Below are 112,287 nucleotides of genomic sequence, written 5' to 3'. Positions count from 1 at the left end.
CTCGCCTTCGCGACGATCCTCGGTTACGGCGCGGCCGCAGCCGCGCTCGCGATCACCGGCGCCTCTGTACTAGCGGCAAGCTGGTACGCCTTCGCTTCGATGCTTGGAACATCGATCATGCTTGGGGCCGTATTCGTGGCGATAGGATATCTGATCAGCAGTCTGGTCCGTGACCGCGGCACCGCCGCGGGCCTGTCGGTCGGAATCTGGCTTTTGATGGTGTTGGTGTTCGACATGGCGCTGCTTGGCATCCTGGTGATCGACCAGGGACAGAGTATCTCGGCAACGGTCCTGGAATGGCTTCTGTTTCTCAATCCTACTGATCTTTATCGTCTGGCGAATCTCACCGGCTTCAATGTGAGCCAGTTTTCCGGCATGGCCGGGCTGTCTGGATCGGCGACTACCGGCATTACGGCGCTGTTGCTCGGGCTGCTGGTCTGGATCGTGGCGCCGCTCGGACTTGCGACAACCTTCTTCGCACGGAGGGAATTATGACCCGAAGATCCGTGGGTGCGATGATCGTCGCTGCGCTGCTTCTCGTTGGCTGCAATCGGGACGCGGGCAACACCAGCATGCCGGCACCATTCCCCCTGACCCGTGATGCGATGGGCGTCTTTTGCGGCATGAACCTGATGGAGCATCCCGGACCTAAGGGGCAGATCATCACGGCGGGTCGCATCGATCCGTTTTGGTTCACCTCCGTTCGCGATACCGTGGCGTTCACGTTGATGCCGGATCAGCCGCGTGACATCCGGGCGATCTACGTCTCGGACATGGGCCACGCGGCGAGTTGGGACGACCCCGGCGCGACGAACTGGATCGACGCGCGGAAAGCGTTTTTCGTGATCCAAAGCCACAAGCAAGGCGGCATGGGTGCGGCGGAGGCGGTGCCGTTCGGCAACCGTTCGGCAGCCGATGGGTTCGCTGCCGACAATGGTGGGCGAGTGGTGACGCTCGCTGAAATTCCTGGCGCCTACGTGCTGGGGAGTGACACAGTGGGCGGCTCCGTCGAACATGATCGCGGCGATGTCAGGCTCAACTGAGGATCTCGATGATGCACAATCCAGGTCTCACGCGGCGGCGGATGATAGCAATCACGGCGACGGCGCTCGGTTCGGCTTTCGTGAGCGGCTCCCGCACCGCTCGAGCAGGAGAGGCGGTCAGCTGGCACGGTTCGGCGCTCGGGGCTCAAGTCTCGATGGAGATATATCATCCGGACCGTGTCGAAGCCGCGCGATTGGTCGAAAGCTGTCTTCTCGACGTGCGCCGGCTGGAGCAGCAATTCAGCTTGTATCGTCAAGACTCCGCGATATGCACGCTCAACCGCACCGGCATTCTCGTCGCGCCGGATCCGGACATGGTAGCTTTGCTGGATGCGTCGTTGGCCTTTGGCGAGTTGACCGGCGGCGCATTCGATCCAACCGTTCAACCGCTATGGCGGCTCTATGCCGACCATTTTTCTTCGGAGCATTCGGATCCGAGCGGCCCGCCGCAGGAGAAGCTTGCTGAAGTGATGGCAAGGGTCGGCCACCGCGGGCTGCTGGTGAGGCCAGATCGCATTGCTCTGACGCAACGTGGCGCTGCGGTTACTCTGAACGGCATCGCGCAGGGATTTGCGACCGACAAAGTCGTCGAGAAACTGCGAATGGCGGGCTTGTCGACGACCCTCGTCAATATGGGAGAAATACGCGCAATCGGGCGGCGACCCGAGGGCGCGCCGTGGCGTGTTGGTCTCGCAGACCCGGACCGACCTGGCGCGCTCACTGAGACGATTGATCTCGTCGACCGCGCCGTCGCGACAACGGCCGGCGCTGGATTCCGGTTCGACATCGCCGGTCGGTTTACGCACCTCTTCGACCCAAAAACGGGATGCAGTCCGTCCCTCTATCGAACGGTCAGCGTGGTCGCGCCGAGCGCAACCGAAGCAGACGCCCTCTCGACCGCGTTTAGTCTGATGGCCATTCCTCGAATTATGGATATCGTCGCGGCCCGTCCGAATGTCCAGGCGCGCCTGATCGATGCAGATGGTCGTATGACCGTATGTGGCGCGTGAGACATCGTTTCAGGCCACGGAACGACCCCGGATCCGAGCCAGTCGAACTCGACCAGCGCTATGTCCTCGCCATCTCGGCGCGGTACCAGTCGCCGATTTCACTTGCGGTCATCAGGGCTACGCCATCATGGCGGATGACATGGTCGAGCAGCGCCTCCAGATATTTGATCCGGTGTGGCACGCCGGTGATGTAAGGATGGATTGAGATCGCCATCACCCGTGCATTCTCGGCGCCCTCGAGATAAAGGCGATCGAACTGGTCGGTGCAGCGTTTCAAAAACTGCTCGGACGGCAAATGCTGTAGCGCATGAATGACAATGTCGTTGGTCTCCACCGAATAGGGGATGGTTGTGATCGTGCCGTGTGGAGTGGCGATTTCCTGCGGCAGATCGTCGATCACCCAGTCCGCGACGTATTCGATGCCGTTAAGGCGGAGCAGGTCGAGCGTTGCCTCGGTCTCAGTGAGGCCCGGGCTCTCCCATGAGCGCGGCGGCTTGCCGGCGAACTTGGAGATGGTATCGACCGCACGCTTGATCGCGTCGGCCTGGTCGTCGAGCTTGTGCATCGGCCCCTGCAGGAAGCCATGGCCCATGAACTCGAAGCCTGCTTCCAGCGCGGCGCCGGCGATACGGGGGTAGGAGTTGCAGACATTGCCGTTGATGGCGAGCGTTACCGGGATATTACGCTCGGTGAGCGCCTTGAACTGGCGCCAGAAACCCGCGCGCATGCCGTATTCGTGCCAAGACCAGTTCGGCACATCGGGCAACAGCGGCTGCCCCATGGGTGGTGACAGCACAGTACGAGGCATGGCGTTTTCGATCCGCCATTCCTCGACATTGAGGATGACCCAGACGGCGAGCCGCTTACCGCCGGGCAACTTGAGTTTCGGGCGATCGACCTGCGCCAGATAGGGGATCCGATCGGTGATAGCCATTGCGCTCAACCTGCGGCGTCGCGGCTTCGGGCGCAGGCGGCGTTGACGCGCGGCATGACTTGCTCTGCCATCAGGATCATGGAGCGGCGGCCGAGCTCGCGGTCGCGCCAGTCCTTGCCGGCGTAGAGGAATGTGCCGAAGCTGCCGACTTCTTCCTGGAAATCCAGCAATTGATCGGCGACGCTCTCCGGTGTGCCGTAGATAATGAGTTTTTCGCAGATGCTCTCCAGCGTCACTTCGTCGTCGGGCTGGTCGCGCCGGGTCTTGAACAGCTCGATGCGCCCATTTCGCTTCAGCTTGGTAAAGAGCGAGCGATAGTAATAGACGTAAGGTCCATTCGGATCAGTGGCATAAGCCTTGGCGGTCGCGGCGTCCTTGGCGACGAAGACGCTTTTGGCCACGCGCCAGTTGGCGGGATCGGCCGGACGGCCGACGCGCTCGCAGCCCTCGATATATTTCGGCCAGTGGCTCTTCACCCAGGCCGGCATCAGGAAGTTGGCGGAAATCGGTTCCCAGCCGCGTGCTGCCGCTTCGGTGACGCCTTTGGAGAAGGGCGCGACGGCAGTGACCACGATCGGCGGATGCGGGCGCTGCAGTGGCTTTGCGATAAAGCCCTGGCCGATGTCCTCGATCAGGGTTTTTTCGACCGAGATGTTCCAGTATTTCCCCGCGAGATTATAGGGCGGCTTGCTGTCCCAGATCGCCAGCACCTGGTTGATCGCCTCTAAAAACATCGCATTGCGATCGGCCTCGAGATTACCGAACAGCTCGGCGTCCGACAGCAGGCCGCCCGGGCTGATGCCGAAGATCAGCCTGCCGTCAAGCATGTGGTCGAGCATCGCGATGGAGGCGGCGATTGCGGCCGGATGGCTGTTCGGCATGTTGACCGTGCCGGTGCCGAGCTTGATCTGCTTGGTGGCGGCGGCAAGCCAGGCGATGAAAGCGATGCAAGACGTGATGTTTTCGGCGCGATCGGTGACGTGCTCGCCGACATAGGCTTCCGAAAATCCGAGCTCATCTGCCAGCAGGAAGGCTTCCCGGTCCTCCTGCAAGGATTGCCGCCAATCCTTGTCCAGGGGATGGATCGGCATCGTGAAGAACCCGAGTTTCATGTTTCTGCGGCTCCCCGACATTCTTGTTTGGCGTGAGCGTGCGTCGGCAGCTCGAACAGGGCAAGTCCGAAAGTCGATAGGACTGCAAAATCAAGTAGCTTGACCTTTGTAAAGTCCGACCCTCTAATTCGTGAAAAGCAGAAGAGCAGGGCCGGGGAGGGACTTGCCTGAATGAAAGCCTCGGCTTTCGCATACGCACGCGCGACCAGTGTTGCTAATGCGCTGGAGCTGCTTGCCGTCCACGGTGAGAAGGCGAGGGTGCTTTCGGGCGGGCAAAGCCTGATTCCCGCAATGAATCTGCGGCTCGTCGCGCCGGAGGTGATTGTCGATATCGGCGGACTCGCCGAATTGCGCGGGATCGTGATCGAGGGCGAGACGCTCGTCATCGGCGCGCTGACCCGCCATGCCGACCTCCTAAAATCATCCGACATTGTGAAATGCGCGCCGCTTCTTGCCGCCGCGGTGGCGCATATCGCGCACCCCGCAATTCGCAACCGGGGGACCATTGGCGGCAGCCTTGCGCAAGCCGATCCCGCATCCGAGCTGCCCGCCTGCATGCTGACGCTGGGTGCCTCCATCGTGGTGCGCGGGCCCGGCGGCGAGCGGCGGATCGCCGCGGAGGAGTTTTTCAGAGGGATTTACGAGACGCAGCTCGCCCCGCAGGACCTGCTGGTCGCCGTAGAACTGCCGGTGGCCGACAGTGGCTCGGCGCATTTCTTCCAGGAGTTTGCCCGGCGGCACGGCGACTATGCGATCACGGGCCTTGCGGCGCAGGCTGTGCTGGAGGGCGACCGGTTCGCCGCCCTCCGGCTCGGCTATTTCGCTGTCGGCGACAGGCCCGTTCTGGCGGAGGCCGCTGGCAAACTGACTGGTGTTACCGTCACGCCGGCGCTACTGGCTGAGGCCTCCGATGCGCTTTCAGACGAGCTTGATCCGCATGAGGATCAGCAGGCGACGCCGGCCATGCGCCGGCATCTCGCACGAATATTGCTGACGCGGTGTATGGCTTCGCTGCTGAAACGTCCGGATCTCCAAATTGGAGGCGTTGCGTGACGGCTCCCGTAGCGATCTCGCTCTCGGTGAACGGCGAGCGCGTCGAAGCGCATGTCCTGCCGCGGCTCAACCTTGCGGATTTCCTGCGCGAGCATCTCAAACTGACGGGCACGCATCTCGGATGCGAGCATGGTGTGTGCGGCGCCTGCACGGTCCGCGTCGGCGGCGAGATCGTGCGTTCCTGTCTGATGCTGGCGGTGCAAGCGAACGACACCGTAGTCGAGACGATCGAGGGCTTGTCCGATTCCGGCGAGATCGCCGATCTGCAGGCGGCGTTTCGCGACCGCAATGCACTGCAGTGCGGCTTTTGCACGCCGGGCATGCTGATGGCGGCGCAGGATCTGTTGCGCGAGAAGCGGATGCCCGCACGCGACGAAATCCGTGAGCATCTTTCGGGCAATTACTGCCGCTGCACCGGTTACCAGGCTATCATCGACGCAGTCGAAACGACGGCGCAGATGCGGATGGAGCTGAAGGTATGAGCTCGATCCGCACCAATCCCGAAAGGCTGTCGGTGCTGGACCGGCCGAACTCCTATATCGGCAAGACGGTGCCGCGGCCGAATCTCGACCGGCTTCTGCAGGGACGCGGCAGCTATGTCAGCGATCTCGAGCTGCCGCGAATGGCGCATGTCGTGTTCCTGCGCTCGCCGCATGCACATGCGAAGATCGTAAACATCGATGTCGCCCCGGCCAAGCAGATGTCGGGCGTGATCGCGGTCGTGACGGGCGAGGAGCTTGCCGCCGTCATCACGCCTTGGGTCGGCGTTCTCTCGCATCTCAAGGGCCTGAAATCCGCGCCGCAATCGGCGATCGCCGTCGGTCGGGTCTGCTGGCAGGGTGAGGCGGTGGCGGCCATCGTGGCGACGAGCCGCGCGGCGGCCGAGGATGCCGCGGAACATGTTGCGGTCCAGTACGAGGAGCTCGAAGCTGCCACCGACATGCGCACGGCGCTGGATCCGGCGACACCGATCATTCATGCTTCGCTCGGCGACAATCTCGCGTTCGAGCGTATTCACGAGGCAGGCGCCGTGGATCAGGCCTTTGCCGAATCCGATGCGGTGGTGGAAGCCGATTTCGTCTTCGGCCGGCACACCGGCGTGACACTGGAGCCGCGGTCCGTCGTTGCCAGTTGGAATGCCGCCGAAGCGCGGCTCACGATCCATCAGGGCACCCAGGCCCCGCACATGGTGCAGAACATCGCGGCGCTGCATCTGGGGCTGCGGGATTCTCAGGTTCGCGTCGTCTGCAAGGATGTCGGCGGCTCCTTCGGCATCAAGGTGCACATCTACGCCGACGAGATGGCGACCTATGCGCTGGCGAAGATGCTACGTCGCCCCGTCAAATTCGTGGCTGATCGCGTCGAGAGCTTCAATACCGACATCCACGCCCGCGATCATCGCTGTAAGGGCAAGATCGGAATTAAGCGCGACGGTACCATCACGGCGTTCGAGATCGACGATTTGACCGGGATCGGTCCCTATTCGATGTATCCGCGCACCAGCGCCATCGAGGCCAACCAGGTCGTTAACCTCGTCGGCGGCCCCTACAGCAACAAGAATTATCGAGCGCGGGCGCGGGTGGTATTTCAGAACAAGAATGTGATGTGCCAGTACCGTGCGGTCGGCCATCCCATTGCCTGTTCGGTGACGGAGGGGCTGGTCGATCTTGCCGCGCTGGAAATCGGCATGGACCCGGTGGAGATCCGCCGCCGCAATCTGATCGCTGACGACGCTTACCCCTGTACCTCGCCATCGGGGCTGCGGTTCGAGCAGTTGTCGCATCACGCGTCGCTGACCAAGATCGTCGAGATGATGGACTACCAGGCGCTGCGGTCCGAGCAGGCCAGGTTGCGCAAGGACGGCATCTTTCGCGGCATCGGCATAGCGAGCTTCATTGAGGTGACCAATCCGAGCGCTGCGTTCTACGGGGTTGGCGGAGCCAGGATATCATCCCAGGACGGCGTCGCGGTGCGGTTAGATGCACAAGGCTCGGTGATCTGCCTGACTAGCATCACCGAACAGGGGCAGGGCTCGGAGTCGCTCACGGCGCAAATCGTGGGCAGTGTACTCGGCGTTTCCATGGACCGCGTCCGCGTCGTCCTCGGTGATACCGACATGACGCCTTACGGCGGCGGCACCTGGGCGTCGCGCGGTGCTGGCATTGGCGGCGAGGCGGCGTTGCAGGCGACAAAGGTCCTGCGCCAAAATATCCTCGATGTGGCCGCCGCCATCCTGCAAGCGAGCCCGGCCGAGCTCGATATCGTGAACAATGTAGTAGTTAGCGCTAGCGACGGTACGCCGCGCATCGATTTGAACGAGCTCGCGCGCATCGTCTATTTCCGTCCCGACACCTTGCCGCCAGGCATCCAGCCCGAACTGATGGCGACGAGGCACTTCGTTCCCCGGGAGTATCCGTTTGCCTTCACCAACGGCGTTCAGGCCGCCTGGGTCGAGGTCGATACCGACACCGGCTTCGTCAAATTGCTGAGGCATTGGGTGGTCGAGGATTGCGGCACCATCATCAACCCGCAACTGGTCGACGAGCAGATCAGGGGCGGAGTGGTGCAGGGGCTCGGCGCGGCGCTGTTTGAAAAATGCATCTATGACGATCGCGGACAGCTCACCAATGCCAACATGGCCGATTATCTGGTGCCGATGTCCGGCGAAATGCCCGATATCGACGTCGGCCATGTGGTCTCGCCGACGCGCGAGTCCGAGCTCGGCGCCAAGGGCGCGGGCGAGGCGGGCACCGCCGGGGCGGCAGCGGCGGTGACCAACGCGGTCAACGACGCGCTCACACCGTTCGAAACAATAATTACCGAGATTCCCCTGACACCGCAGGTTATCCTGACGGCTCTGAAGAAAATCTGACGAGGGGCGCTGCTGGCCAAACAAGATCACGCCAAACAACAATATACCAGGGAGGAAACTGCTTATGTCGAAGAAGGTGTCCAAGCCAGGATCGATCTCGCGTCGTCGCCTGTTGGCGTCCGCGGGTGCAGCGATTGCTGCTTCGCCGCTCGGTGCAAACCTGTTGCAGGCGCAAGCGGCTCCGATCAAGATTGGCATGAGCATGCCGCAAACCGGTGGCCTCGCGGGCGGCGGCAAGGCGTCGCTGCTCGGCATCGAGATCTGGCGGGACGACGTCAACGCCAAAGGTGGGCTGCTTGGCGGCCGCAAGGTGGAGTTGGTGGTCTATGACGACAAGTCGAGCGCCTCGGAGACGCCAGCGATCTATTCGAAGCTGATCGATATCGACAAGGTCGATCTCTTGTTCGCGCCCTACGCGACGGTACCGACGGCGCCGATCATGCCGATGGTCAAACAGCGTGGGCTTCTGCTGATCGGCAACTTCTCTTTCCAGGTCAACAGCAAGGTCGGCCACGATATGTGGTTCAACAATGCCCCGTGGGGACCAGCTGACAGCTGGGCGACCTCGTATCTCGATATCGGCCAGAAGGCCGGCGGCAAATCCATGGCGCTGCTTTCGGCTGACCAGGAATTCGCGCAGAATCTGGCGAAGACCGCGCGCGAGGTCGCGACCAAGCGCAACTTGCCGATCGTGTTCGACCAGGCCTATCCGCCAAACACGGTTGAGTTTTCCAGCATCATCCGCGCGCTCAAGGCGACCAAGCCCGACATCGTTTACGTCGCGTCCTATCCGCCGGACTCGACCGGCGTCCTGCGTGCCGTCAACGAGATCGGCATCGGCGACAGCGTCAAGGTTTTCGGCGGCGGCATGGTCGGCCTTCAGTTTGGCGCCGTGATGGAGAATATGGGCTCGCTGCTCAACGGCGTTGTCAACTACAACACCTGGCTTCCCGAGAAAAGCATGTACTTTGAGGGAACCAAGGAGTTCTTCGACAAGTACACCAAGCGGGCTGTGGAAGCGAAGATCGACCCGCTCGGCTATTATCTGGCGCCGTTCGGCTATGCCAGCGGCCAGCTCACCGAGCAGGCCATCAGTGCCGTGGGATCGCTGGATCAAAAAGCACTCGCAAAGCATCTGCGCGAAAACACACACAAGACCATCGTGGGTCCGATCGCGTTTTCGGCCGATGGCGAGCGTAAGGAAACAGCAGTGCTGCAGGCTCAGTTCCGTGGCATCGTGGACAAGAACATCGAACAGTTTCGTAGCGCGGGCAAACAGGTGATCCTGTTTCCTGACAATCTAAAGTCCGGCGAGCTGGTGGCTCCGTTTGAGGCGGCGCGGACATAGGCGACGCATGTCGAGGCTGCCCGGGAAAATGTCGTCCCGGGCTCGTAAGTTCGAATACCAGCGCGGGCCGTTCGGGAGCGCTTCTTGAGCCGGGCTAAGGGGGACCGCAATTGTTTTCACTGGATCTGCTGCTCGATGCGGTGGTGATCGGGGTGCTGCTCGGCTGCTTTTACGGAGCGGTCAGCCTCGGGCTGTCCGTATCGTTTGGATTGCTCGATGTTCCCCATGTCGCGCATCCGGCGTTTCTGGTGCTGGCGTCCTATGCGGTGTATTTCCTAAACGAGAACTATGCGGTTGATCCACTGGTTGCCGGGCTGCTGATCACGCCGATATTCTTCCTGCTAGGGCTTGCGGCGTATCGCCTGTACTACGAGACGTTCGAGAAGCGGGGCAGCGACGCCAGCGTGCGCGGCATTGCCTTCTTCTTCGGCATCGCCTTCATCATCGAGGTGCTGATCATTCTGCAATTCGGCGTCGATCAACGCTCCGTCACCGCCAGCTATATCGGCAAGGCATGGCGGCTCGGTGATATCCGCGTTCCGTACCGGCTTCTCGTTGCCTTCGCTGTCGCGACTGCATTGACCATGTTGCTCACGTTATATCTGTCGCGGACCTTCATGGGCCGCGCCATCCGCGCGGTGGCGCAAGATCAGGAGGCGCTGCGGTTGATGGGCGCCAACCCGATCAAGGTCAAGCAATGGGCCTTCGGCATCGCCACGGCCGTGCTCGGGATCGCCGGTGCGTTGCTCATCATCGTCGCTCCTGTCGATCCGACGCTCGACCGCGCCTATATCGGACGAACATTCTGCGTCGTGGTGATGGCGGGGCTCGGCAGCCTCGGAGGCACACTCGTCGCCGCCATCATTCTGGGCGTTGCCGAGTCGATTGTCCTTACCCTGTTCGGCGCCTCCTGGGCTCCGGCGATATCCTTTGCGATGTTGCTCGGCATTCTGGCTGTACGGCCACAGGGCCTGTTTGGCAGGCGATCATGAAACGCAACGACATTGCTTTCTGGATCGGAGCGGTCGTCTTTCTCGCTGCCGTCCTTGTGATGACGCAGGTCGTCGCAAACCAATATCCGTTCTTCGCGGGCTACGTCATCCTGCAGTCCATCGCGCTCGCCGTCGCTTGGAGTATCCTTGGCGGTTATGCTGGGTATGTGAATTTCGGCACTAGCGCGTTTTACGGCGTTGGTGTCTATGCTTCGGTGTTTATGGTGAGTGCCTTTGGCGCGCCGCTTCCCCTTCAGATCCTGACGGGCGCCGCGGTCGGCGCGCTCATGGGGCTCGCGCTCGGTCTTCTGACGCTTCGCATGCAGGGCATCTTCTTCTCGATCGCGACGATTGCGTTGACGATCGTCATCGAGACGACGATCACGAACTGGCGATATGTCGGTGGAGCGGCGGGTATTCAGATCCAGCGGCCAGCGGTGACTTCGCCGTTCGACAGCTATGTGCAGATGCTATTCTTCGTCCAAGCCGTCCTCGTGGTCCTGGCGGTTGCGATCTCGCGCTACATCCAGAACTCGTGGATCGGCCGCGGCTTGCAGGCGCTCAGGGACGACGAACTTGCGGCCGAATGCTCGGGCGTGCCGACCTTGCGGTTGAAGCTGCTCGCCTGCGTGATCTCAGGGGCGCTGATGTGCGCCATCGGCGCCCCCGCTGCGATGTACCTGCAATACGCGGACCCCGGGTCGGCGTTCAATCTCAATTACTCCGTCACGACGTTGGCGATGTCGCTGATCGGTGGAACCGCGCATTGGGCAGGACCCATCATCGGTGCGATCCTGCTGGGCACGACGCAGCAAGTGCTGACCGTCACAATCTCGTCGGAAGTTAATTTGCTGGTGCTTGGCTTGATGCTGGTGCTGTTCGTCGTGGGCGCCCCGGAGGGTATCGTCGGCCTGATCAATAAGCTGCGCGGCCACCGAAAGGAGGGTGAGATATGACCCTCTCCGAGACCCAGGCGCCGCTGCTACGGATTTGCGCGCTCACGAAGCGCTTTGGCGGGTTCACAGCGCTCCACCGTGTCAGCGTCGATATTCGGCCCGGCGAGCGGTTCGGCCTGATCGGTCCGAATGGTTCGGGCAAGACAACCCTGATCAACTGCATTTCCGGGGCGTTTCGCACTGAACCCGGCACCATCCTGTTTCGCGATGAGGACATTACGCCGCTCCAGCCGCACCTGCGCACGCGCCGCGGGATTGCCCGCAGCTTCCAGATTCCGCGGCCGTTCCGGAGCATGACGGTTGCCGAAAATCTCATGGTCGCACTCGACTTCGCCGCGCACGAGCACGTGTCTGTGACGCAGCGCCGGGACACCATGATGTCGATCCTGGATCAAATGGGGCTAGGGTCGAAGGTCAACGTCTTGGCCACGCAGCTCAGTCAGGTGGAATTACGCAAGATGGAGCTCGCGCGTGCGATGGCAACGCACCCCAAGCTGCTGATTTCGGACGAGGCCATGGCGGGTCTTTCCAGCTCGGAAGTCGACGAGGTGTTGGACCTGCTGTTGAGCCTTGCAAGCCGGGACATCACCATCATCATGATTGAGCACATCATGCAGGCAGTGATGCGCTTCTCTGAGCGCGTCATGTGTCTTGATGCCGGCCGGATCATCGCAATCGGAGCGCCGTCCGAAGTCATGGCCGACAAACGGGTGCAGGAGGCCTATCTTGGCACTTAGCCTTGCCATCAATGACCTCGATGCGGGTTACGGCGCTGTGAAGGCGCTGCGCGGCGTTTCGCTCCATGTTGAGGCCGGCGAAACCGTTGCCTTGCTCGGCACCAACGGCAACGGCAAGAGCACGCTCATGAAGTGCATCGCGGGCCTGGTGCGGTCGCAACGTGGCGTCATCTCATTGACGATTGACGGAGCCGCGCACGATCTGTCCCGTCTTTCGACCGAAGACATCGTCGACCTCGGCGTAGCGATGGTTCCAGAAGGCCGGCGGTTGTTCCCTCGGTTGACCGTGCTGGAAAACCTGATGCTCGGTGCGTTCCGCAAGGCCGCCAGGCGCAATATAGACCGCAACCTGGCGGTCGCTTTCGAGACGTTTCCCGTTCTCAAGGAGCGGCAGGGGCAACTGGCGGGCACCATGTCGGGCGGGCAACAGCAGATGCTGGCGATTGCACGTGCCCTGATGTCATCACCACGGTTGTTATTGGTCGACGAACCTTCGGTGGGTCTCTCACCGCTCCTGGTCTCGCAGACGATCACCAAGATAGGTGAGCTCAATCAGCATCTCGGCCTGACGGTGCTGATGGCGGAGCAGAACTTCAATCAGGCGATCCGGATCGCCAGCCGTGGCTATATCATTGTCCATGGTGAGATCGTTGTGTCGGCCGGCTCGGTGGACGAATTGCGGGGCAACGATATCGTCAAGCGGCTCTATCTTAGCGGCGCCGCGTGATTGTTGCCTGATCGAGGCAAACTCACGCGCCGTTTTTGCGCGCAGCGTCGCGTCCCCGGCCCTACCACGCAGTAAAGTCGAAGGTGGGGTTCGATATGCGCCGGAATCAAGGGAAGATGAGGAGTTTGCGCAGCGGCAATTAGTGTCGAAGTCAACTAGGAGTAAGCCCTCACAGCCACAGGATTTGCTTGCGGTAGCTCAGATCGTTGAGCAGCGGCGCAGCGGGGCCCTGGTGGAACACCGCGCCGTGTTCCAGCGCGAAGACGCGGTCGGCTAGTGCGAGCACGAGATCGAGATTGTGCTCGACGATCACAATCGACATCTGTCGGCGGAGCTGGTCGAAAACTTTGAACAGCTCCAGCGTCACCGCAGGGGCTAGCCCCTCGAACGGCTCGTCGAGCAGCAGCAGGCGCACATTGCCGGACATCGCACGGGCGACCGCGACCATCTGCTGCTCGCCGCCGGAGAGATAGTCGGCTCCAATATTCATCCGTTCCTTGAGACGTGGGAAATACTGCAGGATCTGCTCTTCGTCCCAGACCACGCCATCACTGCCGTCGGTTTTGCGCGCGAGGCGCCCAAGCGCGAGGTTTTCGCGCACCGTCATGCCGGCGAACAGGCCGCGCCCCTGCGGTACATAGCCGACGCCGCGACGGGCGATGTCAGGTGCGGGGAGGCTGGCAATGTCGTCGCCACGATAGGCGATGCTACCGGTCGCCGCCGGCACGAGGCCGGCAATGGTCTTCAGGAGCGTTGATTTGCCCGCGCCATTGCGCCCGAGCAGTGCGACGATCTCGCCTTCGCGCACGTCGAGCGCAGCGTCGTTGAGGATGTGGCTCTTGCCGTAGAACGTGTTGACGCGATCGAGCCGCAGCACGGTTGCGCGGTCGCTGTCAGGCGTGTCACCGCGCCGATGTTCGACGGCTGGAATGCCCTTGCCGGTATAGATCTCCTGCACCCGCCGATCGGCCCTGACCGCGCCGGGGCAGTCGGACATCAGGACCTCGCCCTGGTTCATCACGGTGACCACCTGCGAGAAGCCGAGCACACGATCGATGTCGTGCTCGACGATCAGCACGGGGATGTTAGCTGCGATGTTCTTGACGAGGTTCGACACCCGCTCGCGTTCGGCTGCGGCAAGGCCGGCGAGCGGTTCGTCGAGCAGCAACACCTGCGGCTTCGAGCCGAGCGCGATGCCGAGATCAACCAGCCGCTGCCCGCCGTAAGAGAGCTCGCCGCCCTCGATCTCTTCGATGCCTTCGAGGCCGAGGAATTTGACCAGCGCCGCGGTCTCCGCGTGAATATCTCCGTAGGCATCGACATCGTTCCAGATGTCAAACTGCATGGCGCGCCGTGCTTGCAGCGACAGGCGAAGGTTTTCGTAGATCGAGAGCCCGCGGAACAGATTGGTGATCTGAAACGAGCGCGCCAGCCCCTGATGACAGATAAGGTTCGCTGGCACCCCGGCGATGTCGCGCCCCTGAAGACGAATCGTGCCCTGGTCCGGTGCGTAAAGCCCGGAGACCAGGTTGAACAGCGTCGTCTTGCCGGCGCCGTTCGGCCCAATCAGTGCGTGGATTTCGCCGGCGGCGACTTTGAGGCTGGCATTCTCCACGGCGCGGATGCCGCCGAACTTTCGCGAGACGTGGCTGACCTCCAGCACCGTTCCCGTCAACGTATCCGGCCGCAGGAAGTCGGGCAGCGGCAGGCCGTCATAGATCTTGCGTCGGCTCATCGCGGCCGTCTCCTCGGCAGGCGGACGCACGCGTCGCATGATCAACGCGCCGATGCCGACGAGGCCGCCGGGCGAATACATCACGAAGGCCACGAAGGTGAGGCCGAACCAGAACAGCCAGTCCGACGTCCAGATCGAGAACAATTCTCGGAACAGGATGAAGAACACAGCGCCGAGCGCGGGGCCGAGCAGGCTACGCATGCCGCCGATCACGACCATCGCCAACAGCTCTCCGGCGAACGGTACCGAGACGGCTTCGGCGGAGACCAGATAGTTCAAGAACGCGATTAGCGCACCAGCGAGGCCCGTGACGACCGCCGAGACGACAAACACCACGAGCTTGTAATGCTCGACGGGATAGCCTTGAAAGTTCGCGCGCAACTGGTTCTCGCGGATCGCAACCAGCACATGCCCGAACGGCGAGCGCACCAGACGCATCAGGACGTAGAGCACCGCGAGGCCGGTTGCCGCGACCATGATGTAGTAGTTGAGCGCGCTGTCAAAGCCGACTGGTCCGATGCCGCCGCGCTGCAGCCCGCCGAGCCCGTCCTCGCCGCCGGTAAGGCTCGTCCAGCGGAAGGCGGTGGTGTAGACGAGCGCTGCGAGCGCCAGCGTCAGCAGCGAGAAATAGACGCCACGCCGGCGCAGGATCAGGACGCCCGTCACGGTGGATGCGATGGCGACGACGACCATCGATCCCAACAGCGGCAGCCAGATCTCGCCGGGGAAGAAACGCAACTGAATCAACCCGGCCGCATAGGCGCCGACGCCGAACCAGGCACTGTGGCCGAACGAGACGAGGCCGGTATAGCCGATGCAGAGATTGAGCCCCATCGTGGCGACGGCGAGGCCAAGCATCCAGGTACCGGTGTTGAGTGACAGGTCGAGCGCGCGCAGCAGGAACGGCAGCGCGATGACCGCGGCGGTCGCGATCAGCAGCGGCCTCAGCCGGTCGATGGTCGAGGCATTCCTCATTCGAACTTCTCGATGCGTTCGCCGAGCAGCCCCCGCGGCCGAACCAACAGCACCAGGAACATCAGGATGTAGATCGAGGCTTCACCCGCGGCCGGCTCAAAGTGGATGGCGATACCGCGCACGACGCCGACGAGGAGCGCGGCGATGAGCACGCCCCAGAAACTGCCGAGCCCGCCGATCACGACGACGACAAAGGCTATGGTCATGATCTCGGCGCCCATCGCAGGGTGTACCGTCGTGATCGGCGCGAAGAACGCGCCGCCGAGCGCGGCAAGCCCGACGCCGAGCATCACGATCGCGGTCATGTAGGGCTGAAGGCGAATGCCGAGCGCCGCGACCATGTCCGGCCGCTGGATGCCGGCGCGCACGACACGTCCGAACGAAGTCTTGTGCAACAGCAGCCAGACGCCGACCATGATCGCCGCAACTACGCCGAGGATCAGCAGCCGATAGCGCGAGAACAGGAAGTCGCCGACGATCACCGAGCCGCGAAAGCCCTGCGGGATCTCGGTCGAGACGGGCGCCGCGCCCCAGATCATGCGGATCGCCTGTTCCGCGACCATCGCAAGGCCGAAGGTTACGAGCAGGCTGAGAATCGGGTCGGCCGTGTAGAAGCGGCGCAGGATGAAGCGTTCAAAGAGAATGCCGAGCAGGGCGACCGCGAGCGGCGAGATCGCTAAGGAGGGACCGAAGCCGAGACGCTTCGTCAGCTCGACGCAGATGTAAGCGCCGAGCGCATAGAAGGCGCCATGCGCGAGGTTGACGATGCCGCCAACGGAGAAGATCAGCGACAGCCCCAGCGCGATGAGCAAGTAATAGCCTCCGAGCACGAGGCCATTCACCACCTGTTCCAGCAAGAACTCGAACTGCATGTTGCGTCCTTGCCGCGCGCGGGCGCGTCAGGCCTTCATCTCGCAGGGGTTCTGTTCCTTCGTCGGGTAGATCGTCTCCAGCGGATCGTTGGCCGCCGGAACCGCATCGCCCAGCACCAGCATGTCCCACTGGTCCTTCATCTGGTCTTTCGGCTTGACCGTGAACGGATAGGCCTCCTGCACCAGCTGGTGATCCCAGGAGCGGAAGTAGGCCTTGCGCGCCTTGCCGATGTCGAACTGCGCCTGCTTCTCGAAATAGGCGATCAGCTCGTCGCTCGCGGTCGACTTTGTCGAGTTGATCGCTTCCGCCAGCAGCTTGAGCGTGATGTAGTCGATCCAGGCATGGTTCTCCGGCGGCTTGCCGTACTTCTTGGTGAAGGAAGCGACGAAGGCCTTCGACGCCGGATTGTCGAGCGTGTGATACCAGACCGTCGGCCAGGTGCCGCTGAGATTACCCGCGCCCGCGGCCCAGGCATCGCCGGTGTTGAGATTGAATCCGACCAGCGGGTAAGGGAAGCCGAACTCGGCATATTGCTTGACGAGGTTCGTCACCTGGTTGCCGGCGAGATTGCAGCAGACCACGTCGGGTTTGGCCTGCCGTACTTTCAGCAGATACGGGCTGAAATCGGTGACATCCGTCGCGATCAGCTCGTCGCCGATCAAGTTCGCATCGTGCGTACTGAAGAATATCTTTGCAGCCTTCAGAAGATCGTGCCCGAAAATATAGTCCGCCGTGAGTGTGAAGAACTTCTTTCCCTTCACCATGCCCTGTTGCGACAGGGCCGTGCCGACCGCGTTCACCATCACGGTGTTCGGGATGTCGCAGTGGAACGAGTATTTGTTGCAGCTCTTGCCCCGCAGCGCGTCCGAGCGCGCGCCGGTCGAGAAGAACACCTTCTTGTTGCGCTCGGCCACCTGCATGATGGTCAGCGAGGATGCGGACGAAATCTCCCCCAGCAAGACCACCGCACCGTCCTGCTCCAGCATGCGCTGCGCCTTGGTCGCGGCGGTCGCGGGGTTGATCGAGTCTTCCGAGAGGAGGTCGATTGGCTTGCCCAGGATGCCGCCGGACGCGTTGATCTCTTCCGCCGCGAGCTTCACTCCTAGCTGCGCGTAGCTGCCGATCACGCCGAGGAATCCGGTGAGCGGCGTCAGGTGCCCGATCCGGATCTTCTCGGCCTCGGCCCGCACGATTGCGGGAAACCCAAGTGTGGCGGCGCCTGCAAAGGCAGCGCCCGTCCTTAGCAATGTCCGTCGGTTCGTGCGGATCATCTCTATCTCCTCCCGGGTGCATCGCGCGCCTCCCTTCAAAACCGGGTATCCGGTATTGTGAGAGACCTTTTTCTAATGCGGGAGGATAATCCCGAACGCCATTGCCGGTGTCAACCGGCAAAATCGCCGCTTGTGCGCGTCTCAGGCCTTTTTCGTGAACGCCTTGTGCGCTTGATCCTTGGCGCCGAATTCGGCTGAGAGGCGGTCGGCCGCGGCCTGCACGATTTGCGCGCCGGCGTGCAGCGCCTGGTTGGAGAGGCGCCAGATCGGGCCGGATATGCCGAGCGCGCCGATGACCTGCCCGGTGAAATCGGTCACGGGCACGGCGACGCAGCGCACTTCCGGGTTGAACTCGCCGTCGTCGAAGGCAACGCCGGTGCGCTGCACTTCGGCAATCTCGCGCATCAGTGCTCCGACGTCGCTGATTGATTTCGGTGTCGACGGTTTCAGTTCCACGCGATCGATAAAGCGCTTGAGCTGCTCGGGGCGGAGCGAGGCCAGAATGATCTTGCCGAGCGCGGTGCAATGGGCGGGCCGGACCACGCCGACACGATCGGCAAGCTGGAACGCGCCGGGGCCGCTGGTGCGCGCGATGACAACCACCGCATCGCCCATCCGCACGGCAAAATGCCCGCTTTCGCCGGTCTGACGTGATAGCTCCTCCAGCACGGGCATTGCGACATTGACCATCTCGATCTCGTCAAGCGCGGATGCTGCGAGCGCAAACAAGGGACGACCGATGCGGTAGCGCTTGTTGTCTTTCTCCTGGCGGAGGTAGCCGAGCGACACCAGCGTCTTGGCGAGATGAAAGGTGGTGGAGTTGTGCAGGCCGACCAGCTTGCTCAGCTCTGCAAGCCCAATTCCTTCGCGATGCCGCGCCACCTCTTCGAGGATCGAGAAGGCGCGGCCTAGCGATTGAACGCCGCCGGCACGCTGCTTGTCCTCGGCCTCGCCGTCGCCATCCGCTTTGGGGGCGGGGACCAGCTTGGCAATCGCGGCCTTGCGCGGGCTTGCGGGCTTCTCGCCGGTCGTTGGCTTGATACGCGATCTCAAGGACTGAGCTCCCTCTGGTGAGTCGTCTTGGCTCCGTTCCTGCGACAGTAGCACGCAACCGGCGCGGTCGTCGGCGCGGAGCTTCGCGCTTCCTCGATGAACAGCCTATCACAATATAAATTGACGTATAGCATTATGAGAAATAGGCTGCCCGCGGCCCCATGATGACCGGCCGCGTTCTCCGCATCGGTACACAAGAAGTCGACGGGCCGAGAGGGAGACCGGTTGATGTCGCGAAATATGCTCAATGGCGCCCAGGTCATTGTCGATTATCTGATCCAGGAGAAGGTGCCGCAGGTGTTCGGGCTGTGCGGCCACGGCAACATCCAGTTCATCGACGCGCTGTACGAGCGCTCATCCGACATCAAGACGATCTCCGTGCACCACGAGAGCGTCGCCGGCTTCATGGCCGACGTTTATTACCGCGTCTCCGGCCGGCCAACCGCGACCTTCACATCCTGCGGGCCGGGCTCGGCGAACCTACCGATTTCGCTCGCAAACGCCTTCCTCGATTCCGTGCCGTTCATGGCGATCACCGGCAACGTCCCGACCAGCCAGTTCAATCGCGGTGCGTTCCAGGAGATGTACCGGCACTACCAGGCCGACTTTCCTTCCACCGTGAAGACGATCTGCAAGAAGGTGTTCCAGCCAACCCGCGGCGAAATGGTGCCGCTGGCGGTGCGACAAGCTTGGAAGACCATGATCACAGGACGTCCGGGCCCCGTTGTGGTCGACGTGCCCTTCGACGTCTTCATGGAATCAGCAGCTGAAGAAGCGCCAAAAGCGATCGAGTGGAACGCCAACATCTCCAGCCGCTGCGGCGCCGATCCGGAAGGCGTCGAGAAGGCGGTCGATATGCTGCTGACCGCTGAGCGGCCGGTCATGCTTGTGGGGCAGGGCGTGCGCTATGGCGGCGCGGCGGGGGAGCTGCGCAGGCTGGCCGAGCGGCTCCAGATTCCCGTTGCCGCGTCCGCGAGCGGCCTCGGTGCGCTCGACGTCAATCATCCGCTCGCGCTCGGCCTCGTCGCCCGCGCCGGGCATTACCAGGCCAATCACGCGACACGGCAGGCCGACGTGCTGCTCGCACTCGGCGTCCGCTTCGACGATCGCACCTCGAGCTCGTGGATTCCCGGCTATTCCTTCACGATCCCGCCGACGCGATTGATCCACGTCGACATCGATCCCGAAGAGATCGCTCGCAATTATCCTGTCGCGCTCGGGCTCATGGCCGATGTCCGTACCTTCCTGCGGCAGGTGCATGCCGAACTCGATCGCCGCGACAATCTTTTCAAGAAGGCGGATGCGCGCAAAAAGTGGCTGGCACAGATCGACGGCTATCGCAAGGACTGGGACAAGTTCGTCGCGCCCGGGTTCTCCGACGACACCACGCCAATCAACCCGCAGCGCGCGGCGGCCGAGATTGACAAGGCGCTGCCGGAGGATGCCATCCTCGTTTCCGACATCGGGGTGCATCACAACTGGCTGCTTGGATTCTGCAAGCCGAAGCGGCCGGATTCGTTGATCGGTTCGATGGGCTTTGGCCCGATGGGCTTTGGCGTCGCCGGCGTGATGGGCGCGAAGTTCGCGGCGCCCGATCGTCCCTGCGTGTCTGTCTGCGGCGACGGCGCCTTCTTCATGCATGCCAACGTGCTGGGAACGGCGGTCGAATACAATCTGCCTGTAGTCTGGGTGGTCTGGAACAATTACGCCTATGCCTCGATCCGCGGGCTTCAGCGCGGCTATCTCGGCGGGCGCGAACTGGCAACCGACTTCAAGCATCCGGAGACTGGCGAGCGCTACAATCCGGATTTTGCCGCGATGGCACGCTCCTGCGGCGTCGAAGGCGTACGGGTTGATCGCGCTGCCGACATAGGCGAGGCCATTCGCAAGGGAATCGCCGCAAACCGGCCCTATCTGATCGATGTCGACATCGCCGCCGACGTCAATCCTGCTGGCGCCGGTGTCTGGGAATTGCCGGGCCTCGGCCAGAGCAAAGCGGGCATCGGCACGCGCTTTCAGCCGGGCTGAGCTTGGTTCGCAAAGCAATCAATAAAATATCGGGAGATGGGAATGACGCTCGCAGGCAAGAAGGTCGTCGTGATCGGCGGATCCTCAGGCATCGGCCTCGCTACGGCGGAGCTTGTAAAGAGGGAAGGCGCGGAAGTCATCGTTGCCTCGCGCAGCGCCGCGAAGCTTAATCCGGTCGCCGAGCGGCTGAGGGTGACGGCGATCCTGACCGATGTTACCAGCGATCAAAGCGTGGCCGAGCTGTTCAAGCGCACGGGCCCCGTCGATCACGTCGTGCTGACGGCCGCGCAGCTCCGTACCGGACCGTTCAAGACGGTCGCGATGGAGGATGTGCGCGCGACCATGGAAGGAAAATTCTGGGGCGCCTGGCGCGTCGCGCGCGAGGCCGAGATCCGGCCGGGTGGTTCCCTGACGCTGGTGACCGGTTTTCTGAGCGTCCGGCCGCGCCCGAACTCGGCGATCATCAGCGCGGCCAATGGCGCGCTGGAGTCGCTGGCCCGTGCCCTGGCGCTTGAGCTTGCGCCGGTGCGCGTCAACGCAGTCTCGCCGGGTGTGATCGATACCCCGATCCGGGCTGCAATGCCGGAGGCGGCCCGGAAGGAGATGCTGGCCAAGACAGCGGCCGCGCTTCCGGTTGGCCGCGTCGGAATGGCCGAGGACATTGCCCGGCAGATTGCGAGCTTCATGGCGAACGGCTTCGCAACGGGCTCGATCGTCTATATCGATGGCGGCGCGCTGGTGAATTAGGGAGAAGGAACATGGCCGAAGACAGCAGCGGCGCCTTCATCCGCAACATCGCGGAAGTGCCCTGGCGCGAGTTTCCCAATCATTTTGGCGGAGCGCTGTCGAAACCGCTGGTGATGCCGGAGACCGCGGGCTCGCGCCGCATCGATTACCGCATCTCAATGTACCAACCGATGGCCTATGTAGCGCGGCATCATCACAAGGTGCAGGAGCAGGTCTATCACGTGCTCGATGGCGAGGGACTGATGGAGATCGCCGGCAAGAATCATGTCGTGCGCAAGCACGACGTGATCTTCTTGCCGCCCGGCGTCGAGCACGCGATCTCGAATTCCGGCCTAACGGACCTGGTATTTCTGGTAGTTACCTCGCCCGTTACCGACGGTGAGGGGCCAATCTGACAACCGGGAGTGAACGCGTTTCCGGAACACGGACGGGCCCTTGCTCAACAAGGCTGCCGTCGACACAAAGCGAACCACCTTTGATGAGATCAACAAGAATCTCATCATGTCCAATGTGAGCAGATTCCAACTGGTAACGCGAAGGGGACTCAAAGCAACGGCTCGAATGGTGCCCTGCTGGGAAGGTGCAACGGCTTGTGGTGCTCAGTTCGCGCAACGTGCCTCGAGCGCATCGACGAAGGCGCGATCCCATCGGCCCTCACGGATTGCGTGGATGGTGCCGTGCTCCTTTTGCTCCTGAGCCAATGCTTTCTCGATGACCGTTGCAGCCAGGGACGGTGGGAAAGCGAGAAGGCCGTCCTGATCCCCTACGATGATGTCGCCCGCGTTCACGGGCATGCCGCCGACGGTGATCGGGACGTTGATCGCTCCGGGACCATCTTTGTAGGGACCACGATGGGTGACGCCGCGAGCGTACACGGGAAAAGTGCGCTGACGGATTTCCGCAACGTCGCGAATGGCGCCGTCGAGCACCATGCCGGCAAGCCCGAGCGAGGCCGCGCCGAGTGTCATGATGCCGCCGACCAGTGCGTTGGAGATATCACCGCCGGCATCGACAACCATCACGTCGCCGGGACGACAGAAGTCGTAGGCGCGCAGGATGGCGAGGTTGTCGCCGCCGCGCGTCTTCACCGTTACGGCAGTGCCCACCATCGGCGCCGGCGCGTGATAGGGAATCAGCCCGATGCTGCCGCAATTGCGGTGCAACTGATCGCTGAGCAGGGCGACCGGGATGGCCCGCAGTTTTGTGATTACCGCGGAATCGACTTGCGGAGCCGAGGGGTTCTTTACAATGCCGGTGTTTGACATGAAATGCTTTCGATCGGGGTGTTAGCGGAGTTCGGAAACAGCGTGAGCGATGCGGTTGGTGCCGTCGTCGAGCACATCGAGCGAGGCGGCGATCGAGATGCGGAAGTATGGCGACAACCCATAGGCGCTGCCTTGGACCACGGCAACGCCAACGCTTTCGAGCAGGTACATGGCGACGTCGCCGTCGGTTTCGAGGCGCGCACCCGCCGGAGTGCTTCGACCGATCAAGGCAGCGCAATTGACGTAGAGGTAGAACGCCCCGTCGGGCGGCAGGCAGCTCAAGCCCTCGATCTGGTTGATGCGCGTCAGCATGCGGTCACGGCGGGTACGGTACATCGCGACGCTTTCGGAAACGAAGCTCTGATCGCCGTTGAGCGCTTCGACAGCAGCGGCTTGGCTGATCGAGCAAGCGTTGCCGGCTGCCTGCGACAGCAGCGTGTTCAGCGCACCGATGAGGTCGGAGGGCCCGGCGATCCAGCCGATCCGCCAGCCGGTCATCGCGTAGGTCTTCGACACGCCGTTGACCGCAAGCACGCGGTCCGCCAGCTCGGGCGCAGCGTTCAGCAAATGCGGCGTTGCGCGACCGTCGAAGCGGATGTGTTCATAGATATCATCGGTCATGACCAGCATGTGGGGATGCCGTGCGAGGACGTCGGCCAGCTTGCGATATTCCGCCGCTGAGTAGCTTGCGCCTGTCGGATTCGACGGCGAGTTGATGATCAGCCATCGCGTCTTGTCCGTGATTGCAGCTTCGAGCTGCGCCGGCGAGATCTTGAAGCCTTGACTTTCCGGGCACGCGACAATCTTTGGAACGCCGTCGCAGGCGATCACCATATCGGGGTACGACACCCAGTAGGGTGCCGGGATGATCACTTCGTCGCCGGCCTCGATCGTCGCCTCCAGCGCGCTGTAGATGCCGCTCTTGCAACCGTTGGTGACGATGATGTCGGAAGGTGAGTAGACGAGATTGTTCTCGCGCTTCAGTTTCGCGGCGATCGCCTGGCGCAAATCGACGGAACCGGCCAGCATCGTGTATCGGGTTGCGCCCTTGTCCATTGCCTTTGAGGCCGCGGCGCGAATGTTCGCAGGCGTATCGAAATCCGGCTCGCCAACGACGAGGCTGACGATGTTCTTGCCTTCCCGTTTCAGCGCCGTTGCCCGATCGGCTGCCGCCGAGCTCGGCGAAGGCTTGATGCGCCTCACGCGCGCGGAAATGCGAGGATGGTTCATAGAGATTGACCCTAGCTAAGCGAGGTGCGACGCTAGAGGCAGAGCCGGGCGCTGGCCAACACGAGTTCAATCTGGCCTGATAGGCATATCTTATGGATACTCTTCTCCCGGTCCGGAGCAGAAGGTAGTCTGAGGAGACGACATGAATCTCAGGCGACTGCAGTATTTCGTGAAAATCGTCGACGTCGGGAGTCTGACGCAAGCCGCCGATGTTCTGCATGTGGCGCAGCCGGCGCTCAGTCAGCAACTCGCGACTTTGGAAGGCGAGGTGCGTCAGCAGCTTCTGGTGCGCACCAAGAGCGGCGTCGTGCCGACCGAGGCCGGCAAGGTGCTATATCGCCACGCCCAGCTCATCCTCCGGCAATGCGACCAGGCGCTCGCCGACATGAATGCGGCCGCGAAGAACATCTCCGGCGCTGTGGCCGTGGGACTCGCGCCAGGGACTGCCGCGGCAGGACTGGCCCTGCCGCTGCTGCGCGCGGTGCGGGCGCGGCACCCCGGCATTCTGCTCTATTTGAACGAGACCTATGGCACTACGCTTTCCGAGCTCGTCATGAATGGCCGCATGGACCTGGCCGTTCTTTACGGCGGCAAGACCGCCGTCCACGGCCTCGCATTCCAGCCGCTGCTGCGAGAGCCGCTTTACCTCGTCGGCCGCAGCAGCATGATAGCGCCGCCGGCCGAAGTGCCGCTCGCGATGCTTGTGGACACCGACCTTTACCTCGCGCGTCCCTACAATGTCGTCCGCAAGATGGTGAACGACGCTTTCGCGGCTATCGGCAAGGTGCCGAAGGTTGTGGCGGAAATCGAATCCGCCAGCACACTGACCGCTGTGATTTCCGACGGGCTTGGCGCCACCATCCTGCCCGAATCGATGGCTCGGCAGGTCGCTTCGTCCTGCGATGCCTGGCAATCCTGCATCATCGATCCGGTGATCGAGGCGCCGCTGGCGCTGTGCCAGTCCGATCATTTGCCGCTCTCCGAACCGGCCCAGGCGATCAAGGAAATCCTGCTGGAGCTTGTTGCCGGTCTGCCGGGAAACCTCATTGCGCGTGAAGAGCGCTCTCAAAAGGCGTCATAGCGCTCCCTTATAGGGGCAAAGCCAATCCGTCTTGGTCGGCAGGAATCGATAGCGCTAGCGTCGAGGTCGGCGTTGCATGTGCAAGGCCACGATCCCGTATGGGTGGCGGAACATGGATGTGGACCGGATCAAGTCCCTGATCGATGCGATGACTGCGTCTGATCTGAACGAGATGGAATTCAGCGAAGGCGGCTGGTCGCTCAGGCTGGTCCGTCGGGCGCCGCCGAACGATATGGTTCGTGCACCGGTCAACACGGCCCCATCCACACACGCCAGACAGCGGCCAACTCGCACCGAGCCCGATGCAGTGCCGAACAGAGAGGCGAACGTCGCAGCGCCCCTGTTCGGAATTGTCCATCTGCAGCCGGCGCCGGATGCGCGGGTCTTCGTTTCGGTAGGTCAGGTTGTGACGGCAGGAACACCGCTCTGTATCATCGAGGCGATGAAGATGTTTCACGAGGTTCGGGCCGAACAAGACGGCACGGTGTCGGCGATCCTGGTCGCATCCGGTGAGGAAGTCCAGGCCGGACAAGAACTGATGCGGTTCGCGTGACCCCATGTTCAAATCGGTTCTCATAGCCAACCGGGGAGAGATCGCCCTGCGCATCCAGCGGGCGTGCCGGCGTCTCGGGCTGCGAACAATCGTGGTCCATTCCGAGCCCGATCGGGAGGCGCTGTATGTGCGTCATGCCGACCAGGCGCTATGTATCGGGCCCGCCGCGACAGCTCAGAGCTACCTGAACCAGAAGGCGATCTTGTTTGCGGCCGAGGTCAGCGGCGCCGAGGCGGTCCATCCCGGCTACGGATTTCTGTCCGAAAATGCCGGCTTTGCCGAGCAAGTTGAGGCTGCTGGCCTAACATTCATCGGTCCGACCGCCGCGAGCATGCGCGTGATGGGTGACAAGATCGCGGCCAAGCGCGCCATGAGAGCGGCGGGCGTTCCGTGCGTCCCCGGTCCCGATGCAGCCCTGACTGAGGATCTCGATGCCGTGCGCGCGGCGGCGCGTGAGATCGGGTATCCCGTGATCCTGAAGGCCGCGGGCGGCGGGGGCGGTCGCGGCATGCGGGTGGTGGAGAGTGAGGGCGGCTTGCGTGACGCGCTGCTCCTGACCCGGGAAGAAGCGCGGCGGGCGTTCGGCAACAGCGAAATCTATGTCGAGAAATTCCTGGGTCGCCCGCGCCATGTCGAGATCCAGGTGATCGCAGATACGCATGGTGACGCGGTCTGGCTCGGCAGCCGCGATTGCTCGCTGCAGCGGCGACATCAGAAGGTGATCGAGGAGGCGCCAGCGCCGCTAATCGGGGATGCGCGAGTCCGTGAAATCGGCGAGCGCTGCGCGGAGGCTTGTCGCCAGATCGGCTATCGCGGCGTCGGCACGTTCGAATTTCTGGTCGAAGATGACGCGTTCTATTTCATCGAGATGAATACGCGCCTCCAGGTAGAGCATCCTGTTACCGAGATGACCACCGGGATCGATCTTGTCGAGGCTCAGATCCGTGTGGCGCAGGGTGGAAGGTTGCCGTTCAGGCAGGATGACATCGCCTGTCACGGTCATGCCTTCGAGTGCCGTATCAATGCCGAAGACCCGGACAACTTCGTGCCTTCACCCGGCGTGATTGACACCTGGCAGATGCCAGGCGGGCCTGGCGTGCGCATCGACAGTCACGCAAGTGCCGGTTACCGCGTTTCGTCGTATTACGACTCACTACTCGGCAAGCTTATCGTCCACGGCGCGACGCGCGACGTGGCGTTGGCGCGGTTGCAGGTGGCGCTCGACGAGGCTCGGATCGAGGGGATTGCAACGAACCTGCCGCTGCACCGGCGCCTGGTCGCCGATCCCGAATTCATCCGCGGTGGGGTTAGTATCCACCATCTCGAGACGAAACTTCGCCGGAGTGGGCAGCCATGACGGCGGATCGTCCTCGCACGAGCCTGCTCGGGACGACGGCGCTGCTGTTCGAGGCGCCCGGCGAGACCACGCTTGAAACGCAGCGGCGGATCTGGGCCGTGGCCCACGAGGCTGCCGGATTTCCCGGCGTGCGCGAGGCTGTGCCAGGCATGAACAACCTCATGCTGGTCTTTGTCGAGCCGCCACGGCGGCCGGAGGAAATCGAACAAAGACTTCTCGAACTCTGGAACGTCGTCGCGCCACTTCCGATCGCCGGGCGCTGCATCGATCTCCCCGTTGCCTATGGTGGCGAAGCCGGACCGCATATGGCCGATGTTATCGAGCACACCGGCATGAGCGTCGATGAGATCGTCGAACGCCACAGCGCGCCAACCTACATCGTGTTCGCGCTCGGAAGTCACCCCGGCTACTGCTACCTCGGCGGCATGGACGCGCGCATCGCGACGCCGCGTCGCAAGGTACCGGTGCTGAAGATTCCGCGTGGAGCCGTGTCGATCGGCGGTAGTCAGACCGGCGTGTCCGCTTCCGACGGACCCAGCGGATGGAACACGATCGGCAGCACACAGATCGCATTCTTCGATGTAAATCGCAGCCCGCCCGCGCTGCTTCAGCCAGGCGATAGCATCCGCTTCAAGGTTGCCCGGGTGCTGCGATGATCAAGATTTTGTCAGTAGGCGCGCTTGCGACGGTCCAGGATCTCGGTCGTACCGGTGGGCTCAGTCTCGGCGTCGGGACATCGGGCGCCATGGATCCGCTCGCGCTTGCCGCAGGCAACATCCTGCTGCGTAACCAGGAGAACACCGCGGCTGTTGAGGTCCCGGTTTTTCCCTTCAAGGTTCGTTTCGAGCGCTCGACTGTTTTTGCCGTCACAGGCGCCGATTGTGCAGGACGGCTTGATGAGGCGCCGGTGTTGCCGTGGTGGGCGCATCGCGCCGAAGCGGGACAGGTGCTGTCGCTTTCGCATCCTAAGCAGACGACATGGCGGGCGACCCGCGCCTATTTGTGCATCGCCGATGGCGTTGACGTGCCGGCCGTGCTCGGTTCGCGCAGCACGCAGTTGAGAGGCTCGTTTGGTGGCTACGAGGGGCGGCCCCTCCGCGATGGCGACGAACTGCCGACCGGCCGTTCGAATGGCCGAGCCGTGCCCGGCTTCGGTCTGGTTCCGCCCGGGCTGGCGCTCCCGCTCGAGGCTGACGGCGTCCCCGCCGTTCGCGTGTTACCGGCCGCCGAGTACGACTGCTTCACCAATTCATCGCAGGATGCATTGTGGTCGACGGGCTGGAAGATCACCGCGCAGAGCGACCGCTATGGCTACAGGCTCTCCGGTCGTGAGCTCAACCCACTGCGTCCGCTGGAATTGCGCTCGCATGGCATCGTGCCTGGCGTCATTCAGGTGCCCCATGGTGGCCAGCCCATCATCCAGATGCGCGATGCACAGCCCTCCGGCGGTTATCCCAAAATCGGCACGGTGATCGAGGCAGATCTCTGGCGTCTCGGCCAGGCCCCCATCGGGAGCAACGTTCGCTTCATCCGCTGTAGCTGGGATGAAGCGCTGGGCGCCTCGGCGGATATTCGCCGCTGGCTCGCAAACAGCCGCCGTCTCGTCGAGCTTCACTGCGGCGAGAGGGGAGGCCGATGAGCAATCCTCTCGATCACGTCGACCAGTTGGGCGCCTGGCTCAAGGACGCCAATCTCGCGCTGCTTGAGCTGCGCGGTCCGAGCGCGACGTTGCGCCTGGTGAACGATGGCGCATCGGTACGCGTTGTCGAAGGCGAGGAATCGCCGTCCGTCGACGCGCCGTCGATGACCGTCCGCGCTCCATCGCCGGGCATCTTTCTCGATCGTCACCCGCTTCACGAACGCGCAATCGCTTTGGTCGCCGATGTCCGGGCTGGCGATCCTCTCGGCTTCCTGCAAATCGGGCCTCTACTTTTAGCCGTGCCCGCGCCCCGGGCAGGAACGCTGACAGATGTGTTAGTCGCGCACGGCACGATCGTTGGCTACGGCACGCCGCTGTTCGTACTACAGCCTATCGAAGGTGAGGCATCATGAAGATCGATCTCAACGCCGATATGGGCGAAGGTTTTGGTTCGTGGCCGATGGGCAACGACGAGGCGCTGCTCGACCTTGTATCTTCGGCCAACGTCGCGTGCGGCTTTCATGCCGGCGATCCGCTGATCATGCAGCGCACGGCGGAGCGCGCCAAGGCGCGCGGCGTCGACCTTGGGGCTCATGTCGGCTTTCCGGACCGTCAGGGATTTGGCCGGCGCGTGATGCAGATCGACACCACCGAGCTCGTCGCAATGGTCACCTACCAGCTCGGCGCGCTCGATGGCATCGCGCGGGCCGTCGGGCATCGCGTCACGCATATGAGCTTTCACGGAGCGCTGGGCAACATGGCCGCTGCCGACACCGATCTTGCCCGGCCATTGGTTCGCGCGGTCGCCGCGTTCGATCCCAATCTCCTGATCGTTTCCTCGAACAGCCGCGCGATCGAGGGTGCGGCGGCGCAGTGCGGTATCAGGGTCGCCACGACGTTCCTGGCTGACCGGGCCTATGACGACGAGGGCCTGCTGGTGTCTCGGGCAAAGCCTGGTGCGGTCATTCACGATGCCGGGGCGGTCGCCGAGCGCGTCGAGCGTCTGCTCCGTGACGGAGTGGTCATTGCCGCCAGCGGAAAGGCGCTCGCGATGCCGGTCAAATCGATCCTGCTACATGGGGATACCCAGGGCGCTGTCGAACTGGCCCGGGGGATTCGGGCCTCGATCGAGGCCACCGGCGGGGAGATTGTGCCGGTTTCCCGGCTCGTGGCGGGCTCCGGCGGAGCGGGTGGGTGATCATAAGGGGACCTTATCCCACCACAGTTAATCCGTCTTGGCGGGGAAGTTGCGCGATCGTTTAGCGTGTTGAGAAGGTGAGGGACCAGATGCCATTCTCCGATTACAGGACTGCTCTTGTTACCGGCGCCTCGTCAGGCATCGGTCTGGCGGTCGTCGAGCGCCTGGTGCGTGAGGGCCTGAAGGTTCATGCGCTCGCACGGAGCGCGGATGCGCTGAAGGCCTTGGCCGATCGCACCGGCTGCATCCCGCACGCGATGGATGTCAGGGATATTGCGGCTATCACCAAGCTTGCTCACGGCATCGAAGTCGACGTGCTCGTCAACAGCGCTGGTGTCGATCGGCCGAAGAAATTTCTCCAGGCGGATGCGGAGGACATCGATCTCCTGGTCGACGTCAACCTGCGTGCAATCCTGCATCTTTGCCGCCTGCTCGTGCCGGGAATGGCTCAGCGCGATCGCGGTCACGTAGTGAACGTCACGTCGATTGCCGGCGCTTACAACTTCGCGGGCAATTCGAGCTATCACGCGACCAAGGCGGCCGTCAGCATGCTGACCAGTCAGCTCAGGGTCGATTGCTTCGGCAAACGCGTGCGCGTCACCGAGATCTGCCCAGGCCGGGTTGCAACTGATATCTTCGCCCATGTCCACGGCGACAGCGCTGAAACACGCGCGAACTTTATCGAAGGCTTCGAACTGCCCGAGGCAAAGGACATTGCCGACGCGATCGCGTTTGCGATTGCGGCTCCGGTAGCGGTGAATGTGGGTTACATCGAAATCACACCGACCTTGCAGGTGCCGGGTGGCTTGTCGACCAGGCGCCCCGGGGGTTCCTCAGAACCCTTTCTCCCGACCTAGATGAGCGGCGCGCGATGAAGGGTTTCGACCTCATGGCCGTCCTGCTCAATCCGGAGTTCAGCCGGATGCTGGTCCATGGGGTGAAGATGACCTTCATCATCTTTGTCGGCTCATGGCTGCTGGCAATGAGTCTTGGGATGATACTCCTCGCGGTCCGGATGCTGCCGAGCCGGATCGCCAGCGCTTTTGTCGCGATCTACGTCTCCTACCACCGCAACGTGCCGACGCTGGTGCAGCTCATGCTCTGGTATTTCGGCATTTCGAGCCTGCTGCCGGACTCAGTTCAGATATGGCTCGGCGATCACAATGGCGAAGCGGTGTTCGCGGTCGTTGCTCTGGGGTTGTGCCAGGCTGCCTATTTCAGCGAAGATCAGCGGTCCGGTCTGCGTGCCGTGCCGAGGGGGCAGTGGGAAGCCGCCCGTGCCTTGGGGCATGGCTACGTCGGAGCCATGGCCTACATCCTGCTGCCACAAGCCGTCCGCAACGCGATGCCGGCGCTGGTGAACCATACGGTCTCGTTGTTCAAGAACTCCAGCCTTGCGATGGCGATCGGCGTCGCCGAGCTGACCCACGCCGTCAAGGAGGTTGAGAACCAGAGTTTTCGTCCGTTCGAGACTTACCTGATTGCCACGATCGTTTACCTCGTCTGCTCGCTGCTCCTGATGTGGCTTGGTCACTATCTCGAGCAGCGGAGCCGCATGGCCGGAGCGGTCTGATCATGTCGCTGCTCCCAAGCATGATCGAGATCGTCAGGGATAACTGGCTGTTGCTGCTCGTCGGTCAGTACCCGAACGGCCCGCTTGGCGGCATCGCGGCGACCCTCATCCTCTCAGTCCTCGGCATTGCCTTGGCATTTCCGCTGAGTGTCGCGATGGCGCTGGCCAGCCTGTCGCCGTGGCGCGCGCTGCGCTGGCCTGTCATGGCCATGGTCTACATCACTCGCGGCGTGCCGCTGCTGCTGATCATCCTGTGGGTCTATTTCGTGCTGCCGCTTTTGATCGGGCATAGCGTGCCGGCGTTCGCGACCATGCTGGTCACACTGGTCGGCTATGAAGCCGCATTCCTGAGCGAGATCGTGCGTGCCGGCATTCATGCGCTGCCGAAAGGTCAGATGGACGCCGCCCGCGCGCTCGGACACAGCCGTCTCGGCGCGATGCGCTACGTGATCCTGCCGCAAGCGCTATTCAACATGATTCCGAGCATCCTCAGCCAGTTCGTCTCGACCGTCAAGGAGACCACGCTCGGATACATCATCAACGTCCCGGAGCTTACCTTTGCGGCCGGCCAGATCAACAACCGCTTGCTGACCAAGCCGTTCGAAGTCTACTTCATCCTTGCCATCAGCTATTTCATCGTTTGCTGGACCTTGACGCAGGCCATCAACATGGTCGAGCGGCGGATTACCGCGCGCCGAACCGCAGGCGTGGCTGCCGCGTCCGCGCTGCCTGCCACAGCCGCAAGCGCATCAGGGGCATGACCATGTCGCATGAAACGCCATCCCGGGATGCCGATCCGATGATCGAGTTCGTCGCCGTGCATAAATTCTTTGGTTCGCTGGCCGCGCTGACCGACGTCAACGCCGAGGTGAACAGGGGCGAGGTGGTAGTGGTCTGCGGGCCGTCTGGCTCGGGCAAGTCGACGCTCATCCGGACCGTCAACAGGCTCGAGGAAATCCAGTCGGGCTCGGTGCTGTTCGAGGGCAAGGACGTTCATGCCAAGCTGGGTGGCACGGCGCTGAACCGGCTGCGAAGCCGCATCGGATTTGTTTTCCAGAGCTTCAACTTGTTTCCGCATCTGAGTGCGCTCGACAACGTCATGCTTTCGCCGATGAAGGTGAACGGCGTCAGGCGCAGTGACGCGCGCGAAACGGCGCTTCGGCTGCTCGACCGCGTCGGGCTCTCGGCCAAGGCGCAGAACTACCCGGCCCAGCTATCCGGTGGACAGCAGCAGCGCGTGGCGATCGCGCGCGCGCTCGCCATGGAGCCGCCGGCGATGCTGTTCGACGAACCGACCAGCGCGCTCGATCCCGAGATGGTGGGCGAGGTGCTTTCCGTCATGCGTGGGCTTGCGCGTGATGGAATGACCATGATGTGCGTGACCCACGAGATGAACTTCGCGCGCGATGTCGCCGATCGCGTCTGGTTCATGGACGCCGGAAGGGTGCTCGAGACGGGAGCTCCGGTCGACTTCTTCCGCTCACCACAACATCCACGTGCGCAGCGCTTTCTGTCGGATCTACACAGCCGGTGACCACACTGACTTGATGTGACCAACTTTGAGGAGAACAGAAATGTCCTTCAAGAACCGTTCAATCGGCCTGGTGGCCGCGATCGCGGGCCTTGCCGGGATCGCGTCGGCGGCGTGCGCCGACCAGCTGTCGGACATCACCCAGCGCAAGGAGCTGCGGTGCGGAACTTTTGCGGACGTGCCGCCGTTTGCGGCTCCGGATGCCAAGACACGTGAGATGGTCGGCTTTGACGTCGACCTCTGCAAGGCCATCGCCCAACGCTGGGGCGTTGCCGCAAAGGTCACTCCGCTCTCGGTCGAGGCGCGCGTGCCCGAAGTCAAGCTCGGGCACGTCGACATCACGGTGGCGAACCTCGCCTACACGCTGGGCCGCGCCGAGCAGATCCAGTTTTCAGATCCGTACTATATCGCCAAGGAGATGCTGGCAGTGAAGGCGAGCGATCCCGGGACCGCCAAGGCCGACTTTAGGGGTAAGCGGCTGGCTTCGACTAAAGGATCGACGTCGGAACTCGCGATCAAGATGAACGAATCTGACCCGCTGACCTTCGTCGATACTGGTTCGGCCTTCATGGCAGTTCAACAGAACAAGGCGGTTGGAATGGTGGCGAATACCATGACCATCACCAAACTCGTGAACCAGTCCAAGGAGGCCGGGCAGCCGCTAAAGATGATCGAGGAGCCCATGGTGCTGCAGCCGATCGGCGTCGGTATGAAGAAGGACGAGCCGGCGCTGCTCGCGAAGGTCAACGAGACCCTACTCGCGATGGACCAGGCCGGCGAGATCAATCAGCTCTGGGACAAGTGGCTCGGTCCGAGCACCGAGTTTAAGATGACCCGTACCGACAAGGTCGTGCCGCTCAGCCAGCTGAAGTTCACGCCGCTTCCATGATTTGTGAGCTGGCGCCATTCACGTCGACTAGAGCAAATTCTATCCTGAGCTAGGCTTTCAGCGGTCTGCTCTTTCGCTGGGCGAGCGTACGATTGAACGCGACGTCGGAGCGATCGATGTCCTCGCGCACAATGCGGGCTTGCAGTTCGGACGCTGGGGCGACGTCGACGATCTGATCGGTGTCGCCACTGCTGTGGGGCGGGACGGCGTCGTTCGTCAATGGACGCACGATCCATCGCGACGAGGAAAACGGCCTTGAGCATAACTCAAGTGTTCAGACCGACCGGGTGCAGAATCGATTGCAGTCATTGACTGTTCGCACCACAAGCGCCAGTTATCGGATCGCCCCGGGTCAATCGGTCGTGTGATCCAATTTCATCATGTCGTCACTCGCCCTCTGTTGAGGCGTTTCAGTCAACACCGCCGTACGTGTGCACTCGACTTCGCTCGCCGTTTTGTGCTCTGAGAATGCAAACTGCGCGTCTTGGCCTTCACGCGGGGTAAGAGTTTGGATCAAAGTCAAAATGTGACACGCTCGTCCAAACTCGATTTTCCCATCGGTCCAACACGTGATAGGATCGGATGGTATCAAGATAGATCAATGAAATGAATGGTTTACGCTGGAAGTTTTCTTGTGCCCCCATGATGGATTGGACGGACCGGCACTGCCGGGTGTTCCACCGTCACCTGACAAAACGGGCGCTGCTTTATACGGAGATGCTGACGACCGGTGCCATCATTCATGGCGATCGGGAGCGGCTGCTCGGCTTTGACGCGAGCGAGCATCCGGTGGCGCTTCAGCTGGGCGGGTCGGATCCAGCCGAGCTCGCGAAGGCGGCGCGGATCGGCGAACAGTTCGGCTACGACGAGATCAATCTCAATGTCGGTTGCCCATCCGACCGCGTGAAGGATGGCCGCTTCGGCGCCTGCCTGATGGCGGAGCCTGAGCTCGTTGCGAGGTGCGTCGACGCGATGAAGCGCGCGGTCTCCATTCCCGTTACGGTGAAATGCCGCATCGGCATCGATGACCAGGATCCCGAAGTCGCGCTGGATACGCTCGCGCGTGCCGTCGTGGCTGCCGGCTGCGACGCGCTGATCGTGCATGCGCGAAAAGCGTGGCTGAACGGTCTGTCGCCAAAGGAAAACCGCGATATCCCGCCGCTCGATTATGATCGCGTCTATCGGCTCAAGCATGCGATTCCGGATGTGCCAGTCATCATCAATGGCGGCGTCCTGAGTATCGAGGAGGCGAAAGCGCATCTTGCGCATGTCGATGGCGTGATGCTCGGCCGGGCGGCCTATCAGGAGCCGTGGCGGCTGCTCTCGGTCGACAGCGATGTCTTTGGCGAAGCTGCGCCGCACGCGACGATGCAGGACGCGTTCGAGGCGATGATGCCTTATATCGAGGCGCAGCTCGCGCGCGGCACGCGGCTGCACGCCATGACCCGGCATTTCGTCGGCGCCTTCCACGCGGTACCGGGCGCGCGGGCCTTCCGTCGCCATCTTGCCGAACAAGGTGTCAGGCCGGGGGCTGGCGTCGACGTCCTGCGCGATGCGATCGCTCGCGTCAGTGCTGACGCGCAGGCAGAGGCGGCTGCCTAGGGCCTCAATCCACCGCCGTGCGCGCGCGCCGATGGCTGCCTTGCAGCTCTGGATAGCCCGTCAGCATGAGCTTGTCCGCGCGCACGCCCCAGCTCTCCAGGCGATCGAGGAAGCTCATGCCGAGCAAATTCGTCTTCATCTGCCCGCGCTGCACCACGAGTGCCGGCACCGATTTCTCGACGAGATGGCCGACGGCGAGACGATCGAGCGTCAGCCGGGCCGCCTTGGTGTGGCCGCTGGCGGTTTCGAGGTCGACGTCGTATTCGAGCATCTCAAGTGGCACGCCGATCGCCTTTGCGGTCTCCCAGGTCAACACCACGGAGGTGGCGCCGGTGTCGATCACCATTGGCGTTGCCACGCCGTTGATCTTGGCGCGCAGCGCAAACTCGCCACCCTGGCCGCGCTGGATTTGCACTTCTGGCGCGGGCGAGGCGGCCTGCCCACGGAACATGTATGAGACCTTGTGACTCGCGCGTGCAATCTGGTCGGGATCGCCATAGGCGACCACGGCGCCCGCTGTGCCGGCCAGCAAGATGAGAACGAGCAGGAGGCGGATCATCGCGCGCCTCCGACGGCGCGGACACCGGTCAGGCGCGTCTCGGCGATCCCGCCGGTGGCGCAAGGCCAGCGTCCGCCATGCGCGCCGGCAACAGCGCCATAACCGCGAGCCGTTCGACGCTCTCCATGGCGTGCCAGCGTGCGATCTCCGGCAAGGTCCGGCCGCAACCGAAGCACAGCTTGGTTTTGGGATCGATCATGCAGACGGCGAGGCACGGCGTTTCTTTGCTCATACGGACATAGTGAAGGAATATCGGGCATGTCGGCAAGCATGTGTTTTACGAGCCCGTGCCCGCGCTCATGATCGGTCTGTGGCGCGGCCGGCGCTTCTCGTCGGGAACGGCGGAACTGTCCGGCTGCAGTGGCGGCGAATCCTCCGACAGCGGCGCCAGCGCACTCATCACGCGCTCGGGCGGGAAGGTGACGATCACTTCGGTGCCGATGCGCAGTTTCGACTTCAGCGTGAAGGTGCCGCCATGCAGATCGATCAGGTTCTTCGCGATGGGCAGGCCGAGGCCCGCGCCCTGTTCGGCCGATTTGATCGAGTTGGAGCCCTGGCCGAACGAGGCAAGCACGACCGGGATCTCGTCTTCGGGGATGCCTGGGCCGGAATCCTTCACGGATAGGTATTGCCCGCCCGAGGCGGTCCAGCCGGCCTTGAGCCAGATCTCGCCGCCCTGCGGAGTGAACTTGATCGAGTTGGAAAGCAGGTTGAGCACGACCTGGCGGATCGCGCGCTCGTCGGCCCAGAGCCGCGGCATGGCCTGCTCGAACACTTCGTGAATGGTGATGCCGCGGCTCGAGGCACGCAGCTTCATCAGATGATGGCAGTCGGCGACGATGCCGACCAGCGAGACCGCTTCCTCGTTCAATTCGTAGCGGCCGGCCTCGATCCGCGACAGATCGAGGATCTCGTTGATGAGGTTGAGCAGGTGCACGCCGGAATTATGAATGTCGGCGGAATATTCTTTGTAGACCGGTACCGCATGCGCGCCAAAGATCTCGCTCTTCATGACTTCGGAGAAGCCGAGAATGGCGTTCAGCGGTGTGCGCAGCTCGTGGCTCATCTGCGCGAGGAAACGCGATTTGGCGACGTTGGCGGATTCGGCGCGGTGGCGTGCCTCGTCCGAGATCGCCTTGGCCTGTTCGAGCTCGCCGATCAGCGCGTCCTTCTCGGCCCGCGCCTCCAGCGTCGCGAAGGTCGATGAGTGAAGACGATGCGCCAGCAGCACGAAATAGCCTTCGGCCGCGAGCGCGAGTGCGGCCAGGATGTAATTGTCCAGCGAGCCGGTCATTGCAAAGCTCAGCGCCATGGCGACCGCAACCGGCGCTGTGGCGGCGAGTGCTGCGATCGGCAGATTGGCGGCAAGCATGCTCGACACTGCGATCACCAGCAGCATCAGGAACATCATCAGCGTTTCCGTTACCATGTCGAGCACGGGATGGATCAGGATCGCCATCCAGCACAGGCCATAGAGCAGGTCGAGCACGACGAAACGCGTCCGCCAGGCGCGCGTTGCCGCTGGGGAGGCAGGTTCACCCAGGAAGCGGCGGCAGCTGCGGATCATCGCCGCATGCAGGCAGATCATGCCAGCGGTCCAGGCGGCGGCGGGGATCGGCTGCATCCACAGTCCGAACAGCACACCGGTCGCGACCACGAGCAGCATCACGACATAGGAGGCCGACAGCCGCGTCTGGGCATATTGGCGCAACAGCTCGGCGTCGAAGGCCGGCCGGGTTCCGCTGGTCGACGTTAACTTATCGCGTGCTTCGCGGACCCGCTGCGACGCAGCCCGTCGGCTGCTCGCTGATGGAGCGCTGACCGGTTCGGCCGGAAGCTGCACTACCTCAGGCTTTTCAGCGGGGTTACTCATAAAGCAACAACGATTCCTGCCCGCGTCGGACGCGGGCCTTCTGCATTGTCTATCTCTGGCAAGAAATCCTTAAGAGGTGACTTAAGGAGCTAAAGAATTACGTTAACGGGAGGTTAACTCGGCGGTCGGCACTTGCCAGATCGGTTTCGCCCTGCGCGACGGCGGTCATGCGTGCGTGGCTCCGGTAGGCTACCGAGCGGAGAATGCAGGCTCGCAGTGGAAAATCAAGCAGAGCAAGCTTAGGCGCCAACAGAAAGAGTCTTGGCTCAGAAGCCGATCTCGAGGGCAAGCCCGATCGCGAGGAGTAATGACAGGCAAACCACCGGAGAATAGGGCCGGCTTGCGCTCGTGGCCCAGCTCCGCGCGTGCCCGAGATAGTGACGTTTGCTGGCCGGTTCCGGATCGATAGCAGCGGTTTCCATGACAGATCTCGAAATTCGTTGGCTGCCGGAAAGGTGCTCTCAATCGCATTCAAATTCGAGATGGAGTAGCAACCAGTGATATAAATGGGCCATAAGTGCCCGCCGATTGCGCAGCCGATCACTGCTAGTCCTTTTCCAGGAGGCCGAGCCTGCGTCCAAGCCATTCCGTCGTCGGCGCCTGGATCAAGATTGTGATCAGGATGATCACGAAGGTTACGGAAGCGATCAGCTCGGCGCCCGGTGCTTTAGTGCCGAGCAGGAGACCGGCGAGTGCGGCCGGGATGACGCCGGTCTCGCGGGTCCAGCACATGAAGATGAGTTCGCGCACGTTCCAGCGTGCGCGGCGGTCGGGCAAGGCGCAGAGGAACACCGTCATCGGGCGTGCCACGAACATCAGAGCAAGCGCGACCGCCACTCCGCCTTTCCAGTGCTGGCCCATCTGGGCAAAGTCGAGCTGGGCGCCGAGCAGGGTGAAAATGAACAGGCGCATGATGAAGGCGGTCGTGAACACGAAATCGTTGAGCTTCTGCGCCTCGCCCGGCTCCATTCGGAAGCCCAGGGCTTCCTTGTTGCCGAGCACGATGCCGAAAACGAACACGGCCATAAAGCCCGATGCCTGCAGGCCGCTTGCGGCAAAATAGGCGGCGATCACGGCAACAAGCGTCACGACCGGCGCATACTCTGCGAGCATCGCCCAGCGCTCATGCGCGATCAGTAGTGCAGCCAGATAACCGAGGGCAACGCCGGCGGCGATTCCGATCGCGGCCTGTTTGACGAGGTCGAACAGCGCGCCGATCGGCGAAAATACGCCGCTCCCCATTGCTAGCCCGAGCACCGAAAAGGTGAAGATCGCGGCCATGGCGTCGTTGAACGCGGACTCGCTCATCACGGTCTGCGCAATACGATCGCGAATTCGGATCTGGCGAAAGATCGGCATGAGCGTCGCCGGATCGGTCGACGCAACCGTTGCCCCCAGCAGCAGCGCCAGCACCGGCGGAATGCCGAACACGAGATGCGCGGCAAGTCCGGTGATAGTTGCCGTGATCAGGACGCCGATCGTTGCCAACGTCACGATGGTGATCCACACCCGCTTAATGACATCGAGCCGCAGTGCCGCTCCGCCGTCGAACAGGATGTAGCTTGCTCCAAACAGCAGTATGATCTGGTTCAGTGCCGAGTCCGCGGGGATGTCGATCAATTTGAGCGCGCGTGGCCCCATCGCGATTCCAGCGAGCAGGAAGAGCGCGATATCCGGAATCCGGATTTTCTGCGCCAGCAGTCCGATGACGGTACCGACCGCTAGGATCAGCCCGCAACTCAACAGCGTGTGCTTGGCGATCTCGACTGAGGCCGACGTATCCACCTGGCAATTCCGAAATGTTTGAGATTTGGCCGAGTTCGGTGCCCCGCCGGCCTGTTTCGCTCGTTGCGACGTTACCTGCCATCGCGTGGCCCAAAAAGCGAAAACGAACGCTCGGGCGAGTTTGCCGCAGGTCACCGCCACAACGTAGATTGTGGCGATGACGCTCAGCTTGGGACGATCGTCCGTCAGTCGTCAGCGATTGAGACGCGCGAGCAGGCTCGACGTATCCCAGCGCTTGCCGCCCATCTTCTCGACCTCAGCATAGAACTGGTCGACCAGCGCGGTGACCGGCAGGTTGGCGCCGTTGCGGCGGGCTTCGGCGAGCGCGATCGAGAGGTCCTTGCGCATCCATTCGACCGCGAAGCCGAAATCGTACTTGCCCTCGTTCATGGTCTTGTAGCGGTTTTCCATCTGCCAGGACTGCGCCGCGCCCTTGGAAATGGTCTCGATCACGGCCGCGACGTCGAGGCCGCTCTTCTTGGCGAAGTGGATGCCTTCCGAGAGGCCCTGTACGAGTCCGGCGATGCAGATCTGGTTGACCATCTTGGTCAGCTGGCCGCTCCCGGCGGGCCCGAGCAGCTTGCACATCCGTGCATAGGCGCCGGAGATGATCGGCTCGGCGCCGGCATAGTCATCCGGCGCGCCGCCGCACATCACCGTCAGCACGCCGTTCTCGGCGCCGGCCTGGCCGCCGGAGACGGGGGCGTCAATGAACTTGAAGCCGGCCTTGGTCGCGGCCGCGTCGAGCTCGCGTGCGACTTCGGCAGAGGCGGTGGTGTGGTCGACGAAAATCGCACCCTTCTTCATGCCGGCGAATGCACCGTCGGCGCCGATCGTGACCGCGCGCAGATCGTTGTCATTGCCGACGCAGCACATCACGAAGTCCTGGCCCTCGGCTGCAGCCTTCGGGGTCGGTGCCGTCTTGCCGCCGAACTTGTCCGCCCACTCCTTTGCCTTGGCGGCGGTGCGGTTGTAGACGGTGACCTCATGGCCCCCTTTTTTCACGAGGTGTCCGGCCATGGGGAAGCCCATCACGCCGAGACCGAGGAAAGCGACTTTAGCCATGTGTGTGTCCGTAGCTTGAGTTTTACGGTTGCAGCCGGGCGAGGGGCGCCAGCCGGGGTCCTTGAGGTTCCGCCCAAGGGCGGCCGGGCGCACCATAAACCCTTAAGGGCTGAGGGCAACGGCTTCGTTTGGCCGCCCCCTGTGCTAGGATGGCGGGACTAAAGGACTTCAAAACAAGGGAGCGAAACAATGGGCGGCGTGAGCGTTGGTGTCCTCGATCATTTCAACATCCGGACCCGGAATCTGGCCGAGACGGTCCGCTTCTATGAGGACGTGCTGGGCCTGGAGAAAGGCGCCCGGCCGAATTTCGCCTTCCCGGGGGCCTGGATGTACAGCGAGGGCAAGCCGGTGGTGCACCTCGTCGATATTTCCCCGACCTCCGAGCCGCAAAAGCCGGATTCCGGCGTGGTCCACCACGTCGCCTTCGCCAGCCGGGGCTTCGACGGCATGAAGCAGCGCCTGACGTCCAGGGGCATGAAATTCGACTCCCGTCAGGTGCCAGGCGGCGAGCTCTGGCAGATCTTCGTCCACGACCCCAACGGCGTCATGATCGAGCTCAATTACGAGGCGGCGCAGGAGCAGGGGGCAGCCCCGGCCGAGATGGCTGACGATATCGGCAGGCAGTAGCCTTTTGGCCGTTTCCGCTCTAATGGGGCATCCTGATATCTTGAGCATGATCTGGTCGGAAAACCGCTTCACACTTTTCCGGATCATGCTCCCTCTAGGAGATGCGCTTTGAGCGTGACGCAGCAACAGGTCCTCGACAGCCTCGCCAAGATCAAGTCGCCCCGCGGGGTCGCGCTCACCAATGCCAATGTGCTGAGCGCGATCAGCGCCTCCGACGGCAAGGTGCTCTTCTCGATCAACGTCGATGCCGCCGAAGCGCGGGCCTGGGAATCGGTCCGGGCCGAGGCCGAGGCCGCCGTGCGGGCCATTCCCGGCGTCACCACAGTGATGGTCGCCCTGACCGCCGAGCGCAAGCCCGGCAGCACGCCTCCACCGCCCCCGCAGCCGAGCCGTGGCACACCAGGCGTGCAGCCGGTCCACGCCCACAAGCCGCCGCCACAGGGCGGCGCCCAATCGCCGATGGCGCGGCAGTCCGAGATTCCGGGCGTCGCTGCCGTGATCGCGGTCGCCTCCGGCAAGGGCGGCGTCGGCAAGTCGACCACCGCGCTCAACCTGGCGCTGGGCCTGCGCGACCTCGGTCTCAAGGTCGGGCTGCTCGATGCCGACATTTACGGTCCTTCTGTGCCGCGGCTGACCGGGCTGCACGAGAAGCCGGAGCTCGACGGCGAGCGCAAGATGATTCCGCTCCGGCGCTTCGGCCTCGCCATCATGTCGATCGGCTTCCTGGTCGAGGAAGAGACCGCGATGATCTGGCGCGGCCCGATGGTGATGTCGGCGGTGACGCAGATGCTGCGCGACGTCGCATGGGGCACGCTTGACGTACTCGTCGTCGACATGCCGCCGGGCACGGGCGATGCGCAGCTCACGCTGGCGCAGAACGTGCCGCTGAAGGGCGCCGTGATTGTCTCGACTCCGCAGGACCTGTCGCTGATCGACGCGCGGCGGGGGCTCGCAATGTTCAGGAAGGTCAACGTGCCCGTGCTGGGCATCGTCGAGAACATGAGCTACTTCCAGTGCCCGCATTGCGGCACAAAATCCGACATCTTCGGCCACGGCGGCGCGCGCCACGAGGCCGAGAAGCTCGGGGTACCGTTCCTGGGCGAGATCCCGCTGCACATGGCGATTCGCGCCACATCCGACGCCGGCAATCCCGTCGTGGACAGCGAACCCGATGGCCCGCATGCGGCGATCTATCGCGCCATTGCGGGACAGGTTCGGGACCAGCTCAAGGGCGCGGTTTCCGCAGCCTGACGCCGATCATCTGGGGACATGCGACTTTCGTCGCCCCCTGTCATGCCAATGTCGCGTTCCGTGGCAGGGGCTTCCGTGTTAAACGCCACGGCACAAAGCCCCTTCGGTTCGACGCGGATTGAGATCGCCTCGCCGGAATGAGCGGCGACAAAGAGGAAGTTCGGGGACACGCCCCAGCAAGGAGAGACCTGAAGATGAAGCGTCGTGATTTTCTGAAAGTGTCGGCAGCAGGCGCGGCGGCGACCGCCGCGGTAGCCTCGCCGGCGATTGCGCAGTCCTCGCCCGAGATCAAGTGGCGCATGACGTCGAGCTTCCCGAAATCGCTCGACACCATCTATGGCGGTGGCGAGCAGGTGGCGAAGTACGTCGCCGAGATGACCGACAACAAGTTCCAGATCCAGGTGTTCGCGGCCGGCGAAATCGTTCCCGGCCTGCAGGCGCTCGATGCGACCTCGAACGGCACGGTCGAGATGTGCCACACCGTGTCCTACTACTACGTCGGCAGGGACCCGACCTGGGCAATCTACGCCTCGGTGCCGTTCGGCCTCAACGCGCGCCAGCAGAACTCCTGGTGGTACCAGGGCGGCGGCGAGCAACTCGGCAATGAGTTCTTCAAGAAGTCGAACGTGATCGGCTTTGCCTGCGGCAACACCGGCACCCAGATGGGCGGTTGGTTCCGCAAGGAGATCAAGACCGTTGCGGATCTCTCCGGCCTGAAATTCCGCATCGGCGGCATCGCCGGCCAGGTGCTTCAGAAGGTCGGCGTGGTGCCGCAGCAGCTCGCCGGCGGCGACATCTATCCGGCGCTCGAGAAGGGCACCATCGACGCGGCCGAGTGGGTCGGCCCGTACGATGACGAGAAGCTCGGCTTCGCCAAGGTCGCGAAGTACTACTACTACCCGGGTTTCTGGGAAGGCGGTCCGATGGTCCACGCCTTCACCAACCTCGACAAGTGGAATTCGCTGCCGAAGAACTACCAGGCGATCCTCACCAACGCGATGGCCAACGCCAACAGCTGGATGGCCGCGCGCTACGACATGCAGAACCCGTCGGCGCTGAAGCGTCTGGTCGCCGGCGGCACGCAGCTCCGTCCCTTCACCAACGAAGTGCTGGAAGCCTGCCTGAAGGCGACCAACGAGCTGTGGGCCGAGCTGTCGGCCAAGAACGCCGACTTCAAGAAGTCGATCGACGCCATGCAGGCCTATCGCTCCGACGAATATCTGTGGTGGCAGGTCGCCGAGTACACCTACGACAGCTTCATGATCCGCTCGCGCACCCGCGGCTGATCGTCGGCTCAAGCTGTCAGACGGAATGGCCCGGCCTCGTTCGCGAGGCCGGGCTTTTTCGTGCGCGAAGCGGCAGGCGCACGCGAAATCTGAAAACAACCCCATGCACAGTAGAAATCGGGGGAGGGCGTGTTGCCATGTGGATGCCGCCAACTATCTGGCGCGCCGGGTCAAATCAGCGGGGTGCAGCAATTGTTGCGCAACCGCTCCCACACCGTCATTGCGAGCGCAGCGAAGCAATCCAGAATCTTTCCGCGGAGGGACTCGGAAGCCGTTTGACTCGTCGGGCAAAACAGGAGCAGAATGCAACAATCGTATAATCCGAAATTGGCGACGCGACGGCTATCCGATAGGCGAGGCGAGAGGATCAGCGCGTGCCATACTGGGTCAAACGAATTCGCCTCAAGTCGGGAGAGATTGTGACTGAGCGGGAGCTAGATCCCGACGAGAACTATTCTTTGGATGTCGCGCCCGTGGTGGGGGACGCAATAAACGTTCGCTGTCGCGGCAGGGATTTCGACGCGAAAGTCGTTTGGGGCCATTGGCCCGGAAGAGTTCATCCCGCCGGGACAATTGTGCCGCTTCGCGTGGAAGAAATTTAGCAAGATGGTAAGACGGCGCGCAGGCGGCTGATAATTCGGGCAAAACACAGCCGTGAATCCCTAATCGCTTAATCCGAATCATGCTGTGGCGCAAAATTTTTGAAGCGATGAGCATCAGCGCGTATCGTCTGCGGCTTAAGTCGTAAGACCAACGACCCGACCTCGCTCCGCGAGGCCGGGCCCATTTTTCCATGCCGCAGTGCGATGACGATGGCATTCGCATCGCCCTTGCGCCATTCTAGGCCTCAAGCCTCGGCAAGAAGGCCCACAATCACTGATACATCAGGGCAGGAAATCATGAAGAGACGAGACTTTATCAAGGTCACGGGGCTTGCTGCGGCCGGTGCCGCCACGCTCGCTTCTCCCGCGATCGCGCAGTCGATGCCGGAGATCAAATGGCGCATGCCGACGAGCTGGCCGAAATCGCTCGACACGCTCTACGGCGGCGCCGAGCTGATGTGCAAGATGGTTGCGGAGGCGACCGACAACAAATTTCAGATCCAGCCTTTCGCAGCCGGCGAGATCGTGCCGGGCCTCCAGGTGCTCGACGCCGTGCAGAACGCCACCTGCGAGATCGGCCACACCGCGTCTTACTATTATTTCGGCAAGGACCCGACCTTCACCTTCGGCTCGTCGGTGCCATTCGGTCCGAACATGCGCGTCAACCAGGCCTGGTACATGCTGGGTGGGGGCAAGGAAATCCTCAACGACTTCTACAAGAGCTACAACGTCACCTCGCTGCTCGCCGGCAATACCGGCTGCCAGATGGGCGGCTGGTTCAGGAAGGAGGTCAACACCGTCGACGATCTCCAGGGCCTGAAATTTCGCATCGGCGGCTTCGCCGGCCGCGTGCTGCTGAAGCTTGGCGTCGTACCGCAACAGCTTGCCGGTGGTGACATCTATCCGGCGCTCGAGAAGGGCACTATCGATGGCGCCGAATGGGTCGGCCCCTATGACGACGAGAAGCTCGGCTTCTACAAGATCGCGCCGCACTATTACTATCCCGGCTGGTGGGAAGGCGGTCCGATGCTGCTCGCTTTCGTCAATCTCGACAAATGGAACGCGCTGCCGAAATATTACCAGAGCGTACTCACGCAGGCAGGCCATTACTCCAACAACTACATGATGGCGCGCTACGATCAGGCCAATCCGCTGGCGTTGAAGAAGCTGCTCGCCAACGGCACCAAGCTGCATGCCTTCTCGCCGCCGATCATGGACGCCTGCTACAAGGCGGCGAAAGAGCTGCACGACGAGGTCTCGGCGACCAATCCCAACTTCAAGAAGGTCTACGAGTCCCTCACCAAATTCTCCAACGACAGCTATGCCTGGTTCCAGGTCGCCGAAGTCGGCTACGACATCTTCATGGCGCGACACTCGCAGAGCTGAGCGCGGCGTCCCGCGTGAGGGAAAGCCCCGGAGCAAACGCTCCGGGGCTTTTGCTCGAGGGCACCCACGAGAGAGGCCAACCTCTGAGCGCAATCCCCTTCCGGAGCGAAGACACGTCGCGCCCACGCGCTTCGTAAGAGCGCCGGGGAGGTGGTTATTGGTGGTGGGCGCTCAAGCTGCTGTGGGATGGCGTGTCAGGCAATCTCGCATAAGCGGCTGCGCTACACGATTGGTCAGTCCTTCAGGTGCGCCCGGAAGAACGCCAATGCGGCGGCGTTGAGCTGCGCATGAAACGCGACGCGATCAAATCCCGGCCTGTCGGTGCAGATGTTGGGGCGCCTCTTCGCCAGATCCTCCGTGCAGGGCGGAAGGAAGACGAAATGACCGGCATTTTGCACCAGATGATAGTCGGGCCTGGCCGGAAGATCGCGCATGATCGTTGACACATAATCCAGCGTGACTTCGCCGCCGGTCCGGTCGTCTCCGCTCAGCGCAGAGGCCCAGAGCTGCACCGGGATCTTCACTTCCTTCAGGCCGTCAGGGTCGAACAGCGGGCCGAACGCCGGGTCGGCAATGACGAGCGCCTTGATGCGCGGATCGTGAGTGAAGGCCAGCGCCGGGATCTCGTTGCGTCGCAGTTGTGCACAATCCGGTTTGGGCGAGCTCTCTGGGCAGAAGGCGATCATCTTGCGCAGATCGGGATTGCCGCCCGCGGCGACCAGGCCGGTGTAGCCGCCGCGCGAAAAGCCGAAGAAGCCGATATGTTCGGGTGCGAGCTTCGCATGATCAGGCCATGCGGTCAGCATGTAGTCGATCACGCGCTTGATGTCGGTCGGGCGCTCGGTGAATGCGGCGAGCGTGTCGGCACGGCTCATGTCGCCGCCACCGGTATCGACGGGATGGCTGAGCGCGATAACGACGAAGCCGCCGTCAGCAAGCGTCTCGGCCGTATCATGGTGGCCGGTGAAGCCTCCGCCATAGCCATGCGAAATCACGATCAGAGGTAGCTTGTCGCCTGAGATCGCGCAGTTCTCCGTCGCAGGCAACGTCAACGTGCGAAGCTTGACCTCGCCGACAGGCTCGCGACAGGGCGACCACACGGCCGCCTGGATCGCCGGAAAGCCTGATACGGCCGGAACCTCGATGAGGCGAAAGCCGGCGGCATGGGCCAGGGTGGCGATCAGACAAAAAACGGATGCGAGCGCGAACTTCAGAATAGACATGTGCTGCTCCCGCGCTTGGTCCGCCACGACCGCATCACCGTGACGGCAACTTGGCCTTGCTTCCCTTCATGGCAGCGGCAGGCGGATCCGCCAACACACATTCCCGCCAGACTGGCGTAGTGTACTGCGCCGGCCAGACCAGGGTGATCTGGCCGAGCACGGGTCGGCAGCAGCGCGTCCACCTCGCGAGCGCCATTTTTCGCTGGCCCAATCCGCCGATTGGTGGAAGAGATCGGCAATCGCCGCGTACGCGCGGTCGGAAATGCCGGAAGTTTGGATTCACTGCATGCGCCTTCTGATCGTCGAGGACAACGCCGAGCTGTCGCGGCTCGTTGCCAACGGGCTGGCAGCGGCCGGTTATGAGAGCGATATCGTCGGTAGTGCCGAGGAGGCTCGCGAGGCGGTGCACAATGTCAGCTATGCCGCGATGATCCTGGACCTCGGCCTGCCCGACGGCGACGGCCTGTCGGTGCTGCGCGAGCTGCGACGGCAGATGGAGCCGCTGCCGGTGCTGGTGCTGACCGCGCGCGGCGGCTTGCAGGACCGCGTCAACGGCCTGCGCAGCGGCGCCGACGACTATCTGGCAAAGCCGTTTGCGATGGAGGAGCTGGTGGCGCGGCTGGAGGCGATCCTGCGCCGTCCGGGGCAATTGCTCGGCCGTTCATTGCGGCTTGCCAATCTCGTCTACGACACCGAGAGCCGCCAGATCTTCGTCGACGACAAGCCGCGGATCATCTCCTCGCGCGAGACCTCCGTGCTGGAGATCCTGCTGCGCCGGCAGGGGCGGGTGGTGCCGAAGAAGAACGTCGAAGATCACATCTTCGGGATCGAGGGCGAGGTCGCCTCCAACGCGGTGGAGGTCTATGTCTCCCGGCTGCGCAAGCAGCTCACCGAACATGGCGCCAAAGTCGTGATCCACACCATTCGTGGCGTCGGCTACATGATGGCCGAGGAGAAATAACGTGGCCCGGCTCGGATTCCAGACCAGGTCCCTGACCGGATCCAAAATCCGGGCGCCGTCGTTCAAATCGCTGATCTCGCGCATCGTGTTCTTGCACATCATCGCGGTCGCGGTGGTGGCGATCTTCCTGCCGCTGGTCCTGTTCTGGCTGCTGAACTCCGAGATCGACCAGTTGCATCGAGCGGCGATGCGGACCCAGGCCGAGACGCTCGCCGAACGCATCGTTGTCCGGCCCGACGGCAAGGTGACGTTCAATCTGCCGGAGAGTCTGCGAGGCCTCTATTCGGAAGCCTATGGCCGCTATCAGTACGATATCCGCGATGACGACGGCCACCTGCTGTTCTCCTCGCACAAGAAGACCGGTGATGCGAGGTCGGACACGATCTCGGGTGCCGAAGTGACGCAGACGATCGACAGCTCCACCTTCCACATCAGGGTCGGGGAAGACCTGTCCCATCGCGACGTCATCACCGACGACATCGTGTCCAACTTCTTCCGCCGGGTCGGGTGGATCACCATTCCCATTCTTCTGATCCTGCTCGCCATCGACATCTTCATCTTCCGCCGCGCGATCGCGCCGCTCTGGAAGGCCTCGGAAGAGGCCAGCAATATCGGCCCGTCGCGCACGGACGTCCGTCTGCCCACGGAGCAGATTCCGCGCGAGATCATGCCGCTCGTCACCGCCGTCAACCAGGCCCTCGACCGCCTCGAGGACGGCTTTCGCGTGCAGCGCCGGTTCACGGCCGACGCAGCCCATCAGCTGCGCACGCCGCTCGCGATCCTGCGCACGCGGATCGAGACGCTCGGCGACAGTGCGGTCAGACAACTCCTGCATGACGATATCGAAGGCATGAGCCGGATCGTCGCCCAGCTCCTGGAGATCGCCGAGCTCGACACGCTGGTGCTCGATCCCGGCGAGACCGCCGACTTGCGCGCCGTCTGCGCCGAGGTGGTCGGTGCGATCGCGCCCCTGGCGATTGCGCAGCACAAGGACATCGCGCTCAAAGGCGCCGAGGCGCCCGTGTTCATCCACGGCAATTCCGAGATGCTTCAGCGCGCGGTCTTCAACCTCGCCGAAAACGCCATCAAGTTCACCGCGAAGGAGACGTCCGTCGACGTCGAGGTGGGCGACGACGGTTCGGTGCGCGTGCGCGATTGCGGCCCCGGCGTGACCGAAGAGGAGCGTGAGCTGATCTTCCAGCGCTTCTGGCGCAGGGATCGCCAGCGCAGCGACGGTGCGGGCCTCGGCCTTTCGATCGTGCGCGGCGTTGCCGACGATCACGCCGCAACAGTTGCGGTGGACAATCTCCCCGGCGGTGGTGCCGAGTTCACGCTGCGGTTCCGCCTGGCGGAGGAGGATGCCTCCGCCCTTGGCCGAAGCTGACCGCTATTTCAGCTTCCCTGTCGACAGATCCATGATCATTCGCGTGGTCAAATAGAGGCGCGGCACGATGCTGTCGAGCCTCACATATTCGGCGTCATTGGAATGCGCGCCGAAGCCTGACAGGCCCATGCCTTCGACGACGGCGCCCTTGGTCTTGAGTGCGGCAAAGGCGGCGTCGGTGCCGCCGCCCGTCGCCTTCTCGGCAACGTTCATGGATAGTCCGAGCTCCTGATAGATCGTCTTGCCGTAGGCCGCCACGCGACGCGAGGCGTCGTTGGCCTCGAGCGGCGGGCGGCGCACTTCGAATTTCAGCGCAACCTTGGAGTCCGGCAGCAGGTGATTCTTGATCTTTTCCTGGAGAGTCTTTTCCAGCTCGTCGAAATCGGAGACCTTGAGCGCCCGTGCATCGGCCTGCGCCGTGGCTTCGGCCGGGATCACGTTGCGGTTGGTGCCGGCCTTTGAGACGGTCCAGTTCAGCTTCAGGCCCTGCTCGGGCCTGGACAGGTCCTTCATCTGCAGCACCTGGTGCGAGAGCTCGTACAGCGCGTTGATGCCGCCCTCGGGCCTGGCGCCGGCATGCGACGACTTGCCTGTTACGGTCAGATAGGCCGAGCCGATGCCGCTGGTGGCAAGCCGCACCGCGCCATCGGTGCCGCCGCCTTCGAACGAGAACACCACGTCCTGATCGACGGCGAATTTGGTGATGGTGCTGCGCCAGCCGGGCGAGGAAATTTCCTCGTCGCTGTTGGTGAGCACCGTGAGCGTGCCGTAATCCTTGAAGTTCAGCTTCTGCAGCATCGCGACGGTGTGGAGAATGAGCGCGACGCCCTGCTTGTCGTCGGCGATGCCGAGGCCATAGGCCTTGTCGCCGTCGATGCGGAACGGCTGGTCCTTCAGCATGCCCTTCAGATACACCGTGTCCATGTGGGCGATTAGCATGATCTTTTTGGTGCCGGTGCCCTTGAAGATGGCGTGCACGGCAGGGCCGATCTTCTCGGGCGTGTCGTCGAGCCGATAGATGTCGGTGGGTTGCAGGATCTCCACCTCGCCGCCGAGCTGCTTGAGCTGATCGGCGACGCGGCCTGCGATCACGTTCAGGCCCTCGATGTCCCTGCTGCCGGTTTCGATGTTGACGAGATCGCGCAGCGTGTCGAGCAGCTGCTGCTGCTCCTTCTGCGCCAGCGCCTGGATGTCGGCCATCGGTTCCGCATGCGCCAGGCCCGCGGCACAGGCGAGCCAGAGAGAGGCAACCAACGAACCGGCGAGGGGAGCAGGGTACGATCGGAACATGCGCGGCATTCCCGGAAGTGGAAGGAACGTCCGGTATGCCCGTGTTTGCTGCACGTGTCACGCGCGTCATGCTCCGCGTTGGCGGAGCATGACGGTGAGCGATGTGTCCGCTACTTCTGCGGCGGGCCGAGATCCAGCGGTGGCAGGTCGATCTGCGGCACCTCGATCTTGACCTTGTCGAGGTCGACGCTGACCGGCTTGTCCAGGAGGCCCGTCACCGTGATCGGGAAGGCGATCACGATCAGCACCATGATCATCTGCAGGCCGATCCAGGGCATCGCGCCCCAATAGATGTCCGAGCTCTTCACTTCCTTCGGTGCAACGCCGCGCAGGTAGAACAGCGCGAAGCCGAACGGCGGATGCAGGAACGAGGTCTGCATGTTGACGCAGAGCATGACGCCGAACCAGATCAGCGCCGGTCCGTCGCCGACGACGGGCCCCAGGATCTTCTGCGCGATCGGCGCGATCATCGGCAGGATGATGAAGGCGATCTCGAAGAAGTCGAGGAAGAATGCCAGGAAGAAGATGAAGAGGTTGATGAAGATCAGGAAGCCCCAGACGCCGCCTGGCAGCGAAGTCAGGAGGTGTTCCAGCCAGACGCCGCCGGAGACGCCGAGGAACACCACCGAGAAGCAGGTCGAACCGATCAGGATGAAGGTGACCATGCAGGTGAGGCGCATGGTGGACTCATAGCCCTGCTTGATCAGGTCGCGCAGCTCGGGGATGCGGGCGGCCTGGATGCAGATCCAGGCGACCGCGAGATAGGTCACGGCGAAGGCGATCTTGAAGATCATGTTCTCGGTGAACAGCATCGCGATGATGGTGCCGATGCCGGCGGCGATCACGCCGATGATCAGCACCTTGCGGTCGGTCGAGGTGAAATCCTTGTGGTGGATCGCGGCGAGCACGATGGCACCGACCGCGCCCATGGCGCCGGCCTCGGTCGGCGTGGCCAAGCCCATCATCATGGTGCCGAGCACGACGAAGATCAGCACGGCCGAGGGGATGATGCCCATCAGGCATTTCTTCCACAGCGCCCAGCCGGTCAGCGTGCGCGCCTCCTTCGGCACCGGCGGCACATGCCCCGGCTTGATCAGGCCGAGGATGAAGGTGTAGCCGGCGAACAGCATGATCTGGAACACCGAAGGGCCCCAGGCGCCGAGATACATGTCGCCGACCGATTTGCCGAGCTGGTCGGCGAGCACGATCAGCACCAGTGACGGCGGCACAAGTTGCGTGATGGTGCCGGAGGCAGCCAGCACGCCGGTGATGTAGCGCATGTTGTAGCCGTAGCGGATCATCACCGGCATCGAGATCAGCGCCATGGCGATGACCTGCGCCGCCACCGTGCCGGTGATGGCGCCGAGGATGAAGCCGACGATGATGACGGAATAGCCGAGGCCGCCGCGCACCGGGCCGAACAGCTGGCCCATCGAGTCCAGCATGTCTTCGGCGAGGCCACATCTCTCCAATATGGCGCCCATGAAGGTGAAGAACGGGATAGCGAGCAGCAGCTCGTTGGAGAGCACGCTGCCGAACACGCGGCCCGGAATCGCCTGCAGGAAGTTGAGGTCGAAGAATCCGAGATGGATGGCGAGGAAGCCGAACGAGAGGCCGACTGCCGCAAGCGTGAACGCGACGGGGAAGCCGATCAGCATCGCCAGAACCAGGCCGCCGAACATCAACGGCGGCATCATCTCCAGCGTAATCATTGGGTCGGCCTCTCGTACTTGGCGTCGATCGTCACATAGCCCTGGAGAGCCGCGATACGCTTGATGACTTCGGAGACCCCCTGCAGCGCCAGCATCACAAAGCCGGCGGGGATCACGAACTTGATGGGCCAGCGGACCAGGCCACCGGCATTGCCCGACATCTCGCCGACGTCATAGGCCTGCATGAAGAACGGCCAGGACAGATAGGCGAGCAGGAGGCAGGAAGGGATCAGGAAGAACAGCGTGCCGATCAGGTCGAGCCAGAGTTGGCCGCGTTCGGACAGGGTCAGATAGAAGATCTCGACCCGCACATGTTCGTTGCGCTTGAAGGTATAGGACGATCCGAACATCACCAGGATCGCGAACATGTACCATTGCAGCTCCAGCCAGCCGTTGGACGAGTAGCTGAACGCGTAGCGGATCATGGCATTGGCCGCGCTGACCAAGCATGCGAAGAGCACGAGCAGGTTACAGACGTACCCAATCTTTTCATTGAGGGCGTCGATGGCGTTGCTCATCGCCAGCAATGGACGCATTTTACCTTCTCTCCGTCGCGGCCCAACAATTCACGGGAGGCTTCAGCACGCAACGCCCGGCCGGCGTGCGAAAAGCACGCGACCCCACGGATCGCAGTCCGAAAGCGATTGCGGCGTCAGTCCTCCCCTCGTGCCTTGCTGTCTTGACCGCGACCGCCAAAGGGGCGGGCCGGCTTATGGCTGCCGGGCAAGCAAAGGCGGTCGCACCAAATCAGCGGGCTTGTGCGCCGTCAATCGGAAAATGGACAAATTGACGACCGGTCAAAAGGTTAAGCGAGCCGGCAGGCGGCGAATCCTCAGCCGCCGGTGACGCTCATATGCCTGGAGACGCTGGGGCGGTCGTGGCGGCGGTCGATGATGAAATCGTGGCCCTTGGGCTTCAGCCCGATGGCGCGGTCGATGCTGGCTGCAAGCAGGGTGTCGTCGCTGGATGCACGCAGAGGTTTGCGCAAATCGGACGCGTCCTCGTGGCCGAGGCAGGTGTGCAGCGTGCCGGTGCAGGTGATGCGCACCCGGTTGCAGGATTCACAGAAATTATGGGTCATCGGCGTGATGAAGCCGAGCTTGCCGCCGGTCTCGGCAACGCTGACATAGCGCGCCGGCCCGCCGGTGCTCTCGGCCAGATCCGTCAGCGTGAATTGCTGGGCGAGCCGTGCGCGCACCAGCGAGAGCGGCAGATATTGGTCGATGCGGCCCGCGCCGATCTCGCCCATCGGCATCACCTCGATCAGGGTGAGGCCCATGTTCTTGCCATGGGCCCAGCGCATCAGCTCGGGGAGCTCGTCCTCGTTGAGATTCTTCAGCGCGACCGCGTTGATCTTCACGGCAAGTCCTGCAGCGCGCGCCGCTTCGATGCCTTCCAGCACCTTGTCGATCTCGCCCCAGCGCGTGATCTCACGAAATTTCTTGGGATCGAGCGTATCGAGCGAGACGTTGATGCGGCGGACGCCGCAATCGGCAAGCTCCTGGGCGTGTTTTGCCAGTTGCGTGCCGTTGGTGGTCAGCGTGAGCTCGCCGAGCGCACCGCTCGCCAGATGGCGCGACAGCGAGCGCACCAGTGTCATCACGTTGCGACGGACCAGCGGCTCGCCGCCAGTGAGCCGCAGCTTCTTCACGCCCTTGGCGATGAAGGCGGAGCAGAGCCGGTCGAGTTCCTCCAGCGTCAGCAGGTCCGCCTTGGGCAGGAACGTCATGTCTTCCGACATGCAATAGAAGCAGCGCAGGTCGCAGCGATCGGTGACGGAGACGCGCAGATAAGAGATGGTGCGACCGAACGGATCGGTCATCGCGCTCGACAGCGCAGCGCTTGGGGTCGCGACAATTCCGTTCATACCAAATGCCTTGCCAAATGCCTTGTCACTTACGGCGACGGGCGCACCTTTGCTTCAGCGGTGCTCTGCGGCCAATCTAAGCATGGTATGCCACGAGGACAATCGTGCAGTGCACGGAAGATCAGCGCTTGCCCGCGTTCGGATCGGGGAACGCCGAACCGGCTGCGGGCGGTGCAGCATCGGCGGGCACCGCGGCGGGCGCGGCTGCGGCCGGCTTCGGCTTCTTCGGCCGGTGCGGCTTCTTCTTCACGGGCTTCGGCGGCACTGCCGGGGGAAGTTCCGCGAAGACCGGGTTCGGGTCGGTGGAGACCGTAGCCGACGTGGTGAGATCGCCGGGATTCTTGATCACGTTCACCGGCACGGTGGTCGGCTGATATTTAGGCAGCGCGAAGGTGACCGTGAATGGCGCGTCAGGGGCAGGAACCGAGACGGAGCAGGGGGTCTTGCAGCCCCCGCCCAGCGAGGTCGTCGCATCGGCCCCCGGGGGATTGGATTCGAGCCGGACCTGGAGGGTCGGCGGCGCCGATTTGAACATGTCCCAAGACATTGAGGAGCAGCCACCTAGGCTCGCTCCCGCTAACGCAATCGCGATGACACGACGCATGACCATCCACTTCTTCTGCGACGAACCGCCACATAACCCCGCGGGGACCTTAGGAGCGTCGTTCCGGGCAAGCAACCGGCGGACAATGCATAGTTAATAGATGGTTAACGCGGGATTCCCTTGGGATAGTCGAGCTATCTCAGGTCCTTGCCGGGCGCTAGGCGGTCATCAGGCTGTGGGCGGCGGCCGGCAGGTCACGCATGTGATGGATCAGCCGGTCCGGCTTGAGGTCGACGATGGGCACGTCCGTATAGCCGAAGCTGACCCCGATGACGGGCACACCGGCGCGCCGGGCCACGCCGACGTCGGTTCCGGCATCCCCTACCATGATGCTGGCTTTGACCTCGCCGCCCGCCCGCGCCACGGTCTCGCGAAAAATGGTCGGATCTGGCTTCTGAACGCCGAACGTATCCGCACCGCAGATTGCCGCGAAGCGGCGGCTCAGGTCGAGCTGGTCCAAAAGCCGCTTCGACAGCCATTCCAGCTTGTTGGTGCAGACTGCCAGCCGATGGCCCTGCGCGGCGAACAGGTCGAGCGCGTCAAGCAGCCCCTCGAAGGGGCGGGATTCGACGGCAATATGGTCGCCGTAATAGGCGATGAAATCGGCCGTCATCCGGTCCATGTCGGCAGGCGTGACCATCCGCCCCTCGGCCTCCAGGCCCCGCTCGATCAGCTTCCGGGCGCCGGCGCCGATCATGTTACGGGCCGAGGCCATCGGCACCGGCGGCAGGCCTTCGCGGTCGAGCACGTAGTTCAGTGCCGTGATCAGGTCCGGCGCCGTATCCACGAGCGTGCCGTCGAGATCGAAGACGAGGGTGTAGGGGCCGGTCTTGTCTTTGGAGGTCATGCAAAAAGCGCTATCGATCCGCCCGGGCCGACGCAAGGGGCAGGGCCATAAGATCAGCTTATAGGCCTGTTTCCGGGCCCTGTTCTCGCGGGGAAAACGAGGCTACATAGGCCGCCGCAAGCGACTCTATCCGCGGCACACCTGACTTTGAGAGGCAGGCGCAAACGTGAATATGGACCAGTTGAAGCGGCAGGCTGCGGCGCGCGCGCTGGAGGAGGTGCGTGACGGGATGCAGCTTGGGCTCGGGACCGGCTCGACCGCCAAGCATTTCGTCGAGCTGCTGGGAGAGCGCGTTGCCGCCGGGCTCAATGTGATCGGCGTGCCGACCTCGGAAGCGACCCGGGCGGATGCGGAGCGCTGTGGTGTGCCGTTGACCACGCTTGACGAGATCGACCATCTCGATATCACCGTCGACGGCGCCGACGAGATCGATCCAGAGCTTAATCTGATCAAGGGCGGCGGCGGGGCATTGCTGCGCGAGAAGATCGTGGCGGCCGCGTCGGATCGCATGATCGTGATTGCCGACGACACCAAATGGGTGCCGACGCTCGGTCGCTTTCCGCTGCCGGTCGAGGTGATCCCGTTTGGCCTCGGGGCCACCCGCCGCGCCATCGAGAAGGCATTTGCGGAATGCGGCGTTTCCGGGCAAATGGCGGTCCGCAGGGCCAAAGATGGCCACGTTTTCGTCACCGATGGCGGCCACTGGATCGTCGATGCCCAGCTCGGACGCATTGCCGATCCGGCGAGCCTCGCCAGGGCGTTGAGCGCGATCCCCGGCGTGGTCGAGCATGGGTTGTTCATCGGCTTGGCCAGCTCGGCTGTTTTGGCGGGTGGCGAGGGAATCCGCGTGATTGAACGGCGATAAGCCGCCAAAAGGAGACTAGGAATGAAGAGCGTTTTGATGATCGTGTGCCTCGCCTTCGCGCTGGCGCTAGGGGCCGTGCCCGCGACCGCGCAACAGCAGGCGGCGCAGCCGCCGCTGACCCCGGGGGCCATTGCCGCGGCAAAAGAGATTTTGACGCTGAAGAACGCCAGCGCGATGTACGCCGGCGCCGTGCCCGGCATGGTCGAAAAGGTCAAGGCCACGCTGATCGGACAGAACCTCAACTACCAGAAGGATCTCAACGAGCTCGCTCCTGTTATCGCCAAGCAGCTGGCCGGCCGCGAGCAGGAGATCGGCGACGGCATGGTGGGGGTCTATGCCGGCATGTTCACCGAGCAGGAGCTCAAGGATCTCGTCACCTTCTACAAGTCGCCGCTCGGCCAGAAGTTGCTCACCGCCGAACCCAAGGCCATCAACCTCAGCATGCAGGTCATGAACGAGTGGGCGCAGCACTTCTCGGAGGTCGTCGCCAGCGCCTTCCGTGCCGAGATGAAAAAGCGTGGCAAGGATATCTGACAGCACCTATCTGAGAGGATAGCTGATCAGGAAGCCCCAAACGCGCGTCGCGGTTTGGGTTGAAGAGGTCGGGGTGGATAATGGCTGAATTCGACGTCGACCTCTTTGTCATCGGTGGCGGTTCGGGCGGCGTGCGTGCCGCCCGCATCGCGGCCGGGTACGGCGCGCGCGTCATGATCGCGGAAGAGTACCGCATGGGTGGCACCTGCGTGATCCGCGGCTGCGTGCCGAAGAAGCTGTTCGTGATCGGCTCGCATTTTCGTCACGAACTGGAAGATGCCGCCGGCTTCGGCTGGACCGTTCCGCCCGCGAGCTTCGACTGGCCGACGCTGATCGCCAACAAGGACAAGGAGATCGCGCGGCTGGAAGCGGCCTACACGACCAATGTCGAGAAGTCGGGCGCGCAAATCGTCAAGAGTCGCGCCGTGATCGAGGACAAGCACACCGTCCGCCTGCTCGCGGACGACAAGAAGATCACCGCGAAATACATTCTGATCGCCACCGGCGGTGCGCCCAATCATGGCGCCTCGATTCCCGGCATCGAGCATGTGATCTCGTCCAACGAGGCGTTTCACCTCAAGAAGCTGCCGAAGCGGATCGTGATCCAGGGCGGCGGCTACATCGCGCTGGAATTCGCCGGCATTTTTGCCGGCTTCGGCTCCGACGTCACGGTGATCTATCGCGGCGACAACATCCTGCGCGGCTTCGACGAAGACGTGCGTGCCCATGTCCGCAGCGAAATGGAAAAGCAGGGCATCACCATTCTCACCGGCTGCACGGTGACGAAGGTCGATCGTCACGGAGAGGAATTCACCACGCATCTGTCGAACGGCTCGAGCCTCGCGTCCGATCAGGTGATGTTCGCGATCGGCCGCCATCCCAACGTGGCCAATCTTGGCCTCGAGAACGCCGGTGTCGCCATCAACCCGAAGAACGGTGGCATCGCGGTCGATCATTTCTCCAGGAGCTCGGTCGACAGCATCTATGCGATCGGCGACGTCACCCATCGCTTCAACCTGACGCCGGTCGCGATCCGGGAGGGCCATGCCTTCGCCGACACCGTGTTCGGCAAGCGCGAGGTGCAGGTCGATCATTCCAACATCCCGACTGCGGTGTTCTCGCAGCCGGAGGTCGGCACGGTCGGTCTGACCGAAACCGAGGCGCGCGCGCAGTTCAGTCACGTCGACATCTACAAGACGACGTTCCGCCCGATCAAGGCGACGATGTCGGGCCGCGACACCCGCGTGCTGATGAAGCTCGTGGTCGACGGTTCGACCGATCGCGTGCTCGGCTGTCACATCGTCGGCGATTGCGCCGCCGAGGTGACGCAAGCCGTCGCGATCGCCGTGAAGATGAAAGCGACCAAGGCCGATTTCGACGCGACCATCGCGTTGCATCCGACCGCGGCGGAGGAGCTCGTGACGATGCGCACGCCGACCGCGCGCCACGTGCGCCAGGCGGCGGAGTAGGGCGGATAAAAAACGGGGAGCCGCGATGGGCTCCCCGCTGTCTTCTTGCTTCTGATCAGAAGTCGAACGTCATTCCTGTCGTGACGGCTTCGGCCTTGTTGCCGGCAACGACATTGTTGTTGGCATCGCGCCCGCAGACACCGTAGCCGTGTCCGCTGACACCCAGACAGTAATGCGCGCCGGGGCCGTTGCGCAGATAGCTGCCCACCATGTACCAGCTCACGAACGGGCTGAAGTGATACTTCACGCCCAGCGCGTACTGGTCGGCACTGGAGTCGACGGTGTTAAGCGCGAAGTCGGCGGCACCGGCCGGAGCGGAGACCGCGACCCCTGGGGTGGGGTAGGCGTTGATGACGCCCGTGCCCGGCGAGCCCGGCGAGGCATTGGCGTGAGCCCAGGACGCACTGAGGTCCCATTTGTCGACGGACTGGGTCGCGCTCAGGAAGTAGCCGTCGCGCGATCGCTCGTTGAAGGCGGCGACCGTGTTCTCGCGGCGCATGATCTCATAGATGCCGTAGAGCTGCAGGCTGCCGATCATGTCGTTGAACTTGTAGCCCGCGCCGACCTTTGCGGCCCACTCGTTGGCGATGCCGACCGCTCCCGTAGGCACCGTGAGCACGCCGCCGTTGCTCAGCGGTGTCACGGCCTCGTCGCCGGTTCGGTTGGTGCCCTCGTGCATCTCGTAAGCGGCGACGCCGGTGAAGCCACCCTGATTGTAGGTCAGCGATGCGCTGTAGAGGTTGCCGTATGAGCCGTCGGTGCAGCCCTCCGGCGCCGATGTGAGCGGGAAGCCCGAGCCGCTGCCGCGCGACGAGGTCGCAGGGCAGTTGAAATCGCCGAGGGCAAAGTCGCTGTTGTCCTTCGCCGTGTTCTGGCCCGGCGAGATCATGAAGGTGGCCTGGAAGCCGTTCCACACCGGCGATTCATACCAGATCGCATGCGCGGCGCGCCAATCGAACTCGGCGCGGAGATCGCCGCCGGTGTTGCCCATGATCGAGTTGTAGTCGCCGAGCGTCGCCGAGAACGGATCGAACTTCGCCGTCGCCTTCTTGTAAGGCGTGTCGGCCTTGCCGGCCTTGATCGTACCCCACGGACTCTCCATGCCGAGGAAGCTGTCGCGCGTGCCAAACGCGGCGCGTTCGGTCGGAACGGCTGCGACCTCGACGAGCGACTCGAACTGCGCGATGGCCGCCCATCCGGGATAGCCATACGGATCGAGGTTGTGCCGCGCGCGAACCCCGAAATAGGTCAGGTTGCTGGCGACGCCGAACTTGGTGCCCTGATCGTAGACGCCGGGATTGAAGATGTCGCCGGAGAGGTCGACGTGGCCGTAGAGCGTTACCGTGGTGTTGTCGATGAAGGGATTGCTTCCAGGCGCCTTGCTGTAGAGCGGCGCGCCGCCAAGGCTGACGACGGTGTGCTCCGGTGCGGGTACGGGGGAGGGCGCGACCGCTGCGTGAAGAACCGGGTTGCCCTTGGGCGACCCAGGCGCGACAGCGGTTGCCGCGGCCCTCGGCTCGCTGATGTGATTGACGCGTTCGCGCAGCTGCGCGTTTTCCTTTGCAAGCTTGGCGTTGCTGCGCTCGAGCGCATCGAGGCGGGCAACGACGTCATCTATGGTTGCAGCGTTTAGCTGATGGCTAATTGTAGTTGTGCAAAGGGCCGCGAAGCCTGTGCCGAGCAGAAAGGCCTTCCTCATTGGTTTCCCCTTTATCGCCGCGGACTCTCAGATGGGTCCGGGATAAAGTGGAAGGTAATGTATGCCAGATACCGTATACAATCAGATTGGTATGATGCTGGTCGCTTTCCCGACGGAGTGTGGCTAGCGAGCAACTATTCCTCGCAAAGTGTGTCGCGCGGCGATCTGCCGCATTGCGGCGGACGCGGCCGCCTTCGCGCCAAAAAGGCTAGTGGGTTTGAAGACTTGCCTTGGGCTTGCTTCAATCGCCCCACGGCGTTTCGCCGCGGGCGAGACGGCTGGCGATGTCGGTCTGGAACATCGACGGGCCGAACGCGAACCACTCATCGCCGATCTGGTAGACCAGCAGCCGCCTGTTCTCGGCGCAAAACTGCGTCAGCCAGTCCAGCGCTTTCTTCTTGGGCTGCGCGCCGACCGGCACTGCGACGTCGACCGGCAGGTCGCGCCAGAGGAAATTGGCGGCGAGCATGATCATGCTGGATTGGTCAGGGCGCATCCAATCCGGCAGCGGGCTCGATGCAACCAGCCAGCCGCAGATGAATTCGCGGCAGGGATGCTGCGGACGTTCGGGATAGATCGCGCACTGATGCGCGACGCTGAACGGGCAGGGCTGCCCTTTGCCCACCTTGTGGCCGCGCACCTCGATCTGCAGCCAGCCATCGCAGCAGGCGGTGCAGCTTCCGCAGGTTCTGGTGACGGCAGGGCTCACGGGCGAGCTGATGCTCCAGGCGCATTCGATCGCCTATGAACTACCAGTCCCGTTTGCGGAGGGGCAAGCGCTTCAATAGGCCAGACCTGTAGCAGAGGAGCATAGGTCAAACTCACCTTTGAAATCGGCAGATAGAGGCATTGATCACTTCACTCGATGTCTGTGATCTTTCCCTTGCCTTGGCAGACCTCGCATTTGATCGGATAGATTTTACGGCCGGGGTGAGCGGTCTGGATGGATTTGGGAAAGCCGGTGCCGTTGCACAGCGGGCAGGTATGCTCCTTGATCCTCGGGGTCATGCTGATCCTTTCCAACCGCCTTGCGGTTTGTAAAATCGGAATGTGTTAGCAATCAGCGGCCCCTCGGAGTGGGACCGCCTCCTCAACGCTCAGGTGCTGACCTATTCGCCGGCGGGCTCATCCTCGACGAAGCTCTGCTCGATAGCAGCCGGCATTTTCGCCACCGACATCAAGGAACGTGCGATCTGATTGAGCAACTGATCCGCGTTCTCCTCCTCGGCCAGATTCTTCGACAGCAGCGCGACCACCCCGCTGTGGCGCAATTGCTGCGCAAGGTTGCGAGCAGTCGTGTAACCCGCAATCTCGTAGTGCTCGACACGTTGAGCCGCGCCGATCAAGCCAAGGTCCGCGGCCGCGTCGTCCTTCTTGGAGCCTTCCTTGATCACTTCGTCGCCCTCTTCGACAAGTCCCTGCATTCCCTTGCAAGGCTTGGCGCGCGGCTTCTTCCCGAGCTGTTCGAAGCACTCGTCAAGACGATCGATCTGCGCTTCGGTTTCGGCCAGATGAACGGTAAACAGTTCGGCGAGCTGGTCGTAGCGTGCGGCCTCGATCATTTGAGGTAGCGCTTTCGTCAACTGCTTCTCGGCGTGTAGAAGGTCCCGCAGCTGATCGAGCAGCAGGTCGTCAAGACCAACGAGAGGCTCCGATGGCGAACTTTCGGCAACGATCGACGGCGCCGCGCCGGTATCGCCGCTTTGGAGTGCCGGGGATTCCATGAAAACCCAGTCGTCGCCCTCGTTCCAGGGACCTCGTGTGTCGATTTCGCCGTTATCGCCGGACCCTGTCGAGTCATTGAAGAACTGGTCCACGAGACCGGGCGTCGGAGCGATGCGGCCGATGCTGAACGTGGGCTTGTTCATGCTTTCCAGCGCGCGCGAGAACGCCTTCATGTGGGTGATTTCCCGCGTCATCAGGAACTGCAGGGCGTCCTTCGTGCCCGCGTCGTCACAGAAGTTGATCAGGCGCTCATAGACGATCTTGGCCCGCGCTTCGGCGGCAATGTTGCTGCGCAGATCGACGTCGAGTTCGCCGGTGATCTTGAGGTAGTCGGCCGTCCAGGCGTTGCCTTGCGAATTACACAGGCTGACACCACCGCCTCCGGCGATCGCGATCAAAGGATCGGCTTCCGCCGCGTCCCTGTCGAACTTCATGGGCTTCAAATGCAGCCGCGCAAGCGCGCCGACGACTTCGAGATGGCTCAGTTCCTCGGTGCCGATGTCCATCAGGAGATCCTTGCGATCCGGGTCTTCGCAATTCAGACCCTGGATAGAATATTGCATGGCGGCCGCCAACTCGCCGTTGGCCCCGCCGAACTGTTCCAGCAGCATGTTGCCGAAGCGAGGATCGGGCTCGTCGACCCGGACTGTGAACATGAGCTTTTTGACGTGATGATACATGAAGACCTCTGATTGGCGGGAGAATGCAAGGCACAACCTGGCGCTGTCATCGACGTTCCTAATTCGAAGTCGCGCCGCGCCCAGATTCAATGCAGCGTTTGCGCCGCGGCCTCGTCGACCGCAGCCATCAAGTCGGCTGTATCGGACTGCTGGATCATGTGTCCTGCGTTTGGAACGCGGTGCATTTTGCTGTGCTTGATTTCGTCATGCAGCCGCCCGGACTGCTCGTCGATGTCGATCAGGCGATCGTCCTCCCCGGCCAGGATGGTGACCGGCATGGCCAGTTCGCCGTAGGCTTTCGCAGACAGCATTGCAGCGGGGACCATCAGCGCTGCCTCGGCGGCGCCGGCACGAAGCTGCGATGGACGCACGGCCAGTGCTTTGGGGAAGCCGTCGAATTTTTGCGGGACGGATTTCGGTCCGAAAAGCTGCCGCAGCATCGCCGGCCACATGAGGCGGCTGAGGATCGGTGAAATCGTGTGACTGAGGATATCGCCAAATCCAGGGATTGCCGGCCCGGCCATTGCCATCATCGCATCGGTGCGAGCCGTCGGAAAATAATAGCCCGATGCCAGCACCAGCGCCTCGACCATTGCTGGGTGCCGGCTTGCCAGGGAGACCGCAACCGACGCTCCCCAGGAATGGCCGAGCACGATCGCCTTCTCGACGCCGAGATGCGCAAGCGCATCCTTGAAGAGATCGGCCTGGGCCGCTGGGGTCCATACGACGTTGCGGGGCCGCAGGCTGTGGCCGAAGCCCGGACGATCGAACACGATGACGCGATAGTCCCTGGCGGCGAGATCGATCAGTCCACTGGATTCGAAATCCTGGATCATGCTGCCGTTGCCATGGAACAGGACCAGAGGACGGCCGGTTCCTCGCTCGACATAGTGCAGGCGGACGCCGTCGATGTCGATGAACCGTCCCTGGGGCGGGTTATCGCGCTGTGCCTTGTCGGCAAGCCGCCGATTGACGATTGCGGTCGCGGCCATCACGCCGGCTGTTGCGATGAGCGCGGAGGCGAAGGGATGTTCCGCGAGGGCAAGAAGGGTCGTGGCCGTCAGGGACGGCGAACGTTTTTTCAGAATGCGCATGAATGCTTTCGCTGAACCGGTCAGCTGTTGAGAGAATAGTCCGCCCGAAACCGTGCCGAGCCGGACGTCGCGTTGGTCGTGCCGACCAAGTCCATGCGCGGCCGAATCTCCCCCTTGGGTACGACATGCGCGTTCACGGGGCACCTGGTGCAGACGCAACAGGGGGATCGGACATTTGTTCCTCACTCCAATCGATGCGGTAAAGCAGGTGTGGTCGTGATCATTGCTTCAACGCCTCCGGCCGGCTTCTGATGGCCGCGCTCTGGCGAATGTCATTCGAGGCACCATATGCAAGGTATCACTGGCACGGACCTGACAGGCACCGGTGACCGAGAGACGTTCCCGCGCTCCCGCCAAAAACAGGAGGCGCCCGTTGAACGTTGCACTGTATCCCTTGCATCTTTGGCGCGAAGCCAAGCGTCGTTGGACCTCCAGAGGGGGCCAGGACAGAAGCCAGCTGTTCCCGTCGCGAGGCACCGAGGGCTGCAATGCGTGCGGGCGCCTCGCCAAGGCTCCGGAATATTCAACTTACCTGCCCAGCGGCGATGTCGTCTATCAATGGCGGTGTTCTGCGTGCTGCAACTCCTGGCGGACCTCCGACTATCCAGCGAGAAGTGCGGATAGCCAATCCAGCCAGTCCGACCACCTTCGCGAAAACGCCGGGCGCTGCTTGACGTTGGAAGACAGCGCTTCCGACGACGCGACGCGCAGGCAATTCAGGCGCATGAACGCTTCCTGGCTCGCTCTTGCCGAGACGCAGGATTGGCTCGACGGCGCGGTAGCGCCGGTCGCACGGCCCTTGCCGCCAGGGCGCACAGGCTCGATCTCGTCGATTCCACACCCGCGGCGGGGACACTTGTCATGACTGAGAAGCGCAACCGCGTACGTCGGGCGAGTTCGCTCGGCGAGCGTTTGGCGGCCGATGCCGTAAGCCTGCGTGAGCAGGCCGCGCGCCTCGAACCCGGTGCAGAACGCGATGCACTCTTGAAGAGAGCACACCGCAACACGATCGCCGCCGATATCAACACTTGTCTGACCTCTCCAGGGCGCCGGCCGCGGGATTAGCCAACACGCAGGGGCGGGCCCAGCCGCTGCCTGTTGTGACCGCGAACGCGATGTCTCGAAGCGAATACGGAGGAACGAAAGCTCCGATGGGGGCTTGGCTTACTCCTTATACTCTGGAGACAATCATGAAACGTCCATCACTCTTCGTTTGCATTTCTTTGCTTGCGGCTGCCACGGCATTGGCGACAGCTCCGGCTTCGGCGCAAAATCCGCCGGCGCAATCAGGACCGAACAACAACGCGGTTAATAGTTCGGGGAAGAACAACTCCGACGCGCCGGTCGCCGGTCGCAACAGTTTCACTGAAGGACAAGCCAAGTCGAAGATCGAAGACGCCGGGTATGCCAACGTCACCGCGCTGAAGAAGGACGACAAGGGTGTTTGGCGCGGCCAGGCCAGTAAGGGTGGATCGGCCGCCGCGGTCAGCGTCGACTTCCAAGGCAACGTCAATTCAACCAAGTAAGAAAGAATCAACATGACTGTTACGATTTCCCGTCTTTACGACAAATACAGCGACGCCCAGCGGGCGGTTCAGCGGCTCGAGGCTGCCGGCGTGCCGCATTCTGACATCAGCATCGTCGCCAACAATTCCGACGGCTGGTTCAACAGCGACAAGAAGGTCGATCGCGATCGCGATGGCGTCGACGATCGCGCCGAAGGTGCCGGAAAAGGTGCCGGCATCGGTGCGGGCGTGGGTGGTACCGCGGGTCTTTTGGCCGGCCTTGGCTTGCTGGCGATCCCCGGCCTCGGACCTGTTGTCGCAGCCGGCTGGCTGGCCGCGACTGCAGTCGGTGCCGCCGCTGGAGCTGCGACTGGCGGAGTCGTCGGTGCGCTCACCGAGGCCGGCGTTTCGCGGGAGGATGCAGACTCCTATGCCGAGGGCGTTCGTCGCGGGGGTACGCTGGTGTCGGCGCGGGTCGCAGATGCCGACCGATCCCGGCTCGATTCGATCTTGAACGAGTCCGCTGTCAATTTGCGGGACCGCAGTGTCGCCTGGCAAAAGAGCGGATGGAAGTCGTTTGATCCTGCGAGCCAGCCTTATGGTGCCGAAGAGGTCCGCAAGGAGCGGCAGCTCTACGGCGGGGCACTGCGCTAAGTGAGCTTTCTGCGGCCCGCTTCGGCGGGCCGTTTTTTTCGGCTTACGCGTAGAGATATCCGACCGGTTTGCCTTCGGTGCGCAGCGGACGAATGTCCCTCTGCGTGATGATCTGGCTGGCCAGGCCGTCGATCTCGTCGCGCTGCGTCGGTGTCCAGCTGCGAAGATCGTTGATGCCCTTGAGAAGACCGAGCCGAAGCAGGTGGGTGTTCTCGGCGAGGCCGACGAGGCTGATCGCATCCTTGCCCGCCGTCACCACATCGCCGGCAGAGAGCTCGAAGCGCTCGCTATCCTTCTTCTTGAACTCGGCGCTGCCGCGAATGACGCGATAGATCACGACCTCGCCCTTGGCAAAGCACGACGCGTCCGCGGTCGCAGACGTGCTCTTCGGCAGGAGCGCGTGCCCACGCGGATCAGTTGCGATGACGTGGCCGGTCACGAGATGACCGCTCGGAATCTCGATGCCGATATCGCGCACGTAGACCTGCTGGGCCGATTTGACCGAACCGTCGGTGAGCGGCTTGTAGAGGGCATCCAGCGCGAGGGGATCCTGGAGCCAGAAGCCGGCGTCAGTGGGACGATCATGCAGCGGATGGCTCCAGGCCACGCGCGGCGTTTCGTCTTCGTTGATCTGATCCGGACCGACGATGGTCGGGTTCGGGAAGGTGGTGGGATCGGTGATGAAGGCTTCGAGGAATTTGCCGGAATAGCCCATCGAAATCGGATCCGGCACCACGGTCTGCGGCGTCTTCAAATTCTCTTCGGTTGGCAAACCCGACCAGGTGTAGAACAGCTGGCGGTGCACGATCGCGCTTTGCAGCATCACCGCGCCGGGGCCGACATTGTACCAGCGCCCGTCATAGTCGAAGGTGAACGCGCCCGAGGTGACCAGCACGAGCTGAAAGCCGCCGGGGGGCAGGTGCAGATGGAAGTCGGTGGGGCCGGTGTCGGGGCGATAGATCGGCAGGTTGGTCGCGACCTCGTGGAGCAGGAAGGTCTCGTTGTTGGCGTGAAAGCCTTCGTTGGCGCGATTGTAAAGCGCTTGCGGACGGTAGGTCGCTTCGAACTTGGCATTCTTGTCGCGATCGATCGCAACGAAGTCCTGGGCGTTGAGGCGGAGCGGTGCGCCGTTCGGATGGGTGAGGCCGGTGGTCTTGAGATCGCCCGCAGCATGCACGTTCATGACGTTCTCCGCTCTGCGCCATTGCCAAGCTTGCAATGTCATTGCGAATTTTGGGCCAGTTGATTTGCGGAGCAGCGAGCGCGCCCGGCGCCGCCATGCGGCGTACCGGTCCAGGAAAAAATCCGGTGGCTGCACGGGAGCTTAGATCGGCAGCTGACGTCGATCGCACAGCGGTGTCGCGATTGCCGGACGGCGGCGTGACTTGTCTAATTTGTCAGCAAGCGTCTCAGTGCACGCGCAGTGGCGCCGTCGACGGATCGCGCGTGACACCGCAATTGGTTGGGGCGGTGATTGACATTTTGTTCATGTTTTGTTCTTATGCTGCGACCGAGATGGAGGCAGCCATGGACAACCGCATCAACGACATTCGCAGAACCATCAGAGCGCTCCGCGTCAGCATGCGCGAGGCTGAGGCGATCATGCACGAGCAGATCAACCGCGATGAGGATTGCAGCTTCGTGGCGCAGGAGGTCATCAAGATGCGCTCGGTCATGAGTCTGCTGGTGAAGGAGCGGACCGCACTCGGCGATTTCGAGCCGATCGTCGTGAGCAGCTTCTTCATTCCGCGGCGCAGGTCGGCACGAAAGCTGGCGGCTGCGCAGGCTCCAACTGTCGAGTCCGTGTTCCGACCTCGCTCGGTGGCGCGGGCGTGAGGCGAAGGACGCCTCAAGCGCTATGGGGCGCCTGGGTACTGTGCATGATCGGCGCGCTCGCTCCTGAGATCGTCGATTGAGCGATCCATCGTGACACGGCTGCGATGTCGTCGCCGTTGTCGCGATAGGCGCGAAGCTGGAATTCAGCCGAGCTGCCGCGGTCCACAATGGTGCGGCAATGCTCGATCTCGGCGGCGCAGCCTAACGCGTCGGCGTCCTCAATGGTGTCATCGATGATTCGGGAGAGCATTTCCGAGATCGTCACCGGACCGTCCTTGGATGCAAAGATGCAATCAGTGCCGTAGCGCTGGGCGCGCCATTTGTTCTCGACCGCAATCGCGCGTTCGACCGCAGTAACCTGCTTCGACAGATGGGGCCGCAGATAGAGCTGGCGCGTCAGGCAGCGATACAGCGAGGCAATGGCGACGGCGTCGTCGACGAAGGTGCAGGTGTCGGGCGCGCGAAGCTCCAGTGTCGGATGCTTCATCGACGGCCGCATCGCCCACCAGATGTGGCTCTCGTCGGGGATCACGCCGGAGCGCTGCAATGCGCCGACATAGTCGTCGTATTCGCGCTTGCTCTCGAACAGCTCGGGCAGTCCGGTGCGTGGAAGCTCGGAATAGGCCGCGAGCCGATAGCCCTTCAGTCCCGTCTTGTGCGAATTCCAGAACGGCGAGGATGCCGCGAGCGCGATGAACAGCGGCAGATGCGGCAGCATCGCCCGCAACACCGCCATACGCTTCTCGGGATCCGGCAGTTGAACATGCACGTGCATGCCGCACATCATGTTGCGGTGGCCGATGCTGCGCAGATCCTCGATCATCTCCTCGTAGCGTGGCTTCGGGCTCGGCTGCGACATGCGCCAGACCGCCGTGGGGTGCGTGCCGCAGGCCATGATGACAAAGCCGTATTGCGCGGCGACGTTGCCGACCTCGCGGCGCAGGAACCTCAGCTCTTCCCGTGCGTCATTGACGTCGACGTGAACATTGGTGGCCACCTCGAGCTGGGACTGCAACATCTCGCGCATGGCCTGGCCGCCGGTCGACCAGTTCGCCGATTCGAACAGCTCGTTCGGAGTCTGGATCGCGACCTCGAGGGTATGACGATCGGCGAGGAAATACTCCTCCTCGATTCCGAAGGAATAGTCGGCCGCCTTGCCGCGGCCGCCAGCGGAGCGAATGACGAGATGCTGTCGGTCGTCGGAGGATTCGAGACGCAGCAATTTCAAAACGTCCAAAGCAATTGTCATTGTGCCACCCGGCGACGGTACTACCTGCGGGCGATAATCCGTCGGACGGGGGCCGGTTCCGCCTCGGAGCCACTGGAAATTGCAAGGTCGAACGGAACAATTTTCGCAGCTTCGAATGCGCGCGCGATCAGCGCGTGGTTCGCTGGCACCTCCGTCCGGTCCGTTTCCTTGTCGAACGGCTCTGACACGACAATGACCTGGTCGCCAACCTCGCGGAAATAGAGTGTGTTGGCGACATCGTTGACGGCGATGCGAAACGCATAGAGCTCGCGTCCATTGGCGATAGCGCTGGTGAAGCGCAGCCGAGCTCAGATGACGGCAGAGGTCGCGCAGATTCTCATCGCTCTGTGCCATCAGCGAATGCTCGTACTCGGTAACGTGAGGCTCGAACGAGGTGGTGTCGCCCCTGTGTGCGATCCAGCGGCACATGCGGTTCCCGTGCGGCAAAGTGTCATGAAGGTGCATCAACCATCCTCAGCTCGTCGCGGTTCCTGCCTCTTGCTCGACGCAGGCTCGCGCGGAGTGGGTTGTCTTAACGCTCGCGCCGTGTAGAAGAGCCGTGGGTGCTCACTGCATGTCGCGGTGACAGGTCAAGCGATGGTCGGGCCGCCACGCAGGATGCGTGTGCCCATGAACGATCAGCTGCCCGGCAGGCACCTGCCCAACTCACCGTTTTTCGTTGAGCGAGCGTTCTTGGCGCTCCAGCAGTTCGTGCATGTCGAGGCCGTCAGCGGCGTCATGCTACTGGTTGTCACGGCTTCCGCACTGCTGTGGGCGAACTCACCCTTCGCTCATTCGTATCATGAGGTCTGGAACCTGCCGATCTCATTTCACTTCGGTGGATTCGTCTTCGTCAAATCCCTGCATTTCTGGATCAACGATGCATTGATGACGATCTTCTTCCTCGTCGTCGGCATGGAAATCCGCCGCGAACTCCACGAGGGGGCGCTGAGCCGGTTTGATCAGGCCGCAGTGCCGGTGGTGGCTGCCGTTGGCGGTGTGGTCGTTCCCGCGCTGATCTATTTGAGCTTGAACACCGTCGCGGGTCGCGGCCAGGGCTGGGCGATCCCAACTGCGACGGATATCGCCTTTGCGGTCGGCGTGCTCGCACTGTTGGGGCGATCGATTCCCGCCGGCATCAGAGTGTTTTTGCTGGCCCTGGCCATTATCGATGACATCATCGCGGTTCTCATCATCGCACTGTTTTACACGAGCGGACTCGATTCCAGCGGCTTTCTAGTCGCAGCACTCGGCGTGCTCCTGGCGCTCGGGCTTCAACGGCTCGGCTTCGACTCCGCGATTGCCTATATCCTGCCGGGCGTGATTGTCTGGGCGGGATTCCTCATGGCCGGCCTCCATCCGACACTCGCAGGTGTTGTGCTCGGATTGATCACGCCGGTTCGCTCGGCGGCGCCCGAGATCGTGCCACCTGTCATCCGCGTCGAGACGGCACTGCATCCCTGGGTGGCCTACGCCATCATGCCGCTGTTCGCGCTGGCCAACGCCGGTATCGACCTCAGAAACGCCAAATTCGCTGACGGAGCGGAATTCGTGGCGCTCGGAATCGGGCTCGCGCTGTGCGCGGGAAAACCCATCGGCGTGATTGGTGCGGCCTGGCTTGCGGTGCGGGCAGGTGGATGCCGACTCGCGCCAGGTGTGACGTGGCCCGGCGTCTGCCTCATCGGGCTTTTGGCCGGCATTGGCTTCACCATGTCGATCTTCATCGCCATGCTCGCGTTCACCGATGAGAGAATGCTGGATGCGGCGAAATTCGGCGTGCTGCTCGGCTCGCTCATCTCAGTGACGCTCGGCCTCGGCTGGGGCGCGGAATACGCGCAAAGGCACCGCGATCAGTAAAGCGGCGCTGTCGATCGTCAATCCGACAGCGGGATCAGGCCTGCGACCTCGCGATCACCGGCGTTGTCGCTCGCCGCGAGGCCCTGCGCGACACCGATGCGATCGGCCTCCGGCCGGTTCTGGCTCATCTTGCGCTTGCCTTCGAACCGCACCACGGGGATGCGCACTCCGACAATCCCGCGCAGCTGCGCGGCGATGAAGTCGGCAGGCGCGTCACTGACCGCCCAAGGCTCTGCGCGCGCGCCTTCGTGCTTGCTTGTCAGCCGCGTCACGACCTCGAGCAAGCGCTCCGGCTCCTGGAAAAATTCCACCGGGCCGTAGGCATGCACGGCGATGTAGTTCCAGGTCGGTACGACCTTTTCGGTCTCCTGCTTGGTCGCGTACCAGGACGGCGTCACATAGGCATCGGGGCCTGAGAAGATCGCGAGCGCATCGCCGATCGGCGGCAGCTTCCATTGCGGATTGGCTTTCGCGACATGCCCATACAGCGCGCCGCGCTCGCCTTCGTTCTCGTCGAGGAAAAGCGGCAACGGTGTCGCGACCGGACCCTCCGTGGTCGCCGTCACGAGGCTCGCGAGGCGGGCTGCGCGAATGGTTGCGCGGATGCTCTCGATGTCGTCGTCCCTGAAAGCCGGGGGGATGTACATGGCGTGTCTCCGTTCTTGATACGGAGATAGCCGGAATCCGGCCTGTCATAAACGGCCGGTTTCAGCGATTTCATCGGGCCAGATCGGCAATCGCCTGCACTTCAGCCCTATTCGCCGAGCGTTTCGGCGTAAGTCTTGCCGTAGGGATAAAAATGCTCCTTGTGGCCCTGATCCCATTGCGCCTTGAATCCGGGCGCAGTGATGTCCCAATCCGGACGGCAGCTCATGCTGACGGCTCGGAGATCCGCGCGAAGCTCTTCGACGGTCGGGCGACCGAAGAACCAATAGCCGTTGTAGATCTTGTGAATACGCAAGCCGGGCGCCAGCACGATGACATGCGGAACCATTGGATTGTGGACGGGATCGGTGTATTCGGCGATGTCGAGATCCTTCTGCACGATCCGCCTGGGATCGGAGAGGAAAGGCCAGTGGGCTCCGGCGCCGGTTCGATATTCGTTGGTCTGGATGATGGTATCGGTGGTGATGGTGACGAGCCGGCAATAGCCGACCTCCATCTCGCGATGGAGCTGCAGCAGACCTTCGGTCTGGCGACGGTCCTTCGGACAGAAGCCGCCGCGGCCGAGCACGACAATCATGGGATCGATGCCCTGCAGCTCCGAGAGCCTGCGGTGCTTGCCGGTGTGGTCGCTGAGTTCGTAGTCCGGGAAGGTCGCTCCTGGCATCATGTCGGGTCGCATGAGGCTCTCCTGTGTCTTAAAGATCGATCACGATGTCGCTGTGTGGCTGGGCGCAGCAGATCAGAACATTTCCGTCCGCTGGTGCGTCGAGCGGATCGGGCGCATAGCTGACGTCACCGGCAATGAGGCCGCTCTCGCAGTTGTGGCACACTCCCGTCCGGCATGACCAGCGCACGGGGATGTCGCAGGCCTCGGCCAGCTCGAGCAGGCTGGCATAGGACAGTCCCCAGCGAACATTGAGGCCACTGCGAGCAAAGGACACCATGGGCCCGGCGCCCGGCGGTCCCGCCGGGACATGCGGGAGTGTCCTTTTTGTCGACGTTGCGATGCCGGGCGTCAGCGACGGTCCGGCGCCGAACAACTCGGTGTGGATACGATCGGGCGCGACGCCCCCCGCGCGGAGCCCCGAGGTGAGGTCGCTCATGAAGGGGCCGGGTCCGCACAGATAGAAGTCGGCGTCTTGCGGCAAATCGAGCTGCCGGAGCAGGGCAGCATCTAGATGTCCGACGCTGTCGAAATCCATCTCCAGCCGATCGCCGGGATCGGGCCTGCTGTAGCAGACATGGCTGTGATGGTGGGGAAGCCTGGTCAGGAGTTCGCGCACCTCGGTCGCGAAGGCGTGCTCGCGGCCGTTGCGGGTGCCGTGCAGCCACCAGACGTCTCGCGGCGATGCTTCTGCTGCGAGCGCGTGAAGCATGGCGAGCACCGGCGTCACGCCAATGCCGGCGCTGAGCAGGACGACGGGCCGCGTGTCCCGTCGCAGCGTAAAGCTGCCGCGGGGCGCACCGAGTTGCACGACGTCGCCGGGCCGGAGCTGGTCGGCGACGTATGTGCTGGCGATGCCGTGCGGCTCCCGTTTGATGCTGAGGCGGTAGGACGCCGCATCGGCGCGGCTCGACAGTGAATAGCTGCGGGTCATCGCCGTCGTGTCGGAAGTCCCGAGCCTGACGATGATGAACTGACCGGGCAGGCCGGCAGCGCCGGCATGTCCATCCGCAGGTTCGAGGACCAACGACGTCACGTCGTTGGTTTCGACGATCTTGCGCACGACGCGAAATGGCCGGAATCCGCGCCATGCGGGGGGCGGGCTCGCCGCCGGGCCGAGCCCGGCATTGCCGGCTGTCGCATTCTGGCCAAGCAGGGCCTCGAAGGAACGACGCCAGCCACGGCTCAGCGCCGGGATCTTCAGCGCGCGTTCGAGACGGTCACGCGGGTGAGGAGGCAGGTAAAGCAGCGCGTTGATCTCGGACACGCTCATGCTTTGAGGTCCACGCGCGACCTGAATGATCTCGTCGCCGGCCCCGACGTCACCTTCGTCGATCACGCGAAAATAGAAGCCAGGCCGGCCGTGCTTGACCAGCAGCGCAGCCATATCCGGTTCTTCCATGCGAATGCCGAGCCGGTAGCAGGTGACGCGCGGCTGCGTGACTTCAAACAGGGCAGAGCCGATCCTGTAACGATCTCCGATGCAGACCTCGCTATCGGCCAGGCCTTCGACCGTGAAGTTCTCGCCGAATTGACCGGGGACAAGGTTCGCGCGCCCCAGATGTCTTTGCCAGTAACGATAGGACTCGTCCTGATAGACGTACACGGCACGCTGTTCGCCCCCGTGACCCGCTGTATCGCCCTGGCCATCGCCGTCGATGTTGAGCTGCCGCACCCTGCGCCGCCCTTCGATGGGATACTTCCAAATGCCGGTATGGACGATCCTGCCTTGCCAGGCGACATCGCGCGGCAGGCCGACATTGACGGACAGCAAGCGTACCATTTCTGTTCCCCGGCTTGGCCTGCGCGGCGCTGCGACCGGGCGGATTCCGGATCGAGGCAGTGTCAATCTGCATCCAGATCGTGGCTTTGGCGCGTTAGGCGTTGTTAGACTTTGCTAGATGGTCTTGCCGCCGGCCGACTGCACGCTGATTTAAGGACCGGAAACGACAAGGCGGGAGGTAGCGATGGATGACCTGGCCATGCGCGCGGCGCTGCAGCGCCATTGGGATGCTTCGGATGCAAACGATTTCGAGGCAGAGCACGACATCTATCGCGAGGATGCCGTGCTCGACTATCCGCAGTCCGGCGAGCGCATCCGCGGCCGCCGGAACATTCAGGAGAGCCGTCTCGTGCAGCCGAACAAGAAGCGCTTCACGGTGCGGCGGATCATCGGCGGCGGCGATCTCTGGGTCAGCGAATTCGTGTTGACCTATGACGGTGTGCCGTCCTACGTCGTCAGCATCATGGAATTCTGCGACGGATTGGTGGCGCACGAAACGCAGTATTTCGGCGACCGGTTCGATCCGTCACCATCGCGCGCGCATCTCGTGGAGCGGGTGGGGTAGATCAACTTTCTCCGTCATTGCGAGCGTAGCGAAGCAATCCAGAGTCCTTCCACGGTGGCAGCCTGGATTGCTTCGCTGCGCTCGCAATGACGACGGGAACCGAACCCCGCTGCGGCGGCTGGTCGCAGTCGTGTCGCCTTGATTACGGCCCACCCATCTTTATCTCTCAAGCGAACAAGAATCCGGGCCCCTCTGGCGAGGACGCTGACCATCTCAGCAAAACCTCGCGATGTCGGATGACCTGTCCCGCGCGAATGCGATGGATCGGCCGATTGTCGGGCCTTCTTGAGCTCTCTCCGACCCGATCGTCCCCATTGCAGCTCCGTGCGGCCATTTCGCAAGCAAAGGGAGCAACGATGTCTGACGCCAACTATTCCAATCCCATCGAACTCGAGATCACCGAGCCATCTCGCTTCAATGAGCAGGCTGCGGTGGCGCTGGTGATATCAGGCGCGCTGGTTGCCGTCGCCGATCGCCGCGTCTCTCCGGTCGAGCGCGACGAGGTGATCCGCTTTATCAGGGAACGCGGTCTGGCGCCGCATATCAGCGATGACCGCCTGTCCTCCATGTTCGACGAGCTCGCTGCGCGGCTCGAAAAGCCTGACTTTGCCAATGTCGTGATCGACACACTGCGTCCGGTCTCGGACTTGCCGCTGTCGTCCCATCTCATCGAGCTGTCGGAGCGTGTCGCGGCGGCAGACGAAGACGTGCACCCGCACGAAGTGCAGGCGATCAAGCTGTTGCGCCTGCTGACGCTGGTGCTGCCGCGCGCCAAGCCGGTCGAAGCGGCCGCGAAGGGGTGATCATGAGCGCAGCTTCGGACGAGCAGAGGACGAAATTCGAGGCTGCCAGTGGCAGGCCTGCCGGTGGCGACCCGCGGCTCGACGCGCTCGTCCATCGTTTGCCGCCGCGCGTTGCCAGCACCGTCGACTATCTCCTGCAACCCTCCAGCCGCTGGGTCCGGATTCCCTCGGGCGCGCTGCTCGTCGTCGGTGGTGTGCTGTCCTTCCTGCCGGTGCTCGGCGTCTGGATGCTGCCGCTCGGCCTCGCGCTGCTCGCCGAGGACGTGCCGGCGCTGCGCGCGTCACGCTCAAAGGCTTTCGACTGGATCGAGCGTCGCAAGCCGCACTGGCTGGATCCGTCCGCTCCGAAGAATGATGAGACATGATCGACTTCATCACGGCTGACGCGCTGACCGCGTTAGTCCAGGTCGTTCTGATCGACCTCGTGCTCGCCGGCGACAATGCCGTCGTCATCGGCCTTGCCGCCGCCGGTCTGCCGGCCGAGCAGCGCCGCCGCGCCATCGTCGTCGGCATCATCGCCGCCACAGGCTTGCGCATCGTCTTTGCCGGCGTCGCGACGCAGCTTCTGCAAGTGATCGGCCTGCTGCTGGCCGGCGGCGTGCTGTTGCTGTGGGTGTGCTGGAAGATGTGGCGTGAGCTGCGCGAGCAGGCCGCGCAGTCCAGACAGCTCGCGTTCAGCCATGGCGGCGGCGCGACCGGTGCGACCGCGCCCCGGAAAACCTTCGGGCAGGCGGCGATGCAGATCGTTGCCGCCGACGTCTCGATGTCGCTCGACAACGTGCTCGCTGTTGCGGGTGCCGCGCGCGAGCATCCCTACATCCTGGTCTTCGGCCTGCTCCTGTCGGTTGCGCTGATGGGCGTTGCCGCCGATCTGCTCGGCCGCGTGCTGCAGACTCAGCGCTGGATCGCCTATGTCGGTCTCGCCATCATCGTCTACGTCGCCTTCGAGATGATCTATCGCGGCTCGCTCGAGCTCGCGCCCGTGATCGCTAGCCTCTGAACCCCGCCTTCGCCTTCCTGGAGTCATTGATGTCGTCTGAACCCAAAGCACCTTTGGCGAACCCGCCAATCGGCCTGTTTCCGCGGTTGATCTTCGGCTCGCGCTGGCTGCAATTGCCGCTCTATGTCGGCCTCATCGTCGCACAGGCGGTCTATGTGCTGCTGTTCCTGAAGGAGCTGTGGCACCTCGTCGCGCACTCCTTCGACGCCAGCGAGCAGCAGATCATGCTGGTCGTGCTCGGGTTGATCGACGTCGTCATGATCTCCAACCTGCTCGTGATGGTGATCGTCGGCGGCTACGAGACCTTCGTCTCGCGCCTGAACCTGCGCGGCCATCCCGATGAGCCGGAATGGCTGAGCCACGTCAATGCCAGCGTGCTCAAGATCAAGCTCGCGATGGCGATCGTCGGCATCTCCTCGATTTCACTGCTCAGGACTTTCATCGAGGCGGGTAACCTCGGCACCACGCGCAGCAATTTCACCGAGACCGGCGTGATGTGGCAGGTGCTGATCCACCTGACCTTCATCATCTCGGCGATCGGCATCGCCTGGGTCGATCGTCTCAGCGAGAATGGACATCGTAAGGAGAACGGTCACGCGTGATGACGTGAGCTGGTCTGATCAGAGACGCCGGCTCCGCGCCAGCGTCTCGGAGGGCATCTCGCCGAACGCCACCCGGTAGCCGCGCGAGAAGTCGCCGAGGTGCCAGAAGCCGTTGCCGAGAGCCGCGGCCTTGACGCTCAAGCCAGAGAAGCCGGACATGAGCTGAATGCGGGTAGACCACAGCCGCTTGAGCCGCAGATAATGATGCAAGCTCACGCCGTGCACCGCATGCGTCGCGGTCTGGAGTGTGCGCACCGAGATGTTGAGCGCGGCGGCGAGGTCTTCGCTGTAGAGCGGGCGGCTGCCGAACGTCGCCGCGACTTCGTCGAGCTGCGCGATCAGTTTGCGGTGCTTGTCGAACGAACCCGGCCGTGCGCGGAGACTGTCGGACGCCACCAGCGTGTCGTCGAGGCAGGCGAGCAGCGTCTCCTGGATCGGCCGGTTGAGCATGGCGAACTCCCTGGGGTCGTTGAGGCTGGAGGCCAGGTTGAACATGCTCGTGATCGCGGTTCGCAGCCGTGTCATGGCCGCGTCTTGTGGACGGTAATAGCTAAGCCCGCTGGTGTAGTCAGCCCAGCCGCGATGGCGCATTTCCGAGTTGAAGCGCATCATCAGGTAGGTGTTGGTGCCATATGCGAGGGAATCGATCGGGACCTTGCCACGCACGACGTTCACCACGGAGCTGTCGATCTCATGGCCGTTGGTGATTGAGTGAAACGAAAACGGGACCGTGAGGCCGATGCCCTGGTCGGTGCCGACCTCGGCCTCGAAACGGCGAGCGAAGGCGCGCTGGAACACGAACAGCCCGTCCTGGAGCGGCAGGATGGCGCGCGACAGCGAGACCTCATGCGGGCGCAGCGGCGTGCTGACGCCGAGGCCGAGGACGTCATTGGCGCGAAACTCGTCGAAGTCCGAGAAACGCTCGATGCGGAGGATGCGCGAAGCTGTGAGCTGACGTATCGGCATGTCTGGATACGGCGCGCTGCCAGGAGGAGGGGAAATAATGCGTGGAAGGTATCAGATGGCCGGCCCTCAGCCCTATTCCGGGAAACTACTGCGACGCCTCATCACACGACTTGCGGATAGGAGCCATTCTCCCGTCGCTCGCGCTCGCCCAGTTCGCGCACCAGTTCCTGGAGAAATGAGTCCGTGAACGCGGGCAGGGTGCGCTCGGCGCGGACATAGATACCGAGATCCGACCAGACCGGGCTGCCGGCATTGTCGAGCGGCAGGAACACGAGCTGCGCGTCGCGTGACAGCCTGCCGATGCCGAGCTGGGTCTGGAAGGCGACGCCGACGCCGCGCGCAGCGAGCTCGCGCATCAGGTCGATCGAGTTGGCCTGGATCGCCGGCTCCGGCGTCTCGGAAAGCTGCGCGATCAAGGGCTGCAGCAGATGGTAGATCGACAGCTCCGGCAGCGCCTGAATGACGGGGAAGGCGAGACATTGCTCCAGCGTCACGGTCTTGCGGCGCGCCAGCGGATGCTCGCGGGCGACCAGCGCCCCGAGGCGAAACCGCTTCAATGCGACCTGGCGCAGATCGGGCGGATGAATGAGCGCGATGGCGATGCCGATATCGGCCTCGCCCCGGCGCAGGGCTTCGAGCACGTCGGACGATCCCATCACCTCGGTGGTGAAGCTGACACGCCGATTCCTGCTGCGATGTGAGGCGATCAGATCCGGCAACACCGACTCCGTGAGGGACTCGATACAGGCGATGCTGATGGTGCCGTGCCAGGCGCCGGACAGCGAGGCGACATCCGAGCGGAAGCGGTCGAGGTCCTGCAGCACGTTCATGACGTGGCGTGCCAGCATCTCGCCGACTGTAGTCAGCGTCAGGCCGCGCGCGGTTCGCTCGAATAAGGGCGATCCAACCTCTTGTTCAAGCTTGAGAATTTGCCGGCTGACGGCCGAGGAAGCGACGTTCAGGAGGCGTGCTGCGGCTCGGATCGAGCCGGTGCGACGGACGGCGTGAAAGTACTGGATCGAAGGTGAATGAAAGCGCATGGGACCCTTGGTGCCACTATAGCTGTTGCCGAAACGGCAGCAACCTGTGCGAAATTCTCTGCCTTTTGAGAGCGCTGAGTTCTCCCTAGTGTCATGTGCCAACGGGCCCCTCGGGCCCGCGCGGTGACGCGCCCGCAACGATGCGGCAGGGGATTTTGGGGTGAATGAGACGATCGCTTGCGAGCTGGAGCACGGGCGGGATGCCCGTCTGGTCGACCGCCGCCGCGCGGCTGCTTATGTCGGCGTGACCGCCGGCCGCTTCGAGCAGCTGGTGCGCGACAATGTCGTGCCGCCGCCTGTCATGGTCGACAACAAGCGGCGCTGGCCGATCGCGTTGCTCGACGATGCCAGGGAAGCGGTCGGCAGTAGCTTGCCGTCGCAGCGGGTGGTGCAAACCGAAGTCGAGGCGCGTCCGTGCGACCGCGACGCCTTGCCGTCTTCGCGAGAGCTGCCAGATGCGGGCTGGTTCGAGCAGCGCGCGAGCTTCGTCCAGCGCGTGCGCCGCTCGCTGCTCTCGGGCAACGAGATCCGCCTGCTGCGCGAGTTCAAGCTGCTCAAGCAGAAAGAGATCAGCATGTACGGCTACTATGGCAGCTTCGAAGCGCTGATGGTGCGCGGCTATATCGTCGAGATCGACCGCAAGCCGCCGTCGAGCCGCCCCTTGGTGACCTATCGCCTCACCGTGCCGGGCCAGCAGGTGATCGCCGCGCTGAAGGACCATCCGGTCTTCTGATCCGCCGCGTTATGTGAGAGTTTCGTAGACCCTCGGATATCGATCAATTCCAGAAAAAGCGGCTGGACGCGGCTCGACGTGTCGATATATCGTGACGGATATAGCGGAGTGTGTTCCCGGGACGTGACGATGGAAATCAAGGTGAGGCAGCTCACGACCTGCGAGGTAGCGTCCGATGGCGGAGCGATCTCGCTGGGCTTCGAGGATGTGTCGGGCAATCCCGCCGCGGTCAGCGTCTCGCTCAACCAGGTCGGCGCTCTCATCATGACGCTGCCCGGATTGCTCGAGGCGGCGCTGAAGGCTCGCTACGGCAACCAGAGCTTGCGCTACGCCTATCCGCTGGCATCCTGGGTGCTGGAACAATCCACCGACACGACCCAGCGCATCATCACGCTGGAGACCGAGGACGGTTTCAAGGTCCGCTTCTCGATCCCGAGGGATGAGCAGAGCCTGCTGGGCGAAGCGCTGGTCCAGCCGATGCCCAAGATGATGGCGCGGCCGAATTGACGGTCAAGAGGACTTGCGGGAACGGACGATGTCGCTCTTGAGTGCTTCCAGGTCCTTGTGCGCGGCGCGTGCGGCGTCGCGCTCGATCTTGCGGTAGCGCGCGACAAGCTTTTCGCCGAACGGGGTCAGCATGGCGCCGCCGCCGTTCTTGCCGCCGGCCTGCGGCTCGACCGCGGGATGTCCGCAGATCCGGTTGATCTCGTCGACGAGATCCCAGGCGCGCTTGTACGACATGTCCATGGCGCGGCTGGCCGCGGAGATCGAGCCTTGTTCGCGGATCTGCTCCAGAAGCTCGATCTTGCCGGGCCCGATCCGGTCCTCGCCGTCGAGGTCGATGCGAAGGCTCAGCTGGGGCAGAGATTTGGCGCTCGCGCGCGACATGACGGCGTCTCTTGAACGGTTCTAATTCGAGCTTGCCATTCTTGATGACGCCTAATCAAGCGGGCTCTCTTTTCGAGATCGATAAAATTGTCTGCAATCCGTTCAGGAGCGGCAAACCGTGCGGATAAGAAGCCTGGCGCCTTAAACCAGAGGTTTGGAACCGACCTGCATTCTGCCGCAAAAGGGCAGGGCATCAACATGTCAGTTCTCAAGGAGGTCGTCGCAGCAGTCATGGGAGTCTACGCACTCCTGTTTGCATGCGACACATTGTTCGGGGTCGGCGAGGCGCGCTTCGACGATTCCTATTATAGCGCCAGCTTCTACGCGCCGAAGCCGCAGGAATTCCGTTTCGCCAGCGACACGCCGCCGGCGACCCGCGTCAGCGACGCCTTTGCGCAATTCTCGGCGGCGGAAGCCAAGCCGAACAAGCGCTACTCGTCTCTGACGACGATCATTCGCTAGGCGCGCTCGGCTGCGTGATCGCCCGGATGCTGTCCGGCGCGCTGCGGAATCAGCAGCAGGCAGATCACGATGAATGCCGCGATGACGGCGGAGGCCAATGGTCGGCTGAGCGCCAGCCCGCCCTGACCGAGCGGCTTGTCGAGGAAGTCGCCGACGGTCGCGCCCAGAGGTCGCGTCAGGATGAAGGCGGCCCAGAACAGGGTCACGCGCGAGACACGCGTCCAGAAATACAGCGCTGCGACCACGGCGAGTCCGGCCGCGAAGATCAGCGCGCCGCCGCGATAGCCCATGTCGCCGGTGTCGGCGATCCAGTCGCCGAGCGCGGTCCCCAGCGTCTGCGAGAAAGTGATTGCACCCCAGTAGAAGGCTTCCGCCCGCGGGCTGCTGACGCTGTTGACCGAGATGGTTCCTTCCGAGCGATACCAGAGGCCGAGCACCAGCACGAGACAGACCAGCAGCAGCGTCGCGCCACCGGTGTAGCCGATGCCGAGCGAACGGTCGGCGAAGTCGGCCATCGTGGTCCCGAAGGTGGTCGAGGCCACGATGGTTGACCAATAAAGTGCTGGATGGAATTTCTGCGCGCGGATCTGTGCCGCGACGAGGACGACCATCGCCGCCAGGAACAGGCACGTACCCGCGAGATAACCCCAGTTCAGCGTCATCGTCACGGTATCGCCGCCGGTCTCGCCCAGCGTCGTGGCTGCGATTTTGATGATCCAGAAGCCGAGCGTGACCTCGGGGACCTTGCTTTCGCTGACGGGGCCGCCGCTCCTGGAGTGATGTTCCATGATGTCCTCGTCGCGTCGAGTGTGGTCGCAACGAGATCAACCGCGTTGCCGCCCCTTTGGCATTCGCAAACGACGGTGGCGGAAATCAGTTTCAATTTGGCAGACAACGAAGACGTGATGAGCGGCAATGCCGCCGCCAGACGTCACTCCCCCTGGATCCACTCCGCCACGCCGCGCCACAGCGTGTCGCGATGGTCGGGGCGGAAGAAGCCGAAATGGCCGATCGTTTTTGCGCTGACGTCGGACGGCTTCACTGTCAGCACCTCCGGCTTGATCGCCGTGAAACCTGACGTGAGCAGCTCGACAGCGGGCCGCGTCGCCCAGGGATCGTCGGAAAAGCAGAGCGCGCGCAGCTCGCCTTTGAACTTCGCAAAGTTCTCCAGCGCCGGCAGTTTTGAATCGAACAGATAGCGCGGGCTCGAAACCCAATCGGCCCATTGCAGGAACACCCCTTTGGGCAAATCCTCCCCGATGCCGACCCAGCCTGGCGCGTAGCCGAATGCGTGGACCAGCGGCACGCCAATGAGGTTCATGAAGGCGAAGACGCGATATTTCTCCGGCGACGTCATCAGCCGCCAGGTCGCGGCCTGGGAGGCCACGAACGCCGCGCGCGAAATCTCGCTGTTGTTCTCGATCAGCCCGAGCGCCTGACCGCCGAAGGAGTGGCCGACGTAAGCGAGCGGAAGGCCATGATAGCGTTCACGCATCCAGCGCACCGCGGCGGTGACGTCCTGCGCGGCCCAGTCCGACATCGAGGCCTTGAAGCCAACCAGCGATTTCGGCTGGTTGTAGCCGACCATCGCGGGCAGCCGGGAGTCGCCAATGCCGCGATAATCGTAAGTCAGCACCGCGCAGCCGCGATGGGCGAGGTAGGAGGCAAAGCCCTTGTAGATTTTGCGCGGGACGGCGGTCGCCGAATTGATCAGGACGGCATGGCGCTTGGCGCCGCGCGGCAGGAACAGCGTGCCTGTCAGCGCATATCCGTCGGTCGCCGGGAAGCTGATCTCGTCGATGAAAACGTCGTCCAGTGGCGCGTCCATGGGGGAAGCTGTCTTGCCGGTTTGCTCTGCCACCCCCCAGCAAATGCGAATTCGGCTTTTCCCGCAAGGGTTTGCGTCGCGAAATGGATTTACAACTGGCGATGTCGCGCCAGCCTGTGTATAAGGCGGCCCTCGCAACCCACAGATCAGGTTGCACTTTTCGCTTCACGGAGAGATTGCGATGTCCGAGCGGTGGACGCCCGAGTCCTGGCGCAGCAAGCCGGTGCTACAGGTGCCCGAATATCCCGACGCCAAGGCCTTGGCCGACGTCGAGGCGCAGCTTGCAACGTTTCCGCCGCTGGTGTTCGCCGGCGAGGCGCGCAATCTGAAAAAGGCGCTGGGGCGCGTTGCGGCCGGCGACGCTTTCCTGCTGCAGGGCGGCGATTGCGCCGAGAGCTTTGCCGAGCACGGTGCCAACAACATCCGCGACTTCTTCCGCGTGCTGCTGCAGATGGCGGTGGTACTGACCTATGCCGGCGCCGTGCCGGTGGTGAAGGTCGGCCGCATCGCCGGCCAGTTTGCCAAGCCGCGGTCGTCGCCGACCGAGAAGGTTGATGGCGTCGAGCTGCCGAGCTATCGCGGCGACATCGTCAACGACATCGCCTTCACCAAGGAAGCGCGCGTGCCGGATCCGCAGCGCCAGCTGATGGCCTATCGCCAGTCGGCCGCGACGTTGAACCTCTTGCGCGCGTTCGCGACCGGCGGCTACGCCAATCTCGGCAGCGTGCATGAGTGGATGCTCGGCTTCCTCAAGGATTCACCGCAATCCCGCCGCTACAAGGAGCTGGCCGACCGCATCTCGGACGCGCTCAACTTCATGCGCGCCTGCGGCCTCGACCTCGAAAGCCATCCGGAGCTGCGCGCCACCGATTTCTACACCAGCCATGAGGCGCTGCTGCTCGGCTACGAGCAGGCCATGACCCGCGTCGATTCCACGACCGGCGACTGGTACGCGACCTCTGGCCACATGATCTGGATCGGCGACCGCACCCGCCAGCTCGATCACGGGCATGTCGAATATTTCCGCGGCATCAAGAACCCGATCGGCCTCAAGTGCGGCCCGTCGCTCAAGCCCGACGAGCTGCTGAAGCTGATCGACGTGCTCAACCCCGACAACGAGCCGGGCCGGCTGACGCTGATCAACCGCTTCGGCTCCGACAAGGTCGCCGATCATCTGCCGGGCCTGATCCGCGCGGTGAAGCGCGAAGGCAAGGTGGTGGTCTGGTCGTGCGATCCCATGCACGGCAACACCATCACCTCCACGTCAGGCTACAAGACGCGGCCGTTCGATCGCGTGCTGTCGGAGGTGAAGTCGTTCTTCACCATCCACGCCGCGGAAGGCACTCATGCCGGCGGCGTGCATCTTGAGATGACCGGCCAAGACGTTACCGAATGCATCGGCGGCGCCCGCGCCATCACCGACGAGGATCTCAACGACCGCTATCACACGGTCTGCGATCCCCGGCTCAATGCGGAGCAATCCATCGACATGGCCTTCCTGGTCGCCGAACTGCTGAAGCAGGAACGAGCCGGCAAGGTTCGGCCGATGCCGGCCGCAGCGGGGCTCTAAGACCTTGCTGCGGATCTGGAAGGCCACGATCAATTCCCGCAACGGAATGGCCTTTGCGTTCCGTTCGGAGCAGGCCATCCGCGAGGAGGTCTTTGCGCTGATCCTGTCGCTGCCGGTGGCGTGGTTCGTCGCCGCAACCGCGATGCGGGCAGTTGAGCTCGTGTGTGCGGTTGCGTTCGTGCTGGTCGTGGAGCTGCTCAACACCGCGATCGAGAAACTCGCCGACCGCCTGACCATGGATCACGACAAGCAGATCGGGCGGGTCAAGGACATGGGCTCGGCTGCAGTTGGCGTCGCGCTGCTGATGGCCGGCGCATTCTGGATCATCGCCATCGTCGAGCGATTGGGATTCCTCTAGCTGGACGAGGCGGCCATGACCGAACGTCTCAACGCCTTCGCGGTCACGCTCGCCCAGCTCAATCCGACCATGGGCGATATCGAGGGCAATGCCGCCAAGGTTCGCGTCGCACGCGCGCGCGCCATCGCCGATGGCGCCGATCTCGTGCTGTTTCCGGAATTGTTCATCGCCGGCTATCCGCCGGAGGATCTGGTGCAGAAGCCGGCCTTCCAGGCGGCCTGCCGCGTCGCGATCGAAACGCTCGCGCGCGAGACTGCTGACGGTGGCCCGGCCTTGCTGGTCGGCACGCCCTGGGTCGAGGACGGCAAGCTCTACAATGCCTGCGCGCTGCTCGATGGCGGGCGCATCGCCGGCCTGCGGTTCAAATGCAATCTGCCGAATTACGGCGTGTTTGACGAGAAGCGATTGTTTTCGCGCGGGCCTGCCTCAGGTCCTGTCACCGTGCGTGGCGTGCGGATCGGCGTGCCGATCTGCGAGGATATCTGGCTGGAGGAGTCCGAGGATTACGAGAACGTTGTCGAGACGCTGGCCGAGACCGGCGCCGAAATCATCCTGGTGCCGAATGGCTCGCCCTATGCCCGCGACAAGAACGATGTGCGTCTGTCGGTGGCGGTCGCGCGCGTCACCGAAAGCGGCCTGCCGCTGGTCTATCTCAACCAGGTTTGCGGCCAGGACGAACTCGTGTTCGACGGAGCCTCGTTCGCGCTCAATGGCGATCTCTCGCTCGCCGCGCAACTGCCGGCATTCGCAGAGAGCGTCACGACCTTGCGCTTCGTCAGGACCGGCGGGGATTGGCGCTGCACCGGTCCAATCGCAGAGCAGCCCGAAGGCGACCGCGCTGATTACGCTGCCTGTGTGCTGGGCCTGCGCGACTACGTCGCCAAGAACGGCTTTCCCGGTGTACTGCTCGGTATCTCCGGTGGCATCGACTCCGCGCTGTGTGCGGCGATCGCGGTGGATGCGCTTGGGGCAGATCAGGTGCATGGCGTGATGCTGCCGTATCGTTACACAGCGGCTCACTCGATTGCCGATGCCGGCGAGCTCGCCGGCCATCTCGGTATCCGTTACGAAGTGCTGCCGATCGCGGAAGCCGTAACCGGCTTCGAGACCATCCTGTCCGGCCTCTTCAAGAACCTGCCGCATGATATTACCGAGGAAAATCTTCAAGCTCGGACCCGCGGCACGCTGCTGATGGCGATCTCCAACAAGACCGGGCTGATGGTGGTGACGACAGGCAACAAGTCGGAGATGTCGGTCGGCTACGCCACGCTCTATGGCGACATGAACGGCGGCTTCAATCCGATCAAGGACATCTACAAGACCCAAGTGTTTCGGCTCGCAAGCTTGCGCAATGCATGGAAGCCGGAGGGGGCACTCGGGCCCGCAGGCGAGGTGATTCCGCCTGATATCATCACGCGTCCGCCGACGGCCGAATTGCGTGAAAACCAGACCGATCAGGATTCATTGCCGCCTTACGACGTGCTCGATGCGATCCTGGAGCGTCTGGTCGAACGCGAGGAGCCGCTCGACCAGATCATCGAAGCCGGCTTCGACCGCGAGACGGTGTCCCGGATCGACCATCTGCTCAACGTCGCCGAATACAAGCGCCGCCAGGCCGCACCCGGGGTGAAGGTCACGCGCAAAAACTTCGGCCGCGACCGCCGCTATCCCATCACCAACCGCTTCCGCGATCGGGGCGAGAAGCTGCCCGCACCCGATGAGACCCTGGTGTCACGCGGCAGCAAGGCGTCGATCGACGCGTTCGAGGGGTAGCCATTCATTCCGCTGTCATCATCCGCGAAAGCGGATGATCCAGTACTCCGCGGCGGATATCGTGAAAACCAATCGGCGCCGCGGAGTACTGGATGCCCCGCTTTCGCGGGGCATGACAGCTGAGTTGGGGGCTGAGTTACTACTTCTGCTGCGGCAGGAAGGTCGGGCCGACCGAGCGGATCGGCTTGTTTTCCGAGGTCGCGGTTGCGCTCGAATCCGCAGGTGGCGTCGTCGCCGGCGCGGCGGCGGTGGCCGGAGCTGCGCCCTTCTTGCCATTCGCAGGTGCGCCCTTGGTGAGCTGCCGTTGCTGCATCTTCTTGGCGCTTTCCTCGGTGACGATGATGTCACCCTGCTGCTCGACCGCGGCCTTGTCGTCGGCCGATTTCAACGCGTCGGCCCAGCTCTGGCCGGCCGCCTTGCAGGAGCAGGACGGGTTGAACTCGCTGCGGAATTTGAAGGCGGTCGGCAGCGACGTGTAGGGCTGACCGCTGATCGAGACCGCGGAGTTCATGTCCTCGCCGGGATTGCGGTGGGCATAGAGCACCGCTTCGGCTGCCGGGCACAACGCCTTGCAGGTCTTCTCGTCGTCCGGGAAGCGCGCCGGCACGGTCGCAAACGAGATCGGGAAATAGGCGCCGTCGCAGGTGCGCACGCACACGGTGCGATAGGTGCCGGATTGCGGGCCGAGATCGGATGGCGGCACACCTTGCGGATTATTCGGGTTGTTGCCGCCGCCGAACAGATTGCTCAGGAAGTTGCCGGCGCCTTGCGACTGCGCGGCATTGGCGTATTGCGGGCCGCAATTGTTCTGCGCGAGCGCAATCAGCACCGAGCGACGCTGGCTGTCGCGCTCGGGGTTGCCGCCGCCCGGACCGCCACCGCGCAGGCGCTCGAGATTGCTAGTGATCTGGTCCAGGTTGGCGCGCATCTGCTGGATCTGGGTGTTAACCGGACCGCATTGTGCGGATTGGCCGTTGAACAGCGAGAAGAAGCCGGACGAGTCGCAGCCCATGCGCTTGGCCTGCATGGTGACGCGATCGAGCTCAGCCTGCTGCTTGGCCTGGGAATCCTGGTAGCGGCGGATCTGGTCCTCGCGGGCAGGGTCGCTGCCGCCGCGATCCAGCGCGGCGAGCTGGCCTTCCAGGCGCACGCACATCGGGTTCGGTCCGAGGCCGCTTTGGGCAGGCGGAGGCGGCGCCGCTCCGGGCGGGCCAGCCTGGGCGAAGGCATCGGTGGCGAGCACGACGCTGAGAAGCACGGTGCAGGCAAGGAGAAAGCGGGGACGGGACAGAGACAAAAATTCAGGCATATCCGCCATTCTAGCGAGGTCACGGCCGCAAGTGACTTACCGATGCGATTTGGGAGGCCGACGCGCGCCCTCCAATAGCCGCTTCCCGCGGCATCGTCACGTCGTTTCAGGGGCCGAAGACTGGTCCTAAGGTCCGCCAGTTCCGAGCGAATTCAGCGCTGGCAGGTGATTGCGACATATTCGTCGCAATGGCCATGGGAGCAGTTTGCGCCGGATTTGGGGACAGAGCCGGTAATTTCGTCGGGATCGACCCGGCGGTAGGCGGATGCCTGTGCAAAGTCCCGTGACTGGCAGTAGGTGCGGGCGACCTGGGCGCCGCATTTATCGCCCTTGGCTAGGCACTGGTCGACGCCATGGCCGTCGGCCTGGTTGCCAATGATGAAGACGCGGGTCTCGGCCCAGGCGCTGGATGCAGCAAGGATCGAGGCGCAGGAAATAAGCGCGAGCAAGGATCGCATGAAAACACCTTGGGGCAAAAATAGGAACCGCCAGTTCCAGAATGGGCTCAAATGGTTAAGGATGATGAACCATCTCGGCGGGGGGCCGCGCTTTGCGGAAATAAAGCGGCATTTCCGTGGCTCTCTTGACGAAAGCCGGCCTGATAGCCCATATGTCGCCGCATGAACGGTCTCCTCGCCATCTGCATTATTTGCCGCGAGATTACGAGCTAGCGATTCGCTGGCTGGAGCCGTCTTTTCTCAAAACACATTGAGAGCACTGGACGCCCGGCCAACAGCCGACGGGTGTCCATATGGAATTGCGTCTCTACGATACGTTGACGAAGGAGAAGCGCACCTTCGTGCCGCTCGATGCGAACAACGTCCGCATGTATGTCTGCGGACCGACCGTCTATGACTTCGCCCATATCGGCAACGCCCGGCCGGTGATCGTGTTCGACGTGCTGTTTCGGCTGCTTCGCCATCTCTATGGCGAGGCGCACGTCAAATATGTCCGCAACATCACCGACGTTGACGACAAGATCAACGACCGCGCCGCGCGGGACTTTCCCGGCCTGCCGTTGAACGAGGCGATCCGCAAGGTCACCGAGCAGACCGGCAGGCAGTTTCACGCCGACGTCGATGCGCTTGGCGCGCTCCGTCCGAGCGTCGAGCCGCGCGCGACCGAGCATATCGCCGAGATGCGCGAGATCATCGAACGGCTCGTTGCCGGTGGCTTCGCATATGCCGCCGAGGACCACGTGCTGTTCTCACCGCAGGCGATGAATGCGGCCAACGACGGACTGCCGCGCTACGGCGCGCTGTCTAATCGCTCGCTGGACGAGATGATCGCCGGCGCCCGCGTCGATGTCGCGCCCTACAAGAAGGACAACACCGATTTCGTGCTGTGGAAGCCATCCAAGCCCGGCGAGCCATCCTGGCCGTCGCCATCAGGCATCAAGGCCGAGGGCCGTCCGGGCTGGCACATCGAGTGCTCGGCCATGGCGTGGAAGCATCTCGGCGAGCAGTTCGACATCCATGGCGGCGGCATCGATCTCGTGTTTCCGCATCACGAGAACGAGGTCGCGCAGACCTGCTGCGCCTTCCACCGGCAGCGCATGGCGAACTACTGGATGCACAACGGCTTTCTGCAGGTCGAGAGCGAGAAGATGTCGAAGAGCCTCGGCAACTTCATCACCATCCACGAACTGCTGGCGGACTGGCCGGGTGAAGTGCTGCGCCTCAACATGTTGAAAACGCACTACACCTCGCCGATCGACTGGACCATGAAGTCGCTGGAGGAGAGCGGCAAGACGCTTGACGACTGGTATCGGATCGCCGCCGACGTCGAACCCGGCAAGCCGGCTGCGTCCGTGGTCGACGCGCTGCTCGACGATCTCAACACACCGCAGGCGATCGCGGCGCTGCACGGCCTACGGGGCAGCGACGTGCCCGCGCTTGCGGGCTCGTTGCGGCTGCTCGGCTTCCTCTCCGAGAGCGCGGCGCAATGGAGGGATCGCAAGCAGCAGGCGAGCGGCGTCGACGTCAACGAGGTCGAACGCCTGATCTCGGAGCGGACGGCCGCGCGTGCGCGCAAGGATTTCGCCGAGTCTGACCGTATTCGCGATCAGCTCGCCGCCATGGGGGTCCTGATCAAGGATGGCAAGGACGCCGAGGGCAAGCCGGTGACGACCTGGGAGCTCAAGCGATGACCCGGCCCGACACGCCTTTTCCGAGGCATTGGCTCTATTACATCGCGCTGAAAATCCTCCTGCTCGGCGCTGCGGTGGCGCTGGTGCTCAAGCTCTATGGGATGTGGTGAAGACGATGGGACAGACTTTGCCAAAGCCCGGTTTGCGGCCCTTCTTGCCGGCTGACGTGCCGGTTCTTGCCGGCATCTTCACCGCCAGCATCGAGGAGCTGACCGGTGACGATTATAGCGAGGCGCAGCAGCAAGCCTGGATGGAGACAGCGGAGGACGAAGAGTTCGGCAAGGGGCTCGCGTCCGACCTGACGCTGGTGGCGACGCTTGACGGCTCGCCCGTCGGCTTTGCCTCTCTTCGCGGCGCCGACCATATCCGCATGCTCTATGTTCACCCGGCCGTGGCGGGGCAGGGGATCGCAACCCTGCTGGTCGACGCGCTGGAGAAGCTTGCCGGCGGCCGCGGCGCCACCAACCTCACGGTCGATGCGAGCGACACCGCCCAAAACTTTTTCGCCAAGCGCGGCTACGCGGCGCAGCAGCGCAACAGCGTCACCGTCAACGACGAGTGGCTCGCCAACACCACCATGAAGAAGACGCTCGGCACGACACCGGCGTCAGGAGCGCTGCAATGAACAGGGAGCGCCTTTATCTATTCGACACCACACTGCGTGATGGGGCGCAGACCAACGGCGTCGATTTCACGCTGACCGACAAGCAGGTCATCGCAGGGATGCTCGACGATCTCGGCATCGACTATGTCGAGGGCGGCTATCCCGGAGCCAATCCGCTCGACACCGAGTTCTTCAGCTCCAAGCCGAAGCTCAACCATGCTCGTTTTACCGCCTTCGGCATGACGCGGCGGGCAGGGCGTTCGGTCTCCAACGATCCCGGTGTCGCCGGGCTGCTGGAGGCGAAGGCGGATGCGATTTGCTTCGTGGCAAAATCCTCCGCCTATCAGGTCCGTGTCGCGCTGGAGACGACGAAAGAGGAAAACCTCGCCTCCATCCGCGACAGCGTCGCAGCCGCAAAGGCCGCTGGCCGCGAGGTCATGCTTGACTGCGAGCATTTCTTCGACGGCTACAAGGAAGATGCCAGCTTTGCGTTCGCCTGTGCCAAGGCGGCCTATGACGCCGGCGCGCGCTGGGTGGTCCTGTGCGACACCAATGGCGGCACCATGCCACACGAGGTCGAGGCCATCGTCACTGAGGTGACAAAACACATTCCCGGCGATCATGTCGGCATCCACGCCCATAACGACACCGAGCAGGCAGTGGCCAACTCGCTCGCCGCGGTCCGCGCCGGAGCGCGGCAGATCCAGGGGACGCTGAACGGCCTCGGCGAGCGCTGCGGCAATGCCAATCTCTGCTCGCTGATCCCGACGCTGAAACTGAAGAAGGAATTTTCGGACGCCTTCGAGATCTCGGTCACGCCGGAGAAGCTGGCGACCCTCGTCAAAGTCTCGCGCACGCTCGATGACATGCTCAACCGCGTGCCGAACCGCCATGCGGCCTATGTCGGTGAGAGCGCCTTCGTCACCAAGACGGGCATTCACGCATCCGCCGTGATGAAGGATCCGCAGACCTACGAGCATGTGCTGCCTGAAACGGTCGGCAATCACCGCAAGGTGCTGGTGTCAGACCAGGCCGGCCGCTCCAACGTCATTGCCGAGCTCGATCGTGCCGGCATCGCCTACGAGAAGAGTGATCCGAAGCTGACGCGGCTGGTCGAGGAGTTGAAGGAGCGCGAGGCGCAGGGCTACGCCTATGAATCCGCCAATGCCTCGTTCGACCTGCTGGCGCGCCGGACACTTGGCAAGGTGCCGCATTATTTCGAGGTCGAGCAGTTCGACGTCAATGTCGAGCAGCGCTACAACGCGCTCGGCGAGCGCGTCACCGTGGCGCTCGCCGTGGTCAAGGTCGACGTCGCCGGCGAGCATCTGATCTCGGCCGCGGAAGGCAACGGTCCCGTCAACGCGCTCGACGTTGCCTTGCGCAAGGACCTCGGCAAGTACCAGAAATACATCGAAGGCTTGACGCTGATCGATTACCGCGTCCGTATCCTCAATGGCGGCACCGGCGCGGTGACGCGCGTCTTGATCGAGAGCGAGGACGAGAACGGCGATCGCTGGACCACGGTCGGCGTGTCCCCGAACATCATTGACGCCTCGTTCCAGGCGTTGATGGATTCGGTGATCTACAAGCTCGTGAAATCGGGCGCGCCGGCGTAGGGACCGGTGGTGCCGCAAACACCGTCATTGCGAGCGTAGCGAAGCAATCCAGAGTCTTTCCACGGCGGCAGTCTGGATTGCTTCGCTTCGCTCGCAATGACGAGGAGAGAGGATCGCTAACAATGATCGACCACATCTCCGTCGGCGTCAGCAATCTCGAGCGCTCCGCAAAATTCTATGAGGCCACGCTCGCGGCGCTTGGGCTCACGCGCCTCGTCACGCGACCGCGCACAGTCGGCTTCGGCAAGGCCTATCCCGAATTCTGGATCAACTTGCGCGAAGCCATGCCGCCTGTCCCCCCGGAGAGCGGCGTGCACATCTGTCTGCGCGCGAAGACGACAGGTGAGGTCGATGCATTCCACGCCGCAGCGGTTGCGAGCGGCGGCGCATCCGATGGTGCGCCGGGCATCCGCCCGCATGACCGCGTGCGCTACTACGCGGCTTTCGTGTCCGATCCCGACGGCAACCGGATCGAGGCGGTGACGTTTCCGGCAGAATAGACTTACAGCTTCCGCGCCACTTCCGGAGCGAGCTGCTTTTCCGTCTCGGCGATCTGTGCCGCTGCCGCCTTCAGCTTCGGCAGGATGTCCTCGACGCGATCGGCCTTGAGGATGTCGACCGAAAGACCGGCGCGGATGAACTCGGTCTGACGCATATGCGACAGCAGCGAGAACAGCGGCTCCCAGAAATTGTCGATGTTGGCGAGCAGCACCGGCTTGGCGTGCCGGCCGAGCTGCTTCCAGGTCAATTGCTCGACCAGCTCCTCCAGCGTGCCGAGGCCGCCCGGCAGCGCCACGAAGGCATCGGAGCGCTCGAACATCAGCCGCTTGCGCTCGTGCATGTCGGGGGTGACGATCATCTCCTGCACGCGCGTCAGCGCATTCTCACGCTTGCGCAGGAATTCGGGAATGATGCCGGTGACGGTGCCGCCGTGATCCAGCACGGAGGTCGCGACCGAGCCCATCAGGCCCAGCGAGCCGCCGCCATAGACCAGGCGGATGTTGTTCTCGGCGAGTGCCTTGCCGAACGCCTCGGCGCCTTCGGTGAAGTGGGGATTGGTTCCGGGGCCGGACCCGCAATAGACACAGACGGTTTTGATTGTGCTCATTGGCGCCATGATGCATTGCAGCGGAGGGCCGTCAAGCCCTTCCGGTGATTCGGACTACCCGGAAATCTACCGGTAAATGGCGACAAACAATCGAAGATTCGCCATCTGGCGGGGTGCGCTTGCCCCTGGAAGCTTCTATATGACGAGCGAAAACAGTTAATCGCAACGCGCCCGCATCCGGCGGGCCCTTCCAGGTTTCTTCATGAGCCCTCCTCATTCGCCCGACGTGCCTGAGCCCGGACCGCTGGAGCGGGCCACGCTGATGGGCACGCTGGCGCATCTGTGGCCCTATATCTGGCCCGGCGACCGCGTCGACCTGAAGATGCGTGTGGTCTGGTCGATTGTGCTGTTGCTCGCTGCCAAGCTGATCACCCTGTCGGTGCCGTTCAGCTTCAAATGGGCGACGGACGCATTGACCGGTGCCAACACCGCACCGGTGCAGGCCAGCAATTGGCACCTCTGGGTGATTGCATCGCCGTTGCTCCTGACGGCGAGCTACGGCGTCATGCGCATCGTGATGGCGGTGCTGACGCAATGGCGCGACGGCATCTTTGCCCGTGTCGCCATGCATGCGGTGCGCAAGCTCGCCACCATCACCTTCATCCATATGCACGAACTGTCGCTGCGCTTTCATCTGGAGCGCAAGACCGGCGGCCTGACGCGCGTGCTCGAGCGCGGTCGCTCGGGCATCGAGGTGATCGTGCGCATGGTGATCCTGCAGCTGATCCCGACCATCGTCGAGGTTTCGCTGCTGATGGCCGTGCTGCTCTGGCAGTTCGACTGGCGCTACGTGGCCGCCACGCTGATCACCGTCGCGGTCTACATGTACTACACCTACATCGCGACCGAGTGGCGGATCGGCATCCGCCGCAAGATGAACGATTCCGACACCGAGGCGAATACCAAGGCGATCGACTCGCTGCTCAATTACGAGACCGTCAAATATTTCAGCGCCGAGGCCCGCGAAGCCGAGCGCTACGACAAGTCGGTCGCGCGCTACGAGGAAGCGAGCATCCACACCTATACTTCGCTCGCGGTGCTCAACACCGGCCAGGCCGTGATATTCACGCTGGGCCTGACCGCGACCATGCTGATGTGCGCGATCGGCGTGCGCAATGGAACCAACACGGTTGGCGATTTCGTGCTGGTCAACGCCATGATGATCCAGCTCTACCAACCCCTGAATTTCATGGGCATGGTCTATCGCGAGATCAAGCAGGCGATCATCGACATCGAGAAGATGTTCAGCGTGATCCATCGCGAGGCCGAGATCAAGGACGCGCGCGATGCGCAGCCGCTCGTCGTTTCCGCCGGCACCGTGCGCTTCGAGGACGTGCGCTTTGCCTATGAGCCGACGCGGCCGATCCTCAAAGGCATCAGCTTCGAGGTGCCGGCCGGCAAGACGGTGGCGATCGTCGGCCCGTCCGGCGCCGGCAAGTCGACCATCTCGCGGCTGCTATTCCGCCTCTATGACATCTCTGGCGGCAAGATCCTGATCGACGGCCAGGACATCCGCAAAGTCACGCAGGCAAGCTTGCGCGCCTCGATCGGCATGGTCCCGCAGGACACGGTGTTGTTCAACGACACCATCCGCTACAACATCCGCTATGGCCGCTGGGACGCCAGCAATGACGAGGTCGAGGAGGCCGCTAGCCTCGCGCAAATCGATCATTTCATCCGCATGGCTCCGATGGGTTACGAGACCCAGGTCGGCGAGCGCGGCCTGAAACTGTCGGGCGGCGAGAAGCAGCGCGTCGCGATCGCGCGCACCGTGTTGAAGGCGCCGCCGATCCTGGTGCTTGACGAGGCGACCTCGGCGCTCGACACCCACACCGAGCACGAGATCCAGGGCGCGCTCGACCGCGTGGCGAAGAACCGCACCTCGCTTGTGATCGCGCACCGGCTCTCGACCATCGTCGGTGCCGACGAGATCATCGTGCTCGACCAGGGCCGTATCGCCGAGCGCGGCACCCATGCCAGCCTGCTTGCACAGGACGGTCTCTACGCCAGCATGTGGAACAGGCAGCGCGAGGCCGAGGCCGCGCGCGAGAAATTGGCCCGTATGGCCGACAGCAGCGAGGCGCCCAACCGGGAGCCGCCGCCGGTGGAGGACGCCCTGACGGCGCAGGCGGCCGCGGAGTGAGCTTGTCTCCGGTCCCAACTCTGGCCTAAACAGGCTCGCGCGACCCACCCGTGCCATCAACCCCTCCAGCGGCAGATAGCGATGTCCATCCTCGATTCGATCCAACGTCAGATCCCGCCGATCCACAAGGAGGGCTATCCCTTCATCGGCATCTTCGCGGCGGTGAGCATCTTCCTGATGTGGCTGTGGTCGCCGCTGGGCTGGATCGGCACGATCCTCACCGTGTGGTGCGCGCTGTTCTTCCGCGATCCCGTGCGCGTGACGCCGCAGCGCGACGGGCTCGTGGTGTCGCCCGCCGACGGCCGTGTCTCGATGATCACCATGGCGCTGCCGCCGGCCGAGCTCGGGCTCGGCGACCGGCCGCTGCCGCGCATCTCGGTGTTCATGAGTGTGTTCAACTGCCATGTGAATCGCAGCCCGGTGGCGGGCAGGGTGGACCGTATCGCCTATCGGCCGGGGCTCTTCATCAACGCCGAGCTCGACAAGGCGAGCGAGGACAATGAACGCAATTCACTCGTCATCTCGACGCCGCAGGGCCGTATCGGCGTGATCCAGATCGCAGGCCTCGTGGCCAAGCGCATCGTCTCCTTCGTCAAGGAGGGGCAGGCGGTCGGCGCCGGCGAGCGGTTCGGCCTGATCCGCTTCGGCTCGCGGCTCGACGTCTACCTGCCTGTCGGTACCAAGGCGCTGGTCTCGGAGGGGCAGACTGCGATCGCCGGCGAGACCATCCTGGCCGACCTTACCGGCGACGACCCCGGCCGCACTTACCGCGCCAATTAACCAACGCGCCGCTGTCGGGGCCCTTCCGCCGCGATGGCGGAGGGGAACACGGCTTGCTATATCTCGCTGAGAGGTGAGGACGAGCCAATGACGCCCTACGACTACCGAGATCCCGATATTCGCCGCCGGCGGTTCCGCCCGATCCCGGTGCGCATGCTGGTGCCCAACGTCATCACGCTGCTGGCGATCTGTGCCGGCCTGACCTCGATCCGGCTGTCGATCGAAGGGCGGATGACGCTTGCCGTCTACGCCATCGTGTTCGCGGCCGCGCTCGACGGCATCGACGGCCGCGTCGCGCGCATGATCAAGGGCCAGTCCAAGTTCGGCGCCGAGCTCGACAGCCTTGCCGACTTCGTCAATTTCGGCGTCGCGCCCGGCCTGATGCTGTACTTCTGGCAGCTGCACGAGCTCGGCAATGCCGGCTGGATCGCCGCGATGGTGTTCGCGATATCAGGTGGCCTGCGGCTTGCGCGCTTCAACGCCACCATGGACGATCCGAACAAGCCCGCCTTCGCCGCCAATTTCTTCACCGGCGTGCCGGCGCCGGCCGGTGCCATCACCGTGCTGCTGCCGATCTATGTCGCGTTTCTCGAGCTCGGCCGCGCGCCCGCGGCGCTGACCGCGGCCTATACGCTGCTGATCGCCTTCCTGATGGTCTCGCGCCTGCCGGTGTTCTCCGGCAAGACCAAGCGCATGCGCGTGTCGCCAGAGCTGGTGCTGCCGGCTTTCGTCGCGGTCGTCGTCTTCATTGCGATCCTGATTGCCTATCCCTGGCACGTGCTGTCGGTCGGCACGGCGCTGTATCTGCTCTGCCTGCCGCTCGGTTACAAATCTTACCGCGATCAGGCGCGCGCGCTGCAAGCTGCGTCGCCTGCCGGCGGCGAAGTGCCGCCGCCGCCGTCCGCGCCGACAATGGCGAGCCTGTCGGAGCCACCGCGCGATGATGACCGGCCTGGCCGGCTGCACTGAGCTATCGCGCGCGGATATCTGCCATGAGAGCGCCTGAGTTGGGCTGAGGCCCGATCTCGGCTATATCGCCCTGTGCCGGCGGCATCGCGTCAATCAGCCGCCAATCTGGGAGAGAACGCCGTGACCAATACCGCGACCGGGCCGCTGCCCGCTTCCGTCCTCGAAGCGCTGGGCCGCTATGACACGCCGACGATCTGCAATGCCATGGAGATCGTGGCGCCCGAGCGCCGCCTGATCGGCTACACCACCAAGCAGTTGGTCTGCCCGTTCCCGGATCTGCCGCCGATCGTCGGCTATGCCCGCACGGTCGCGATCCGCTCGGTGTTGAAATCGTCGCTTGCACCCGAAGAGCAGTCGAAGCGCCGCATCGAATATTACGAATATGTCGGCACCGGCCACGGTCCGCGCATCTCGGTGATCCAGGACATCGATGGTCCGGACGTCGGCTACGGCGCGTTCTGGGGCGAGGTGCAAAGCAACGTGCACAAGGCGCTCGGTTGCCTCGGCGTCATCACCGACGGCTCGATCCGCGACATCCCGCAATGGGCGCCTGGTTTCCAGGCGCTGGCCGGCTCGATCGGCCCGTCGCATGCATGGGTGCATGCCGAGAGCTTCGGCGGCGAGGTGCGCGTCGCCGGCATGACCGTGAGGTCGGATGATCTGATCCACGCCGACCAGCATGGCGCCATTGTAATCCCACTGGACGTCGCAGCGAAACTGCCTGAGGCCGCCGAGCTCTGCGGCCGTCGCGAGACGCCGATCCTCGAGATCGCGCGCAGCCCCGACTTTTCGCTGGAGAAGCTGAAAGCGGCGCTGAAGCGCTCGGCGGAGATTCACTGACGGGGAATAGTCGATGGACATGCGCGGCAAGACGGTGCTGATCACGGGCTCGACCGATGGTGTCGGGCGCTATGTTGCAACCCGTCTTGCCGCCGAAGGTGCTGATGTCCTGATCCATGGCCGCGACGCGGCGCGTGCGAAAACCCTGATCGACGAGATCGTGAAGGCCGGCCGCGCTGCGCCGACCTTCTATCAGGCCGATCTGTCGTCAATGGCAGGTGCGCGCGAGCTTGCCGCAGCGGTGATCCGGGATCACAAGCGTCTCGACGTCTTCGTCAGCAACGCCGGCATTGGTTCGCAGAACGACGGCCCGCAACGACAGGAGAGCCGCGACGGTTACGAGCTGCGCTTCGCCGTGAACTATCTCTCCGGCTTCCTGCTCGTCCGTTTGCTGCTGCCGTTGCTGAAGGCCGCCGCGCCCTCGCGCATCGTCAATGTCGCGTCGCTCGGCCAGCATCCGATCGATTTCGACGACGTCATGATCACGAAAGGCTATAGCGGCTCGCGCGCCTATGCGCAGAGCAAGCTGTCGCAGATCATGTTCACGATCGATCTCGCGGAGGAGTTGAAGGGGGCCGGCATCACCGTGAACGCGCTGCATCCGGCGACTTACATGAACACCACGATGGTTCGCGCCGGCGGCATTGCGCCGATGTCGACCGTGGAGCAGGGCGGTGCGGCGATCCTCCATCTGGTCGAGGGCGACGACGTTGCCGCTAGAAGCGGCCTGTTCTTCAACGGCATGAACGAAGCGCGTGCCAATCCGCAGGCCTATGATGCCGATGCGCGCCGGCAGCTGCGCGCGCTCAGCCTGAAGCTGACAGGGCTGTCGTCCTGACGGCCTCATTTATGGTTAGCAAAGTGTTGAGATCGATGTCGCAGAACGGCAAAGCCGCCGTCGTTCCGTTGCGTTGCGCCGCTCGGTCGCAGCGGATGAACTTAACCTTTACGCGGCTTTAAGGGCACCACTCTACGGTTTCCGATGCGGTTCGGGGTTGGACCGCGCCACCGGCCAGGATGGCCGTTGTTGCGTTCGCGTTGGAGTCTCCCATGGATATCATGACGGGCGTCGGCCTCGTGGCGGGCATAATCGTCATCGCGACGATGATGCTGCTGGGAGGCGATCTTCACATGTTCATCTCCGAGCATGCGATGATCATCATCTTCGGCGGATCGACTGCAGCGACCATGATCCGGTTTCCGCTCTCGGCGCTGATGCACGGCCTGCCGCTCGGCGCCAAGTTCGCCTTCACCATGAGCCGTCTGTCGGCGCACGACCTCGTCGACGAGCTCGCCCGCATCGCCGAGATCGCCCGCAAGCAGGGTCCGGTCGGTCTCGAAAAGGTCGAGACCGACGAGCCGTTCCTCGCCAAGGGCATCCGCTATGTCGCCGACGGTTACGACCTCGATTTCATCCGCGACAATCTCGAACGCGACCGCGACAACTTCCTCATGCACCTCGACGAGGGGAGCAAGATCTATCGCGCCGTCGGCGATTGCGCCCCGGCCTTCGGCATGGTCGGCACCCTGATCGGCATGGTGCAGATGTTCGCCAACATGACCGACCCCTCCAAGCTCGGCCCGTTCATGGCGACCGCGCTGCTCGCGACGCTGTACGGCGCGCTGGTCGCCAACCTTTTCTGCATCCCGATCGCCGACAAGCTGCATGGCAAGCTCCTGGACGAAGAGACCAATCGCACGCTGATCATCGACGGCATCCTGATGATACGCGATTCCAAGAGCCCGACGCTCGTGCGCGAAATGCTGCTGGCCTATCTGCCGGAGAAGCATCGCCACGCCGAAGGCGAGCCAGTGCCGGCCTGACGCCGCCCGCCGGGATTTTGAGATATGGCCAAGAAGAAGCGCGGCGACTCACATGGAGGCGGTCACGGCTGGTTCGTGACCTTCGCCGACCTGATGGGCCTGATGATGAGCTTCTTCGTGATGCTCGTGGCGTTCTCGACGCAGGATGCCAATAAGCTGAAGGTCGTCGCGGGCTCCATGCGGGATGCGTTCGGCGTCCAAAGCGAAGCGCGCTATGCCGGCATCGTCGAGTCGGACGGTCTGCCGACCCGGCCGCGGCTGAAGAACGTCGACCACATCGAGCCCGAGGACGCTTCCAACACGCCGACGCCGGACCAGGAAGATCGCGACCGCACGCAGGGCGCGAAGATGAAGATCGATCGCAATTTTGCACTGGCCGCGGCCTCGCTGCGCCAGGCGCTGCAGGACATGCCGGAACTGACCGAGATGTCCAAGCACATCATGTTCGAGGAGACCAAGCAGGGCCTCAATCTCGAGATCGTCGACCAGGACGGCCGCTCGATGTTCGCGGACGGATCCAAGGTGCCGTACGATCGCACCCGCCGCCTGATCGAGAAGCTCGCGGTCCCGCTCAAAGCCACACCCTTGCGCGTCTCCATTGCCGGCCACACCGCGGCGGGCTTCGTGCCGACACGCAGCGACTATGGTGCCTTCGACCTGTCGGCCGATCGCGCCAACGCGGTGCGCCAGATCCTGGAGCGCGAGGGCCTGCCGCCGTCGCACATCTTTTCCGTCTCCGGCAAGGCGGACACCCAGCCGTTGTTCCCGGACGATCCATCGCTCGCGGCGAATCGCCGCGTGACCATCACCCTGATGCGCGAAGATCCGCCGCTGCCGCCGAACTTGAAGCCCTAATCGCCTTGCGTTACTATTTTACCTGAGAGCGGCCGATCGCGATGACGGCGAGCGTGGCTGCTCCGTCACAGCATCTGCCGCGGCCCCTGCTATGGTGGTGGGCCGATTGACAGGCGTACCCGAAGCGTCGAAAGGCGCCGGATCAATTCCAGGGACGAAGCGTTTTCCACTCTCATGACGGCGAGCATCACACAGACCGAGACCCAGGAGGGGCCGGTCACATCAGGTTTTTGGGCCCTGACGCTCGGGAGCATCGGCGTCGTCTTCGGCGACATCGGCACCTCGCCACTCTACGCGTTTCATGAGGCGGTGAGGGGCGCAGCTCACGGCGCGCCGGTGACGCGGCTGATGGTGCTCGGCGTGCTGTCGCTGATCCTGTGGGCGCTCCTGATCGTCGTCACTGCCAAATACGTGTTGCTGTTGTTGCGCGCCGACAATAACGGGGAGGGCGGCACGCTCTCTTTGATGGCACTCGGCCAACGCGCGCTGGGGCGGCGGAGCTGGTTCCTGCTCGCCCTCGGCGTGGTCGGCGCCTCGATGTTCATCGGCGATTCCATGATCACGCCCGCGATCTCGGTGCTGTCAGCGGTCGACGGACTCAAGCTCGCGACGCCCGCATTCGAGCATTATGTCGTGCCACTCACGGTGCTGATCCTGGTGCTGCTGTTTGCGGTGCAGAGCAAGGGCACGGCGCTGGTCGCCTCGGCCTTCGGGCCAGTGATGGTGGTCTGGTTCGCCTGTCTTGCGGTGCTGGGCGTCATTCACATCGCCGACGACCCGTCGGTGCTGGCTGCGATCAATCCCTATTACGCACTGCAATTCCTGCTTTCGCACGGCACGATCGGCCTGGTGACGCTTGGCGCCGTGTTTCTCGCTGTGACCGGCGGCGAAGCGCTCTACGCCGACCTTGGCCATTTCGGCCGCAAGCCGATTCAATCGGCCTGGATGTTCTTTGTGCTGCCCTCGCTGCTGATCAACTATTTCGGGCAGGGCGCGCTGGTGCTGTCCAATCCGGGCGCGATCGAGCATTCATTCTATCGCATGGTGCCCGAGCATCTGGTGCTGCCGCTGGTCGGGCTTGCGACTGCTGCTACCGTCATCGCGAGCCAGGCGGTGATCACAGGTGCCTATTCGCTGGTCTATCAGGCCGTGCAGCTCGGTCTCCTGCCGCGCTTCGAGGTGCGCTACACGTCGGAGACCCACGCCGGTCAAATCTATCTGCCGCGCGTCAACCGGCTGCTGCTGATCGGCGTGATGCTGCTGGTGCTGTTGTTCCACACACCCAGCAATCTCGCTTCGGCCTATGGCATCGCGGTCTCCACCACCATGGTCGCCGACGGCATCATGGGTTTTGTCGTGATCTGGAAATTGTGGAACTGGAAGGCTGCGACCGCGGCGGTCGTGATCCTGCCCTTCGTCATGGTCGATATCACCTTCTTCAGCGCGAATTTGCTGAAGCTGCTCGAAGGCGCCTGGGTCCCGTTGCTGTTCGGTGCGGCGATGGCGGGGACGATCTGGACCTGGCGGCGCGGCTCGGGAATCCTGATCCAGAAGACGCGCCGGATCGAGGTGCCGTTGGACGATCTGATCCGCAGCCTGGAAAAGCGGCCGCCGCACGTCGTCAAGGGCACGGCGGTATTCCTGACCAGCGACCCAGCTTTCGTCCCGACCGCGCTGCTGCACAATCTCAAGCACAACAAAGTGCTGCATGAGCACAACGTGATCCTGACGATCGAGACCGGGCACACGCCGCGGGTCGATCTCTCCGAGCGCTTCAAGATGGAGAAGATCAGCGAGAAGTTCTCCAAGGTCCGCCTGCGCTTCGGCTTCATGGAGCAGCCCAACGTGCCCAAGGCGCTCGCGATTGCGCGCAAGCAAGGCTGGCAGTTCGACATCATGTCGACGTCGTTCTTCGTGTCGCGGCGCTCGCTGAAGGCCTCGGCGCAATCAGGCATGCCGCTCTGGCAGGACCATCTGTTCATCGCGCTCAGCCGTTCGGCCAATGACGCCACCGACTATTTCCAGATTCCGACCGGTCGGGTGGTTGAAGTCGGAACCCAAGTCACCATCTGAGGCGGCAATTGGGACGCAATGACGGACCCATGCGAAATTTGCATGCCAAGGGCCCAGAATCGGGCTAGGCTATGCCGGCAGCGCAGGACTATAAGCCGCGCGCTCTCTTCAGCCGTTGTGCAGTGAAGCATTTTTAGAGGCCACCAGGCTCTCCCATGACAAGTGACGTAGCAGTTCCCGCCCCGGAAACGGCGGCGACCAATGGGCATGGCGATGCCCACACCACCGCCGGCTTTGGCGCGCTGACGCTCGGCAGCATCGGCGTCGTCTACGGCGATATCGGCACCAGCCCGCTCTACGCGTTCCGCGAGGCGGTGATTGCGGCGTCCGGCGCGGAAGGCGCGCCGACGTCGGCGGCCGTCCTCGGCGTGGCGTCCCTGATCCTGTGGGCGCTCATTGTCGTGGTGACGCTCAAATACGTCGTGATCCTCCTGCGCGCCGACAACAACGGCGAGGGCGGCACGCTGGCTCTGATGGCCCTGGCCCAGCGCGCGGTCGGCACCGGCGGGGCGACCATTGTCATGCTCGGCATCATCTCCGGCGCCCTGTTTTACGGCGATGCCGTGATCACGCCGGCACTGTCGGTGCTGTCGGCGATCGAAGGCATGAAGGACGTCACCCTGACGTTCGAGCCCTATATCGTTCCGCTGACAGTGGTGATCCTGGTGGTCCTGTTCGCCGTGCAATCCCGCGGCACCGCCCGTGTTGCGGCGTTCTTCGGACCTGTCATGTGCGTCTGGTTTGCGGTGATCGCTGCGGCGGCAATCCACCCGATCATCCAGCAGCCGCAGGTGCTGTTTGCCCTGAATCCCCTCTACGCCGTGTCCTTCATGCTGCATCATGGTATCATCGGCTTCGTGACGCTGGGCGCGGTGTTCTTGGCGGTCACCGGTGCCGAGGCGCTCTATGCCGACCTCGGCCATTTCGGCAAGCGGCCGATCCAGACCGCCTGGCTGTTCATCGTGCTGCCGTCGCTGGCGCTGAACTATCTTGGGCAGGGTGCGCTCGTGCTCGCCGATCCCGCCGCGATCGAGAGTCCGTTCTTCCAACTGTTTTCGCAAGGCTGGATGCGCGGCGGCATGGTCGTGCTTGCGACTGCCGCCACCGTGATCGCAAGCCAGGCCGTCATCACCGGCGCTTATTCGCTGACGCGGCAGGCGATTCAGCTGGGCTTGCTGCCGCGTTTTGAAATTCGCCATACGTCGGAAGCCCATTCCGGCCAGATCTTCATCCCACGCATCAACCAGCTGCTGCTGGTTGCCGTGGTACTGTTGGTGCTGTTGTTCCGCTCATCCAGCGCGCTGGCCTCGGCCTATGGTATCTCCGTGACCGGAACCATGGTGGTCACGGCGATGATGGGCTTTGTCGTGATCTGGAAGGTATGGCGGTGGTCGCCGTTTGCGGCGGCCGCCCTGATCGCGCCGTTCCTGTTCCTCGACCTGACGTTCCTCGCCGCCAACCTGCTCAAGGTGTTCGAGGGCGGCTGGGTGCCCCTCGCGCTTGGCTCGCTCATGATCATCATGATGTACACCTGGCGGCGCGGCAGCCGGCTGCTGTTCGAAAAGTCGCGCAAGCTGGAATTCCCGCTGGCCGACCTCGTGGCGATGCTGGAGAAGCGGCCGCCGCAGCGGGTGCCCGGAACCGCGGTGTTCCTGACCAGCGATCCCCTGAGCGCGCCGACCGCGCTGATGCATAGTCTGAAACACTACAAAGTGCTTCACGAGAAGAATGTCATTCTCACCATCGAGACCGCGCAGACCCCGCGCATCGATCCGGCCGAGCGGGTGAAGCTGGAGGCGATCAGCCCGACCTTCTCCAAGGTGACGCTGAAGTTCGGCTTCATGGAATCGCCCAACGTGCCGAAGGCCCTGGCGATCGCCCGCAAGCTCGGCTGGCAGTTCGACATCATGTCGACCTCGTTCTTCCTGTCACGGCGGGCGCTCAAGCCTGCTGTCCATTCGGGCATGCCGCGCTGGCAGGACCGGCTGTTTATCTCGCTCAGCCGCTCCGCCAACGACGCCACCGACTATTTCCAGATCCCATCGGGGCGCGTGGTCGAGGTCGGCACGCAAGTCACGATCTAGGGCTGGATTCAAAGCGCGCTTCAACTCGCTGCGATTTAGCTTTAACTTGCGCAAGGCAGCTCAAGCCTTTGTAGCGCTTGATTTTCGCATGCCGAGAGGCGAGGTTGCCGCCGCCGGGATCGCCCCGGCGCGAGCCCTGCGACGTTGGAGGATGATGTGGCAAATCAAGTACAGGATCTGACCCCCGAGGAGGTTTCCAAGGGTGTCGCAGAGGGCCGCTATCTGCTCGTCGACGTCCGTGAGCCGAACGAGGTCGAGGCCGAGGCCTACCCTTACGGCGTGGTCGTGCCGCTCTCGACCTTCGATCCCAAGGCGATCCCCGATCCCCAAGGCAAGGAGGTCGTGTTCGCGTGCCGCTCCGGCAAGCGCTCGGTGACCGCCTCACTCGCCGCCCAGGCTGCAGGCCTGCCTTACGACAAGCATCTGGCCGGCGGCATGCTCGGCTGGAAGGCGGCGGGTCTCCCCAGCAAGGTCGGTGGCTAACGTCGCGATGACCAAGAGCTCTTCGCTGAACAAGGTCTTCGCCGACCTTCCGGTCACTATCTTCGAGGCGATGTCGCAGGCCGCGCGCGACAACAATGCCATCAATCTCGGCCAGGGTTTTCCTGATGATCCCGGCCCCGAGGACATCCGCCGCGCCGCGGCCGACGCCTCCCTGAACGGCTACAACCAGTACCCGTCGATGATGGGTATCCCGGAACTGCGCCAGGCGATCGCCACCCATTACGGCCATTGGCACGGGCTGAAGCTCGATCCGATGAGCGAGGTGATGGTCACCTCTGGCGGCACCGAGGCGCTGACCTCGGCGATCCTGGCGGTGGTGCAGCCCGGCGACGAGGTGGTCTGCTTCCAGCCGGTCTATGATTCCTATCTGCCGATCATCCGCCAGGCCGGCGGCATTCCGCGGCTGGTGAGGCTCGAGCCGCCGGGCTGGCGGCTGAATGAGGACATGCTGAAAAGCGTCTTCAATTCAAAGACCAAGGCGGTACTGTTCAACAATCCCTTGAATCCGTCCGCGGTGGTCTATCCGCGCGAGGACCTCGAGCTCTTGGCGCGCTACTGCCAGGAGTTCGACGTCATCGCGATTTGCGACGAGGTCTGGGAGCACGTCACCTTCGACGAGCACAAGCACATCCCGCTGATCACCATCCCCGGCATGCGCGAGCGCACCATCAAAGTCGGCTCGGCCGGCAAGATCTTCTCGCTGACCGGCTGGAAGATCGGCTTCGTCTGCGCTGCACCGCCGCTGCTGCGGGTCGCCGCCAAGGTGCACCAGTTCCTGACCTTCACCACCGCGCCGAACTTGCAGGCCGCCGTCGCCTACGGCCTCGGCAAGCCCGACGACTACTTCCTGTCGATGCGGAAAGACCTGACGCGGAGCCGAGACCGCCTGACCAAGGGGCTGGAGAGCCTCGGCTTCCCCGTGTTGAAGTCGCAAGGGACCTACTTCCTCACCGTCGACCTGTCGCCGCTTGGGCTCAACGAGAGCGATGCCGAGTTCTGCTGGCGGATCGTCAAAGACTACAAGGTCGCCGCGATCCCGGTCTCGGCGTTCTACGAGCAGGACCCGGTGACCTCGGTGGTGCGCTTCTGCTTTGCCAAGAAGGACCAGACCCTCGACACCGCGCTGGAGCGGCTGTCGGACGCGATACGCGGACGCAAGAGGTAGACCGAGATGACGAACGTCAGCCGCTCCAGGTTTTGCCTTGGTTTCGCGATCGCCGCAGCGCTGACGTTCCTCTCGCAGGGGGCGGGCGCCGAGGAGCGCGTCGTCAACTTCTACAACTGGTCGAACTACATGGCGCCCGACGTCCTTGAGGCCTTCACCAAGGAGACAGGCATCAAGGTGGTCTACGACACCTTCGATGCCAACGAGACGCTGGAGACGCGGCTGATGGCCGGCAAGTCCGGCTACGACGTCGTGGTGCCCACCGCCTATTTCCTGCAGCGCCAGATCAAGGCGAACATCTTCCAGAAGCTCGACAAGTCGAAGCTGCCGAACCTCGACAATGCCTGGCCGATGGTGACCAAGAATCTCGCGACCTACGATCCCGGCAACGAATTCGCCGCGAACTACATGTGGGGTACGACGGGCATCGGCTACAACGTCGCCAAGGTGAAGCAGATCCTCGGGCCTGGCGCCAAGATCGAAAGCTGGGAGATCGTGTTCAAGCCGGAGAACCTCGCCAAGTTCAAAGACTGTGGCGTGCACATGCTCGACTCCGCCGACGATATCTTTCCGGCGGCGCTGAGCTATCTCGGGCTCGATCCGAACTCGACCAAGCAGGCCGACCTGGAGAAGGCTGCCGACGTCGTCGCCAAGGTTCGCCCGTCCGTACGCAAGTTTCATTCGTCCGAATATCTGAGCGCGCTCGCGACCGGCGAGATCTGTTTCGTGGTCGGCTGGTCCGGCGACATCATGCAGGCGCGCGCCCGTGCAGCCGAAGCCAAGAGCGGCATCGAGATCGGCTACACGATCCCGAAAGAAGGCGCGCAGATGTTCTTCGACAATTTGGCGATCCCAGCGGATGCCAAGAACGTCAAGGAGGCCTACGAGCTGATCAACTATCTCTACCGCCCCGACGTTGCCGCCAAGAACTCGGACTTCCTGTCCTACGCCAACGGCAATCTCGCTAGCCAAAAGCTGGTCGATCCAAAGATCCTCAACGACAAGAACATCTATCCCGATGAGGCGACGCTCTCAAAGCTGTTCGTCATCACGGCGCGCGATCCGGCCACCCAGCGCGTCATCAACCGGCTCTGGACCAAGGTGAAGACGGGAAGGTAAGGGAGCGTAAAGGCAGCGCCTACCGCCACCTGCGATGCAGCCAGAGCCACTGCTCGGGATGCTCGCGCACCCAGCCTTCCACGACGTTGGTGATCGCCTGCGTCGTGCCCTGGATGTCGATCTTGCCCTCGGCGTCGCGCACCGGCTGGATCTCTTCCGTCAGCTCAGTGCGGAAGCGGAAGCCGGGCAGGCGGATGACGCGCACGCCGTGGATGGGGCATTCGACCTGGCGGAGCAGGCGCGCCAGCGTCGGGTTGGCGCGGGTCTTGCGGCCGAAGAAGGTGACTTCGACGCCGCCGGTCAGATACTGGTCGATCAGCATGGCGACGTGCTTGCCGTCCCTGAGCGCCTGTCCGAGCCGCAAGGGTGCGTCGCGGCCCGCGGGAATCAGCGTGCCCATGTTGACCTGGCGCATCTCCTGGATGATGCGGTCGGCGGAGGCGATGTTCGGCCGGCGATAGAGGATCGCCGCATCGAGCCCATGTGCGGGCGCGGCGAGCGCGGGCAATTCCCAATTGGCAAGGTGCGCGGCGAAGATCAGCGCCGGCTTGCCGTCGTCCCTGATCCGGTCGTAGATCTCGATGGTGCGCTTGGGCAGCTCGATCCGGCTGCGTTCCGGATGCTCGCGATCGTAATCCCAGACATGGTCGATATGGGCGAACTCGGCGCCGACGCGGCCGAGATTGTCCCACACGCCCATCAGGATCTGTTCGATCTCTTCCGGCGATTTTTCCGGAAAGGCCGCGGTGAGGTTGGCGCGGCCGATGCGATGCTCGCGCAGGCGCGGCCCGATCAGCTTGGTGACGCGCGCGAAAAAGTCCGAGGTCTTGACCGGATCGAAATAGCGCGTGGTGCGCAGCATGCCGACCGTGGCGGCGCCGATCAGGCCTCCGGCGATCGATTTGGCTGCATTCCGCGCGCGAATCTTCGTGCTGATAGAAATCAGCGCCATGCTGCGTCCGGTCAGGCCGGTTCGCGGGTCAGGATCAGCGAGGCGTTCTGGCCGCCGAAGCCGAACGAGTTCGACATCACAGCGGTGACGCGAGCGTCGCGCGCCTTGTTGCCGACCACGTTGAACAGGATCGTGGGATCCGGCGTCTCGTAGTTGATGGTCGGCGGAATGCGCTGATGCTCGAGCGTCAGCAGCGAGAAGATCGCCTCGACCGCACCGGCGGCCGAGATGGTGTGGCCGACCATCGACTTGTTGGAGGTGACCGGAATCTTCTGCGCGAGATCGCCGAACACGGCCGAGGTCGTGTTGAACTCCATCTTGTCGTTCTCGGGCGTCGCGGTGCCGTGCGCGTTGATGTGGTCGATCTGGTCAGGCGTCATGCCGGCATCAGCCAGCGTCTTGTTCATGCAGCCGATGATCGGCTTGCCGTCGGGCGAGGAGCGGGTGCGATGGAAGGAGTCGGTGAGCTCGCCGCAGCCGGCGATCACGCCGAGAATCTTGGCGCCGCGCGCCGTGGCCGCCTCATAGCTTTCGAGCACCAGGGCGCCGGCGCCTTCGGCCATGACAAAACCGTCGCGGTTCTTGGAGAAGGGGCGGGAGGCCGCTTGCGGCGGATCGTTCTGGGTCGACAGCGCCGAGAGCAGCGAGAAGCGCACCAAGGCTTCCGGATTCACGGTGCCGTCGGTAGCGACGCACAGCGCCGCATTCGTCTCGCCGCGGCGGATCGCCTCGACGCCGAGCTGGATCGAGGTCGCGCCGGATGCGCAGGCCGTCGACAGCGAGATCGGCGAGCCCTTGGTGCCGAAGGTCTCGGCGAGGTGAGCTGCGACCGAGCCGAACATGAAGCGGTGATGATAGGCGCTGTACTTGCCGCCGCCGGAGATGCGCAGCAAATCGTCATAGGTGAAGTCGGGCGCGCCGACGGCGCGGCCGAGCTCGCGGCGCTGCGGCCATTCGACTTCGACCGGCGCAACCGCGAGGAAGAGGGGACCCGGGAAATCAGCCTTGTTGCCGATGCCGGCCTGCTCGAGCGCTTCTTCTGTCACAAGCTCAGCCATCCGCTCGGAGAGACCGGTCGAGGAGAACGGATCGACGCTGACGAAATCGACGGTGCCGGCCATCGTGGTCTTCAGGCCATCGACCGGAAAGCGCGTGATGGTGCGGATGCCGGATTCGCCGGCGACGAGCTTGGCCCAATTGTCTGCCTTGCCGGCGCCGAGCGAGGTCATGATGCCCATGCCGGTGACGACGACGACGGGACGCCCGAGTTTGTCGCGTGGTGCAGTCATGTCGATCCCCCGCCAGAGCTAGTCAATTGCCTCGACCAGCGCCATGCCTTCACCGCGCCAGTGTCCGGATCCCACCACGACAATCTGGGTGGGCGCCCCCTGCATTTCAATCTCGGTCCCGGTCGAATCGTTCGGCGGGAACAGCGCGCCACGCGAGATCGAGAGCGCCGCGAGCGCAATCCCGAGCGGGAACTGCGTTTCCATGGTGTGCCCGAACATCGTACCGGTCGCGCGCACCGGGAAGTCGGCGTGCTTCTTTAGGAAGTCGCGCTCCTCTGAAGTCGCCGGCTCTGCGCCCGATGCGCCCGAGATGATCGCGCCCTTGCCGTCGCGCTTGGGCAGCTTATCCCAGAGCTTCTCCAGCGTCGCTTCCATGTCGCCGGACTGCTTGCGCCGGGCCAGATCGGTCACGACGCTCGAAAGCTTTGCGTACGGCCTGGCGCCGCGCGCTTCTGCATGCGCTTTCGACTCCAGGACCAGGAAGGCACCGGCCGAGCCGAGCGCGAAGCCGGCGTGGTCCTTGCGCGCCCACACGGGAGCGAACTTGTCCTTCAGGTTGAAGTCGCCGAATTCGTAGAGGACCAGCAGGTCCTTGCGCTCGCCATTATGCGAGCCGCCGACCAGCGCAATGTCGCTCTCGCCCGAGGCGATGCGCGACAGCGCGATGCGCAGCGCATCGGCGCCCGCTACCTCTTCGCCCATGAAGGTGCGCGAGGTGCCGCCGAGACCGTTGACGATGGCGATGTTGCCGGCGAGCAGATTGGAGAGCTGGGCCAGAAACAGCGTCGGCCGGAGATCGCTCATCAGCCGCTCGTTGAGGAAGCCCGGCGCATTGGCGCCCTTGGCTTCGGCGTTCAGCACGCCGGTGTCGACGTTGAGATCGCGCTCGCCGCCGCCGGCGGCCACCACCATGTCGATCTTCGACAGGATGTCCTTGTTGCCCTTGATGCCGGCCGAGTCGAGCGCGAGGCCCGCCGCATAGACGCCAATGCGCTGCCAGGCTTCCATCTGGCGCTGGTCGCCCTTCTTCGGGATCTGGCTATCGAAGCTTACAGGCAGCAACGGGTGCACGATGAAGGGCGCAAAGCCCTTCTCGTCGACATTGATGCGCTTTTCCTGGAGCGCAGCCCAGTTGGCGTCGAGCCCTTCGCCGAGCGAGGTGGCAAGACCAATGCCGGTGATCCAGACTTCGGTCTGGCCCGGCTTCGAGGCGGTGTCAGTCATGGCGAAACGGCCTGTTGCGGAAAGCCGACGCGGGCTGCGACAGCGTCCATGTATCCGCGCATATCCGAATTGGGGAACGGGATCAGCGTGAAGGTGAGCGTCGAATTCGCACGCAGCTTGCCGCCAACCCGGATCTTCGCCTCGGTCATCGCATAGCCCGAGCCCTCATGAGCGACGCTTGCTTCGAGCGTCATGAGGTCGCCTGGAAACACCGAGCCGCGCACCTTGGCTTCCTTCACGGCGGCGAGAATCGGCATGCGCTCGAACTTCAGAACGCCAAGCAGGAGAAAGCCCGAGGCCTGCGCCATCGATTCGATCAGCAGCACGCCGGGCATCAGGGGATAGCCCGGGAAGTGCCCCTCGAAGATGGTGCTCTCCTTGGGGACCTGGGCCTCGACGACGATCGTCTTCTCGTCGACCTTGAGGTCGACGATGCGATCGATCATGTGGAAGTATTCGAGTTGCATGGCCGCCCGATTAGGCGCTCGCGCCCTTGGCGGCAACCAGCTCGTCGATGCGCGCGCACAGGTTCTTCAGCACGAAATACTGCTCGGTGGTCGCCTTGCCGTCGTTGACTTCCTGGGTCCACTTTTCCAGCGGTAGCTTGATGCCGAACTGCTTGTCGATCGCGAACGCGATGTCCAGGAAATCGAGGCTGTCGATGCCGAGGTCATCGATGGCATGGCTATCCGGCGTGATCGTGTCGCGCGGGATGTCGCAGGTTTCAGCGATGATCGTAGCGACCTGATCGAATGTGGAAGACATCACTAAGCCTTTGATATATTGCGGGTATTTTTCAGATTTCCCAGAGTGGCACGGTGGGTGGGCATCGCGCCCCTGATGACGCCCTCAAACCCCCCTCTGGATGGGTCGAGAGCCCGTATATCGGAGCGCCGCCCTGAGTTCAATGGAGCCGGACAGGGCCGTGGACAGGCCTGGGGATGCCTGTCAGCAAGGCCCCAGCCGGGGATAACCCGCCGCGGGCAGGCTACGGGCGCCAGGCCCTGCCTGGACAGGCCGGGCCTAGATGTGTGGCGTCGTGATCTTGACGCAGTCGCGTCGGCCCATCAGGACGCAATCCTGGGTGCGGCGCAAATCGGCGATGC

The 112,287-nt window shown here is 63.3% G+C and carries 113 protein-coding genes and 1 pseudogene (2 of these 114 cut by a window edge); 68 read left to right on the top strand and 46 right to left on the bottom strand.

Annotation, left to right across the window (positions count from 1 at the left end; all coding sequences use genetic code 11):
* The 3 genes in view from L6639_RS03315 to L6639_RS03305 are tightly spaced (at most 20 nt apart) and all read left to right on the top strand, a layout consistent with a single transcriptional unit that may run on beyond the window.
* Window positions 1-495, top strand: partial view of an ABC transporter permease subunit gene (locus L6639_RS03315; RefSeq protein ID WP_237858891.1) — the 3' portion only. Its footprint begins 333 nt before the window's first position; only the last 495 of its 828 coding nucleotides appear in the window; its start codon lies beyond the left edge, outside the window; the stop codon is at window positions 493-495.
* A gap of 20 nt (window positions 496-515) precedes the next feature.
* A complete protein-coding gene (locus L6639_RS03310) occupies window positions 516-1,043 on the top strand; it encodes a nitrous oxide reductase accessory protein NosL (protein ID WP_377802685.1) in 528 nt (175 codons plus the stop codon).
* Between the two features lie 11 nt (window positions 1,044-1,054).
* On the top strand, window positions 1,055-2,053 hold the full coding sequence (locus L6639_RS03305; protein ID WP_237859423.1) for an FAD:protein FMN transferase: 999 nt from the start codon (window positions 1,055-1,057) through the stop codon (window positions 2,051-2,053).
* Window positions 2,054-2,111: 58 nt separating this feature from the next.
* Here L6639_RS03305 and L6639_RS03300 read toward each other — a convergent pair whose 3' ends face one another.
* Together L6639_RS03300 and L6639_RS03295 are read right to left on the bottom strand one after the other, a co-directional pair.
* Complete coding sequence (locus L6639_RS03300) at window positions 2,112-2,987, bottom strand: polysaccharide deacetylase family protein (protein ID WP_237858887.1); 876 nt, start codon at window positions 2,985-2,987, stop codon at window positions 2,112-2,114.
* 5 nt (window positions 2,988-2,992) lie between these two features.
* Complete coding sequence (locus L6639_RS03295; protein ID WP_237858886.1) at window positions 2,993-4,099, bottom strand: LLM class flavin-dependent oxidoreductase; 1,107 nt, start codon at window positions 4,097-4,099, stop codon at window positions 2,993-2,995.
* Window positions 4,100-4,270: 171 nt separating this feature from the next.
* Here L6639_RS03295 and L6639_RS03290 point away from each other — a divergent pair, with 171 nt between their 5' ends.
* The 8 genes from L6639_RS03290 (at window position 4,271) to L6639_RS03255 (ending at window position 12,784) form a co-directional block, all read left to right on the top strand.
* Window positions 4,271-5,152 (top strand): FAD binding domain-containing protein, encoded by an 882-nt coding sequence (locus tag L6639_RS03290; protein WP_237858885.1) that lies wholly within the window; start codon window positions 4,271-4,273, stop codon window positions 5,150-5,152.
* A complete protein-coding gene (locus L6639_RS03285; protein WP_237858884.1) occupies window positions 5,149-5,634 on the top strand; it encodes a (2Fe-2S)-binding protein in 486 nt (161 codons plus the stop codon). The genes L6639_RS03290 and L6639_RS03285 overlap by 4 nt, the downstream gene beginning before the upstream one ends.
* Window positions 5,631-8,024, top strand: coding sequence for a xanthine dehydrogenase family protein molybdopterin-binding subunit (locus tag L6639_RS03280; RefSeq protein ID WP_237858883.1), 2,394 nt, complete (start codon window positions 5,631-5,633; stop codon window positions 8,022-8,024). Before L6639_RS03285 ends, L6639_RS03280 begins: the two co-directional genes overlap by 4 nt.
* A gap of 64 nt (window positions 8,025-8,088) precedes the next feature.
* Window positions 8,089-9,372, top strand: a complete 1,284-nt coding sequence (locus L6639_RS03275) for an amino acid ABC transporter substrate-binding protein (protein WP_237858882.1) — start codon at window positions 8,089-8,091, stop codon at window positions 9,370-9,372.
* A gap of 110 nt (window positions 9,373-9,482) precedes the next feature.
* The gene (locus L6639_RS03270) at window positions 9,483-10,364 is read left to right on the top strand and encodes a branched-chain amino acid ABC transporter permease (RefSeq protein ID WP_237858881.1); all 882 of its coding nucleotides are present in this window, start codon (window positions 9,483-9,485) and stop codon (window positions 10,362-10,364) included.
* On the top strand, window positions 10,361-11,320 hold the full coding sequence (locus tag L6639_RS03265; protein WP_237858879.1) for a branched-chain amino acid ABC transporter permease: 960 nt from the start codon (window positions 10,361-10,363) through the stop codon (window positions 11,318-11,320). The genes L6639_RS03270 and L6639_RS03265 overlap by 4 nt, the downstream gene beginning before the upstream one ends.
* Window positions 11,317-12,057 carry an ABC transporter ATP-binding protein gene (locus L6639_RS03260; RefSeq protein ID WP_237858878.1) on the top strand — a complete coding sequence of 247 codons (741 nt, stop codon included), beginning with the start codon at window positions 11,317-11,319 and terminating at the stop codon, window positions 12,055-12,057. The genes L6639_RS03265 and L6639_RS03260 overlap by 4 nt, the downstream gene beginning before the upstream one ends.
* Window positions 12,047-12,784, top strand: coding sequence for an ABC transporter ATP-binding protein (locus L6639_RS03255; RefSeq protein WP_237858877.1), 738 nt, complete (start codon window positions 12,047-12,049; stop codon window positions 12,782-12,784). The genes L6639_RS03260 and L6639_RS03255 overlap by 11 nt, the downstream gene beginning before the upstream one ends.
* A 169-nt stretch (window positions 12,785-12,953) precedes the next feature.
* Here the strand turns inward: L6639_RS03255 and L6639_RS03250 are convergent, their stop codons facing one another.
* The 4 genes from L6639_RS03250 to L6639_RS03235 form a co-directional block, all read right to left on the bottom strand.
* Window positions 12,954-15,494, bottom strand: coding sequence for a branched-chain amino acid ABC transporter ATP-binding protein/permease (locus L6639_RS03250; RefSeq protein ID WP_237858876.1), 2,541 nt, complete (start codon window positions 15,492-15,494; stop codon window positions 12,954-12,956).
* On the bottom strand, window positions 15,491-16,366 hold the full coding sequence (locus L6639_RS03245; RefSeq protein ID WP_237858875.1) for a branched-chain amino acid ABC transporter permease: 876 nt from the start codon (window positions 16,364-16,366) through the stop codon (window positions 15,491-15,493). The genes L6639_RS03250 and L6639_RS03245 overlap by 4 nt, the downstream gene beginning before the upstream one ends.
* A 27-nt stretch (window positions 16,367-16,393) precedes the next feature.
* Complete coding sequence (locus L6639_RS03240; protein WP_237858874.1) at window positions 16,394-17,638, bottom strand: ABC transporter substrate-binding protein; 1,245 nt, start codon at window positions 17,636-17,638, stop codon at window positions 16,394-16,396.
* A gap of 141 nt (window positions 17,639-17,779) precedes the next feature.
* Window positions 17,780-18,691: an IclR family transcriptional regulator gene (locus L6639_RS03235; protein ID WP_237858873.1), complete on the bottom strand. Its 912-nt coding sequence runs from the start codon at window positions 18,689-18,691 to the stop codon at window positions 17,780-17,782.
* A 228-nt stretch (window positions 18,692-18,919) separates the two neighbouring features.
* Between L6639_RS03235 and L6639_RS03230 the strand changes: the two genes are divergently transcribed.
* Genes L6639_RS03230 through L6639_RS03220 form a run of 3 tightly spaced genes read left to right on the top strand, consistent with a single transcriptional unit; the run spans window position 18,920 to window position 21,861 of the window.
* A complete protein-coding gene (locus L6639_RS03230; protein ID WP_237858872.1) occupies window positions 18,920-20,719 on the top strand; it encodes a thiamine pyrophosphate-binding protein in 1,800 nt (599 codons plus the stop codon).
* A gap of 42 nt (window positions 20,720-20,761) precedes the next feature.
* Window positions 20,762-21,466, top strand: a complete 705-nt coding sequence (locus tag L6639_RS03225; protein WP_237858870.1) for an SDR family oxidoreductase — start codon at window positions 20,762-20,764, stop codon at window positions 21,464-21,466.
* An 11-nt stretch (window positions 21,467-21,477) separates the two neighbouring features.
* Window positions 21,478-21,861: a cupin domain-containing protein gene (locus tag L6639_RS03220; protein WP_237858869.1), complete on the top strand. Its 384-nt coding sequence runs from the start codon at window positions 21,478-21,480 to the stop codon at window positions 21,859-21,861.
* Window positions 21,862-22,065: 204 nt separating this feature from the next.
* Here L6639_RS03220 and L6639_RS03215 read toward each other — a convergent pair whose 3' ends face one another.
* Window positions 22,066-22,731 (bottom strand): RraA family protein, encoded by a 666-nt coding sequence (locus L6639_RS03215; RefSeq protein WP_237858868.1) that lies wholly within the window; start codon window positions 22,729-22,731, stop codon window positions 22,066-22,068.
* Window positions 22,732-22,752: 21 nt separating this feature from the next.
* Window positions 22,753-23,961 carry an aspartate transaminase gene (locus tag L6639_RS03210; protein WP_237858867.1) on the bottom strand — a complete coding sequence of 403 codons (1,209 nt, stop codon included), beginning with the start codon at window positions 23,959-23,961 and terminating at the stop codon, window positions 22,753-22,755.
* A 142-nt stretch (window positions 23,962-24,103) separates the two neighbouring features.
* Between L6639_RS03210 and nac the strand changes: the two genes are divergently transcribed.
* The 12 genes from nac (at window position 24,104) to L6639_RS03150 (ending at window position 33,782) form a co-directional block, all read left to right on the top strand.
* Window positions 24,104-25,042, top strand: coding sequence for a nitrogen assimilation transcriptional regulator NAC (gene nac, locus L6639_RS03205; RefSeq protein ID WP_237858866.1), 939 nt, complete (start codon window positions 24,104-24,106; stop codon window positions 25,040-25,042).
* Between the two features lie 112 nt (window positions 25,043-25,154).
* Window positions 25,155-25,595, top strand: coding sequence for an acetyl-CoA carboxylase biotin carboxyl carrier protein (locus L6639_RS03200; protein WP_237858865.1), 441 nt, complete (start codon window positions 25,155-25,157; stop codon window positions 25,593-25,595).
* A 4-nt stretch (window positions 25,596-25,599) separates the two neighbouring features.
* Window positions 25,600-26,952: an acetyl-CoA carboxylase biotin carboxylase subunit gene (accC, locus tag L6639_RS03195; RefSeq protein ID WP_237858864.1), complete on the top strand. Its 1,353-nt coding sequence runs from the start codon at window positions 25,600-25,602 to the stop codon at window positions 26,950-26,952.
* The gene (gene pxpB / locus L6639_RS03190; RefSeq protein ID WP_237858862.1) at window positions 26,949-27,608 is read left to right on the top strand and encodes a 5-oxoprolinase subunit PxpB; all 660 of its coding nucleotides are present in this window, start codon (window positions 26,949-26,951) and stop codon (window positions 27,606-27,608) included. Before accC ends, pxpB begins: the two co-directional genes overlap by 4 nt.
* Complete coding sequence (locus L6639_RS03185) at window positions 27,605-28,591, top strand: 5-oxoprolinase subunit C family protein (RefSeq protein WP_237858860.1); 987 nt, start codon at window positions 27,605-27,607, stop codon at window positions 28,589-28,591. The genes pxpB and L6639_RS03185 overlap by 4 nt, the downstream gene beginning before the upstream one ends.
* Entirely contained in the window at window positions 28,588-29,004 is a 417-nt protein-coding gene (locus L6639_RS03180) for a hypothetical protein (protein ID WP_237858858.1), read from the top strand. The genes L6639_RS03185 and L6639_RS03180 overlap by 4 nt, the downstream gene beginning before the upstream one ends.
* Window positions 29,001-29,789 carry a LamB/YcsF family protein gene (locus L6639_RS03175; protein WP_237858857.1) on the top strand — a complete coding sequence of 263 codons (789 nt, stop codon included), beginning with the start codon at window positions 29,001-29,003 and terminating at the stop codon, window positions 29,787-29,789. The genes L6639_RS03180 and L6639_RS03175 overlap by 4 nt, the downstream gene beginning before the upstream one ends.
* 89 nt (window positions 29,790-29,878) lie before the next feature.
* Window positions 29,879-30,646, top strand: coding sequence for an SDR family oxidoreductase (locus L6639_RS03170; protein ID WP_237858856.1), 768 nt, complete (start codon window positions 29,879-29,881; stop codon window positions 30,644-30,646).
* A 14-nt stretch (window positions 30,647-30,660) separates the two neighbouring features.
* Entirely contained in the window at window positions 30,661-31,362 is a 702-nt protein-coding gene (locus tag L6639_RS03165; RefSeq protein ID WP_237858855.1) for an amino acid ABC transporter permease, read from the top strand.
* A 2-nt stretch (window positions 31,363-31,364) separates the two neighbouring features.
* Window positions 31,365-32,123: an amino acid ABC transporter permease gene (locus L6639_RS03160; protein WP_377802674.1), complete on the top strand. Its 759-nt coding sequence runs from the start codon at window positions 31,365-31,367 to the stop codon at window positions 32,121-32,123.
* Window positions 32,120-32,896 (top strand): amino acid ABC transporter ATP-binding protein, encoded by a 777-nt coding sequence (locus L6639_RS03155; protein ID WP_377802673.1) that lies wholly within the window; start codon window positions 32,120-32,122, stop codon window positions 32,894-32,896. The genes L6639_RS03160 and L6639_RS03155 overlap by 4 nt, the downstream gene beginning before the upstream one ends.
* Before the next feature lie 40 nt (window positions 32,897-32,936).
* Window positions 32,937-33,782 (top strand): ABC transporter substrate-binding protein, encoded by an 846-nt coding sequence (locus tag L6639_RS03150; RefSeq protein WP_237858854.1) that lies wholly within the window; start codon window positions 32,937-32,939, stop codon window positions 33,780-33,782.
* Between the two features lie 49 nt (window positions 33,783-33,831).
* Here the strand turns inward: L6639_RS03150 and L6639_RS03145 are convergent, their stop codons facing one another.
* Window positions 33,832-34,002 carry a hypothetical protein gene (locus L6639_RS03145; RefSeq protein WP_237858853.1) on the bottom strand — a complete coding sequence of 57 codons (171 nt, stop codon included), beginning with the start codon at window positions 34,000-34,002 and terminating at the stop codon, window positions 33,832-33,834.
* A gap of 386 nt (window positions 34,003-34,388) precedes the next feature.
* On the opposite strand from L6639_RS03145, the gene dusA reads away from it, so the two are divergent.
* Window positions 34,389-35,384 (top strand): tRNA dihydrouridine(20/20a) synthase DusA, encoded by a 996-nt coding sequence (gene dusA, locus L6639_RS03140; RefSeq protein WP_276576222.1) that lies wholly within the window; start codon window positions 34,389-34,391, stop codon window positions 35,382-35,384.
* 4 nt (window positions 35,385-35,388) lie between these two features.
* Here the strand turns inward: dusA and L6639_RS03135 are convergent, their stop codons facing one another.
* The 6 genes and pseudogenes from L6639_RS03135 to L6639_RS03110 all read right to left on the bottom strand — a co-directional run.
* Complete coding sequence (locus L6639_RS03135; protein WP_237858851.1) at window positions 35,389-35,943, bottom strand: TIGR02281 family clan AA aspartic protease; 555 nt, start codon at window positions 35,941-35,943, stop codon at window positions 35,389-35,391.
* Window positions 35,944-35,971: 28 nt separating this feature from the next.
* Window positions 35,972-36,175: a DUF1289 domain-containing protein gene (locus tag L6639_RS03130; protein WP_237858849.1), complete on the bottom strand. Its 204-nt coding sequence runs from the start codon at window positions 36,173-36,175 to the stop codon at window positions 35,972-35,974.
* Window positions 36,176-36,220: 45 nt separating this feature from the next.
* Window positions 36,221-37,816 (bottom strand): sensor histidine kinase, encoded by a 1,596-nt coding sequence (locus L6639_RS03125; protein WP_237858847.1) that lies wholly within the window; start codon window positions 37,814-37,816, stop codon window positions 36,221-36,223.
* A 266-nt stretch (window positions 37,817-38,082) separates the two neighbouring features.
* Window positions 38,083-38,238 (bottom strand): hypothetical protein, encoded by a 156-nt coding sequence (locus tag L6639_RS03120; RefSeq protein ID WP_237858845.1) that lies wholly within the window; start codon window positions 38,236-38,238, stop codon window positions 38,083-38,085.
* A gap of 124 nt (window positions 38,239-38,362) precedes the next feature.
* A complete protein-coding gene (locus L6639_RS03115; RefSeq protein ID WP_237858843.1) occupies window positions 38,363-39,601 on the bottom strand; it encodes a cation:proton antiporter in 1,239 nt (412 codons plus the stop codon).
* Window positions 39,602-39,793: 192 nt separating this feature from the next.
* Window positions 39,794-40,690, bottom strand: a pseudogene (locus L6639_RS03110) (NAD(P)-dependent oxidoreductase); the annotation flags it as partial.
* A 165-nt stretch (window positions 40,691-40,855) separates the two neighbouring features.
* Here L6639_RS03110 and L6639_RS03105 point away from each other — a divergent pair.
* The 4 genes from L6639_RS03105 (at window position 40,856) to L6639_RS03090 (ending at window position 45,818) form a co-directional block, all read left to right on the top strand.
* Window positions 40,856-41,293: a VOC family protein gene (locus L6639_RS03105; RefSeq protein ID WP_237858839.1), complete on the top strand. Its 438-nt coding sequence runs from the start codon at window positions 40,856-40,858 to the stop codon at window positions 41,291-41,293.
* A gap of 108 nt (window positions 41,294-41,401) precedes the next feature.
* On the top strand, window positions 41,402-42,544 hold the full coding sequence (locus tag L6639_RS03100) for an Mrp/NBP35 family ATP-binding protein (RefSeq protein ID WP_237858837.1): 1,143 nt from the start codon (window positions 41,402-41,404) through the stop codon (window positions 42,542-42,544).
* A 194-nt stretch (window positions 42,545-42,738) separates the two neighbouring features.
* On the top strand, window positions 42,739-43,830 hold the full coding sequence (locus L6639_RS03095) for a TRAP transporter substrate-binding protein (protein ID WP_237858836.1): 1,092 nt from the start codon (window positions 42,739-42,741) through the stop codon (window positions 43,828-43,830).
* 899 nt (window positions 43,831-44,729) lie between these two features.
* Window positions 44,730-45,818 carry a TRAP transporter substrate-binding protein gene (locus L6639_RS03090; protein WP_237858835.1) on the top strand — a complete coding sequence of 363 codons (1,089 nt, stop codon included), beginning with the start codon at window positions 44,730-44,732 and terminating at the stop codon, window positions 45,816-45,818.
* Between the two features lie 233 nt (window positions 45,819-46,051).
* On the opposite strand, the gene L6639_RS03085 is transcribed toward L6639_RS03090, so the two are convergent.
* Window positions 46,052-47,041 carry an alpha/beta hydrolase family protein gene (locus tag L6639_RS03085; RefSeq protein WP_237858834.1) on the bottom strand — a complete coding sequence of 330 codons (990 nt, stop codon included), beginning with the start codon at window positions 47,039-47,041 and terminating at the stop codon, window positions 46,052-46,054.
* 286 nt (window positions 47,042-47,327) lie between these two features.
* Here L6639_RS03085 and L6639_RS03080 point away from each other — a divergent pair, with 286 nt between their 5' ends.
* Together L6639_RS03080 and L6639_RS03075 are read left to right on the top strand one after the other, a co-directional pair.
* Window positions 47,328-48,002 carry a response regulator transcription factor gene (locus L6639_RS03080; RefSeq protein ID WP_237858833.1) on the top strand — a complete coding sequence of 225 codons (675 nt, stop codon included), beginning with the start codon at window positions 47,328-47,330 and terminating at the stop codon, window positions 48,000-48,002.
* Window position 48,003: 1 nt separating this feature from the next.
* Entirely contained in the window at window positions 48,004-49,386 is a 1,383-nt protein-coding gene (locus tag L6639_RS03075; RefSeq protein ID WP_237858832.1) for a sensor histidine kinase, read from the top strand.
* A 3-nt stretch (window positions 49,387-49,389) separates the two neighbouring features.
* Here L6639_RS03075 and L6639_RS03070 read toward each other — a convergent pair whose 3' ends face one another.
* The 6 genes from L6639_RS03070 to L6639_RS03045 form a co-directional block, all read right to left on the bottom strand.
* Window positions 49,390-50,676, bottom strand: coding sequence for a M20/M25/M40 family metallo-hydrolase (locus L6639_RS03070; protein ID WP_237858831.1), 1,287 nt, complete (start codon window positions 50,674-50,676; stop codon window positions 49,390-49,392).
* Window positions 50,677-50,786: 110 nt separating this feature from the next.
* Window positions 50,787-52,388, bottom strand: coding sequence for a TRAP transporter large permease (locus tag L6639_RS03065; RefSeq protein WP_237858829.1), 1,602 nt, complete (start codon window positions 52,386-52,388; stop codon window positions 50,787-50,789).
* On the bottom strand, window positions 52,385-52,924 hold the full coding sequence (locus tag L6639_RS03060) for a TRAP transporter small permease subunit (protein ID WP_128952461.1): 540 nt from the start codon (window positions 52,922-52,924) through the stop codon (window positions 52,385-52,387). The genes L6639_RS03065 and L6639_RS03060 overlap by 4 nt, the downstream gene beginning before the upstream one ends.
* Before the next feature lie 296 nt (window positions 52,925-53,220).
* On the bottom strand, window positions 53,221-54,255 hold the full coding sequence (moaA, locus tag L6639_RS03055) for a GTP 3',8-cyclase MoaA (RefSeq protein WP_237858828.1): 1,035 nt from the start codon (window positions 54,253-54,255) through the stop codon (window positions 53,221-53,223).
* A 121-nt stretch (window positions 54,256-54,376) separates the two neighbouring features.
* Window positions 54,377-54,859, bottom strand: a complete 483-nt coding sequence (locus L6639_RS03050; protein ID WP_237859416.1) for a hypothetical protein — start codon at window positions 54,857-54,859, stop codon at window positions 54,377-54,379.
* Between the two features lie 157 nt (window positions 54,860-55,016).
* Window positions 55,017-55,706 (bottom strand): HAD-IA family hydrolase, encoded by a 690-nt coding sequence (locus L6639_RS03045; RefSeq protein ID WP_237858827.1) that lies wholly within the window; start codon window positions 55,704-55,706, stop codon window positions 55,017-55,019.
* Between the two features lie 166 nt (window positions 55,707-55,872).
* Between L6639_RS03045 and rpiA the strand changes: the two genes are divergently transcribed.
* The 3 genes from rpiA (at window position 55,873) to gor (ending at window position 58,574) form a co-directional block, all read left to right on the top strand.
* Window positions 55,873-56,571, top strand: coding sequence for a ribose-5-phosphate isomerase RpiA (gene rpiA / locus L6639_RS03040; RefSeq protein WP_237858826.1), 699 nt, complete (start codon window positions 55,873-55,875; stop codon window positions 56,569-56,571).
* 21 nt (window positions 56,572-56,592) lie between these two features.
* Complete coding sequence (locus L6639_RS03035) at window positions 56,593-57,105, top strand: DUF2059 domain-containing protein (RefSeq protein WP_237858825.1); 513 nt, start codon at window positions 56,593-56,595, stop codon at window positions 57,103-57,105.
* An 80-nt stretch (window positions 57,106-57,185) separates the two neighbouring features.
* Window positions 57,186-58,574: a glutathione-disulfide reductase gene (gene gor, locus L6639_RS03030; protein ID WP_237858824.1), complete on the top strand. Its 1,389-nt coding sequence runs from the start codon at window positions 57,186-57,188 to the stop codon at window positions 58,572-58,574.
* Between the two features lie 55 nt (window positions 58,575-58,629).
* On the opposite strand, the gene L6639_RS03025 is transcribed toward gor, so the two are convergent.
* The 5 genes from L6639_RS03025 to L6639_RS03005 form a co-directional block, all read right to left on the bottom strand.
* The gene (locus L6639_RS03025; RefSeq protein ID WP_237858822.1) at window positions 58,630-60,273 is read right to left on the bottom strand and encodes a porin; all 1,644 of its coding nucleotides are present in this window, start codon (window positions 60,271-60,273) and stop codon (window positions 58,630-58,632) included.
* Window positions 60,274-60,514: 241 nt separating this feature from the next.
* Window positions 60,515-60,982: a hypothetical protein gene (locus L6639_RS03020; protein WP_237858819.1), complete on the bottom strand. Its 468-nt coding sequence runs from the start codon at window positions 60,980-60,982 to the stop codon at window positions 60,515-60,517.
* Window positions 60,983-61,131: 149 nt separating this feature from the next.
* Window positions 61,132-61,281 carry a hypothetical protein gene (locus tag L6639_RS03015; protein ID WP_237858817.1) on the bottom strand — a complete coding sequence of 50 codons (150 nt, stop codon included), beginning with the start codon at window positions 61,279-61,281 and terminating at the stop codon, window positions 61,132-61,134.
* A 101-nt stretch (window positions 61,282-61,382) separates the two neighbouring features.
* Window positions 61,383-62,678, bottom strand: a complete 1,296-nt coding sequence (locus tag L6639_RS03010) for a DUF892 family protein (RefSeq protein ID WP_237858816.1) — start codon at window positions 62,676-62,678, stop codon at window positions 61,383-61,385.
* A gap of 86 nt (window positions 62,679-62,764) precedes the next feature.
* Window positions 62,765-63,772, bottom strand: coding sequence for an alpha/beta fold hydrolase (locus L6639_RS03005; RefSeq protein WP_237858814.1), 1,008 nt, complete (start codon window positions 63,770-63,772; stop codon window positions 62,765-62,767).
* A gap of 861 nt (window positions 63,773-64,633) precedes the next feature.
* On the opposite strand from L6639_RS03005, the gene L6639_RS03000 reads away from it, so the two are divergent.
* From L6639_RS03000 to L6639_RS02990, 3 genes are all read left to right on the top strand, one after another.
* A complete protein-coding gene (locus L6639_RS03000) occupies window positions 64,634-64,837 on the top strand; it encodes a hypothetical protein (protein ID WP_237858812.1) in 204 nt (67 codons plus the stop codon).
* Window positions 64,838-64,962: 125 nt separating this feature from the next.
* Window positions 64,963-65,298 (top strand): hypothetical protein, encoded by a 336-nt coding sequence (locus tag L6639_RS02995; RefSeq protein WP_237859413.1) that lies wholly within the window; start codon window positions 64,963-64,965, stop codon window positions 65,296-65,298.
* A gap of 12 nt (window positions 65,299-65,310) precedes the next feature.
* Entirely contained in the window at window positions 65,311-65,931 is a 621-nt protein-coding gene (locus L6639_RS02990) for a general stress protein (RefSeq protein ID WP_237858810.1), read from the top strand.
* Window positions 65,932-65,974: 43 nt separating this feature from the next.
* Here the strand turns inward: L6639_RS02990 and L6639_RS02985 are convergent, their stop codons facing one another.
* Window positions 65,975-67,114, bottom strand: coding sequence for a glucuronate isomerase (locus L6639_RS02985; RefSeq protein ID WP_237858808.1), 1,140 nt, complete (start codon window positions 67,112-67,114; stop codon window positions 65,975-65,977).
* A gap of 344 nt (window positions 67,115-67,458) precedes the next feature.
* Here L6639_RS02985 and L6639_RS02980 point away from each other — a divergent pair, with 344 nt between their 5' ends.
* Window positions 67,459-67,767 carry a hypothetical protein gene (locus tag L6639_RS02980; protein WP_237858806.1) on the top strand — a complete coding sequence of 103 codons (309 nt, stop codon included), beginning with the start codon at window positions 67,459-67,461 and terminating at the stop codon, window positions 67,765-67,767.
* 13 nt (window positions 67,768-67,780) lie between these two features.
* Here the strand turns inward: L6639_RS02980 and L6639_RS02975 are convergent, their stop codons facing one another.
* Entirely contained in the window at window positions 67,781-69,016 is a 1,236-nt protein-coding gene (locus L6639_RS02975) for a carboxylate-amine ligase (protein WP_237858804.1), read from the bottom strand.
* A 630-nt stretch (window positions 69,017-69,646) separates the two neighbouring features.
* On the opposite strand from L6639_RS02975, the gene nhaA reads away from it, so the two are divergent.
* Window positions 69,647-70,873, top strand: a complete 1,227-nt coding sequence (nhaA, locus tag L6639_RS02965) for a Na+/H+ antiporter NhaA (RefSeq protein ID WP_237858802.1) — start codon at window positions 69,647-69,649, stop codon at window positions 70,871-70,873.
* 17 nt (window positions 70,874-70,890) lie between these two features.
* Here the strand turns inward: nhaA and L6639_RS02960 are convergent, their stop codons facing one another.
* The 3 genes from L6639_RS02960 to L6639_RS02950 all read right to left on the bottom strand — a co-directional run bounded on the left by L6639_RS02960 (window position 70,891) and on the right by L6639_RS02950 (window position 73,986).
* Complete coding sequence (locus L6639_RS02960) at window positions 70,891-71,520, bottom strand: FMN-binding negative transcriptional regulator (protein WP_237858800.1); 630 nt, start codon at window positions 71,518-71,520, stop codon at window positions 70,891-70,893.
* A gap of 107 nt (window positions 71,521-71,627) precedes the next feature.
* Entirely contained in the window at window positions 71,628-72,218 is a 591-nt protein-coding gene (locus L6639_RS02955) for a redoxin domain-containing protein (protein WP_237858798.1), read from the bottom strand.
* Window positions 72,219-72,234: 16 nt separating this feature from the next.
* On the bottom strand, window positions 72,235-73,986 hold the full coding sequence (locus L6639_RS02950; protein ID WP_237858797.1) for an MOSC and FAD-binding oxidoreductase domain-containing protein: 1,752 nt from the start codon (window positions 73,984-73,986) through the stop codon (window positions 72,235-72,237).
* Window positions 73,987-74,170: 184 nt separating this feature from the next.
* Between L6639_RS02950 and L6639_RS02945 the strand changes: the two genes are divergently transcribed.
* The 5 genes from L6639_RS02945 (at window position 74,171) to L6639_RS02925 (ending at window position 76,956) form a co-directional block, all read left to right on the top strand.
* Complete coding sequence (locus tag L6639_RS02945) at window positions 74,171-74,551, top strand: nuclear transport factor 2 family protein (protein ID WP_237858795.1); 381 nt, start codon at window positions 74,171-74,173, stop codon at window positions 74,549-74,551.
* A gap of 356 nt (window positions 74,552-74,907) precedes the next feature.
* On the top strand, window positions 74,908-75,354 hold the full coding sequence (locus tag L6639_RS02940; protein ID WP_237858793.1) for a TerB family tellurite resistance protein: 447 nt from the start codon (window positions 74,908-74,910) through the stop codon (window positions 75,352-75,354).
* 2 nt (window positions 75,355-75,356) lie between these two features.
* Window positions 75,357-75,719: a hypothetical protein gene (locus tag L6639_RS02935; protein WP_237858791.1), complete on the top strand. Its 363-nt coding sequence runs from the start codon at window positions 75,357-75,359 to the stop codon at window positions 75,717-75,719.
* Window positions 75,716-76,354: a TerC family protein gene (locus tag L6639_RS02930; protein ID WP_237858789.1), complete on the top strand. Its 639-nt coding sequence runs from the start codon at window positions 75,716-75,718 to the stop codon at window positions 76,352-76,354. Before L6639_RS02935 ends, L6639_RS02930 begins: the two co-directional genes overlap by 4 nt.
* A 29-nt stretch (window positions 76,355-76,383) precedes the next feature.
* Window positions 76,384-76,956: a TIGR00645 family protein gene (locus tag L6639_RS02925; RefSeq protein ID WP_237858786.1), complete on the top strand. Its 573-nt coding sequence runs from the start codon at window positions 76,384-76,386 to the stop codon at window positions 76,954-76,956.
* Window positions 76,957-76,974: 18 nt separating this feature from the next.
* Here the strand turns inward: L6639_RS02925 and L6639_RS02920 are convergent, their stop codons facing one another.
* Both L6639_RS02920 and L6639_RS02915 read right to left on the bottom strand, forming a co-directional pair.
* Window positions 76,975-77,922 carry a helix-turn-helix domain-containing protein gene (locus L6639_RS02920; protein WP_237858784.1) on the bottom strand — a complete coding sequence of 316 codons (948 nt, stop codon included), beginning with the start codon at window positions 77,920-77,922 and terminating at the stop codon, window positions 76,975-76,977.
* Between the two features lie 101 nt (window positions 77,923-78,023).
* Window positions 78,024-78,962, bottom strand: a complete 939-nt coding sequence (locus L6639_RS02915; protein WP_237858782.1) for a LysR family transcriptional regulator — start codon at window positions 78,960-78,962, stop codon at window positions 78,024-78,026.
* Between the two features lie 160 nt (window positions 78,963-79,122).
* Here L6639_RS02915 and L6639_RS02910 point away from each other — a divergent pair, with 160 nt between their 5' ends.
* Together L6639_RS02910 and L6639_RS02905 are read left to right on the top strand one after the other, a co-directional pair.
* Window positions 79,123-79,695 carry a hypothetical protein gene (locus tag L6639_RS02910; RefSeq protein WP_237858780.1) on the top strand — a complete coding sequence of 191 codons (573 nt, stop codon included), beginning with the start codon at window positions 79,123-79,125 and terminating at the stop codon, window positions 79,693-79,695.
* A gap of 129 nt (window positions 79,696-79,824) precedes the next feature.
* The gene (locus tag L6639_RS02905; protein WP_237858779.1) at window positions 79,825-80,202 is read left to right on the top strand and encodes a hypothetical protein; all 378 of its coding nucleotides are present in this window, start codon (window positions 79,825-79,827) and stop codon (window positions 80,200-80,202) included.
* 3 nt (window positions 80,203-80,205) lie between these two features.
* Here the strand turns inward: L6639_RS02905 and L6639_RS02900 are convergent, their stop codons facing one another.
* Window positions 80,206-80,583: a winged helix-turn-helix domain-containing protein gene (locus L6639_RS02900; protein ID WP_237858778.1), complete on the bottom strand. Its 378-nt coding sequence runs from the start codon at window positions 80,581-80,583 to the stop codon at window positions 80,206-80,208.
* A 198-nt stretch (window positions 80,584-80,781) separates the two neighbouring features.
* Between L6639_RS02900 and L6639_RS02895 the strand changes: the two genes are divergently transcribed.
* Window positions 80,782-81,045 carry a hypothetical protein gene (locus L6639_RS02895; RefSeq protein WP_237858777.1) on the top strand — a complete coding sequence of 88 codons (264 nt, stop codon included), beginning with the start codon at window positions 80,782-80,784 and terminating at the stop codon, window positions 81,043-81,045.
* On the opposite strand, the gene L6639_RS02890 is transcribed toward L6639_RS02895, so the two are convergent.
* The gene (locus tag L6639_RS02890) at window positions 81,042-81,833 is read right to left on the bottom strand and encodes a COG4705 family protein (RefSeq protein WP_237858776.1); all 792 of its coding nucleotides are present in this window, start codon (window positions 81,831-81,833) and stop codon (window positions 81,042-81,044) included. The genes L6639_RS02895 and L6639_RS02890 overlap by 4 nt on opposite strands.
* A gap of 143 nt (window positions 81,834-81,976) precedes the next feature.
* Window positions 81,977-82,873 (bottom strand): alpha/beta hydrolase family protein, encoded by an 897-nt coding sequence (locus L6639_RS02885; protein ID WP_237858775.1) that lies wholly within the window; start codon window positions 82,871-82,873, stop codon window positions 81,977-81,979.
* Window positions 82,874-83,054: 181 nt separating this feature from the next.
* On the opposite strand from L6639_RS02885, the gene L6639_RS02880 reads away from it, so the two are divergent.
* From L6639_RS02880 to L6639_RS02870, 3 genes are read left to right on the top strand one after another with little or no spacing between them, the layout of a single operon-like run.
* Window positions 83,055-84,443 (top strand): class II 3-deoxy-7-phosphoheptulonate synthase, encoded by a 1,389-nt coding sequence (locus tag L6639_RS02880; protein WP_237858774.1) that lies wholly within the window; start codon window positions 83,055-83,057, stop codon window positions 84,441-84,443.
* 4 nt (window positions 84,444-84,447) lie between these two features.
* Complete coding sequence (locus tag L6639_RS02875; protein ID WP_237858772.1) at window positions 84,448-84,801, top strand: diacylglycerol kinase; 354 nt, start codon at window positions 84,448-84,450, stop codon at window positions 84,799-84,801.
* Between the two features lie 15 nt (window positions 84,802-84,816).
* A complete protein-coding gene (locus tag L6639_RS02870; protein ID WP_237858770.1) occupies window positions 84,817-86,574 on the top strand; it encodes an NAD+ synthase in 1,758 nt (585 codons plus the stop codon).
* A gap of 139 nt (window positions 86,575-86,713) precedes the next feature.
* Here the strand turns inward: L6639_RS02870 and L6639_RS02865 are convergent, their stop codons facing one another.
* Entirely contained in the window at window positions 86,714-87,892 is a 1,179-nt protein-coding gene (locus L6639_RS02865) for a DUF2865 domain-containing protein (RefSeq protein WP_237858768.1), read from the bottom strand.
* Window positions 87,893-88,035: 143 nt separating this feature from the next.
* Window positions 88,036-88,341: a hypothetical protein gene (locus L6639_RS02860; protein ID WP_237858766.1), complete on the bottom strand. Its 306-nt coding sequence runs from the start codon at window positions 88,339-88,341 to the stop codon at window positions 88,036-88,038.
* Window positions 88,342-88,634: 293 nt separating this feature from the next.
* On the opposite strand from L6639_RS02860, the gene cysS reads away from it, so the two are divergent.
* The 4 genes from cysS (at window position 88,635) to L6639_RS02840 (ending at window position 92,752) form a co-directional block, all read left to right on the top strand.
* Window positions 88,635-90,032: a cysteine--tRNA ligase gene (gene cysS / locus L6639_RS02855; RefSeq protein WP_237858764.1), complete on the top strand. Its 1,398-nt coding sequence runs from the start codon at window positions 88,635-88,637 to the stop codon at window positions 90,030-90,032.
* Window positions 90,033-90,147: 115 nt separating this feature from the next.
* A complete protein-coding gene (locus tag L6639_RS02850) occupies window positions 90,148-90,657 on the top strand; it encodes a GNAT family N-acetyltransferase (RefSeq protein ID WP_237858761.1) in 510 nt (169 codons plus the stop codon).
* A complete protein-coding gene (gene cimA, locus L6639_RS02845) occupies window positions 90,654-92,252 on the top strand; it encodes a citramalate synthase (protein ID WP_237858759.1) in 1,599 nt (532 codons plus the stop codon). Before L6639_RS02850 ends, cimA begins: the two co-directional genes overlap by 4 nt.
* A gap of 122 nt (window positions 92,253-92,374) precedes the next feature.
* Complete coding sequence (locus L6639_RS02840) at window positions 92,375-92,752, top strand: VOC family protein (protein ID WP_237858757.1); 378 nt, start codon at window positions 92,375-92,377, stop codon at window positions 92,750-92,752.
* A gap of 2 nt (window positions 92,753-92,754) precedes the next feature.
* On the opposite strand, the gene L6639_RS02835 is transcribed toward L6639_RS02840, so the two are convergent.
* A complete protein-coding gene (locus L6639_RS02835; protein ID WP_237858756.1) occupies window positions 92,755-93,360 on the bottom strand; it encodes an LOG family protein in 606 nt (201 codons plus the stop codon).
* A 202-nt stretch (window positions 93,361-93,562) separates the two neighbouring features.
* Here L6639_RS02835 and L6639_RS02830 point away from each other — a divergent pair, with 202 nt between their 5' ends.
* From L6639_RS02830 to L6639_RS02775, 12 genes are all read left to right on the top strand, one after another.
* Window positions 93,563-95,503, top strand: a complete 1,941-nt coding sequence (locus L6639_RS02830) for an ABCB family ABC transporter ATP-binding protein/permease (protein WP_237858755.1) — start codon at window positions 93,563-93,565, stop codon at window positions 95,501-95,503.
* A 75-nt stretch (window positions 95,504-95,578) separates the two neighbouring features.
* Entirely contained in the window at window positions 95,579-96,283 is a 705-nt protein-coding gene (locus L6639_RS02825) for a phosphatidylserine decarboxylase (protein ID WP_338076520.1), read from the top strand.
* An 87-nt stretch (window positions 96,284-96,370) separates the two neighbouring features.
* Window positions 96,371-97,252, top strand: coding sequence for a CDP-alcohol phosphatidyltransferase family protein (locus L6639_RS02820; protein WP_237858753.1), 882 nt, complete (start codon window positions 96,371-96,373; stop codon window positions 97,250-97,252).
* A 120-nt stretch (window positions 97,253-97,372) separates the two neighbouring features.
* Window positions 97,373-98,092, top strand: a complete 720-nt coding sequence (locus tag L6639_RS02815) for an RraA family protein (RefSeq protein ID WP_237858752.1) — start codon at window positions 97,373-97,375, stop codon at window positions 98,090-98,092.
* 13 nt (window positions 98,093-98,105) lie between these two features.
* The gene (locus L6639_RS02810) at window positions 98,106-98,930 is read left to right on the top strand and encodes an SDR family NAD(P)-dependent oxidoreductase (protein ID WP_237858743.1); all 825 of its coding nucleotides are present in this window, start codon (window positions 98,106-98,108) and stop codon (window positions 98,928-98,930) included.
* A 212-nt stretch (window positions 98,931-99,142) separates the two neighbouring features.
* Entirely contained in the window at window positions 99,143-99,916 is a 774-nt protein-coding gene (locus L6639_RS02805) for a motility protein A (protein ID WP_237858742.1), read from the top strand.
* Between the two features lie 24 nt (window positions 99,917-99,940).
* Complete coding sequence (locus L6639_RS02800) at window positions 99,941-100,771, top strand: OmpA/MotB family protein (protein WP_237858741.1); 831 nt, start codon at window positions 99,941-99,943, stop codon at window positions 100,769-100,771.
* 174 nt (window positions 100,772-100,945) lie between these two features.
* Window positions 100,946-102,844, top strand: a complete 1,899-nt coding sequence (locus L6639_RS02795) for a potassium transporter Kup (protein WP_237858740.1) — start codon at window positions 100,946-100,948, stop codon at window positions 102,842-102,844.
* A 155-nt stretch (window positions 102,845-102,999) separates the two neighbouring features.
* The gene (locus L6639_RS02790) at window positions 103,000-104,928 is read left to right on the top strand and encodes a potassium transporter Kup (RefSeq protein WP_237858738.1); all 1,929 of its coding nucleotides are present in this window, start codon (window positions 103,000-103,002) and stop codon (window positions 104,926-104,928) included.
* A gap of 156 nt (window positions 104,929-105,084) precedes the next feature.
* Window positions 105,085-105,411 (top strand): rhodanese-like domain-containing protein, encoded by a 327-nt coding sequence (locus L6639_RS02785; RefSeq protein ID WP_027532212.1) that lies wholly within the window; start codon window positions 105,085-105,087, stop codon window positions 105,409-105,411.
* Window positions 105,412-105,418: 7 nt separating this feature from the next.
* Window positions 105,419-106,597, top strand: coding sequence for an aminotransferase (locus L6639_RS02780; protein WP_237858736.1), 1,179 nt, complete (start codon window positions 105,419-105,421; stop codon window positions 106,595-106,597).
* A gap of 6 nt (window positions 106,598-106,603) precedes the next feature.
* On the top strand, window positions 106,604-107,716 hold the full coding sequence (locus L6639_RS02775) for a polyamine ABC transporter substrate-binding protein (protein WP_237858734.1): 1,113 nt from the start codon (window positions 106,604-106,606) through the stop codon (window positions 107,714-107,716).
* Window positions 107,717-107,735: 19 nt separating this feature from the next.
* On the opposite strand, the gene L6639_RS02770 is transcribed toward L6639_RS02775, so the two are convergent.
* The 6 genes from L6639_RS02770 to L6639_RS02745 all read right to left on the bottom strand — a co-directional run.
* On the bottom strand, window positions 107,736-108,668 hold the full coding sequence (locus L6639_RS02770) for a lipid A biosynthesis lauroyl acyltransferase (protein WP_237858732.1): 933 nt from the start codon (window positions 108,666-108,668) through the stop codon (window positions 107,736-107,738).
* Window positions 108,669-108,679: 11 nt separating this feature from the next.
* The gene (locus L6639_RS02765; protein ID WP_237858730.1) at window positions 108,680-109,957 is read right to left on the bottom strand and encodes a beta-ketoacyl-ACP synthase; all 1,278 of its coding nucleotides are present in this window, start codon (window positions 109,955-109,957) and stop codon (window positions 108,680-108,682) included.
* Window positions 109,958-109,975: 18 nt separating this feature from the next.
* Window positions 109,976-111,181, bottom strand: coding sequence for a beta-ketoacyl-ACP synthase (locus tag L6639_RS02760; RefSeq protein WP_237858728.1), 1,206 nt, complete (start codon window positions 111,179-111,181; stop codon window positions 109,976-109,978).
* The gene (locus L6639_RS02755; RefSeq protein WP_237858726.1) at window positions 111,178-111,648 is read right to left on the bottom strand and encodes a 3-hydroxyacyl-ACP dehydratase FabZ family protein; all 471 of its coding nucleotides are present in this window, start codon (window positions 111,646-111,648) and stop codon (window positions 111,178-111,180) included. The genes L6639_RS02760 and L6639_RS02755 overlap by 4 nt, the downstream gene beginning before the upstream one ends.
* A 10-nt stretch (window positions 111,649-111,658) precedes the next feature.
* Window positions 111,659-111,946 (bottom strand): acyl carrier protein, encoded by a 288-nt coding sequence (locus L6639_RS02750; protein WP_007592476.1) that lies wholly within the window; start codon window positions 111,944-111,946, stop codon window positions 111,659-111,661.
* A 258-nt stretch (window positions 111,947-112,204) separates the two neighbouring features.
* A protein-coding gene (locus L6639_RS02745; protein ID WP_237858724.1) for a hypothetical protein crosses the window boundary here: on the bottom strand, window positions 112,205-112,287 show its end. Its footprint extends 262 nt past the window's final position; only the last 83 of its 345 coding nucleotides appear in the window; its start codon lies off the right edge, out of view; the stop codon is at window positions 112,205-112,207.

Origin of the sequence: Bradyrhizobium zhengyangense, from assembly GCF_022012555.1 — a bacterium.
Classification (GTDB): Bacteria; Pseudomonadota; Alphaproteobacteria; order Rhizobiales; family Xanthobacteraceae; genus Bradyrhizobium; species Bradyrhizobium zhengyangense.
The sequence above is the reverse complement of the archived record's forward strand: the minus strand, read 5'-3'. Positions and strand labels throughout refer to the sequence as shown.

Bases quoted from the DNA above. Each gene is read 5' to 3' on its own strand.
- L6639_RS03310 (WP_377802685.1), top strand. From the start codon at position 516: ATGATCGTCGCTGCGCTGCTTCTCGTTGGCTGCAATCGGGACGCGGGC.
- L6639_RS03305 (WP_237859423.1), top strand. From the start codon at position 1,055: ATGCACAATCCAGGTCTCACGCGGCGGCGGATGATAGCAATCACGGCG.
- L6639_RS03300 (WP_237858887.1), bottom strand. From the start codon at position 2,987: ATGGCTATCACCGATCGGATCCCCTATCTGGCGCAGGTCGATCGCCCG.
- L6639_RS03295 (WP_237858886.1), bottom strand. From the start codon at position 4,099: ATGAAACTCGGGTTCTTCACGATGCCGATCCATCCCCTGGACAAGGAT.
- L6639_RS03290 (WP_237858885.1), top strand. From the start codon at position 4,271: ATGAAAGCCTCGGCTTTCGCATACGCACGCGCGACCAGTGTTGCTAAT.
- L6639_RS03280 (WP_237858883.1), top strand. From the start codon at position 5,631: ATGAGCTCGATCCGCACCAATCCCGAAAGGCTGTCGGTGCTGGACCGG.
- L6639_RS03275 (WP_237858882.1), top strand. From the start codon at position 8,089: ATGTCGAAGAAGGTGTCCAAGCCAGGATCGATCTCGCGTCGTCGCCTG.
- L6639_RS03265 (WP_237858879.1), top strand. From the start codon at position 10,361: ATGAAACGCAACGACATTGCTTTCTGGATCGGAGCGGTCGTCTTTCTC.
- L6639_RS03260 (WP_237858878.1), top strand. From the start codon at position 11,317: ATGACCCTCTCCGAGACCCAGGCGCCGCTGCTACGGATTTGCGCGCTC.
- L6639_RS03250 (WP_237858876.1), bottom strand. From the start codon at position 15,494: ATGAGGAATGCCTCGACCATCGACCGGCTGAGGCCGCTGCTGATCGCG.
- L6639_RS03245 (WP_237858875.1), bottom strand. From the start codon at position 16,366: ATGCAGTTCGAGTTCTTGCTGGAACAGGTGGTGAATGGCCTCGTGCTC.
- L6639_RS03240 (WP_237858874.1), bottom strand. From the start codon at position 17,638: ATGATCCGCACGAACCGACGGACATTGCTAAGGACGGGCGCTGCCTTT.
- L6639_RS03230 (WP_237858872.1), top strand. From the start codon at position 18,920: ATGTCGCGAAATATGCTCAATGGCGCCCAGGTCATTGTCGATTATCTG.
- L6639_RS03225 (WP_237858870.1), top strand. From the start codon at position 20,762: ATGACGCTCGCAGGCAAGAAGGTCGTCGTGATCGGCGGATCCTCAGGC.
- L6639_RS03220 (WP_237858869.1), top strand. From the start codon at position 21,478: ATGGCCGAAGACAGCAGCGGCGCCTTCATCCGCAACATCGCGGAAGTG.
- L6639_RS03215 (WP_237858868.1), bottom strand. From the start codon at position 22,731: ATGTCAAACACCGGCATTGTAAAGAACCCCTCGGCTCCGCAAGTCGAT.
- L6639_RS03210 (WP_237858867.1), bottom strand. From the start codon at position 23,961: ATGAACCATCCTCGCATTTCCGCGCGCGTGAGGCGCATCAAGCCTTCG.
- nac (WP_237858866.1), top strand. From the start codon at position 24,104: ATGAATCTCAGGCGACTGCAGTATTTCGTGAAAATCGTCGACGTCGGG.
- L6639_RS03200 (WP_237858865.1), top strand. From the start codon at position 25,155: ATGGATGTGGACCGGATCAAGTCCCTGATCGATGCGATGACTGCGTCT.
- accC (WP_237858864.1), top strand. From the start codon at position 25,600: ATGTTCAAATCGGTTCTCATAGCCAACCGGGGAGAGATCGCCCTGCGC.
- pxpB (WP_237858862.1), top strand. From the start codon at position 26,949: ATGACGGCGGATCGTCCTCGCACGAGCCTGCTCGGGACGACGGCGCTG.
- L6639_RS03185 (WP_237858860.1), top strand. From the start codon at position 27,605: ATGATCAAGATTTTGTCAGTAGGCGCGCTTGCGACGGTCCAGGATCTC.
- L6639_RS03180 (WP_237858858.1), top strand. From the start codon at position 28,588: ATGAGCAATCCTCTCGATCACGTCGACCAGTTGGGCGCCTGGCTCAAG.
- L6639_RS03175 (WP_237858857.1), top strand. From the start codon at position 29,001: ATGAAGATCGATCTCAACGCCGATATGGGCGAAGGTTTTGGTTCGTGG.
- L6639_RS03170 (WP_237858856.1), top strand. From the start codon at position 29,879: ATGCCATTCTCCGATTACAGGACTGCTCTTGTTACCGGCGCCTCGTCA.
- L6639_RS03165 (WP_237858855.1), top strand. From the start codon at position 30,661: ATGAAGGGTTTCGACCTCATGGCCGTCCTGCTCAATCCGGAGTTCAGC.
- L6639_RS03160 (WP_377802674.1), top strand. From the start codon at position 31,365: ATGTCGCTGCTCCCAAGCATGATCGAGATCGTCAGGGATAACTGGCTG.
- L6639_RS03155 (WP_377802673.1), top strand. From the start codon at position 32,120: ATGACCATGTCGCATGAAACGCCATCCCGGGATGCCGATCCGATGATC.
- L6639_RS03150 (WP_237858854.1), top strand. From the start codon at position 32,937: ATGTCCTTCAAGAACCGTTCAATCGGCCTGGTGGCCGCGATCGCGGGC.
- dusA (WP_276576222.1), top strand. From the start codon at position 34,389: ATGAATGGTTTACGCTGGAAGTTTTCTTGTGCCCCCATGATGGATTGG.
- L6639_RS03135 (WP_237858851.1), bottom strand. From the start codon at position 35,943: ATGATCCGCCTCCTGCTCGTTCTCATCTTGCTGGCCGGCACAGCGGGC.
- L6639_RS03130 (WP_237858849.1), bottom strand. From the start codon at position 36,175: ATGAGCAAAGAAACGCCGTGCCTCGCCGTCTGCATGATCGATCCCAAA.
- L6639_RS03125 (WP_237858847.1), bottom strand. From the start codon at position 37,816: ATGAGTAACCCCGCTGAAAAGCCTGAGGTAGTGCAGCTTCCGGCCGAA.
- L6639_RS03120 (WP_237858845.1), bottom strand. From the start codon at position 38,238: ATGGAAACCGCTGCTATCGATCCGGAACCGGCCAGCAAACGTCACTAT.
- L6639_RS03105 (WP_237858839.1), top strand. From the start codon at position 40,856: ATGGGCGGCGTGAGCGTTGGTGTCCTCGATCATTTCAACATCCGGACC.
- L6639_RS03095 (WP_237858836.1), top strand. From the start codon at position 42,739: ATGAAGCGTCGTGATTTTCTGAAAGTGTCGGCAGCAGGCGCGGCGGCG.
- L6639_RS03090 (WP_237858835.1), top strand. From the start codon at position 44,730: ATGAAGAGACGAGACTTTATCAAGGTCACGGGGCTTGCTGCGGCCGGT.
- L6639_RS03085 (WP_237858834.1), bottom strand. From the start codon at position 47,041: ATGTCTATTCTGAAGTTCGCGCTCGCATCCGTTTTTTGTCTGATCGCC.
- L6639_RS03080 (WP_237858833.1), top strand. From the start codon at position 47,328: ATGCGCCTTCTGATCGTCGAGGACAACGCCGAGCTGTCGCGGCTCGTT.
- L6639_RS03070 (WP_237858831.1), bottom strand. From the start codon at position 50,676: ATGTTCCGATCGTACCCTGCTCCCCTCGCCGGTTCGTTGGTTGCCTCT.
- L6639_RS03065 (WP_237858829.1), bottom strand. From the start codon at position 52,388: ATGATTACGCTGGAGATGATGCCGCCGTTGATGTTCGGCGGCCTGGTT.
- L6639_RS03060 (WP_128952461.1), bottom strand. From the start codon at position 52,924: ATGCGTCCATTGCTGGCGATGAGCAACGCCATCGACGCCCTCAATGAA.
- moaA (WP_237858828.1), bottom strand. From the start codon at position 54,255: ATGAACGGAATTGTCGCGACCCCAAGCGCTGCGCTGTCGAGCGCGATG.
- L6639_RS03050 (WP_237859416.1), bottom strand. From the start codon at position 54,859: ATGCGTCGTGTCATCGCGATTGCGTTAGCGGGAGCGAGCCTAGGTGGC.
- L6639_RS03045 (WP_237858827.1), bottom strand. From the start codon at position 55,706: ATGACCTCCAAAGACAAGACCGGCCCCTACACCCTCGTCTTCGATCTC.
- L6639_RS03035 (WP_237858825.1), top strand. From the start codon at position 56,593: ATGAAGAGCGTTTTGATGATCGTGTGCCTCGCCTTCGCGCTGGCGCTA.
- gor (WP_237858824.1), top strand. From the start codon at position 57,186: ATGGCTGAATTCGACGTCGACCTCTTTGTCATCGGTGGCGGTTCGGGC.
- L6639_RS03025 (WP_237858822.1), bottom strand. From the start codon at position 60,273: ATGAGGAAGGCCTTTCTGCTCGGCACAGGCTTCGCGGCCCTTTGCACA.
- L6639_RS03015 (WP_237858817.1), bottom strand. From the start codon at position 61,281: ATGACCCCGAGGATCAAGGAGCATACCTGCCCGCTGTGCAACGGCACC.
- L6639_RS03010 (WP_237858816.1), bottom strand. From the start codon at position 62,678: ATGTATCATCACGTCAAAAAGCTCATGTTCACAGTCCGGGTCGACGAG.
- L6639_RS03005 (WP_237858814.1), bottom strand. From the start codon at position 63,772: ATGCGCATTCTGAAAAAACGTTCGCCGTCCCTGACGGCCACGACCCTT.
- L6639_RS03000 (WP_237858812.1), top strand. From the start codon at position 64,634: ATGACTGAGAAGCGCAACCGCGTACGTCGGGCGAGTTCGCTCGGCGAG.
- L6639_RS02995 (WP_237859413.1), top strand. From the start codon at position 64,963: ATGAAACGTCCATCACTCTTCGTTTGCATTTCTTTGCTTGCGGCTGCC.
- L6639_RS02990 (WP_237858810.1), top strand. From the start codon at position 65,311: ATGACTGTTACGATTTCCCGTCTTTACGACAAATACAGCGACGCCCAG.
- L6639_RS02985 (WP_237858808.1), bottom strand. From the start codon at position 67,114: ATGAACGTGCATGCTGCGGGCGATCTCAAGACCACCGGCCTCACCCAT.
- L6639_RS02980 (WP_237858806.1), top strand. From the start codon at position 67,459: ATGGACAACCGCATCAACGACATTCGCAGAACCATCAGAGCGCTCCGC.
- L6639_RS02975 (WP_237858804.1), bottom strand. From the start codon at position 69,016: ATGACAATTGCTTTGGACGTTTTGAAATTGCTGCGTCTCGAATCCTCC.
- nhaA (WP_237858802.1), top strand. From the start codon at position 69,647: ATGAACGATCAGCTGCCCGGCAGGCACCTGCCCAACTCACCGTTTTTC.
- L6639_RS02960 (WP_237858800.1), bottom strand. From the start codon at position 71,520: ATGTACATCCCCCCGGCTTTCAGGGACGACGACATCGAGAGCATCCGC.
- L6639_RS02955 (WP_237858798.1), bottom strand. From the start codon at position 72,218: ATGCGACCCGACATGATGCCAGGAGCGACCTTCCCGGACTACGAACTC.
- L6639_RS02950 (WP_237858797.1), bottom strand. From the start codon at position 73,986: ATGGTACGCTTGCTGTCCGTCAATGTCGGCCTGCCGCGCGATGTCGCC.
- L6639_RS02945 (WP_237858795.1), top strand. From the start codon at position 74,171: ATGGATGACCTGGCCATGCGCGCGGCGCTGCAGCGCCATTGGGATGCT.
- L6639_RS02940 (WP_237858793.1), top strand. From the start codon at position 74,908: ATGTCTGACGCCAACTATTCCAATCCCATCGAACTCGAGATCACCGAG.
- L6639_RS02935 (WP_237858791.1), top strand. From the start codon at position 75,357: ATGAGCGCAGCTTCGGACGAGCAGAGGACGAAATTCGAGGCTGCCAGT.
- L6639_RS02930 (WP_237858789.1), top strand. From the start codon at position 75,716: ATGATCGACTTCATCACGGCTGACGCGCTGACCGCGTTAGTCCAGGTC.
- L6639_RS02925 (WP_237858786.1), top strand. From the start codon at position 76,384: ATGTCGTCTGAACCCAAAGCACCTTTGGCGAACCCGCCAATCGGCCTG.
- L6639_RS02920 (WP_237858784.1), bottom strand. From the start codon at position 77,922: ATGCCGATACGTCAGCTCACAGCTTCGCGCATCCTCCGCATCGAGCGT.
- L6639_RS02915 (WP_237858782.1), bottom strand. From the start codon at position 78,962: ATGCGCTTTCATTCACCTTCGATCCAGTACTTTCACGCCGTCCGTCGC.
- L6639_RS02905 (WP_237858779.1), top strand. From the start codon at position 79,825: ATGGAAATCAAGGTGAGGCAGCTCACGACCTGCGAGGTAGCGTCCGAT.
- L6639_RS02900 (WP_237858778.1), bottom strand. From the start codon at position 80,583: ATGTCGCGCGCGAGCGCCAAATCTCTGCCCCAGCTGAGCCTTCGCATC.
- L6639_RS02895 (WP_237858777.1), top strand. From the start codon at position 80,782: ATGTCAGTTCTCAAGGAGGTCGTCGCAGCAGTCATGGGAGTCTACGCA.
- L6639_RS02890 (WP_237858776.1), bottom strand. From the start codon at position 81,833: ATGGAACATCACTCCAGGAGCGGCGGCCCCGTCAGCGAAAGCAAGGTC.
- L6639_RS02885 (WP_237858775.1), bottom strand. From the start codon at position 82,873: ATGGACGCGCCACTGGACGACGTTTTCATCGACGAGATCAGCTTCCCG.
- L6639_RS02880 (WP_237858774.1), top strand. From the start codon at position 83,055: ATGTCCGAGCGGTGGACGCCCGAGTCCTGGCGCAGCAAGCCGGTGCTA.
- L6639_RS02870 (WP_237858770.1), top strand. From the start codon at position 84,817: ATGACCGAACGTCTCAACGCCTTCGCGGTCACGCTCGCCCAGCTCAAT.
- L6639_RS02865 (WP_237858768.1), bottom strand. From the start codon at position 87,892: ATGGCGGATATGCCTGAATTTTTGTCTCTGTCCCGTCCCCGCTTTCTC.
- L6639_RS02860 (WP_237858766.1), bottom strand. From the start codon at position 88,341: ATGCGATCCTTGCTCGCGCTTATTTCCTGCGCCTCGATCCTTGCTGCA.
- cysS (WP_237858764.1), top strand. From the start codon at position 88,635: ATGGAATTGCGTCTCTACGATACGTTGACGAAGGAGAAGCGCACCTTC.
- L6639_RS02850 (WP_237858761.1), top strand. From the start codon at position 90,148: ATGGGACAGACTTTGCCAAAGCCCGGTTTGCGGCCCTTCTTGCCGGCT.
- cimA (WP_237858759.1), top strand. From the start codon at position 90,654: ATGAACAGGGAGCGCCTTTATCTATTCGACACCACACTGCGTGATGGG.
- L6639_RS02840 (WP_237858757.1), top strand. From the start codon at position 92,375: ATGATCGACCACATCTCCGTCGGCGTCAGCAATCTCGAGCGCTCCGCA.
- L6639_RS02835 (WP_237858756.1), bottom strand. From the start codon at position 93,360: ATGAGCACAATCAAAACCGTCTGTGTCTATTGCGGGTCCGGCCCCGGA.
- L6639_RS02830 (WP_237858755.1), top strand. From the start codon at position 93,563: ATGAGCCCTCCTCATTCGCCCGACGTGCCTGAGCCCGGACCGCTGGAG.
- L6639_RS02820 (WP_237858753.1), top strand. From the start codon at position 96,371: ATGACGCCCTACGACTACCGAGATCCCGATATTCGCCGCCGGCGGTTC.
- L6639_RS02810 (WP_237858743.1), top strand. From the start codon at position 98,106: ATGGACATGCGCGGCAAGACGGTGCTGATCACGGGCTCGACCGATGGT.
- L6639_RS02805 (WP_237858742.1), top strand. From the start codon at position 99,143: ATGGATATCATGACGGGCGTCGGCCTCGTGGCGGGCATAATCGTCATC.
- L6639_RS02800 (WP_237858741.1), top strand. From the start codon at position 99,941: ATGGCCAAGAAGAAGCGCGGCGACTCACATGGAGGCGGTCACGGCTGG.
- L6639_RS02795 (WP_237858740.1), top strand. From the start codon at position 100,946: ATGACGGCGAGCATCACACAGACCGAGACCCAGGAGGGGCCGGTCACA.
- L6639_RS02790 (WP_237858738.1), top strand. From the start codon at position 103,000: ATGACAAGTGACGTAGCAGTTCCCGCCCCGGAAACGGCGGCGACCAAT.
- L6639_RS02780 (WP_237858736.1), top strand. From the start codon at position 105,419: ATGACCAAGAGCTCTTCGCTGAACAAGGTCTTCGCCGACCTTCCGGTC.
- L6639_RS02775 (WP_237858734.1), top strand. From the start codon at position 106,604: ATGACGAACGTCAGCCGCTCCAGGTTTTGCCTTGGTTTCGCGATCGCC.
- L6639_RS02770 (WP_237858732.1), bottom strand. From the start codon at position 108,668: ATGGCGCTGATTTCTATCAGCACGAAGATTCGCGCGCGGAATGCAGCC.
- L6639_RS02765 (WP_237858730.1), bottom strand. From the start codon at position 109,957: ATGACTGCACCACGCGACAAACTCGGGCGTCCCGTCGTCGTCGTCACC.
- L6639_RS02760 (WP_237858728.1), bottom strand. From the start codon at position 111,181: ATGACTGACACCGCCTCGAAGCCGGGCCAGACCGAAGTCTGGATCACC.
- L6639_RS02755 (WP_237858726.1), bottom strand. From the start codon at position 111,648: ATGCAACTCGAATACTTCCACATGATCGATCGCATCGTCGACCTCAAG.
- L6639_RS02750 (WP_007592476.1), bottom strand. From the start codon at position 111,946: ATGTCTTCCACATTCGATCAGGTCGCTACGATCATCGCTGAAACCTGC.